This is a genomic window from Clavibacter rahimiani (genome assembly GCF_052654495.1).
In genome coordinates this window covers 554,068-664,637 of the sequence record NZ_CP199790.1, presented here as the reverse complement: position 1 = coordinate 664,637, position 110,570 = coordinate 554,068, and the positions used below count along the sequence as shown (strand labels likewise).

The 110,570-nt window shown below is 74.4% G+C and carries 111 protein-coding genes (2 of these 111 only partly in view); 52 read left to right on the top strand and 59 right to left on the bottom strand.

Going from position 1 to position 110,570, the window contains the following annotated elements; translation table 11 throughout:
• On the bottom strand, positions 1 to 1,606 hold the 5' portion of the coding sequence (locus ACT7CP_RS03365) for an acyltransferase family protein (protein ID WP_413962471.1). Its footprint begins 629 nt before the window's first position; 1,606 of the gene's 2,235 nt are visible here — the first part of the coding sequence; it begins with the start codon at positions 1,604 to 1,606; its stop codon lies off the left edge, out of view.
• 248 nt (positions 1,607 to 1,854) lie between these two features.
• On the opposite strand from ACT7CP_RS03365, the gene ACT7CP_RS03360 reads away from it, so the two are divergent.
• From ACT7CP_RS03360 to ACT7CP_RS03305, 12 genes are all read left to right on the top strand, one after another.
• Positions 1,855 to 3,267, top strand: coding sequence for a tyrosine-protein kinase domain-containing protein (locus ACT7CP_RS03360; protein WP_445443372.1), 1,413 nt, complete (start codon positions 1,855 to 1,857; stop codon positions 3,265 to 3,267).
• 9 nt (positions 3,268 to 3,276) lie between these two features.
• Positions 3,277 to 3,996 carry an arsenate reductase/protein-tyrosine-phosphatase family protein gene (locus ACT7CP_RS03355; RefSeq protein ID WP_445443371.1) on the top strand — a complete coding sequence of 240 codons (720 nt, stop codon included), beginning with the start codon at positions 3,277 to 3,279 and terminating at the stop codon, positions 3,994 to 3,996.
• A gap of 90 nt (positions 3,997 to 4,086) precedes the next feature.
• Positions 4,087 to 5,562, top strand: coding sequence for a sugar transferase (locus ACT7CP_RS03350; RefSeq protein ID WP_413962468.1), 1,476 nt, complete (start codon positions 4,087 to 4,089; stop codon positions 5,560 to 5,562).
• The gene (locus ACT7CP_RS03345) at positions 5,562 to 6,692 is read left to right on the top strand and encodes a glycosyltransferase (RefSeq protein ID WP_445443370.1); all 1,131 of its coding nucleotides are present in this window, start codon (positions 5,562 to 5,564) and stop codon (positions 6,690 to 6,692) included. The genes ACT7CP_RS03350 and ACT7CP_RS03345 overlap by 1 nt, the downstream gene beginning before the upstream one ends.
• Positions 6,692 to 7,738, top strand: coding sequence for a glycosyltransferase family 4 protein (locus ACT7CP_RS03340; RefSeq protein WP_445443369.1), 1,047 nt, complete (start codon positions 6,692 to 6,694; stop codon positions 7,736 to 7,738). Before ACT7CP_RS03345 ends, ACT7CP_RS03340 begins: the two co-directional genes overlap by 1 nt.
• Complete coding sequence (locus ACT7CP_RS03335) at positions 7,735 to 8,913, top strand: polysaccharide transporter (protein ID WP_445443368.1); 1,179 nt, start codon at positions 7,735 to 7,737, stop codon at positions 8,911 to 8,913. The genes ACT7CP_RS03340 and ACT7CP_RS03335 overlap by 4 nt, the downstream gene beginning before the upstream one ends.
• Positions 8,910 to 9,959 (top strand): polysaccharide pyruvyl transferase family protein, encoded by a 1,050-nt coding sequence (locus tag ACT7CP_RS03330; RefSeq protein ID WP_445443367.1) that lies wholly within the window; start codon positions 8,910 to 8,912, stop codon positions 9,957 to 9,959. Before ACT7CP_RS03335 ends, ACT7CP_RS03330 begins: the two co-directional genes overlap by 4 nt.
• Positions 9,938 to 11,632 (top strand): O-antigen polymerase, encoded by a 1,695-nt coding sequence (locus ACT7CP_RS03325; protein WP_445443366.1) that lies wholly within the window; start codon positions 9,938 to 9,940, stop codon positions 11,630 to 11,632. The genes ACT7CP_RS03330 and ACT7CP_RS03325 overlap by 22 nt, the downstream gene beginning before the upstream one ends.
• A complete protein-coding gene (locus tag ACT7CP_RS03320) occupies positions 11,629 to 13,482 on the top strand; it encodes a DUF4012 domain-containing protein (protein ID WP_445443365.1) in 1,854 nt (617 codons plus the stop codon). The genes ACT7CP_RS03325 and ACT7CP_RS03320 overlap by 4 nt, the downstream gene beginning before the upstream one ends.
• 211 nt (positions 13,483 to 13,693) lie before the next feature.
• A complete protein-coding gene (locus ACT7CP_RS03315) occupies positions 13,694 to 14,221 on the top strand; it encodes a YdcF family protein (RefSeq protein ID WP_413962461.1) in 528 nt (175 codons plus the stop codon).
• Between the two features lie 56 nt (positions 14,222 to 14,277).
• Positions 14,278 to 15,099, top strand: a complete 822-nt coding sequence (locus ACT7CP_RS03310) for an endonuclease/exonuclease/phosphatase family protein (protein ID WP_445443364.1) — start codon at positions 14,278 to 14,280, stop codon at positions 15,097 to 15,099.
• A 68-nt stretch (positions 15,100 to 15,167) separates the two neighbouring features.
• Positions 15,168 to 16,151 carry an ATP-grasp domain-containing protein gene (locus ACT7CP_RS03305; protein ID WP_445443363.1) on the top strand — a complete coding sequence of 328 codons (984 nt, stop codon included), beginning with the start codon at positions 15,168 to 15,170 and terminating at the stop codon, positions 16,149 to 16,151.
• A 65-nt stretch (positions 16,152 to 16,216) separates the two neighbouring features.
• Here the strand turns inward: ACT7CP_RS03305 and ACT7CP_RS03300 are convergent, their stop codons facing one another.
• The 5 genes from ACT7CP_RS03300 to ACT7CP_RS03280 all read right to left on the bottom strand — a co-directional run bounded on the left by ACT7CP_RS03300 (position 16,217) and on the right by ACT7CP_RS03280 (position 21,369).
• Positions 16,217 to 16,600 carry a chorismate mutase gene (locus ACT7CP_RS03300; protein WP_413962458.1) on the bottom strand — a complete coding sequence of 128 codons (384 nt, stop codon included), beginning with the start codon at positions 16,598 to 16,600 and terminating at the stop codon, positions 16,217 to 16,219.
• An 84-nt stretch (positions 16,601 to 16,684) separates the two neighbouring features.
• Positions 16,685 to 17,104: an organic hydroperoxide resistance protein gene (locus ACT7CP_RS03295; protein ID WP_307503537.1), complete on the bottom strand. Its 420-nt coding sequence runs from the start codon at positions 17,102 to 17,104 to the stop codon at positions 16,685 to 16,687.
• A gap of 79 nt (positions 17,105 to 17,183) precedes the next feature.
• The gene (locus ACT7CP_RS03290; RefSeq protein WP_445443362.1) at positions 17,184 to 17,855 is read right to left on the bottom strand and encodes a response regulator; all 672 of its coding nucleotides are present in this window, start codon (positions 17,853 to 17,855) and stop codon (positions 17,184 to 17,186) included.
• Positions 17,852 to 19,228, bottom strand: a complete 1,377-nt coding sequence (locus tag ACT7CP_RS03285) for a sensor histidine kinase (RefSeq protein WP_445443361.1) — start codon at positions 19,226 to 19,228, stop codon at positions 17,852 to 17,854. The genes ACT7CP_RS03290 and ACT7CP_RS03285 overlap by 4 nt, the downstream gene beginning before the upstream one ends.
• 65 nt (positions 19,229 to 19,293) lie before the next feature.
• On the bottom strand, positions 19,294 to 21,369 hold the full coding sequence (locus ACT7CP_RS03280; RefSeq protein WP_445443360.1) for a serine hydrolase domain-containing protein: 2,076 nt from the start codon (positions 21,367 to 21,369) through the stop codon (positions 19,294 to 19,296).
• Between the two features lie 433 nt (positions 21,370 to 21,802).
• Here ACT7CP_RS03280 and ACT7CP_RS03275 point away from each other — a divergent pair, with 433 nt between their 5' ends.
• Positions 21,803 to 22,216: a hypothetical protein gene (locus ACT7CP_RS03275; RefSeq protein WP_445443359.1), complete on the top strand. Its 414-nt coding sequence runs from the start codon at positions 21,803 to 21,805 to the stop codon at positions 22,214 to 22,216.
• Between the two features lie 304 nt (positions 22,217 to 22,520).
• A complete protein-coding gene (locus ACT7CP_RS03270; protein WP_413962452.1) occupies positions 22,521 to 22,847 on the top strand; it encodes a hypothetical protein in 327 nt (108 codons plus the stop codon).
• A gap of 23 nt (positions 22,848 to 22,870) precedes the next feature.
• Here ACT7CP_RS03270 and ACT7CP_RS03265 read toward each other — a convergent pair whose 3' ends face one another.
• Positions 22,871 to 23,512, bottom strand: a complete 642-nt coding sequence (locus ACT7CP_RS03265) for a GNAT family N-acetyltransferase (protein ID WP_445443358.1) — start codon at positions 23,510 to 23,512, stop codon at positions 22,871 to 22,873.
• A 62-nt stretch (positions 23,513 to 23,574) separates the two neighbouring features.
• Between ACT7CP_RS03265 and ACT7CP_RS03260 the strand changes: the two genes are divergently transcribed.
• Positions 23,575 to 24,513 (top strand): alpha/beta fold hydrolase, encoded by a 939-nt coding sequence (locus tag ACT7CP_RS03260; RefSeq protein WP_445443357.1) that lies wholly within the window; start codon positions 23,575 to 23,577, stop codon positions 24,511 to 24,513.
• A gap of 25 nt (positions 24,514 to 24,538) precedes the next feature.
• Here the strand turns inward: ACT7CP_RS03260 and ACT7CP_RS03255 are convergent, their stop codons facing one another.
• The 5 genes from ACT7CP_RS03255 to ACT7CP_RS03235 all read right to left on the bottom strand — a co-directional run bounded on the left by ACT7CP_RS03255 (position 24,539) and on the right by ACT7CP_RS03235 (position 27,231).
• On the bottom strand, positions 24,539 to 24,967 hold the full coding sequence (locus tag ACT7CP_RS03255; RefSeq protein ID WP_191148284.1) for a BLUF domain-containing protein: 429 nt from the start codon (positions 24,965 to 24,967) through the stop codon (positions 24,539 to 24,541).
• A 163-nt stretch (positions 24,968 to 25,130) separates the two neighbouring features.
• Positions 25,131 to 25,811, bottom strand: coding sequence for a DUF6766 family protein (locus tag ACT7CP_RS03250; RefSeq protein ID WP_445443356.1), 681 nt, complete (start codon positions 25,809 to 25,811; stop codon positions 25,131 to 25,133).
• An 81-nt stretch (positions 25,812 to 25,892) separates the two neighbouring features.
• The gene (locus tag ACT7CP_RS03245; protein ID WP_413962447.1) at positions 25,893 to 26,315 is read right to left on the bottom strand and encodes a hypothetical protein; all 423 of its coding nucleotides are present in this window, start codon (positions 26,313 to 26,315) and stop codon (positions 25,893 to 25,895) included.
• Between the two features lie 2 nt (positions 26,316 to 26,317).
• Positions 26,318 to 26,731 carry a CBS domain-containing protein gene (locus ACT7CP_RS03240; protein WP_445443355.1) on the bottom strand — a complete coding sequence of 138 codons (414 nt, stop codon included), beginning with the start codon at positions 26,729 to 26,731 and terminating at the stop codon, positions 26,318 to 26,320.
• A 131-nt stretch (positions 26,732 to 26,862) separates the two neighbouring features.
• Positions 26,863 to 27,231: a VOC family protein gene (locus ACT7CP_RS03235; RefSeq protein ID WP_445443354.1), complete on the bottom strand. Its 369-nt coding sequence runs from the start codon at positions 27,229 to 27,231 to the stop codon at positions 26,863 to 26,865.
• A gap of 61 nt (positions 27,232 to 27,292) precedes the next feature.
• Between ACT7CP_RS03235 and ACT7CP_RS03230 the strand changes: the two genes are divergently transcribed.
• Positions 27,293 to 27,745: a MarR family winged helix-turn-helix transcriptional regulator gene (locus ACT7CP_RS03230; RefSeq protein WP_445443353.1), complete on the top strand. Its 453-nt coding sequence runs from the start codon at positions 27,293 to 27,295 to the stop codon at positions 27,743 to 27,745.
• A 55-nt stretch (positions 27,746 to 27,800) separates the two neighbouring features.
• Here ACT7CP_RS03230 and ACT7CP_RS03225 read toward each other — a convergent pair whose 3' ends face one another.
• The 9 genes from ACT7CP_RS03225 to ACT7CP_RS03185 form a co-directional block, all read right to left on the bottom strand.
• A complete protein-coding gene (locus ACT7CP_RS03225; protein ID WP_445443352.1) occupies positions 27,801 to 29,567 on the bottom strand; it encodes an ABC transporter ATP-binding protein in 1,767 nt (588 codons plus the stop codon).
• Positions 29,564 to 32,740, bottom strand: a complete 3,177-nt coding sequence (locus tag ACT7CP_RS03220) for a lantibiotic dehydratase (RefSeq protein ID WP_445443351.1) — start codon at positions 32,738 to 32,740, stop codon at positions 29,564 to 29,566. Before ACT7CP_RS03220 ends, ACT7CP_RS03225 begins: the two co-directional genes overlap by 4 nt.
• 7 nt (positions 32,741 to 32,747) lie before the next feature.
• Positions 32,748 to 34,178, bottom strand: coding sequence for a lanthionine synthetase LanC family protein (locus ACT7CP_RS03215; RefSeq protein WP_445443350.1), 1,431 nt, complete (start codon positions 34,176 to 34,178; stop codon positions 32,748 to 32,750).
• On the bottom strand, positions 34,133 to 34,303 hold the full coding sequence (locus tag ACT7CP_RS03210) for an FDLD family class I lanthipeptide (protein WP_413962440.1): 171 nt from the start codon (positions 34,301 to 34,303) through the stop codon (positions 34,133 to 34,135). Before ACT7CP_RS03210 ends, ACT7CP_RS03215 begins: the two co-directional genes overlap by 46 nt.
• Positions 34,304 to 34,422: 119 nt before the next feature.
• A complete protein-coding gene (locus tag ACT7CP_RS03205) occupies positions 34,423 to 34,671 on the bottom strand; it encodes a hypothetical protein (RefSeq protein ID WP_413962439.1) in 249 nt (82 codons plus the stop codon).
• Between the two features lie 593 nt (positions 34,672 to 35,264).
• Positions 35,265 to 35,393, bottom strand: coding sequence for a hypothetical protein (locus ACT7CP_RS03200; RefSeq protein WP_011931910.1), 129 nt, complete (start codon positions 35,391 to 35,393; stop codon positions 35,265 to 35,267).
• A gap of 92 nt (positions 35,394 to 35,485) precedes the next feature.
• Positions 35,486 to 36,775 carry an adenylosuccinate synthase gene (locus ACT7CP_RS03195; RefSeq protein WP_413962438.1) on the bottom strand — a complete coding sequence of 430 codons (1,290 nt, stop codon included), beginning with the start codon at positions 36,773 to 36,775 and terminating at the stop codon, positions 35,486 to 35,488.
• Positions 36,776 to 36,882: 107 nt separating this feature from the next.
• Complete coding sequence (locus ACT7CP_RS03190) at positions 36,883 to 37,359, bottom strand: DUF3151 domain-containing protein (RefSeq protein WP_413962437.1); 477 nt, start codon at positions 37,357 to 37,359, stop codon at positions 36,883 to 36,885.
• A 112-nt stretch (positions 37,360 to 37,471) separates the two neighbouring features.
• Positions 37,472 to 38,350, bottom strand: a complete 879-nt coding sequence (locus ACT7CP_RS03185; protein ID WP_445443349.1) for a hypothetical protein — start codon at positions 38,348 to 38,350, stop codon at positions 37,472 to 37,474.
• A 182-nt stretch (positions 38,351 to 38,532) separates the two neighbouring features.
• On the opposite strand from ACT7CP_RS03185, the gene ACT7CP_RS03180 reads away from it, so the two are divergent.
• The gene (locus tag ACT7CP_RS03180) at positions 38,533 to 39,690 is read left to right on the top strand and encodes an exonuclease SbcCD subunit D (protein WP_445443348.1); all 1,158 of its coding nucleotides are present in this window, start codon (positions 38,533 to 38,535) and stop codon (positions 39,688 to 39,690) included.
• Positions 39,690 to 42,713, top strand: a complete 3,024-nt coding sequence (locus ACT7CP_RS03175) for an AAA family ATPase (RefSeq protein ID WP_445443347.1) — start codon at positions 39,690 to 39,692, stop codon at positions 42,711 to 42,713. Before ACT7CP_RS03180 ends, ACT7CP_RS03175 begins: the two co-directional genes overlap by 1 nt.
• A 63-nt stretch (positions 42,714 to 42,776) precedes the next feature.
• Here ACT7CP_RS03175 and ACT7CP_RS03170 read toward each other — a convergent pair whose 3' ends face one another.
• Positions 42,777 to 42,980, bottom strand: coding sequence for a hypothetical protein (locus ACT7CP_RS03170; RefSeq protein ID WP_307503578.1), 204 nt, complete (start codon positions 42,978 to 42,980; stop codon positions 42,777 to 42,779).
• Positions 42,981 to 43,275: 295 nt separating this feature from the next.
• On the opposite strand from ACT7CP_RS03170, the gene ACT7CP_RS03165 reads away from it, so the two are divergent.
• The 4 genes from ACT7CP_RS03165 (at position 43,276) to ACT7CP_RS03150 (ending at position 47,919) form a co-directional block, all read left to right on the top strand.
• Entirely contained in the window at positions 43,276 to 44,403 is a 1,128-nt protein-coding gene (locus tag ACT7CP_RS03165) for a helix-turn-helix transcriptional regulator (protein ID WP_413962433.1), read from the top strand.
• An 80-nt stretch (positions 44,404 to 44,483) separates the two neighbouring features.
• Positions 44,484 to 45,155, top strand: a complete 672-nt coding sequence (locus tag ACT7CP_RS03160; RefSeq protein ID WP_445443346.1) for a TetR/AcrR family transcriptional regulator — start codon at positions 44,484 to 44,486, stop codon at positions 45,153 to 45,155.
• Positions 45,152 to 45,817 carry a hypothetical protein gene (locus ACT7CP_RS03155; protein ID WP_445443345.1) on the top strand — a complete coding sequence of 222 codons (666 nt, stop codon included), beginning with the start codon at positions 45,152 to 45,154 and terminating at the stop codon, positions 45,815 to 45,817. The genes ACT7CP_RS03160 and ACT7CP_RS03155 overlap by 4 nt, the downstream gene beginning before the upstream one ends.
• Complete coding sequence (locus ACT7CP_RS03150; protein ID WP_445443344.1) at positions 45,814 to 47,919, top strand: YhgE/Pip family protein; 2,106 nt, start codon at positions 45,814 to 45,816, stop codon at positions 47,917 to 47,919. Before ACT7CP_RS03155 ends, ACT7CP_RS03150 begins: the two co-directional genes overlap by 4 nt.
• A gap of 50 nt (positions 47,920 to 47,969) precedes the next feature.
• Here the strand turns inward: ACT7CP_RS03150 and ACT7CP_RS03145 are convergent, their stop codons facing one another.
• The 3 genes from ACT7CP_RS03145 to ACT7CP_RS03135 are packed head-to-tail and all read right to left on the bottom strand — an operon-like array spanning position 47,970 to position 49,613.
• Complete coding sequence (locus ACT7CP_RS03145) at positions 47,970 to 48,266, bottom strand: hypothetical protein (RefSeq protein ID WP_445443343.1); 297 nt, start codon at positions 48,264 to 48,266, stop codon at positions 47,970 to 47,972.
• Entirely contained in the window at positions 48,263 to 48,883 is a 621-nt protein-coding gene (locus ACT7CP_RS03140; protein WP_445443342.1) for an HD domain-containing protein, read from the bottom strand. The genes ACT7CP_RS03145 and ACT7CP_RS03140 overlap by 4 nt, the downstream gene beginning before the upstream one ends.
• A gap of 40 nt (positions 48,884 to 48,923) precedes the next feature.
• A complete protein-coding gene (locus tag ACT7CP_RS03135) occupies positions 48,924 to 49,613 on the bottom strand; it encodes a hypothetical protein (RefSeq protein ID WP_445443341.1) in 690 nt (229 codons plus the stop codon).
• 117 nt (positions 49,614 to 49,730) lie between these two features.
• Here ACT7CP_RS03135 and ACT7CP_RS03130 point away from each other — a divergent pair, with 117 nt between their 5' ends.
• The gene (locus tag ACT7CP_RS03130; RefSeq protein ID WP_445443340.1) at positions 49,731 to 51,641 is read left to right on the top strand and encodes a LamG-like jellyroll fold domain-containing protein; all 1,911 of its coding nucleotides are present in this window, start codon (positions 49,731 to 49,733) and stop codon (positions 51,639 to 51,641) included.
• A gap of 79 nt (positions 51,642 to 51,720) precedes the next feature.
• On the opposite strand, the gene ACT7CP_RS03125 is transcribed toward ACT7CP_RS03130, so the two are convergent.
• From ACT7CP_RS03125 to fdxA, 3 genes are all read right to left on the bottom strand, one after another.
• Complete coding sequence (locus ACT7CP_RS03125) at positions 51,721 to 52,890, bottom strand: ATP-binding protein (protein WP_413962425.1); 1,170 nt, start codon at positions 52,888 to 52,890, stop codon at positions 51,721 to 51,723.
• Between the two features lie 198 nt (positions 52,891 to 53,088).
• Positions 53,089 to 53,583, bottom strand: a complete 495-nt coding sequence (locus ACT7CP_RS03120; RefSeq protein WP_413962424.1) for a flavin reductase family protein — start codon at positions 53,581 to 53,583, stop codon at positions 53,089 to 53,091.
• Complete coding sequence (gene fdxA / locus ACT7CP_RS03115) at positions 53,580 to 53,906, bottom strand: ferredoxin (RefSeq protein ID WP_307503741.1); 327 nt, start codon at positions 53,904 to 53,906, stop codon at positions 53,580 to 53,582. The genes ACT7CP_RS03120 and fdxA overlap by 4 nt, the downstream gene beginning before the upstream one ends.
• A 106-nt stretch (positions 53,907 to 54,012) precedes the next feature.
• Here fdxA and soxR point away from each other — a divergent pair, with 106 nt between their 5' ends.
• On the top strand, positions 54,013 to 54,483 hold the full coding sequence (gene soxR / locus ACT7CP_RS03110) for a redox-sensitive transcriptional activator SoxR (RefSeq protein WP_307503744.1): 471 nt from the start codon (positions 54,013 to 54,015) through the stop codon (positions 54,481 to 54,483).
• Between the two features lie 24 nt (positions 54,484 to 54,507).
• Here soxR and ACT7CP_RS03105 read toward each other — a convergent pair whose 3' ends face one another.
• The 3 genes from ACT7CP_RS03105 to ACT7CP_RS03095 all read right to left on the bottom strand — a co-directional run bounded on the left by ACT7CP_RS03105 (position 54,508) and on the right by ACT7CP_RS03095 (position 57,726).
• A complete protein-coding gene (locus ACT7CP_RS03105; protein ID WP_445443339.1) occupies positions 54,508 to 55,065 on the bottom strand; it encodes a hypothetical protein in 558 nt (185 codons plus the stop codon).
• Positions 55,066 to 55,074: 9 nt separating this feature from the next.
• Positions 55,075 to 56,223, bottom strand: a complete 1,149-nt coding sequence (locus ACT7CP_RS03100) for a zinc-dependent alcohol dehydrogenase (RefSeq protein ID WP_445443338.1) — start codon at positions 56,221 to 56,223, stop codon at positions 55,075 to 55,077.
• Between the two features lie 120 nt (positions 56,224 to 56,343).
• The gene (locus tag ACT7CP_RS03095) at positions 56,344 to 57,726 is read right to left on the bottom strand and encodes a carboxylesterase family protein (RefSeq protein ID WP_445443337.1); all 1,383 of its coding nucleotides are present in this window, start codon (positions 57,724 to 57,726) and stop codon (positions 56,344 to 56,346) included.
• Positions 57,727 to 57,878: 152 nt separating this feature from the next.
• Here ACT7CP_RS03095 and ACT7CP_RS03090 point away from each other — a divergent pair, with 152 nt between their 5' ends.
• Positions 57,879 to 58,925, top strand: coding sequence for an NAD(P)-dependent alcohol dehydrogenase (locus tag ACT7CP_RS03090; RefSeq protein ID WP_445443336.1), 1,047 nt, complete (start codon positions 57,879 to 57,881; stop codon positions 58,923 to 58,925).
• A gap of 104 nt (positions 58,926 to 59,029) precedes the next feature.
• The gene (locus ACT7CP_RS03085; RefSeq protein ID WP_413962419.1) at positions 59,030 to 59,680 is read left to right on the top strand and encodes a histidine phosphatase family protein; all 651 of its coding nucleotides are present in this window, start codon (positions 59,030 to 59,032) and stop codon (positions 59,678 to 59,680) included.
• Positions 59,681 to 59,695: 15 nt separating this feature from the next.
• Here ACT7CP_RS03085 and ACT7CP_RS03080 read toward each other — a convergent pair whose 3' ends face one another.
• The 3 genes from ACT7CP_RS03080 to ACT7CP_RS03070 are packed head-to-tail and all read right to left on the bottom strand — an operon-like array spanning position 59,696 to position 61,337.
• Positions 59,696 to 60,139 (bottom strand): bleomycin resistance protein, encoded by a 444-nt coding sequence (locus ACT7CP_RS03080; protein ID WP_445443335.1) that lies wholly within the window; start codon positions 60,137 to 60,139, stop codon positions 59,696 to 59,698.
• A 50-nt stretch (positions 60,140 to 60,189) separates the two neighbouring features.
• Entirely contained in the window at positions 60,190 to 61,035 is an 846-nt protein-coding gene (locus tag ACT7CP_RS03075) for a CPBP family intramembrane glutamic endopeptidase (protein ID WP_413962417.1), read from the bottom strand.
• A gap of 8 nt (positions 61,036 to 61,043) precedes the next feature.
• Positions 61,044 to 61,337, bottom strand: coding sequence for a hypothetical protein (locus ACT7CP_RS03070; RefSeq protein WP_445443334.1), 294 nt, complete (start codon positions 61,335 to 61,337; stop codon positions 61,044 to 61,046).
• Between the two features lie 82 nt (positions 61,338 to 61,419).
• Between ACT7CP_RS03070 and ACT7CP_RS03065 the strand changes: the two genes are divergently transcribed.
• Entirely contained in the window at positions 61,420 to 62,421 is a 1,002-nt protein-coding gene (locus ACT7CP_RS03065; protein ID WP_445443333.1) for an adenosine deaminase, read from the top strand.
• An 18-nt stretch (positions 62,422 to 62,439) separates the two neighbouring features.
• Here ACT7CP_RS03065 and ACT7CP_RS03060 read toward each other — a convergent pair whose 3' ends face one another.
• Positions 62,440 to 62,844 carry a RidA family protein gene (locus ACT7CP_RS03060; protein ID WP_413962414.1) on the bottom strand — a complete coding sequence of 135 codons (405 nt, stop codon included), beginning with the start codon at positions 62,842 to 62,844 and terminating at the stop codon, positions 62,440 to 62,442.
• 151 nt (positions 62,845 to 62,995) lie between these two features.
• On the opposite strand from ACT7CP_RS03060, the gene ACT7CP_RS03055 reads away from it, so the two are divergent.
• Entirely contained in the window at positions 62,996 to 63,421 is a 426-nt protein-coding gene (locus ACT7CP_RS03055) for a hypothetical protein (RefSeq protein ID WP_445443332.1), read from the top strand.
• A 30-nt stretch (positions 63,422 to 63,451) separates the two neighbouring features.
• On the opposite strand, the gene ACT7CP_RS03050 is transcribed toward ACT7CP_RS03055, so the two are convergent.
• Together ACT7CP_RS03050 and ACT7CP_RS03045 are read right to left on the bottom strand one after the other, a co-directional pair.
• On the bottom strand, positions 63,452 to 63,625 hold the full coding sequence (locus tag ACT7CP_RS03050; RefSeq protein ID WP_445443331.1) for a GrpB family protein: 174 nt from the start codon (positions 63,623 to 63,625) through the stop codon (positions 63,452 to 63,454).
• Positions 63,622 to 64,545 (bottom strand): EamA family transporter, encoded by a 924-nt coding sequence (locus ACT7CP_RS03045; protein ID WP_445443330.1) that lies wholly within the window; start codon positions 64,543 to 64,545, stop codon positions 63,622 to 63,624. The genes ACT7CP_RS03050 and ACT7CP_RS03045 overlap by 4 nt, the downstream gene beginning before the upstream one ends.
• Before the next feature lie 42 nt (positions 64,546 to 64,587).
• Here ACT7CP_RS03045 and ACT7CP_RS03040 point away from each other — a divergent pair, with 42 nt between their 5' ends.
• The gene (locus ACT7CP_RS03040) at positions 64,588 to 65,070 is read left to right on the top strand and encodes a MarR family winged helix-turn-helix transcriptional regulator (protein WP_445443329.1); all 483 of its coding nucleotides are present in this window, start codon (positions 64,588 to 64,590) and stop codon (positions 65,068 to 65,070) included.
• Between the two features lie 64 nt (positions 65,071 to 65,134).
• Here ACT7CP_RS03040 and ACT7CP_RS03035 read toward each other — a convergent pair whose 3' ends face one another.
• Genes ACT7CP_RS03035 through cysK form a run of 3 tightly spaced genes read right to left on the bottom strand, consistent with a single transcriptional unit; the run spans position 65,135 to position 67,346 of the window.
• Complete coding sequence (locus tag ACT7CP_RS03035; protein WP_445443328.1) at positions 65,135 to 65,821, bottom strand: TrmH family RNA methyltransferase; 687 nt, start codon at positions 65,819 to 65,821, stop codon at positions 65,135 to 65,137.
• Entirely contained in the window at positions 65,821 to 66,405 is a 585-nt protein-coding gene (gene epsC, locus ACT7CP_RS03030) for a serine O-acetyltransferase EpsC (protein WP_445443327.1), read from the bottom strand. Before epsC ends, ACT7CP_RS03035 begins: the two co-directional genes overlap by 1 nt.
• A 2-nt stretch (positions 66,406 to 66,407) precedes the next feature.
• Positions 66,408 to 67,346, bottom strand: a complete 939-nt coding sequence (gene cysK / locus ACT7CP_RS03025) for a cysteine synthase A (RefSeq protein ID WP_445443326.1) — start codon at positions 67,344 to 67,346, stop codon at positions 66,408 to 66,410.
• A gap of 120 nt (positions 67,347 to 67,466) precedes the next feature.
• Here cysK and ACT7CP_RS03020 point away from each other — a divergent pair, with 120 nt between their 5' ends.
• The 3 genes from ACT7CP_RS03020 to ACT7CP_RS03010 are packed head-to-tail and all read left to right on the top strand — an operon-like array spanning position 67,467 to position 69,233.
• Positions 67,467 to 68,432, top strand: coding sequence for a quinone oxidoreductase family protein (locus tag ACT7CP_RS03020; RefSeq protein WP_413962406.1), 966 nt, complete (start codon positions 67,467 to 67,469; stop codon positions 68,430 to 68,432).
• 50 nt (positions 68,433 to 68,482) lie between these two features.
• Entirely contained in the window at positions 68,483 to 68,941 is a 459-nt protein-coding gene (locus ACT7CP_RS03015; RefSeq protein ID WP_445443325.1) for a hypothetical protein, read from the top strand.
• Entirely contained in the window at positions 68,934 to 69,233 is a 300-nt protein-coding gene (locus ACT7CP_RS03010) for a transcriptional regulator (protein ID WP_445443324.1), read from the top strand. The genes ACT7CP_RS03015 and ACT7CP_RS03010 overlap by 8 nt, the downstream gene beginning before the upstream one ends.
• Positions 69,234 to 69,294: 61 nt before the next feature.
• Here ACT7CP_RS03010 and ACT7CP_RS03005 read toward each other — a convergent pair whose 3' ends face one another.
• Positions 69,295 to 70,116: an alpha/beta fold hydrolase gene (locus ACT7CP_RS03005; RefSeq protein ID WP_413962403.1), complete on the bottom strand. Its 822-nt coding sequence runs from the start codon at positions 70,114 to 70,116 to the stop codon at positions 69,295 to 69,297.
• Positions 70,117 to 70,317: 201 nt separating this feature from the next.
• On the opposite strand from ACT7CP_RS03005, the gene ACT7CP_RS03000 reads away from it, so the two are divergent.
• Both ACT7CP_RS03000 and ACT7CP_RS02995 read left to right on the top strand, forming a co-directional pair.
• Positions 70,318 to 72,588, top strand: coding sequence for a helix-turn-helix domain-containing protein (locus ACT7CP_RS03000; protein WP_445443323.1), 2,271 nt, complete (start codon positions 70,318 to 70,320; stop codon positions 72,586 to 72,588).
• 9 nt (positions 72,589 to 72,597) lie between these two features.
• Positions 72,598 to 73,617 (top strand): LLM class flavin-dependent oxidoreductase, encoded by a 1,020-nt coding sequence (locus ACT7CP_RS02995; protein WP_445443322.1) that lies wholly within the window; start codon positions 72,598 to 72,600, stop codon positions 73,615 to 73,617.
• A gap of 78 nt (positions 73,618 to 73,695) precedes the next feature.
• Here the strand turns inward: ACT7CP_RS02995 and ACT7CP_RS02990 are convergent, their stop codons facing one another.
• A complete protein-coding gene (locus tag ACT7CP_RS02990; protein WP_445443321.1) occupies positions 73,696 to 75,258 on the bottom strand; it encodes an MFS transporter in 1,563 nt (520 codons plus the stop codon).
• Between the two features lie 60 nt (positions 75,259 to 75,318).
• Here ACT7CP_RS02990 and ACT7CP_RS02985 point away from each other — a divergent pair, with 60 nt between their 5' ends.
• The 4 genes from ACT7CP_RS02985 to ACT7CP_RS02970 all read left to right on the top strand — a co-directional run bounded on the left by ACT7CP_RS02985 (position 75,319) and on the right by ACT7CP_RS02970 (position 78,332).
• Positions 75,319 to 75,918, top strand: a complete 600-nt coding sequence (locus ACT7CP_RS02985; protein WP_445443320.1) for a TetR/AcrR family transcriptional regulator — start codon at positions 75,319 to 75,321, stop codon at positions 75,916 to 75,918.
• Between the two features lie 85 nt (positions 75,919 to 76,003).
• Positions 76,004 to 76,360, top strand: a complete 357-nt coding sequence (locus tag ACT7CP_RS02980; protein WP_445443319.1) for a TIGR02611 family protein — start codon at positions 76,004 to 76,006, stop codon at positions 76,358 to 76,360.
• Positions 76,361 to 76,446: 86 nt separating this feature from the next.
• A complete protein-coding gene (locus ACT7CP_RS02975; protein ID WP_445443318.1) occupies positions 76,447 to 77,658 on the top strand; it encodes a sensor histidine kinase in 1,212 nt (403 codons plus the stop codon).
• Complete coding sequence (locus ACT7CP_RS02970; protein ID WP_445443317.1) at positions 77,646 to 78,332, top strand: response regulator; 687 nt, start codon at positions 77,646 to 77,648, stop codon at positions 78,330 to 78,332. Before ACT7CP_RS02975 ends, ACT7CP_RS02970 begins: the two co-directional genes overlap by 13 nt.
• 46 nt (positions 78,333 to 78,378) lie before the next feature.
• Here ACT7CP_RS02970 and ACT7CP_RS02965 read toward each other — a convergent pair whose 3' ends face one another.
• From ACT7CP_RS02965 to ACT7CP_RS02940, 6 genes are all read right to left on the bottom strand, one after another.
• Positions 78,379 to 79,452, bottom strand: a complete 1,074-nt coding sequence (locus ACT7CP_RS02965; RefSeq protein WP_445443316.1) for an alkene reductase — start codon at positions 79,450 to 79,452, stop codon at positions 78,379 to 78,381.
• 206 nt (positions 79,453 to 79,658) lie between these two features.
• Positions 79,659 to 80,378, bottom strand: coding sequence for an RDD family protein (locus tag ACT7CP_RS02960; RefSeq protein ID WP_445443315.1), 720 nt, complete (start codon positions 80,376 to 80,378; stop codon positions 79,659 to 79,661).
• Between the two features lie 136 nt (positions 80,379 to 80,514).
• Positions 80,515 to 80,751, bottom strand: coding sequence for a hypothetical protein (locus ACT7CP_RS02955; protein WP_413962393.1), 237 nt, complete (start codon positions 80,749 to 80,751; stop codon positions 80,515 to 80,517).
• Positions 80,752 to 80,753: 2 nt separating this feature from the next.
• Positions 80,754 to 81,209 carry an SRPBCC family protein gene (locus tag ACT7CP_RS02950; RefSeq protein ID WP_307503811.1) on the bottom strand — a complete coding sequence of 152 codons (456 nt, stop codon included), beginning with the start codon at positions 81,207 to 81,209 and terminating at the stop codon, positions 80,754 to 80,756.
• Positions 81,210 to 81,374: 165 nt separating this feature from the next.
• A complete protein-coding gene (locus ACT7CP_RS02945) occupies positions 81,375 to 82,109 on the bottom strand; it encodes an SGNH/GDSL hydrolase family protein (RefSeq protein WP_445443314.1) in 735 nt (244 codons plus the stop codon).
• Between the two features lie 45 nt (positions 82,110 to 82,154).
• Positions 82,155 to 83,423 (bottom strand): peptidoglycan DD-metalloendopeptidase family protein, encoded by a 1,269-nt coding sequence (locus tag ACT7CP_RS02940; RefSeq protein WP_445443313.1) that lies wholly within the window; start codon positions 83,421 to 83,423, stop codon positions 82,155 to 82,157.
• Between the two features lie 250 nt (positions 83,424 to 83,673).
• On the opposite strand from ACT7CP_RS02940, the gene ACT7CP_RS02935 reads away from it, so the two are divergent.
• Genes ACT7CP_RS02935 through ACT7CP_RS02925 form a run of 3 tightly spaced genes read left to right on the top strand, consistent with a single transcriptional unit; the run spans position 83,674 to position 86,194 of the window.
• Entirely contained in the window at positions 83,674 to 84,909 is a 1,236-nt protein-coding gene (locus ACT7CP_RS02935) for a benzoate/H(+) symporter BenE family transporter (protein WP_445443312.1), read from the top strand.
• Positions 84,906 to 85,313, top strand: coding sequence for a hypothetical protein (locus ACT7CP_RS02930; protein ID WP_445443311.1), 408 nt, complete (start codon positions 84,906 to 84,908; stop codon positions 85,311 to 85,313). The genes ACT7CP_RS02935 and ACT7CP_RS02930 overlap by 4 nt, the downstream gene beginning before the upstream one ends.
• Positions 85,310 to 86,194, top strand: coding sequence for an NAD-dependent epimerase/dehydratase family protein (locus tag ACT7CP_RS02925; protein ID WP_445443310.1), 885 nt, complete (start codon positions 85,310 to 85,312; stop codon positions 86,192 to 86,194). The genes ACT7CP_RS02930 and ACT7CP_RS02925 overlap by 4 nt, the downstream gene beginning before the upstream one ends.
• On the opposite strand, the gene ACT7CP_RS02920 is transcribed toward ACT7CP_RS02925, so the two are convergent.
• The gene (locus tag ACT7CP_RS02920; RefSeq protein ID WP_445443309.1) at positions 86,191 to 87,231 is read right to left on the bottom strand and encodes a LacI family DNA-binding transcriptional regulator; all 1,041 of its coding nucleotides are present in this window, start codon (positions 87,229 to 87,231) and stop codon (positions 86,191 to 86,193) included. The two genes, ACT7CP_RS02925 and ACT7CP_RS02920, sit on opposite strands and share 4 nt — an antisense overlap.
• Positions 87,232 to 87,389: 158 nt before the next feature.
• Between ACT7CP_RS02920 and ACT7CP_RS02915 the strand changes: the two genes are divergently transcribed.
• From ACT7CP_RS02915 to ACT7CP_RS02890, 6 genes are all read left to right on the top strand, one after another.
• On the top strand, positions 87,390 to 88,454 hold the full coding sequence (locus ACT7CP_RS02915) for an extracellular solute-binding protein (protein ID WP_445443308.1): 1,065 nt from the start codon (positions 87,390 to 87,392) through the stop codon (positions 88,452 to 88,454).
• Positions 88,455 to 88,457: 3 nt separating this feature from the next.
• Positions 88,458 to 89,408 carry an ABC transporter permease gene (locus tag ACT7CP_RS02910; RefSeq protein WP_445443307.1) on the top strand — a complete coding sequence of 317 codons (951 nt, stop codon included), beginning with the start codon at positions 88,458 to 88,460 and terminating at the stop codon, positions 89,406 to 89,408.
• Complete coding sequence (locus ACT7CP_RS02905) at positions 89,405 to 90,202, top strand: ABC transporter permease (protein WP_445443306.1); 798 nt, start codon at positions 89,405 to 89,407, stop codon at positions 90,200 to 90,202. Before ACT7CP_RS02910 ends, ACT7CP_RS02905 begins: the two co-directional genes overlap by 4 nt.
• Complete coding sequence (locus ACT7CP_RS02900; RefSeq protein WP_445443305.1) at positions 90,199 to 91,416, top strand: ABC transporter ATP-binding protein; 1,218 nt, start codon at positions 90,199 to 90,201, stop codon at positions 91,414 to 91,416. Before ACT7CP_RS02905 ends, ACT7CP_RS02900 begins: the two co-directional genes overlap by 4 nt.
• Positions 91,413 to 92,252: an MBL fold metallo-hydrolase gene (locus ACT7CP_RS02895; protein WP_445443304.1), complete on the top strand. Its 840-nt coding sequence runs from the start codon at positions 91,413 to 91,415 to the stop codon at positions 92,250 to 92,252. The genes ACT7CP_RS02900 and ACT7CP_RS02895 overlap by 4 nt, the downstream gene beginning before the upstream one ends.
• Positions 92,253 to 92,373: 121 nt before the next feature.
• Complete coding sequence (locus tag ACT7CP_RS02890; protein WP_445443303.1) at positions 92,374 to 93,381, top strand: EamA family transporter; 1,008 nt, start codon at positions 92,374 to 92,376, stop codon at positions 93,379 to 93,381.
• Between the two features lie 180 nt (positions 93,382 to 93,561).
• Here the strand turns inward: ACT7CP_RS02890 and ACT7CP_RS02885 are convergent, their stop codons facing one another.
• From ACT7CP_RS02885 to ddaH, 4 genes are read right to left on the bottom strand one after another with little or no spacing between them, the layout of a single operon-like run.
• Positions 93,562 to 94,053 (bottom strand): MarR family winged helix-turn-helix transcriptional regulator, encoded by a 492-nt coding sequence (locus tag ACT7CP_RS02885; RefSeq protein ID WP_445443302.1) that lies wholly within the window; start codon positions 94,051 to 94,053, stop codon positions 93,562 to 93,564.
• The gene (locus tag ACT7CP_RS02880; protein ID WP_445443301.1) at positions 94,046 to 94,408 is read right to left on the bottom strand and encodes a darcynin family protein; all 363 of its coding nucleotides are present in this window, start codon (positions 94,406 to 94,408) and stop codon (positions 94,046 to 94,048) included. The genes ACT7CP_RS02885 and ACT7CP_RS02880 overlap by 8 nt, the downstream gene beginning before the upstream one ends.
• Positions 94,409 to 94,459: 51 nt before the next feature.
• Positions 94,460 to 95,704 carry an ornithine--oxo-acid transaminase gene (gene rocD / locus ACT7CP_RS02875; RefSeq protein ID WP_445443300.1) on the bottom strand — a complete coding sequence of 415 codons (1,245 nt, stop codon included), beginning with the start codon at positions 95,702 to 95,704 and terminating at the stop codon, positions 94,460 to 94,462.
• 11 nt (positions 95,705 to 95,715) lie between these two features.
• Positions 95,716 to 96,558: a dimethylargininase gene (gene ddaH / locus ACT7CP_RS02870; protein WP_445443299.1), complete on the bottom strand. Its 843-nt coding sequence runs from the start codon at positions 96,556 to 96,558 to the stop codon at positions 95,716 to 95,718.
• A 183-nt stretch (positions 96,559 to 96,741) separates the two neighbouring features.
• Here ddaH and ACT7CP_RS02865 point away from each other — a divergent pair, with 183 nt between their 5' ends.
• Positions 96,742 to 97,179 carry an Lrp/AsnC family transcriptional regulator gene (locus ACT7CP_RS02865; RefSeq protein WP_307503848.1) on the top strand — a complete coding sequence of 146 codons (438 nt, stop codon included), beginning with the start codon at positions 96,742 to 96,744 and terminating at the stop codon, positions 97,177 to 97,179.
• A 3-nt stretch (positions 97,180 to 97,182) separates the two neighbouring features.
• Here ACT7CP_RS02865 and ACT7CP_RS02860 read toward each other — a convergent pair whose 3' ends face one another.
• From ACT7CP_RS02860 to ACT7CP_RS02850, 3 genes are all read right to left on the bottom strand, one after another.
• A complete protein-coding gene (locus ACT7CP_RS02860) occupies positions 97,183 to 97,896 on the bottom strand; it encodes an RES family NAD+ phosphorylase (RefSeq protein ID WP_445443298.1) in 714 nt (237 codons plus the stop codon).
• A gap of 10 nt (positions 97,897 to 97,906) precedes the next feature.
• Positions 97,907 to 98,293: a hypothetical protein gene (locus ACT7CP_RS02855; RefSeq protein ID WP_445443297.1), complete on the bottom strand. Its 387-nt coding sequence runs from the start codon at positions 98,291 to 98,293 to the stop codon at positions 97,907 to 97,909.
• 76 nt (positions 98,294 to 98,369) lie between these two features.
• Positions 98,370 to 98,741, bottom strand: a complete 372-nt coding sequence (locus ACT7CP_RS02850; protein WP_445443296.1) for a hypothetical protein — start codon at positions 98,739 to 98,741, stop codon at positions 98,370 to 98,372.
• Between the two features lie 124 nt (positions 98,742 to 98,865).
• On the opposite strand from ACT7CP_RS02850, the gene ACT7CP_RS02845 reads away from it, so the two are divergent.
• From ACT7CP_RS02845 to ACT7CP_RS02835, 3 genes are all read left to right on the top strand, one after another.
• Positions 98,866 to 99,234: a GntR family transcriptional regulator gene (locus ACT7CP_RS02845; protein WP_445443295.1), complete on the top strand. Its 369-nt coding sequence runs from the start codon at positions 98,866 to 98,868 to the stop codon at positions 99,232 to 99,234.
• Positions 99,235 to 99,340: 106 nt separating this feature from the next.
• Complete coding sequence (locus tag ACT7CP_RS02840; protein WP_445443294.1) at positions 99,341 to 103,477, top strand: Pls/PosA family non-ribosomal peptide synthetase; 4,137 nt, start codon at positions 99,341 to 99,343, stop codon at positions 103,475 to 103,477.
• A complete protein-coding gene (locus ACT7CP_RS02835; RefSeq protein WP_445443293.1) occupies positions 103,474 to 104,781 on the top strand; it encodes a M1 family metallopeptidase in 1,308 nt (435 codons plus the stop codon). Before ACT7CP_RS02840 ends, ACT7CP_RS02835 begins: the two co-directional genes overlap by 4 nt.
• Before the next feature lie 27 nt (positions 104,782 to 104,808).
• Here ACT7CP_RS02835 and ACT7CP_RS02830 read toward each other — a convergent pair whose 3' ends face one another.
• The 3 genes from ACT7CP_RS02830 to ACT7CP_RS02820 all read right to left on the bottom strand — a co-directional run bounded on the left by ACT7CP_RS02830 (position 104,809) and on the right by ACT7CP_RS02820 (position 109,640).
• Positions 104,809 to 105,402 carry a 4'-phosphopantetheinyl transferase family protein gene (locus ACT7CP_RS02830; RefSeq protein WP_445443292.1) on the bottom strand — a complete coding sequence of 198 codons (594 nt, stop codon included), beginning with the start codon at positions 105,400 to 105,402 and terminating at the stop codon, positions 104,809 to 104,811.
• 140 nt (positions 105,403 to 105,542) lie between these two features.
• Positions 105,543 to 106,004 carry a GNAT family N-acetyltransferase gene (locus ACT7CP_RS02825; RefSeq protein WP_445443291.1) on the bottom strand — a complete coding sequence of 154 codons (462 nt, stop codon included), beginning with the start codon at positions 106,002 to 106,004 and terminating at the stop codon, positions 105,543 to 105,545.
• Positions 106,005 to 109,640 (bottom strand): bifunctional proline dehydrogenase/L-glutamate gamma-semialdehyde dehydrogenase, encoded by a 3,636-nt coding sequence (locus ACT7CP_RS02820; RefSeq protein WP_445443290.1) that lies wholly within the window; start codon positions 109,638 to 109,640, stop codon positions 106,005 to 106,007.
• Between the two features lie 174 nt (positions 109,641 to 109,814).
• Between ACT7CP_RS02820 and ACT7CP_RS02815 the strand changes: the two genes are divergently transcribed.
• On the top strand, positions 109,815 to 110,570 hold the 5' portion of the coding sequence (locus ACT7CP_RS02815) for a LysR substrate-binding domain-containing protein (RefSeq protein ID WP_445443289.1). The gene runs 147 nt beyond the window's last position; 756 of the gene's 903 nt are visible here — the first part of the coding sequence; it begins with the start codon at positions 109,815 to 109,817; its stop codon lies off the right edge, out of view.

Here is a 110,570-nt window from a genome sequence, read left to right as displayed (position 1 = left end):
GCGCGTAGCTGATCGCGAGCGAGTCGCCGAAGACGACGGCCGTCTTGTCGGCGCCGGCGTCCTGCTTCCCGTAGGAGCAGTGCTCGGTGTTGCGGATCGCGTCCTTCTCCTTGGCCAGGTCGGCGCCGAGGCAGCCGTCCTTCGCCCACTCGGGCGCGATGACGTCGCGGCCGAAGTCGCCGAACGACTCGACGGCGGGATCCAGCGCCGGCCACTCGTCGGCCGCGAGGGCCGCCGTGACCTGCTCGGCGCGGACCTCGAGCGCGTTGCCCGTCGGCGGGGCCCCGCCGGGAGGACCGGCGGTCGGCGAGGTCGCGATCTGGCTGCCGCCCGTCGGCTCGTCGCGCACGACGGCGACGGCCACGACGCCCACCACGGCGACCGCGACGACGGCCAGGGCCGCGACGGTCACCTTCAGCTGGGCGCCCGCGGAGCGGCGGCCGGCCTTCTTCGGGTCGAGCCAGCTGGAGCGGCGGATCGGATCCTCGACGAGGTGGAAGGAGGCGATCGCGAGCACGAGCGTGGCGCCGATGGCGGCCGCGTAGTAGACGGTGCGGTCGCGGATCACGGAGTCGAGCAGGATGATCACCGGGAAGTGCCAGAGGTACAGCGAGAACGACAGGCGCCCGATGTAGGTGGTGACCGGGTTCGTGATCGGCACCATGGCCTTCGAGACGCCGCCGATGCCCGACGCGATGACGAGCGCGGTGGAGACGACCGGCAGCAGGGCCGACGGCACCGGGAAGGCGAGGTCGCCCGCGATGACGAAGAACGACACGACGATGCCCGCGAGGCCGACGTAGCCGAGCACGGGGCGGATCGCCGCCGGCAGGGAGGACAGCCGCGCCGCGAAGATCGCGAGGAGCGCGCCGACGCCGAGCTCCCACGCGCGGGAGAAGGTGGAGAAGTACGCGACGGTCGGGCGGGCCGAGGTCTCGTAGAAGCCCCACGCCAGCGACGCGACGATGAGGACGCCGACCGCGATGCCCATGTAGACGGGCAGCAGGCGGGCGCGCTGGGTGCGGTTCTTGGGGGTGCGGCGGCGCACGAGCGCGATCACGAGGACCATCAGCACGGGCCAGACGAGGTAGAACTGCTCCTCGACCGACAGCGACCAGTAGTGGCGGAACGGCGAGATGGGGCCGTCGGCCGCGAAGTAGTCGGTGCCGGCGCTGGCGAAGTGCCAGTTGGAGACGAAGAGGGCGGACCAGACGGCGTCCCAGAGGCTGGCCTGCGCGCGCACGACGTTGAAGACGAGGAACGAGACCGCGGTGGTGACGACGAGCACGAGGAGCGCGGCCGGCATGATGCGGCGGACGCGCCGCTTGTAGAAGTCCAGGAACGAGATCTTCTTGGTGCGCTCGTACTCCTTGAGGAGCAGGCCCGTGATGAGGAAGCCGCTGATCACGAAGAAGACGTCGACGCCCACGAAGCCGCCGGAGGGCCAGTCGAAGAGGTGGTCGACGATGACCGCGACGACCGCGAGGGCGCGCAGGCCCTCGACGTCCGGGCGGAATCCGCGGTTCACCGTGGCCGGCGAATCCCCCTCGGGCGGCGGGTTCTTGTCGTCGGGCGCGGAGCGGAGCTCCGACGGGTCCGGGAGCACGGGAGTACCCCGGCGAAATGTCTGCGAGCTCATAGCCCAGGTCCCCTACTTGCTCGTGTACCGCCGTGCAGCACTGCTGTAGGAGCGACCCTAACAGGGCGTCAGAGGGCCTACCATGCCCCGGACGGGGGCGTCCGGGGCTGCCTGCCGGGCTCGTGAGCTGTGTGATGATAGACAGCCGAGGCTGTGGATATCCCACGTATGCGGACACTCCGCGCCTGTGTGCTTTTGGGGAAGGGTTCTACGTTATGGCGCTCCGTGACTTCATTCGGATGCTGCGGAGGGGCGCGGTGCTGATCATCCTGACCCTCCTGGTCGGGGTGGGCGCAGCAGCTGCCTTCTCCCTCCTCCAGACCCCCGAGTACGAGGCCTCGACGAAGATGTTCGTCGCACCCAGCAGCTCGGGCAACGTCCAGGAGCTCCAGCAGGGCAACAACTTCACCCAGCAGGCGGTGAAGAGCTACGCGGACGTCGTCACGACCCGCGCCGTGCTCCAGCCCGTCATCGACCAGTTCGACCTCGACATCACGTCGCGCGAGCTGGCCGAGTCGGTCCGCGCCTCCGCGCCGCTCGACACCACGATCATCGACATCACGGTGAAGGACCAGTCCCGCCAGGACGCCGCGACGCTCGCGGACGCCATCGGCGCGAGCCTCACCACGGTCGTCGGCACGCTCGTCCCCGAGACGATCGAGGGCACGCCGCAGGTGCAGATCACGCAGCTCGAGCAGGCGGAGCTCCCCGAGTCGCCGTCCTCGCCCAACCTGCCCGTCAACATCATCGTCGGCGCGCTCATCGGCCTCCTCATCGGCGTGGGCGTCAGCCTCCTCCGCGAGACGCTCGACAACCGCATCCGCGGGGAGCGCGACGTCGAGCTGGTCACGACCAAGCCGATCCTCGGCGGCATCGCGTACGACCCGAAGGCGACCGAGCGTCCGCTCATCGTCCAGGACGACCCGCGCAGCCCCCGGGCGGAGTCCTTCCGCAGCCTCCGCACGAACCTCCAGTTCCTGGAGTTCGGCGGCCGCTCGCGCAGCTTCGTCATCACCTCCTCCATCCAGGGCGAGGGCAAGTCGACCACCAGCTCCAACCTCGCGCTGGCGCTGGCCGACTCCGGCATCAAGGTCGTCCTCATCGACGCCGACCTCCGCCGTCCGCGCCTCGCGTCCTACATGGGCCTCGAGGGCGCCGTGGGCCTCACCGACATCCTCATCGGCCGCGCCGAGATCGAGGACGTCATCCAGCCCTGGGGCTCGGGCATGCTCTCGATCCTCCCCGCCGGCCAGATCCCGCCGAACCCGTCCGAGCTCCTCGGCTCGCAGGGCATGGCCCGCCTGCTGCAGGACCTCGAGGCGCGCTACGACGTGGTGCTCATCGACGCCCCGCCGCTGCTCCCCGTCACCGACGCGGCGATCCTGTCCAAGAACGCCGGCGGCGCGATCATCGTCGTCGCCGCGGGCCGCACGCACCGCACCCAGCTGAAGAGCGCCATCGCCAACCTCACCAACGTGGGCGCGGACGTGCTCGGCCTCGTCATCACCATGCTCCCCACCAAGGGCCCGGACGCGTACGGCTACGGCCACTACGGCTACGGGTACGGGTACACGGAGGACGAGGACGGCCAGAAGACCAAGGCGCCCATCGAGAAGATCAAGGCGTAGCTCCCCTCCATGTCGGAACTCCCCCCCACGAGCCGCAGGGCCGCACGCGCGGCCCTCGGCGACGCATCTTCCGCGAGCGTCGACGACGGCTCGTTCCGCGTCCTGTTCGTCTGCTCGGGCAACATCTGCCGCTCCGCCCTCGCCGAGCAGGTCCTGCGCGCACGCGTCCGGGCCATCTTCGGCGGCGACGCGGGCGAGGCCGACTCGGTCGTGCGCTTCTCGAGCGCTGGCACGATCGCGGCCGAGGGGCAGCGGATGCCCGAGCAGGCCGCGGAGCTCTCCGTGCGGTACGGCGGGGACCCGAGCGGGCACGAGGCCAGGTACCTGACGCCCGGCATCATCCAGGGCGTCGACCTCGTGCTCACGATGGCGCGCGAGCACCGCAGCGCCGTCGTGCGCGCGGTGCCCCGCGCCAACCGCTTCACCTTCACCATCCGCGAGTTCGCGGCGCTCTTCGAGCACCTGGTCGAGGTGTCGGGCGACGAGAAGCACATCGCCTGCGACGGCGACGTGCCGGCGCAGCTGCGGGCGCTCATCCCGCTCGTCGCGGCGCAGCGCGGCGTGACCCGCCCGCCCGCCCACGAGGACGACTACGACGTGGTCGACCCCTACCGCCGCTCGCAGGCCACCTACGACGCCTCGGGGGAGCAGGCCGGCGGAGCCATCGAGACGATCCTCGAGTCGGTGCGGGCCGTGACCCGCACCGACGCGCCCCGCTCGCGGGGCTGACCTACCAGCCCGCCACCGCACACGCGAGCGCACCGCGCTCCATCAGCCACGACCGGCTCCCGATCGGGAGCCGCACGCCCCGGGGGACCAGTGGACACGCAACAGACACGACGCACGGACGAGGCCCAGGAGGGCTCGCGCTGGCGGGTCGTCTACGCCCGGCGCCTGGCGCTGAGCGACGCGATCGTCATCATCCTGACGACCTTCGGCGTCCAGTTCCTGTGGTTCGGGAGCACGGCCGGCACGGTCGACCTCGGCGGCAACGCGCCCGACGTGGCGGTGACCTACACGATGGTCTCCGTCGTGCTGATCCTCGCGTGGCTGTTCGTGCTGAGCGTCTACAGCACGCGCGACTACCGCATCGTCGGCACGGGCACGCAGGAGTACAAGCAGGTCGCCGACGCGACGCTCCGGCTCTTCGGCATCATCGCCATCGTCGCCTTCCTCGTGAAGATCGACCTGGCGCGCGGCTACATCATCACGGGCCTGCCGCTCGGCCTCGTGCTGCTGCTCCTGTCGCGCGCGCTCTGGCGCGTGTGGCTGTCGGCCCAGCGCCGCCGCGGCGAGTTCTCCTCGCTGATCCTCCTGGTCGGCTCCCTCGAGAGCACCACCCACACCGCCACGACCCTCGCCCGCGCCCCCAAGGCCGGCTACCGCGTCGTGGGCGCGTGCCTCACCGGTGACGCGCGGCCGTCGCGCCTCCCGGGCCTCGACGTGCCCGTGGTCGGGAACGCGGACGACGCGCTCGCCGAGCTCGAGCGGCTCGGCGCCGACACCCTCGTGCTCACGTCCAGCGACGAGCTGCCGCCGGAGCGGATCCGCGAGCTCAGCTGGTCGCTCGAGCCCGGCCGCCACCACCTCGTCATGGCCCCCGGCCTCACCGACATCGGCGGCCCCCGCATCCACACGCGCCCCGTCGCGGGCCTCCCCCTCATCCACGTCGAGACGCCGCGCTTCGAGGGCCGGAAGCTCCTCTCCAAGCGCCTGTTCGACATCGTCGTGTCGGGCATCACGCTCATCGTGCTGAGCCCCGTGTTCCTGATCCTCGCGATCCTCATCAAGGCCACGAGCACGGGCGACGTCTTCTACAAGCAGGAGCGCATCGGCCTCAACGGCCAGCCGTTCCACATGCTGAAGTTCCGGTCGATGCGCATGAACGCCGACGCCGAGCTCTTCGCGCTGCTCGAGCAGCAGGGCACGGCGGACACCCCGCTGTTCAAGGTCACGGACGACCCGCGCATCACCAAGGTCGGCGCCGTCCTCCGCCGCTACTCGCTCGACGAGCTGCCGCAGTTCCTCAACGTGCTCCTCGGCTCCATGAGCCTCATCGGCCCGCGCCCGCAGCGCGAGGGCGAGGTCGCGCTGTACGACAGCGCCGCCCGCCGCCGCCTCCTCATCAAGCCCGGCATGTCCGGCCTCTGGCAGGTCTCCGGGCGCTCGTCGCTCTCGTGGGAGGACGCCATCCGCCTCGACCTCTACTACGTCGAGAACTGGTCGCTCACGGGCGACATCATCATCCTCGCGCGCACGTTCAAGGCCGTCTTCGGCGCGGACGGGGCCGTCTGATGGGCGGGCTGCTGGTCCAGGAGTGGATCGAGAAGTCCGGCGGATCCGAGAAGGTGTTCGACGCGTTCGCGCACGCCTTCCCCGACGCCGACCTCTTCACGCTCTGGAACGACGACCCGGGCCGCTACGGCGACCGCCCGGTGCGGGAGAGCTGGATCGCCCGCACGCCGCTCCGGAAGCGGAAGCCCCTCGCGCTGCCGTTCATGCCGCTCACCTGGAGCTCGCTCGACCTCGACGCGTACGAGTGGACGCTGTCGAGCTCGCACCTGTTCGCGCACCACCTCGGCCACGGCGACCACGCGACCCGGCAGCACGTCTACGTGCACAGCCCCGCCCGCTACCTCTGGACGCCGGACCTCGACCAGCGCGGCGCCAACCCGCTCGTCAAGGCCGCCGCTCCCCCGCTCCGGGCGCTCGACCGCCGGCGCGCGCAGGCGTCGCACGCCGACTTCGCGGCGAACAGCGCGTTCGTGCAGGCCCGCATCCGCGCCGCGTGGGACGTGGACGCGCAGGTGATCCACCCGCCCGTGGACGCGACCGCGATCCGCGCGACCCCCTCGTGGGAGGACGCCCTCACCGGATCCGACGCCGCCCTCGCCGCGTCCCTGCCGGAGTCGTTCCTCCTCGGCGCCAGCCGCTTCGTGCCGTACAAGCGCCTCGACCTCGCGATCCGCGCGGGCGAGGCCGCGGGCGTGCCCGTCGTGCTCGCCGGGTCCGGCCCGCTCGCCGAGGAGCTGCGGGCGCAGGCTGCGGCCGCGACCGTGCCCGTCACCGTCATCCCGCGTCCCTCGGACGCCCTGCTCTACACGCTCTACCAGCGCTCGCTCGCGTACGTGTTCCCCGCGGTCGAGGACTTCGGGATCATGCCCGTGGAGGCGATGGCCGCGGGCGCGCGTGTGCTCGTCAGCGACGTGGGCGGCGCGACCGAGAGCGTCGTCGACGGCGTCACGGGCGTGCACGTGCACGACTGGGACGGCTCCGGCCTCGCCGACGCCGTGGCCCGCGCGGCCGCGCTCGACCCGGCCGACAGCGTCCGCCGCTCCGCCGACTTCGACGCGTCCGTGTTCGAGCGCCGCATCGCCTCCTGGGTCCGCCACGACGGCTCCCGGCTCGACGGGGTGGCCGCCTGATGCGCCGGCTCGTCGTCAATGAGGCCTACGCGGGGCAGCGGATCACCGGCCAGCAGCGCTACGCGGTGGAGATCGCCCGCGCGCTCGACGGCAAGGAGGGCGTCACGCGCGCCACCCCGTCGTCGCGCATCGCCTCGTCCGGTGCGCGCAGCTGGCTCTGGGTGCAGACGACCCTGCCGTGGCTCACGCGCCAGGACGTGCTCCTGTCGCTCACGAGCCGCGCGCCGCTCGTGCACCGCCGCCACATCGTGGTCGTGCACGACCTCTTCGTGCTCACGAACCCCGAGTGGTACAGCCGCGAGTACGTCGTGACCCACGTGCCCCTGCTCAAGGCGAACCTGCGCGACGCGCGCGTCATCGTCACCGTGAGCGAGCCCGTCGCCGAGCAGGTGCGCGAGCTCGGCCTCTCCAGCGCGCCCGTCGTCGTCGCGCCCAACGCGCCGAGCCCCGTCTTCGGCGAGCCGCGCGGCGCCGAGGAGCGCACGCGCGTGCTCGAGAAGTTCGGCGTCAGCGACGGCGGGTACCTGCTCGCGGTCGGCAGCATGGATCCGCGCAAGAACCTCAAGCGCCTCACCGAGGCGTACCTCGCGCTGCCCGAGGAGACCCGCGCCGCCGCACCGCTCGTGCTCGTCGGCGCCAAGAGCGCCGTGTTCGGCGACGTCGACATGGCGGAGTCGGACGACATAAAGCTGGCCGGCTACGTGACCGACGACGAGCTCGCCGTGCTCTACGCGGCGTCCCGCGGCGTCGTCTTCCCGAGCCTCGCGGAGGGCTTCGGCCTGCCGCTCGTGGAGGCCATGGTCGCCGGCGCCCGCCTCGCCGTCTCGGACATCCCCGTCTTCCACTGGATCTGCGGCGACGACGCGACGTACTTCTCCCCCGCCGACACGTCCGCCATCACCGAGGCGCTGGCCCGGCTCGCCGGCGCCGACCCGCTCGGCGACGAGGAGGCCGCGCGCATCCGCCGCGCCGTCACCTCGCGCTTCGACTGGCGCACGAGCGCGCGCACGGTGCACGACGCCTACCAGAGCATCGGGACCCGATGATCCGTCGTCTCGGACTGCTGCTCCCCACGGGCGCGGCAGGGCTCACGCGCGTGCTCCAGCTGGTGCTGCTCGTGGTCCTCACGCGCCTGTCCGAGGGGTCGGCCGGCAACGCGCTCGTGACCGGGTTCGCGCTCCTCAGCTCGTTCGCGATCATCACCGACTCGGGCGCCGCGAACTTCCTGCTGTCGCTGCCGCGCACGCGCCTCACCCGCGGCGTGCACGCGCGCGCGGTGGCCTTCCACCTGGGCCTCGGATCGCTGGGCGCGGCCATCGCGGTGGTGCTCACGGTCGCGGCCGCCTCGACGATCCCCGGCGAGGCCGTGCTGCTGCTCGTCGCGCTCGGCGTCAGCCAGGTGCTCGACTCGCTCACCCGCACGATCCGCGCGCCCCTGCTCGTCGGCCGTCGCGACGCGTCCTACGCCTTCCCCGACCTCGCGCTCGTGGTGCTGAAGGCCGTGCCGCTGGTGATCGCGGTGCTCGTGCCCGAGATCCTCGTGCTCCTCGCCTTCCCCGTCGTCTCGCTCGTCGTCACCGCGGGCACATGGGTCGCCGTCCGCCGCGGCCTCGCGACCACGAGCGACGAGCCCGTGCGCGTCTTCCCGCAGATCCTGGAGTTCGGGCTGTCGGGATCGCTGAGCGCCCTCTACTCGCAGGCGCCGCTCGTGCTCGGCACGGCGATCCTCGGCGTCGACGCGGTCACGCCGCTCGCGCTCGCCTACCGCGTCGTGCAGCCGCTCGAGGTCGTGCCGGCCACGCTCTCGCAGCAGCTGATCCCCCGCATCCGCACGGCCGGCCGCTCGGCCCGCGCCTACTGGTGGCGGTTCGCGCTCGGCGGCCTCGTGCTCGCCGGGATCATCGCGTTGATCCGCGAGCCCGTCGAGCAGGTCTTCGGCGGCGACGCGTTCGACCAGGTCGTGTTCCTCGTGATCCTCCTCTCGGTCGCCCCGAAGTTCGGCAACTACGCGCTCATGGCGTATGCGATGGGCTCCGGCCTCATCCGCGTGCGGCTCACCGCCACCATCGTCACGGGCGTCGTCGCCGTGGTCCTCACGCTCGTCGCCTGCCTCACCGCCGGCACCGTCCTCCTCGCCGGCGTCACGCTCGTCAGCGAGCTCGTCCTGAGCGCCGCCATCGCCGCGCTCCTCATCCGCAACCGCAGGAAGGACGTCGCATGAGGATCCTCATCGTCTCCGCCGACCGCACCCTCGCGTCCGGCCACCCGCAGAACCTCGGCGACGCCTTCCTCACCGACGCGCTCTCCGAGCGACTCCGCCGGGCCGGCCACGAGACCGTGGTCGCCGACTTCGGCCAGACCGCGCGCCGTGACTCCACCGAGGAGCGCGCCCGCGTCTCTGGCGTCCGCCCCCTCGCCGACCTGGTGCGCCAGGTCGACGCGGTCGTCGTCGGCGGCGGCACGCTGCTCGCCGACGACCAGCCGGGCCGGCCCTTCGCGGGTCTCCCCCGCCTCATGGCCGTCACCGGCCTCCTCGCCCGCACCAGCCGCACGCCGCTCGCCGTCTTCGGCGTGGGCGCGGATCCCGTCAGCCGCCGCCGCGCGCGCCTCGCCCTCCGCGCGGGCCTCGACGCCACGCGCGTCTGGACCCGCGACCCCGCCTCCGCCGGCCGCGCCGCCGGCTACTCGCGGCTCCCCGTCGAGGTGGCCGCCGACGTCAGCCTCTTCGCCGCCCCGGAGCTCGCCGAGCTGGCCGCACCGGCCGACCGCCGACGCGGCGCCGTCGTCGCGCTGAACGCGAAGCACTCCCCGCAGGCCACGCTCGCGGACGTCCGGGCGCTCGAGGAGCGCTTCGGCGAGGTCGTGTTCGTCTCGATGGACCAGGGCGACGACTCCGACGTCGGCGCGCTCCGGCCCGAGGTCCGCGCCCGGCTCGTCACCGAGCCCGGCGACCACGGCTGGCGCCGTGCGGCCGAGATCATGGCGGACCGCGAGGTGATCGTCGCCTCTCGCATGCACGCCATGTACCTGGGTACGATGCTGAGGACGCCCGTGGTCGCGGTCGGCGGGGCCACCAAGGTCGGCGCGTTCGTCACCGAGTTCGGGACGCGCACGGAGCCGTCCTTCGACCAGGCGGTCCGCACCGCCATCGCTGGGCCGGCCGACGCCGGCGCCGCGGCCACCACCGCGGCGGCTCTCGTCGCCGCCACCGCCCGCCTGGACGCGGCTTTCGAGGAGATGACTTCATGGGTCCGACGTACCGCCTAGCGACCCCGGCGGTCTTCGCGGCCGCCGTGGTCCTCACCATCCTCGCCGCGCTCGGCGGCGTGGCCCTCCTCGGCAACGAGCTCTCCTACCCGTTCATGATCGCGGTGCTCGCGGTCCTGCTCGTGGGCGTGCTCGTGAAGGAGACCGTCTCCAACGGCGACCCGCTGACCCCCGGCGGCATCGTCGCCGCCACGGGCCTCCTCCTCTTCGTGCTCCGCCCGCTCACCGTCGCGAACAGCGGCGAGACGAGCCCCGGCGCCATCGCCGACACGCGCTTCTTCTCCCCCACGCTGCAGCTCGCCGCGAGCTCCGCCCTCATCGAGGCGCTGATCTTCTTCTCGGCCTTCTTCGTCGTCTACTACTACTCGGTCTCCCGCGAGGCCCGCCGCATCGCCCGCGGCGGCGAGGACGCCGCGGCCCTCGAGCAGAACGCCCTCGCCGGCGGCCCCGCCGTCATCGACCCGGACACCCAGGTCCGGTGGCAGCGCGTGTTCAACACGTCGGTGTCGCAGGCGCTCGTGGTGATCTCCGCGGTCATCGCGCTCGGCCTGCTCGTGTACCTGGTGCTCAGCTCCGGCGGCATCCAGGCGTACATGACGGGACTGGCGAACCGGAGCGACTTCCTCTCCGGCAAGTCGTTCATCGGTCTCTCGTACATCCCCGTGCAGATCGCGATCGTCTACAACGTGCTCGCCCGCCGCCAGAAGGGCCTCGAGGCCTGGAACTGGGTCAACCTGCTCGCGGTCGTCGTGCTCGTGATCTGCGCCGGGTCCGCCGGCGGCCGCGGCCCGCTCATCATCGGCGTGTTCCTGCCGTTCCTGATCCTCAAGCAGATCGGCCCGAAGCCGTTCCGCTTCCGCAGCATCGCCCTCATCGGCGGCATCACGGCCGTGGTCGCGATGGTCTACTCGATCGTCATCCGCGAGTCCACCTTCGACAACGGCCGCTCGCTCGACCGCCTGACGCAGGACCCGATCGGCGTGCTCCTCGACCGCCTCACCAGCGGCATCGAGACGCGGCCGTTCGACGTGCTCATCCGCCTCAACGAGGTCGCGGCGCTGCCCGACTTCGTCTACCAGTGGGGTGCCACCTACGCCGCCGTGCCCGCGTGGTTCGTCCCCCGCGGCCTCTGGGAGGACAAGCCCTTCGGCGGCGGCAACACGTGGTTCACGTCGACGTACGTGCCCCGCTTCTACGGCGTCAACCGCGTCGAGACGAGCCTCTCGGCCATCGGCGAGGCGTACTCGAACTTCGGGATCGCCGGGGTCGTCGCCGTCGGCGCGCTCCTCGGCCTCGTGGCGAGCCTGTTCATCCGCTCCCGCATGCGCCGCCGGGGCCTGCTCGGCGCCGCGATCGCGGTCGTCGTCACCCCGTACCTCTTCTCCCTCATCCGCGGCGACGCGTACCAGGGCATGTCGACGAGCATCGCCTCGCTCGTGATCCTCGTGCTGTTCTTCTGGTTCGCCTCCACCCGCAAGCAGGTCACCGGGCCGCTCAGCGCGCCCGTGCCCCTGCCCGACGAGACCGCGTCCGCCGCCGTCCGCGAGCAGGCGCTCGTCGGTGCGGGCGCGCGCCCTGACGCCGGCACCGCCGACGAGGCCCGCCCCGCGATCGGCAACGGCCGGGCGTTCCCGGCCGGACGGCCGGCCGTGACCTGGACCCCCGAGCGGTGACGGGCTTCGACGACCTCATCGCCGGATCCGACGGCCCCGCGGGCCGAGGCGACCGCAGTGCCGACCGCGGCTCCTCCCGCACGCGGCGCCCGCTCTGGAAGCGCAAGCGCCTCTGGATCCCCGTCGGCGTGCTCGGCGTCGCCGTGGTCGGCACCGCGGTCTCCGCCGCGCTGATCCTCCCCCGCGTCGACACCGTGCAGGGCGAGCTCCGCGAGGCGCTCCCGCTCTCCGACCAGGTGCAGACGGCGCTCCTCGCGGGCGACGTCGACACCGCGAAGGCGGGCGCCGCCGAGCTCCGTGACCACACCGCCAAGGCCGCCGAGGCCGCGGACGACGGCGTCCTCGCCGCGTACGAGTGGATCCCCGTCGTCGGCCCGAACCTCCACGCCGCCCGCGTGCTGGCCGCCACCTCCGACCGGCTGGCGACCGACGTCGTCACCCCGGCCACCGAGGTCTCGCTCTCCGCGTTCACGCCCGTGCTCGGCCGCATCGACCTCGACGGGATCCGCTCCCTCGGGCAGACCGTCGACACCGCCTCGGAGGGCCTGGCCGGCGCGCGCGCCGAGCTCGACACGGTCGACCGCGACCGGCTGTGGGCGCAGGTCGCCGACGACGTGACGCTCATGGACGAGACCCTCACCAGCACGGAGGAGACGGCGGGCACGTTCCGCGAGGTCACGGGGATCCTCCCGGACCTCCTCGGCGCCGAGGGTCCCCGCAACTACCTGCTCATGTTCCAGAACAACGCCGAAGTCCGGTCCACGGGCGGCAACCCGGCCGCGCTCGTGCTGCTGACCGTCGAGGACGGCAGCGTGCGGATCGCGAAGCAGGCGTCGAGCAACGACTTCCCGCGGAACGTGCGCCAGGGCGAGGTCCCGGACGAGACCGTGCGCCTCGTCGAGCCGCGCGCCGACCGGTTCGAGCAGAACATCACGATGTTCCCCGACTTCCCCACCTCCGGCGCCCTCGCCAAGTCGTACTGGGAGCGGTACCTCGGCGACCGCGTGGACGGCGTCCTGTCGTTCGACCCCATCGCGCTCAGCTACCTGCTCCAGGCGACCGGCCCGATCACGCTGGCCACCGGCGACGTGCTGGACGCCGAGAACGCCGTGCCCACGCTCCTCGGCGCGGTCTACAGCCAGTACCCCGACTACCTCGCGCAGGACCGCTACTTCGCGAGCGCGGCCGGCACGATCTTCGCGAAGCTCGTCACCGACACCCCGCCCGTCGTCCCGCTCGTGCAGGCGCTCGACAAGGCGATCGACGAGCGGCGCCTCCTCATGTGGAGCACCGTCCCCGAGGAGCAGGAGCTCATCGAGGGCGGGCCGCTGAGCGGCGCGCTGCCGGACGACAACGCGGACCAGACCTCCATCGGCCTGTTCTTCAACGACATCGGCTCGGGATCCAAGATGAGCTACTACCTGCGCTCCGGCTCCCGCATCGAGGCCGAGACGTGCGGCGACACCACCACGTACCGGGTCGCCGTCGACATGACGAGCATCGCCCCGGTCGACGCCGCCACGAGCCTCCCGCGCTACGTCACGGGCCTCGACGGCAAGGCCAAGGGACGCCAGTTCGACGACCTCCTCGTCTACGGGCCCGTCGGGTCCACCGTCGAGGAGTGGTCGACCGACGCCGACCTCACCACCGAGGAGGCCCGCGGCACCGACATGGGTCGGGGCATGATCCGCATCCGCACCGAGCTCGCGCCGCAGGACACCAAGACCGTCGAGGTCACCTTCACCATGCCCGCCTCCGACGACGCCGGGCCGCTGGAGGTGCGGCACACGCCGCTCGTCCGGCCGCTCGAGTCCGAGATCAGCCAGGTGCCCTGCTCCACGGGCGGCTGATCCCCCACCCTTCGCCCCGGCTGATCCCGCCCCGGATGGGGGCTTAGCCACCGTGTCCCGACCCCCGTAGGCTCGACGAGCCGCCGGGGGACGACCCGCCCCCGCACGCCCGCACGCCGCCCCCGCGGATCCTCCAGGCCGAGAGCACACGTTGACACCCAGCACCGCCACCACACGTCCGCGACGAGCGGGCCGGATCCGCCGATGGATCGTGGGCAGCCTCCTGGCCGTCCTCGTCCTCCTGCTCGCCTGGCTCCTCGCCGGGATCCCGCTCTTCGTGTTCCCGCCGGCCAGCCAGCCGGACAAGGCCGACGTCATCTACGTGATCGGCCCGCCCAACCCGACGCGCCGCGACCTCGCGGCGAAGCTCGTCGACGAGGGCTACTCCGACACGGTGGTCTTCTCCGTGCCGACGACCGGCCCGCAGTCGGCCGGCGAGCTCGCGGCCTGCAACGGCGAGTTCCCCTACCCCGTCACCTGCGACACCCCCTCGCCCTTCACGACGCAGGGCGAGGCCCGCTACCTCAAGGAGAAGTCCGAGGAGAACGGGTGGACGAGCGCCATCGTCATCACCTGGACCCCGCACGTGACCCGCACGCAGCTGATCTTCGACCGCTGCTTCGAGGGCGACCTCATGGTGGTCGAGGACCCGGTGGACTTCGACCTCCGCCAGTGGGTCTCGCAGTACACGTACCAGACCGGCGCCTTCGTCAAGGCGCTCGTCACGCCCGGCTGCTGATCCGGATCAGGCCGCCGCGGTCCTCGCGGTCAGCCGGGCGGGGTTGAATGGTCGGCATGACCCTCGCGATCGGCCCGACGACCGGCGACGACCTCCACCTCATCTCCCTCAACGTGCGCATGCCGTGGCACGGCACCCGCCAAGGCGAGGCCGACCACTGGCCGGAGCGCCAGGAGGTGCTCACCCGGTTCCTCCAGCAGGAGCGCCCCACGGTGCTCGGCGTGCAGGAGGCGCTGTGGCCGCAGGTCCAGGCGATCGAGAAGGCGCTCCCGCCCTCGTACCGCATGGTCGGGCAGGGCCGCGAGGGCGGCAGCCACGGCGAGCACGGTGCGATCTTCTACCAGGCCTCCCGCCTCACGCTCCTCGAGCACGACGTGATGTGGCTCTCGGACACCCCCGACGTGATCGGCAGCATGACGTGGGGCAACCCCATGCCGCGGATCCTCACCTGGGCCCGCTTCCAGGACGAGGCCACCGGCCACCCGCTCGTCGTGCTCGTGACGCACCTCGACCACGACGTGGCCGAGGCCCGCGACCGGTCCGCCGAGGCCATCGCCGAGCTGGTCCGCACGCGCTTCCCCGGCCTGCCCGTCGTCCTCATGGGCGACTTCAACGCGCCCGTCGACTCGTTCCCCTACGACGTGCTCACCCGCCGGGCGGGGCTCCGCGACTCCTGGCTCGACACCGCCCGCCAGGCCACGCCGGCCTTCGGCACGTTCCCCGACTACCGGCGGCCCGTGGTCGGCGACCCGCGCATCGACTGGATCCTCGTCGGCGACCGCGTCGAGGTCCGCGCCGCCGCGATCAACGACTTCTCCTGGCGCGACCGCATGATGAGCGACCACCTGCCCGTGCAGGCGCTCGTCCGGCTGAGCTGAGCGGGGCCCGCCTCGCCGCCGCGCGTCACGCGGACGGCGCCGCCTCCCCGGCCTCGTAGCCTGGGGGGATGAGCACCCCGCCGAAGGTCTACGCCGTCCACGAGAACCCCGAGTGGTTCGGGCCGTTCGCCGCCGCGCTGGACGCGCGCGGCGTCCCCTACGAGGAGTGGCTCCTCACCGACGGCGTGCTCGAGATCGACGAGGCGCCGCCCGAGGGGATCTTCTGGTCGAGGATCAGCGCCTCGGCCCACACGCGCGACCACGCGCTCTCCAAGGACTACACGCGCGCGCTCATGTCGTGGCTCGAGGCGCACGGCCGCCGCACGGTCAACGGCCGCCGCACCATCGAGCTCGAGGTGAGCAAGGTCGACCAGCTCACCGCGCTCCGGGCCGCGGGCCTCGAGGTGCCCAGGACGCGCGCGGTGGTGGGCAGCCACCGCATCGTCGAGGCGGCGCAGGGGCTCCCGACGCCGTTCATCACCAAGCACAACCAGGGCGGCAAGGGCCTCGGCGTCCGCCGGTTCGAGAGCGTCGAGGAGCTGGCCGCCTACGTGGAGGGGCCGGACTTCGAGGAGCCGCAGGACGGGATCACGCTGCTGCAGGAGTTCCTGGAGGCGGCGACCCCGCGGGTCACGCGGGTGGAGATCGTGGGCGGGCGCTTCGTCTACGCGATCCAGGCCGACACCGCGCGCGGCGGCTACCAGCTGTGCCCCGCGGACGCGTGCGCGATCGACCCGGCGACCGGGGCGCTCGTGATGCCGCCCGGGGCCACCATCGCGCAGCAGCCGGGCGACACGATCTTCTCCCTGCGGGAGGACGTCACCGCGGAGCACCCGCTCGTGGAGCGCTACGTGGCGTTCCTCGCGGGGCTCGGGATCGAGGTGGCGGGCATCGAGTTCATCGAGACCGCCGACGGCCGGCTCGTGACCTACGACGTGAACACGAACACGAACTACAACGCGGGCGTCGAGGCGGTCGCGGAGCGCTCGGGCCCGGGTGCGGTGGCGGAGCTGCTGGAGCGCGTGCTGCGGGAGACGTACCCGGAGACCTGACGCGGCGGGCGGGCCCGCGCACGGACGATCCGCACGGACGGCCCGCGCGGGCGGACCCGACGGCGTCAGGCCGTCGGGCCGCCGTCCTCGGGCGCGACCGCGCTCGTGTCGACGTCCTGCGCGTCCGCGATGCGCGTGTGGTGGTGGATGACCTCGGCGACGATGAAGTTCAGGAACTTCTCCGCGAAGGCCGGGTCGAGGCGGGACTCCTCGGCGAGCGCGCGGAGGCGGAGGATCTGGCGGCGCTCGCGCTCGGGATCCGCCGCGGGCAGGCCGTGCGCGGCCTTGAGCCGGCCGACGGACTGCGTGAACTTGAACCGCTCGGCCAGCAGGTGGACGAGGGCGGCGTCGATGTTGTCGATGCTGCCGCGGATCTCCCCCAGCTCCTCGAGGGCGTCCCGGGCGTCGTCGTCGAGGGGAGCCCCTGCGGGGCCGGTGTTCTCAGGCATGCCTCGACCCTACCGATCGGACCCGGGACGACGGAGGCGGGCGTCCCCATCGGGGGCGCCCGCCTCGCGGATCGTGCGGGTGGATCAGTCGACGATGGAGATCTTCACGTCGATGTTGCCGCGGGTCGCGTTGGAGTACGGGCAGACCTGGTGGGCCGCGTCCGCGATCTCCTGGCGGCGCTCGGGCGCGACGTTCGGGAGGTAGACGTCGAGCTCGACCGCGAGGCCGAAGCCGCCGGATCCGTTGTCGCCGATGGAGACGCTGGCCGAGACGCCCGCGTCCTTCGTGTCGACGCCGGCGTTCTTGCCGACGAGGTGGGTGGCGCCCAGGAAGCAGGCGCTGTACCCGGCGGCGAAGAGCTGCTCGGGGTTCGTGCCCTCGCCCGAGCCGCCCATCTCCTTGGGGGGACGGGTGTCGAAGTCGATGCGGTCGTCCTCGCTGCGGACATGTCCGTCGCGTCCTCCGCCGGAGGCGTGCGCGATAGCGGTGTAGATGGGTTCCATGCCCCCATCAGACCACGATCGAGCTGGGAGCGGGCGGCGCGTCGCGTGGACGCGCGCGGGACGGAAGGTGGACAGCGGGTCAGGGCAGGAGGCCGGAGCGGTAGCCCCAGACCACCGTCTGCAGGCGGTCGCGCGTGCCGAGCTTCGTCATGATCCGGGTCAGGTGCGACTTCACCGTGCTCGTCTCGATCACGAGGCGGCCGCCGATCTCGTCGTTCGACAGGCCGTCGCCGAGGAGCCGCACGATGTCCTGCTCGCGCGGCGTGAGCACGTCGACGCCGGGGTGCACGGCGGACGCGGCGCGGCGGCGCGTGAACTCCGCCATGACCCGGCGGGTGGTCACGCCGTCGAGCGCGGCCTGACCCGCGGCGAGCGCGCGGACGGCGGCGATGAACTCGTCCGGCTCCGCGTCCTTGAGCACGAAGCCGCGGGCGCCGGCCTCGAGCGCGCCGAAGACGTACTCGTCGAGGTCGAAGGTCGTGGCGACGAGGACGGCGGGGCCGGGGCGGTCGTCCGCGGGGCGGGCCTCGCCGTCCGCGCCGGTGATCGCCCGGGTCGCCTCGATGCCGTCACCGCCCGGCATGCGCACGTCCATCACGACGACGTCGGGCGCCAGGCGGCCGACGAGCACCACCGCCTCGCGGCCGCCGGACGCCTCGCCGACCACCTCGATGCCTCCGGCCGTCTCGAGGACGACGCGGAAGCCCGCGCGCACGATGGACTGGTCGTCGACCAGCACCACGCGGATCACGCGCCGGCCCCCGCGTCCGCGGCGACGGGCTCGACCGGGAGCTCCAGGCGCACGCGCCAGGTGCTGGAGGCGGTGGGGCCCGCCTCCAGCCGCCCGCCCACGAGCGCGGCCCGCTCGCGCATCCCGACGAGGCCGTAGCCCGGGGCACCCGCGGGCGCGACGGCCGGCAGCGGGTTCTCGACCACGAGCACGAGCCGGGCGGGACCGGCCTCGGTGGTGAGGGTCACGGCGGATCCGGGGGCGTGCCTCCGGGCGTTCGCGAGCGACTCCTGCACCGTGCGGTACGCGGTGACGTCGGCGAGCGGCGCGAGGGTCGGCAGCTCGCCGGTCGCGCGCTCCTCCACGGCGGTTCCCGAGGCGCGGGCCGCGCGCACGAGGCCGTCGACGTCGGCGAGGCCCGGGACGGGGACCTCGCCGGCCGGGCCGCCGGGGCCGGATCCGGTGGGGCCGTCGTCCGTCTGCCGCAGGATCCCGACGATGGAGCGGAGCGCGTCGAGGGTCTCCCGGCCCTGCACGCGGATCCCCCGCAGCGACGCCCGCGCCCGCTCCGGGTCGATGTCCACGAGGCGCTCGGCGGCGCCCGCCTGCACGACGAGCGCCGTGAGGTGGTGCGCGGCCACGTCGTGCAGCTCGCGCGCCATGCGGGTGCGCTCGGCGGCGACCGCGGCGCGGGTGAGGGTGGCCTGGTGCTCCACGGTCTCCACGGCGCGGGCGAGCGCGTCGCGGTCGTGGCGGCGGCGGAGCGCGACCCAGGATCCGACGGCGGCGCTGGCCACCGCGATGAGGATCCCGCTGGCGAGGATCGACGCCGCGTCGACCGCGACGGGGAGGCCGAGCGGCAGGCGGACGGCGTCGGGCACGAGCGCCGCGCGGACCTGGCCAGTCGCGGCGAACAGGGCGCCGACGGCCTCGATCCCGAGGGCCGCCGCGACGATCCGCGCGGTGGGCCCGACGGGCAGCCGCACGCCGACCGTGTAGGCGGCGACCACGGGCGCCGCCGCCCAGAACGCGAAGCCGGGCGGCAGCACGGCGACGAGCCCGGCCTGGAGCACCGACACCGCGAGGAGCGTGGCCCGCGGGTGGCGGCGGCGGACGGCGAGCGGCGCGCACTGGGCGACGGCGAGGATCCCGATGAGCCACGCCTGCGCCGACGACATGCCGCGCGCCGTGCCGTCAGCCCAGGCGAGCGCGAGGAGGCCCGCGAGGAGCACGAGGGTGACGACGGCCCAGGCGACGGCGGCGGCCGCGTCGCGCCCGGCGTCGGAGCGGATCCCGACGCGGTCGAGGCCGCGCCGGACCCCGTCGCCGAGGGCCGCGCCGGGGCGGGCGCCGGATCCGCGCGGGGCGTCGGGGGCGTGCGTCGCGTCGGTCACGCTCCGAGCATGCCAGGCGGCCAGGCCGCGGCCGTCGCTGCGACCGTCGCCGTCGCCGTCGCGCATCAGTAGCTCACGCTCGGCGCGAGCAGCCGGAACCCGACCGCGAAGGCCGCGACGCCGACGAGCGCGACCAGCACGAGCACCCGGCCCGCGATAATCCACGCCCCGCGGCGGGTGCGCACGGCCTGCCATGCGGCGAGCGCGGCGGGGATCACGGCGAGGGCGCCGAGGAGCTGCAGCCCCTGGAGGGTGCGCAGCGTCGCCGCGGGGACGTCGGTGAACGAGAGCGCCTGCACGGCCGCGACCGACCAGCCGGCGAGCGCCAGGAGCGTCACCGCCTGCCCGATGCGGGACAGGAGCAGCGCGCGGCTCCGGCGAGGGCGCGGGGTCGCGACGGCGGCGTCCGCACGGGCGTCGCGGCGACGGCGTCCGATGCCCGCGATGGCGGTGGCCGGCCACACGACGACCGAGACGAGCAGTACGGCCACGGCGGCCAGCAGCCCGGGGATCACCGCGGATGCCGCCTGCCACGGCTCGGCCCGGAGGAGCGTGAAGGACGCGCCCCACGTGATCCCGTCGACCGGACCGCCGTCGGCGGAGGCGCGCGTCGCGATCACGGCGTCGCCGCCGACCTCGCGCCACAGGTCGTCGCCCGCCTTCTCGTAGACGCCCGTGGTGACGGCGAGCGGCTTCGGGGTGATGGCGATGGTGCCGTCGGCGCGGGGCACGATCTCGGTCTGGCCGCTGAGGGAGAGCAGCGCGCCCGGGTTGGAGAACGGGGCGCGGGAGGAGATCCACGTGCCGGCGAGGTCGGCCGCGGCCTCCGGGTCGCCGACGGGGGCGGCGGACGTGCCGACGGCGTCGCCGGCGGGGCGCAGGTACCGGTCGGCGAAGCCCTGGAGGACGGTGGTCCGGAGCTCCAGGGTGTCGACGGCGTCGCGCCCGTTGCCGTTGAAGGTCACGAAGATGCCGGCATCGCTGTCGGGGAACATGCGCATCGCGGTGTGGAAGACGTTCGTGTCGCCGTCGTGGCCGAAGGCCGGGACTCCCGGCGTGCTGTCGTCGAAGAAGCCGAGGGCCATGCGCTGGCCGGCGGCGAACGTGCCGAGCTGGTCGGCGTCGAGGGCCGGGCGGTGCATCTCGTCGAGGGTCGCCGGATCCAGCAGCGCCTGGTCGGCGGGCAGGTCGCCGAGGTGGCCGAGCATGAAGCGGGCCATGTCGGATGCCGTGGCCGAGAGCGCGCCGGCGGGCGCCGCGTTGACGACCTCCGTCGGGTACGCGGGCTGCGTGTCGTCCGGGTAGCCCTTCGCGAGGCGCGCGTCGAGGTCGGCGGGGAGCGGCTGCGCGAAGGACGACGAGGTCATCCCGGCGCGGTCGAGCACCTCCTCCTGCACGAGGTCGACGAACGCCTTCCCGCCCACGCGCTCGGCGACGTAGCCGGCGAGGCTGGCGCCGTAGTTCGAGTACGCGGGGGTGGTGCCCGGCGCGAAGACCTGCGCGGGCGGATCCGTGCGCATCACGTCGCCGAGGGAGCGCTCGGTGCCGGGCAGGCCGATGAGGCCCGTGATGACCTCCTCGAACCCGGCCGTGTGGGTCAGCAGGTGCCGCAGCGTGACGGGGCCCTTCGGGGTGTCCAGGTCGAAGTCGAGGTGCTGCTGCACGTCGGCGTTGAGGTCGAGCCGCCCCTCCTCCACGAGCTGCATGACCGCGGTGGCGGAGACCACCTTGGAGACGGAGCCGACGCGGAAGAGCGTGCGGTCGGGATCCACCGGCGTCGCGGGGGTGCCCTCGGTGCCGGTGTCCGCGAGGCCGTAGCCGCGGGTGGTGAGCACCTCGCCGTCGGCGACGACCGAGACGGCCGCGCCGGGGATGCCGGTGGTCTGCAGGGCGGAGCCGACGACGCCGTCGAGCCAGGTGTCGACGTCGGCGCGGGTGAGGTCGTGCCCGCCCGGCTGGTGCTGGGGCGGAGCGGGCGGCGGCGGATCCGCGGGGGTCGCCGACGTGGCGGCGCCGGCCGCGAGCGGGATCGCCAGGGCGAGCGCCACGGCGCCGACGACGGACGCGAGGCGGCGGGATCGTCGCGGTCGGCGGCCGCGCGGGAGGGCGGGGGCGGTGGAGGTGCGGGGTGTCGTGTCCATGCATCCCACGCTCCCGGCTCCGCGCCCGCGGCACAGGGGGCGGGAGTCGGCACCTCGCCTGCGACTCGAGTCGCAGGCGGGGGTGCGCCTCGCGTCCCGGGCGCCCGCGTGCGGGCGTGGTCGCCACCGGCGGGAGGAGGGGACGCCGCGGCCGGACGGGGGTGCGCGCCCGCCCCGCGGACGCCGTACAGTGAGCGCGTCGCCCTGCATCGCCAGAGCCGAACGACGCGCCGCCCCGACGTCCCGATGTCACGTGCGCGAGCTCGCGCACGATGCACGCGCCGCCGCCGATCCCGGCCCGACGCGCCGCCCGCAGGACCGGGCCCGGCTCCTCCACCGGGTCGCGGCGCCGCGCCCCGCCCGACCGACGTGCACCGCCCGGAGGCACTCCATCCCCCATGACCGCTGCTATCCCGCCGGCGACGCCGCGCGCGTGCACGCCAGCGCCGTCCCGGTCGACGATCCCGACCCCGACGCCGGCCCCGGCAGCCGCAGCTTCCTCGACTTCGCCGTCGTCGCCGACCACACCGGGCCCCACTCCGTCGCCGTCACCTACGACCACTGCGCCTCCACCCCGCTCACCCTCGGCTTCGCCCTGGACCGGGGCCAGACCCGCACCGTGCACTACCCGCCGCTCCGGCGCGGCACGACCCGCCGCACCCTGTTCGTCGACGTGCACATGCGCCGGGGACCCGGGGTGATCCGCGTCGCCGAGGGCCCGACCGGCGCCCGGCTGCACGTGCACTCGCTGCGCGTCACCGGCGCTCGAGCCGCCCCGGACGCACGCGACGGTGCCGCTGCAGCGCCCCCGCCGAGCCCGCCCCGCGCCGCGGGCGAACCGGGCTAGACCGCCCTCATCCCGGGCCCGGGTCGCTCCCGCGTGGAGGCGCCGCACCGGATCCGGGCACCGGGGAGCAGGGCCCGGCACGCGGTCGCGCGCTCGCCGGGCTCGGGTTCGGTGGCAGCCGCACCGCCCGTCCCCACGGCGCTCCCCCGGTCTCCCGTCTCGCGGACGGCTTCCCGCCGCTCCTCCCGCCCCGCCCCACGGCGGATCACCGGATCCGCTCGCGCACGTGCCCGACCGATGCCGCACCACGACCCAGGAGGAGCCGATGCCCCGAGACGCGCACAGACCGCTCGGGCGGCGGGCCATGAGCCGGGCCGACATCGAGCTCATGGTCGCCGTCGCCTGGAACGCCGAGGGGAGGCTGCGCGGCCTGCGCCCGCTGGCGTGGGTGATCGGCGACGCCGACTTCGTGCACTTCACCGGCAACGCCGACGCTTACTCCCGAGCCGCCCGCCGGGAGATCATCGAGGACTGGATCGCCGAGCTGGGCCTCGCCGACCTCATCGACGCCACCGCGCCGCCGCTGCAGCGCGTCGGCCGCGACATGGTCTGGACCGGGAGCATCGACTCCATCGGCATGCAGTTCCGCTACCCCGCCGAGGACGATGAGCGCCGGCCCTCCGCCTCCTGAGCGCCCGCCGGTCCGCCGCCGGCTCAGGCCGCGGGTGTCCGGAACAAGACCGGCCGGCCCTCCTGGGCGGCGATCCGCGCGTCGAGGCCCGCGCGCACGGCCGGCCACTCGTCGGCGAGGATCGAGTGGATCGCCGCGTCGCGCCACGTGCCGTCCGCGCGGAGCTGGTCGCGGCGGCAGACGCCCTCGAAGGTCGCGCCGAGCTTGAGGATCGCGGCGCGGGATCGGGCGTTGAGCGCGTCCGCCTGCAGCTTCACCCGGCCGAAGCCGGACTCGAAGGCCAGGCCGAGGAGGAGCCGCTTGGCCTCCGCGTTGACGACGGTGCCCCAGACCCGCGGGTCGTAGGCGGTCCAGCCGAGGTGGGCGCGCTCGCGCCGCGTGTCCAGCTCGGTGAGGCTCGTGGTGCCGACGAGCTCGCCGTCGTGGGGGCCGCCCACGAGGATCACGGCGGTCGGCAGGTCGTCCCAGCGGAAGTAGGTGCGCGCCCACGCGTCGAAGGCCGCGTCGTCGGCGGGGAGGCCGGCGGGGCCTCCGCCGAAGCCGCCCGCGAACACGGCCGGATGCGCGATCGCGGCCCGGAGCGCGGGCAGGTGCTCGGGCGTGAGCGGATCCAGCCGCACATGGGTGCCGAGGAGGGACGCGGGCGCGGGCACGGTGGCGGTCACCCGGCCAGCCTGGCAGAGGCGGCGACGGGCTCGCCGCTCGCGCCCCGGCCTACGCTGGCGGGATGAGCACCGACGCCCGCGCCCCGCGCACCCTGTCCGACCACCGGCCCGAGGACGCGGAGGACCTGACGATCGAGGTCCCGGCGGCGCGGCTGTCGGCCGTGCGCGTGCCGGCCCGCACCGGGGATCCCGCGACCGCACCCGTCGCGCTGCTGGTCCCGGGCTTCACGGGATCCAAGGAGGACTTCCTCCCCCTCATGGGCCCGCTCGCCGACCGCGGCTTCACGGTCGTGGCGTTCTCGCAGCGCGGGCAGTGGGGATCCACCGGTCCCGGCCAGGCCGAGCCGCCCGTCGACGCGAGCGGCTACGAGCTCGAGACCCTCGGCCAGGACGTGCACCACGTGGTCGACGCGCTCGCGGGCCGCGGCGGATCCGGCGGCCGTCACGTCGCGACCGACGCCGCCCCCGCCGCGCCGCTCGGACCCGTGCACCTCCTCGGCCACAGCTTCGGCGGCGTGGTGGGGCTCCAGGCGCTGATCCGCGACCCGGGCCGCTTCGCCAGCTACACGCACTGGAACTCCGGTCCCCGCAGCCGGGCCGACCGCTCCGAGCAGATCGCCGCCGTCCGCGCGTCGGGCAGCGCCGGGCTCTGGCCGCTGTGGTTCCTGCCCGAGCAGCTCGACGGCGACGACCTCGAGGTGGAGTGGTTCCGCACCCGGCTCCTCGGCACGGCGTCGGCGCAGCTCCTCGGGGCGCTCGAGATCATGCAGGAGCAGACCGACCGCGTCGACGAGCTGCGGGCGACGGGCGTCCCCGTCCTCGTCTCCCACGGCGACGCCGACGACGCCTGGCCGCAGGACTGGCAGCGCGACATGGCGGAGCGCGCCGGCGCCCGCTACGAGGTGGTCGCGGACGCCGGCCACTCCGCCCAGGTCGACCAGCCGCAGGCGAGCGCGGACCTCCTCGCGGACTTCTGGCGGAGCGCGGCGCCGACGGCCTGAGCCGCCGGCGGCAGGACCGCGCGCGTCAGGACAGCCGGCCGGTGTCCTCCTGGAACCAGCGGATCAGCTCGCGGAGCGCCGGCCGGATGGCGTCGTCGGGCCGCTCGCCCTCCAGGTCGTCGAAGGTGTCGCGGTAGCCGGGGATCCGCTCGGCCACGCGGGCGTCGTACTTGGCCATCCCCATCGTCCAGTCGGGGAACTGCCGCTCGGTGATCCGCTCCTCCATCAGCGTGGCGATCCGGCCGTGCCGGTCGTCCGCGAGGATCGCGGCCATGCGCTCCCGCACATCGGCCTCCTCCCCCTCGATGAGCTGGAGGAAGCGCCCCTGCCGATGCACGAGGAGGCCCGTGAGCCCGTGCGCCGCGTTGGTCGCGCGGCTCTGGGCGAGGAGCTGGGCGAGGTCGACGTCGTCGAAGGACCGCTCGGCGGTGCTGGAGTAGACGATGGAGAGCATGAGGTCCTTCCGCCTGCGCGGGCCGCGCGTCATCGGACGGGTCGCCCCCGCCGCCCCTCCAGCCTGGTCCTCGGTCGCGCCGAGGACCAGGCCGCGGCGGGTCCCGTCAGATGGCGGACAGCTGACGGGGCGACGGCGTCCCGCGGAGACCGGGAACCCGCGCTCACGGGTCCCCGGTCTCTGCGTGCGGCGCGCCCACCCGCTTCGACTCGGGGGATCCGCGCTGCCGCAGGTAGATCGCGAGCACCGCCATGCTGCCGACGGCGAGGAACTCCGACTGCCAGTTCTGCAGCGTCCGGGACCAGAAGTCGGCGGAGACGACGTACTCGGCCCAGGTCGGCGGATCCTCGAGGCCCAGGAGCTGCTGCTCCGCGAACGCCGACGCCCCGGCGATCGACTGCGCGAGCCACGACACCAGGAAGATCGCCGCCATCACGAGCACGAGGGAGCGGCTGTAGAGCGCCTGGCCGAGGCCGCCCATCGTGGCGCCCCTCGGGGAGTCGTCCCGCGCGTGCTCGCCCGCGAGCTGGTGGGCGTCGTCCTCGGGGCCGCGCTGGGGAGGGGTCGTCGACTCGGGCGATCCGCGCTGCATGAACCACACCGTCGCCCAGATGTAGAGCGTGAACTGCAGGTACTCCGACTGCCAGTTCTCGGCCACGTCGACCGCGAACGACGACGACGTCACGTACGCCGCCCAGCCGATCCCGGCGACGCCCTCCGCCTCCAGCTCGTCGACGTAGGACAGCCAGCCGACGAGCGACTGCCCGGCGAGCGCGGCCAGGAAGATCACGCCGAAGAAGACGCCGAGCCCGTTCTCGCGGAGCCACGTGCGCGCGCCCGTCATCGGTGCAGCGCCCCGACGACGAGGAGGAACGCGAGCCCGACGACGATGACCGCCAGGTAGGCGATGAAGATCCCGCGCACGTCAGCTCCCGTCCATCTCGCAGTCGTAGGGGCCGTCGCCCCGGGGCGTGCAGCCCGCGGCGCGCACCTGCCAGCCGTCGGCGGAGTGCGCGAGGAACACCGCCTCGCCGTCCGCGCGCACCAGGGCCCCGCGGCCGGAGACGACCACGTCGTCCGGGGCGATCGCGGTGATGCCGAGGCGCGTCACGCCGTCGGCGCACGGCTCCCCCGTCGTCTCCTCGACCGCCTCGCGCGCGGCGTCGGCGGCGAGCGCGCAGGCCGCCTCGCCGTCCCCGGTGGAGGCCGCCGCCGTGAAGGCCACCGCGACCTCCGTCGCGCCCTCCGCATCCGGGCCGGCCGCGCATCCCCCGAGCAGCAGCACGCCGGCGAGCGCGACCGGCAGCGCCGCGCGGCGGACCGGGCGGGCGCGGCTCGTGCCGCCCACGGCTACTCGGAGACGCCCTGGGCGACGTCGGCGACGGTGCCGTCGTCGAGGGCGCGGGCGACGTCCGCCAGGCTCACCATGCCGACGAGGTCGTGCCCGTCGATCACCGGGAGGCGGCGCACCTGGTGCTCGGACATCGTGCGGCGGATCTCCTCGGCGTCGTCGTCCGCGCCGATCGTGACGACCTCGGCCAGCCCCAGCGACGCGACGGTCGCGGTCGAGGGGTCGCCGCCCTCGGCGATGCAGCCGACGACGATGTCGCGGTCGGTGATCATGCCGGCGAGGCGCCCGTCCTCCCCGCAGATGGGGAGCGCGCCCACGTCGAGGTCGCGCATGCGCCGGGCGGCGTCGGTGAGCGTGTCGTCCGGTCCGACGCACTCGGCGCCCTCGGTCATGATGTCGCGTGCCGTGACCATGTGATCCTCCTCGTGGGTCGCGGGCCCGCCGTGCCGCGGGCCCTCATCGACGCTAGGACGGTCGTCCGCGGCCGCCTCGGGGGTTGACGCGGGAGCAGGCGGGCGGCCACGATCCGCGGCTCACCGCCCCGTCACGCCCGGTCGTGCAGCGTCACGTGGTAGCCGTCGAGGTCCGCGAACGCGAAGGTGCGGCCGAAGGGCCCGTCGAGGGGCGGCGTCACGATGCGGTGTCCGTCGGCGACGAGCGCGTCGTGGATCTCCTGCACCCCCGTCGCGTGCAGCCAGATGGCCGCGCCGATCCCGGGCTGCGCCACGGCGTCGAGGTCGGTGCCGGGGATCGCGTCGCGGAGCGCGAACGCGATGGGCGTCGTCGAGAACACGACGGCGTGCGGGGGTCCGGCGGGCGAGCGGACGAGGCCCAGGTAGCGCTCGTAGAACGCCTGCGCGGCGTCGAGGTCGCGGACCTGGAGCGAGATGAAGTCGGGGCCGGTGGCGGGCATGGTGTCTCCTCGAGTCGATGTCAGATGCCTGACATCAAGGAGCGTATGTCAGAATGCTGACATGAGTCAAGGCGACGACGGCATCGACCTCCCGACCTCGCTCGGCTACCTCCTCAAGGAGGCGTCGAGCGCCCTGCGCCAGGCGATGGAGGAGGCGCTGCGGCCCCTCGGCATGACCATCACGCACTACTCGTGCCTGGAGCTCCTCGCCCAGCGGCCCGGATCCTCGAACTCCGACCTCGCGCGCGGCGCCTTCGTCACGCGCCAGTCGATGAACGTGCTGCTGCAGACCCTCGAGCGCGACGGATCCGTGACCCGGCCCACCGAGGAGGCCGTCGGCCGCGTGCAGCCCACGCGCCTCACGGCGAAGGGCCGCCGTGAGCTGGCGAAGGCGACGGCTGCGGTCCGCGCGGTGGAGCTGCGGATGACCGCGGACCTGACGGACGACGATCGCGCGGCCGCCACGCGCATCCTGCGCAGCATGGTGAGGTCGCTGCACGGAGGCCGGGCCTGAGGGGCGACCACCCGGGCGTCACCGCTCGACGCGCGCCGGCACCATGTCGTCCCTCTCACTCGACGTACCCGCGCGCTTGCAGACGGAACATCTGCGCATAGAGGCCGTCATGCGCCATGAGGGAGTCATGATCCCCCTCCTCGACGAGATGTCCGTCCTGGAGGACGAGGACGTCATCCGCCATCCGGACGGTGGAGAACCGGTGCGAGATGAGGATCTTCGTGGCGGCGTGGCCCTCCTCCGTCAGCTGAGCGAAGACCGCCTCCTCCGCACGCGCGTCCAACGAGGCGGTGGGCTCGTCGAGGACGATGATCGGCGAACGGCGGAAGAGAGCCCTCGCGAGGGCGATCCGCTGCCACTGCCCTCCGGACAGCTGCTTCCCGTCGGCGAACCACTTGCCGAGCTGCGTCTCGATGCCCTCCGGGAGCGCCCGGACGGTCGAGGTCATCTCCGCCTGGTGCAGCGCCTCTCGAACGCCGACCTCATCCTCGAGCTGCTCGATGCGCCCGTACGCGACGTTCTGGCGCACGGAGGCCTCGTACTGGATGAAGTCCTGGAACAGCACCGTGAGATGGTCGCGGTACGCCGAGAGTTCGAACTCGGCGATGTCGATGCCATCGACCAGGATGCGCCCCCCTGTCGGCTCGTACAGACGCGACAGCAGCTTGACGATCGTCGACTTGCCCGCCCCGTTCTCTCCGACGAGGGCCACGGTCCGTCCGGCACCGAAGGTCGCGGAGAATCCCTCGAGCGCAGGCAGGGTCTGTCCGGGGTACGTGAACGACACATCCTCGAAGACGATCTCGTGCGCAGGCGCCGTCGGCACGGCGCGACCGGGGACCGCGCTCGTGCTGCGCGGTTCGAGGTCGAGGAAGCCGAAGAGGTTGCCCAGGAAGAGCGTGTGCTCGACGAGCTGCCCCAGCCCCCCGATCAGCATCTGCGCTGCGACGGTCACTGCTCCGATCGCGCCGATGTAGGCGGCCAGCCGACCGAGGTCGTCCATCGCGAAGGCATCCGCGATCGCGAAGTACACGGCCGCTCCCGTCACGGCCACGCCGACGAGACCCGAGATCGCACCGGCCCTGCTCCGGCGGCGCTCGATCCCCATGTCGATGTCGTAGAAGCGACCGAGCATCGCCCGGTACGTCTCGATGAAGTGGCCCACGAGACCGAACAGGCGGGTCTCCTTGTACGTCTTGTCGTTGGTGACGAGCGCCAGCAGGTACTGGCCGCGCCGCCGCTCCTCGGAGCGGTCGCGCTCCACCTCCCAGAGCCGGCGCACGAAGATCTGGTTGGCCACGACCGGGAGGATGGGCGAGAGCAGGACGAACAGGGCGACGAGGGGGCTCCAGGTCACCAGCACTCCCATGAGCAGCACCAGCGAGACGGCACCCGAGACGGCCGAGATCAGCTGCGTGAAGAACTGGTAGGGACGCCCCGTCGCCTCCCGCGTCGCCAGCTGCAGGCGGTTGTACACCTCAGGGTCCTCGAAGTCCTGCAGCGCGAGGGTCCCCGACTTCTCCATGAGCTGCAGGTTGAACGCGTTCGACACGCGCTGCTCCAGAGACGTCTGCCAGTACCCCTGCAGCGTGGTGAGCAGCAGGCTGAACAGCGCCAGCCCGCCGAAGAGCAGCGGGAAGACCAGCAGCGACGAGAGGTCCGTGGCGGACTGCACCGCGTTCACCGTCATGCCGAGCAGCACCACCTGCGCGACGGGGATCACCGCCTCCAGCGCCGTGGAGATGAGGATGCCGAGCACACCTCCGGGACTCGTCCCCCAGATCAGCCGGAGGACCCGCGGCCAGCTGTCCAACATGGTCATGCCCTCTCTTCCGCAGACGAGCCGACGAGCTCGAGATCGATGAACGCGCGCTCCCGGCGCGCGAACGCCTCCGCCGAGAGCGCCCACAGCCCGAGCGCGCGCGGTTCGACGACGTTCCCCACGGGGAAGCTGCGATTGAACGTCATGTGGAGCACGGATGCCGCCGTCGAGAGGAAGTCCTCCTCGTGATGCACCCGGCGATACGCGGCCGCGTAGTCGTCGAAGGCACGGCGGCTGGCGGACAGCGCCGATGTGAGGTGGTCGCGATCCTCGATCCCCATCCCCCGGAACGGATCGGCGGGCTCCTGCAGCGTCGCCATCAGCGCCTGCCTGTTCTCCCGGTAGAACTGCCGGAACTCCGGTTCGGTGCTGGGACCGATCCCCAGCGCCGAGTGCGAGATCCCCACCGCGGCATACAGATGCGCGAGGATGCTGACGCCGAGGAGCTCGTCCGCGACCTGCTCGCGCGCTCCCGCGACTCGGACCCGCGAGATCTCCAGGGCGAGCTTCGATGTCGCCTCGAACACCGGCAGCGCCGCCCGGTAGAGGTCCTCGCCGCCATAGCGGTTGAACTCCGGGATGTAGCCCACCAGTGCGGAGTCCGCGATCAGCCGGCGTCGGGTGAGATCGTCCGCCCATCCGGCGACGGCATCGCGCAGGCGATGCGCGACGCGCGGCGAACGCGCGTGCAGGCGGATCCTGAGGGCATGCGCCGGCATCGGGTAGCGGATGAAGAACCACCGGTCCCGCAGCGAGCGCGTGGCGCCGAGCAGGTCGTCCAGGCGCGAGCCGACGAGCGCGTCGAGGTCGTCGCGGCTGCCCTGCACGTCGAGGCAGATCCACTGCGGGTCCCATTCCTGACTCGTGCGGATCCCCGTCGGCGCGAGTCCGCGTGCCGCCCCTCCGCGCTGGTCGTCTGCGGACGCCTCCGGAGCCGGGAGCATCACGGAGACCACGAGCTCGTGGGCGTAGCGGGCACCGTCCTCGTCGGAGAGCAGTCCGCTCGCGGACCCTCCTTCCGCCTCGCGCGCACCGTCCAGCGTCTCCTCGAAGGAGAGGATCGTGTCGTTCGTCCTGGCACGTCCGCTCTCCTCGGCGAGGATGGCGATGTCGATCTCCTGTTCGAGATCGAGTGCGAGCCGGTTGTCGTCGCGGACGAGGGTGACCCTGGCGGGCATCCGCAGCGCCTGGCGCACGGCGTGGAGCGACGCCGCGAACTCGGCCGGACTCTCCGACGACGGCAGCCGTGACGGCAGGACGTTCCACTTCGCCGGGCTGTAGATCACCCTGCCGCGCGTGACCCGCGGCAGGGCGGGGGCTCCCTGCAGACGCCCCCAGTCGAAGATGTTGAACCCGCGCAGCGCATCCGTCGACAGCTCGACGAGCAGCCGGATGACGTTCGGCGCGGCGAGCGGCGACAGCATGTGGTTCTCGACGATGCGGATGAGCGCGCCGTCGCGGCGGTCACGGAGGAAGAACGAGACGCCGTCGTTGCCGACCAGGATGTCGGACAGCGCCATCCCACCCGGCCCCTGCGGTGAGACACCCACATCGAGCGTCTCGATGCCGGCATGAGCCGTGCGCGCGACGTTCGCCATGCGCGCCTTGTCGGGCAGGTAGCGCAACTGCACGAGGCGCGTGCGCGGGCCGCTCCACTCGGCTTCGCGCTCGAGCATCGTCTCGACGAGCTCGGCGGCGTCGTCGAGGATGCCGGTGAACCGCCCGGTCGCTCGGCCTCCGAGCGCCAGGCCGTCGGGGAGGACCGCCACGTCGAAGTCGTCCGCGTCCACGGCCTCCGCCGAGCGCGCCAGGACGCGCACGAACAGGTCGAACGTGGCGCTGGGCGGGCGCGGGTCATCCGTCGTGAAGAGCGACAGGAGATCGTCGGTCAGCTCGAGGTGCTCGCCGGTGAGGAGCGCCGTCGTGTACGCGTCGAGGAGCGCCGCCGCACCGCGCGCGTTCTCGTCCGGAGACTGACCGGGAAGCTGGTACGAGCGCTGCGGGAGCTGGTATCCCGACGGCGCTTCCAGCCCGCGACCTGCGCTCAGGAGCTCGAGGATCGGGACCTCGCCGCCGACGCCGTAGCGCTCGAGGAAGTGCTGCTCGTACTCCACGATGGAGGGCGGTCGCGCGGCGAAGAAGCTGGTGCGCGTGAGGACCTCAGCGACGTCCTCCACGCGTCGGGCCACGTTCCTGTGGAGCTCGTCCGCCGAGAGGGCCACCGCGGCGTTCACCGTCACCGTCGGGCCGCTGTGATCGGCGAGGAGCGACACCTGCCGCTTGCGGATCGCGGCGAGCGCAGGCACCACGTCGGCGACATCCCTCACGGCGCCGAGGCCGTCGACTATCCGCGCGAGCTCGTCGCTCTCGGTGCGGAACGCGGCCCCGCCCTTCCGCAGGGCCGCGATCATCGCCGTCGCCTCCTGGCCCGGCGTCAGCGCCGGCACCACGTCGGGATACAGCACGCCCTGCGCCAGCAGCGTGTCGACGAAGGCGTCGATCGTCTCGCGGGTGACGTCCGGATGGGCGCGGTGGAGCTCGGCGACGATCTCGTCGGCGTTCGCACCACGGGACGCGGCGGACAGCGCGGCCTCGACGGGAGGCGTGCGCAGCAGGTCGACGTGATTGCTCTCATCGGTGCCGAAGACGTTCGACTGGGCGATGTCGAGGCGCTCGCCGATCGACTGACGGTACGGATTCGCCGCGAGAGGCAGGGAACGCGCATCGGCACCGGAGGCGATGCTGGCCGCGAAGCCCATCAGCCAGGCGTAGTCGGGGAAGGCCTCGACCCGCGCGACCGGATCCACGGCGACGCGCAGCCGGGTGGCCTCAGCGAAGCGTCCGACCGCGACGCCGGCGAGCAGGCCGAACGGAGTGGGGCGATGCGTCATGCGCAGGAGGTACTTCCGCAGGCTCCGCAACGCTCCCAGGGTCTTGCGCTCGTCCTCGGGCGCTCCACCTGGTGCCTCCAGGCGTCGCAGCTGCTCGACGAGGCTCGGGCTCGCCGTGGCCAGCGCCGCGGCGATCCTCTCGTCGCCGAGCAGCGTCGGGATGGACGCCCGCAGGGCTCGGTAGGTCGTGAGGTCCGAGAACCTCTGCTGATCCCACAGCGGAACCCGCACGACGAACCTCTCGTGTGCGGTGTATCCGTGCTTCGGGCCGAGTGCGGTCATGGTGCTCCTAACAGAATCCGAACAGGGATCGCCAGGGTGCGCGAGCGGCGCCCGCGCCTCGGCCGGCGAGGACGAGCGCGACACCGGCCGCTCCCTGGATGACGGTGGGGTTGTCGAGGAGCTGGGCCGGCTCCTCGAAGTCGCGGTAGAGCAGCGGCGCGTCCGGAGATGCCCGAGCGACGAGGTCCGCGATCAGCGGCGCGTGGGGGAGCTCTCCGGAGGTCGAGCCGTCACCCAGGACGGCGTCGGCGCATGCCACGATGCCGGCCAGGCCGTGGCAGATCGTCGGGCTGCCGAGCGCAGGGCGACGGCGATGGCGCGCGACCGCGCCGAGCATCGTCTCCTCGGCGGAGTCCCGCAGCTCCTGGTCGGAGAGAGCGGATGCGGCGTGCGACAGGGCCAGCGCGACCCCCGGTGCTCCGTAGCACCAGGCGTTGGGTGCGAGCTCGGCATGGGCCGCGCGCGCGACGGACCCGGACGGCATCGCGATGCCCGTGGACCACGTGCTCCCGAACTCGTCCCATGACGCCGCCTCCTGGACCCGGGTGGCCAGATCGCGGATCGCCCGGTTCCGCAGCTCGAGACGCGCTCCGTCGAGAGCGCACCCGGAGAGGGCGATCAGGATCCCGGGCATCCCGTGCGCTGCGCCGAGGTTGAGATAGCCGTCCGGGAACTCGGCGGCGTACTCCGGAAGCGGATAGTGCTGGGGCGCGATGCAGGCGCCGTCGCCGATCCGCGCTCCTCGGCGGAGCATCTCGTGCAGATCGTCGAAGAGCCGGTTCTCCGCTGCGCGCAGCGACGGGCTGCCGGGCAGTGCGCGTCGCGCGGCGGCCAGCGCCATCAGTCCGCCTGCGCGTCCGCTGATCAGGTCGTAGTCGGAGTCCGCGACGTCGCCGTCCGCCGGGATCGGCTCGATGCTGAGCATCTGATCGGCGATCTCCTCGGCCAGCATCCCCGCGCGGTCGAGCCAACGGCGCTCATCCCTCGCGGCGGCGGTGAGATAGGCGAGCAGCGCCCCCTGCGCGCCGCCGAACAGCGAATCGTGCTCGTCGATCCCGTCGACGACGCCGTCGTAGCACGCGTCGAGGATCGCGTCGGATCGTCTCGTCCACTCGTCCCCGCCGTCCGCCGGCGTGGCGAGGGCCTCGAAGACCAGCGCCGAGCCGAGCGGTCCCATCGCGATCGATCGGGAGTCCCATCCCGTCGGGTACGCGGCGACCGTCCTGACCTGTTCGAGGCACTCGTCCACGAGCTCGGCGTCCGCGAGTGCTCGACCGATCTCCTCGGCGATGACCGCAGGCGGCGCTTCGACGGCTGCTGCATCCATGCGCGATGTCCTCCGGCTCAGGGGACTGCCCGCCCGCACCTCGCCCGGACGGACAGCCCGAGCGCTCACCAGCAGGCGAGCGGACTCTGCGTGATGCAGAACGGAGTGCACCCGCACGTGGCCTTGCACGTGACGCGGCTGCACAGAGCACGACTGACCACCGTCAGCGATGACGGCTGGACACCCCCGGAAGCGACATTCGGCGCAACGCGCACATCGATCGCAAATGCATTCATATCTGTCTCCTCTCGACCCCCGAACTCCCGATGAGAAAGGCCGGTCGCGAGGAAAGCTATGGTGACGTCACCGCGACGTCAAGAGCTCCGGCGAGAAGCTATACGAAAGTCAGCCGCTGCTATCGATCGACTTCTTCGCCGTCCTCGGCGCCGCGGACAAGAAAGCCGCGAGCGAGCAGACCCACCCCCGCGAGGAGGGCGAGGACCGCGGCGATGTGAGCCGCCCAGCCCAGGGCGCTGTCCATGCCGACGACGGACTCCATCGCTTCTTGACTGCGAATGACCATCCACGCCAGGAAGACACCGACGAGCACGATGCCCGAACCGATGAACAGGGCTTTGCGCAGACCGTTTCGATTGTGATCCATGGGAGACATCCTCACATTCTTCCTTGCTCTGACCAGCACACCCTAGCAGGAGGGCGTCAAAAGGCGAGCCCGAATGGAAATGGGGACGGCCGCCCTGATCGGCGCGATTCGGAGCATCTCGGATCCGCGATTCGGACGGCATTTCGCGCGTCGACGATCGTCCATGATCCGGCGCATGCCGGATTCCCCGATGGCGCAATGTGGCACCTGCATGCAGAGACGAGGAGAACGGACGACGACGAAAATCCAGGCGTCCGCAGAACCGTCCGGCATCACCGTACTGGCCGGATCACCTGGCGTCTGTAGTCGTTTCAGGGGACAAGCTCGCGCACTCTCCCGGTCCGCGCGGCGATCCGCGGTCCCACCTCGAACGCACGCGTGCAGCGCTGCGCACGCGATCGGGCGCGGAGAGGATGTCGGCGTCCGCGACGAGCTGGCGGCAGTCGTCGGGGTCGGCGGCCTTCAGGCTCGGCCGGGATGCGGTCCACCGTCTCGGTGAGCGGCAGCAGCGGATCCCGGTCACGTCGACCTCCTCGACCGTCCGACTGCGCAGTCGAACGAGGTGGAGCGATACGGGACGGTCGGCGGTCGTCCTACCGCTCGACGACCAGCCGCCGCAGCTCCGCCGACGACACGTACCCGAAGCGGTGCAGCTCGCGCCACGCCGCCACGTACTGCTCCTGGCCCATGTCGAGATCCGCCTGCAGGCGCTCGCGGTTCATGGTGCGGGCGTCCGCCCGGCTGAGGAACCGCGCGAGGTCCGACGCGTCCGTGCCGAGGCGGGCGTCGTCGGCCCAGCCGTCGTGGATCAGGGTCAGTCCTCGAGGAGGTCGTGCAGCACGACGACCTGCTCGCGCTCCGGTCCCACGCCGATGGCGGAGATGCGGGCGCCGCTCATGCGCTCGATGGCCATCACGTAGTCCTGCGCGTTCTTCGGCAGGTCCGCGAACTCGCGGCAGCCCGTGATGTCCTCCTGCCAGCCCGGGAAGTCCTCGTAGATCGGGGTCGCGTGGTGGAAGTCGGACTGCGAGACGGGCACCTCGTCGTGGCGCACGCCGTCGACGTCGTACGCGACGCAGACGGGGATCGTCGCGAGGCCCGAGAGCACGTCGAGCTTGGTGAGCACGAAGTCGGTGACGCCGTTGATGCGGGCCGTGTAGCGCGCGATGGGCGCGTCGTACCAGCCGCAGCGGCGGGGGCGGCCGGTGGTGGTGCCGAACTCGAAGCCCTTGGCGCGCAGGTACTCACCCGACTCGTCGTGCAGCTCCGTGGGGAACGGGCCCGCGCCGACGCGCGTCGTGTACGCCTTGACGACCGCGATGATCCGCTCGAGCCGGTTGGGCGCGACGCCCGAGCCCGTGGCGGCGCCGCCGGACGTGGCGCTCGACGACGTGACGAACGGGTACGTGCCGTGGTCGATGTCGAGCATGGTGGCCTGGCCGGCCTCGAAGAGGACGGTCTTGCCCTCGTCGAGCGCGGTGTTCAGCTCGAGCGACGCGTCGCACACCATGGGGCGGAGGCGCTCGACGTAGGAGAGGAGGCTCTCGATTATCTCCTCGGCCGAGATCGCGCGGCGGTTGTAGATCTTCACGAGCATGTGGTTCTTGGCGTCGAGGGCCGCCTCCACCTTCTGGCGGAGGATGTTCTCGTCGAAGAGGTCCTGGATCCGGATGCCGACGCGGTTGATCTTGTCCGCATAAGTGGGCCCGATGCCGCGGCCGGTGGTGCCGATCTGGCGCTTGCCGAGGAAGCGCTCCGTCACCTTGTCGATGGTGCGGTGGTAGTGCGTGATGACGTGGGCGTTGGCGCTCACGCGGAGCTTCGAGACGTCGACCCCGCGGGCGGCGAGCGCGTCGAGCTCGTGGAAGAGCACCTCGATGTCGACCACGACGCCGTTGCCGATGACGGGCACGACGCCCGGCGTGAGGATGCCCGACGGGAGCAGGTGGAGCGCGTACTTCTCCGTGCCGACGACGACCGTGTGGCCGGCGTTGTTGCCGCCGTTGAACTTCACGACGTAGTCGACGCGGCTGCCGAGGAGGTCGGTCGCGCGTCCCTTGCCCTCGTCACCCCACTGGGCTCCGATGATCACTACTGCGGGCATGGCTCACTCCTCGTCGGGGGCGGGTCGGTCGGGTCGGGCTCGGGTGGCGTGCGGTGGTGCGGGTGCGTGCGGTCGTGCAGGTGCGTGCGGGTCCGGCGTGCGCCGGGTCAGTCCTGGCCGCGGATGACGATGGCCTCGGTGGGCGGCAGCGCCCCGGCCGTCAGCGCCTCGATGTGGCCGGCCGCGGTCGGATCCGCGTCGCGCAGGAAGGCGGTGAGGCGCGAGACCTCCTCCTCCTCGCCGATGGCGGCGGCCGCGCGGCGGAGCGCGTAGAGGGAGCGGAGGACGCCCCGGTTCGGCTCGTGGCTCCACGGCACGGGGCCCTGGCCCTTCCAGCCGGACTTCCGCAGGGAGTCGAGACCGCGGTGGTAGCCGACGCGCGCGAACGCGTAGGAGGCGATGCGGTCGCCCTGGATGAAGGCCGTGTCCGCGAGCAGCGCCCAGACGAGCGACGACTGCGGGTGGTCGGCCGCGATGGCGCCGAGGGTGTCGTGATCGCCGTCGGCGTTCGCGATGCGGGCGGCGACCTCGGGGTCGTCGGCCAGGCGCGTCTCGGGGACGCCGAGCAGGTTCTCTCCAGTCACACTCGATCCTACCGCGAGGGTCCGGCCGCTCCCGAGGGGGTCCGGGATCCGCGCACGTCGAACCCGCCGGCTTCGACATCGTCCGCCCGTGCGGGGGGAAGCACCGGCCCGATCAGCCCTCGAGCGCGCGGAGGGCCGGGTGCGCGCGCAGCGCATCGGGCCCGTGAGTCATGAGGACCGCCAAGGTCGCCAGGGCTGGAGCCATGGGTCCGCTGAGCGACAGGGGCGATGCCGCGCCCTCGAACTCGAAGACGATGTGGAAGTGCTCCGGGTCCGGGTAGATGGCGCTCACGGCGGCAAGGTCGAAGGACAACCAGCCTCGACCGGCGACGTTGCAGGCGATCCGCTGGTTGCTCGCGACGACCTGCACCCGCTGATGCTCGCGCCACTGCGTCGTCGCCTCGGCCTGCGCACGCGAGCGGCTGATCGAGTTGCCGATCGCGCTGCCGATCAGCGCGCCGGCGACCCACGCCGGTCGTCCGAACGCGACCGTCCTCGAGGTCGTGTACGCGACATCGGTGCCGTAGTACCGGGAGTACGTGAGCGGGCCGTCGAGGAAGAACCTCTCGCCATCGCGCGGCACGACCGCCCAGACGGCGATCTCCGGGGGCAGCTCTCGTCGCGCCAACGCGGCCCGGAACCACCGGGCGTGGTCCCAGGCCCGTCGGTACATCTCCTCGTGCTGCTGCGCCGCCCGCTCCCGGGACGTCAGGTGCCCGTGCGAGCGGCGCCACGCACGGTAGACGCGGTGACCGCGCCGGAGCGCGAGGATGAGCGCGACGACCGGGACGACGAAGGCGGAAACCAGGAGCAGCAGCGCCAGCAGCGTCCACCAGCTGAGGCCCTGCCCCTGCTGGCCGAGCTGCACGAACCATCCGCCGAGGAGGCCGAGCCCGAAGTAGCCGAGCGGTGCGCAGGCGAGCGGGATGATCCAGCTCCGGTGCCTCCTCCACCCTGATCGCTCCGCCGTCCGGGCACCTCCGTGGTCCATGCCTTCTCCCCCTCGTGACGACCAGCACCTGCCGGCCGAGGTGATCCTCGCAGGACCCGGCGACCCGGCGTGGAGGATCCCCACGGCCCTCCCGCCGAGCGACCGCCCCGGGACGGCCCGGCCGTGTCGGCGCCCTCGGGTAGCGTGACGGGCACCGCCGCCAGCCCCGAGGAAGGACCCGCGTGCGCATCCTCCACACGAGCGACTGGCACCTCGGGCGCACCCTCCACGGCGAGGACCTGCACGCGCACCACGCCGCCTTCCTCGACCACCTCGTGGACCTCGTGCGCGAGCGCGACGTGGACGTGGTGCTCGTCGCGGGCGACGTCTACGACCGGGCCGTGCCCGGGGTCCCGACGGTGCGGCTGCTGTCCGAGGCGCTCGGGCGGCTGAGCGCGCTCGCGACCGTGATCGTCACGCCCGGCAACCACGACTCGGCGGCCCGGCTCGGCTTCGCGTCGGCGCTGCTGCGGGACGGGCTGCGGATCCTCGCGTCGACCGAGGCGCTGGATGTGCCGGTCGTGATCGACGACGCCGACGGTCCCGTCGCGTTCTACGGCGTGCCGTACCTCGACCCCGACGCCGTGCGCGCCGCCCTCGCCGCCGACGGCGCCCCTCCCCTGCCGCGCTCGCACGAGGCCGTGCTCGGCGCCGCGATGGACCGGGTGCGGGCCGACGCCGCGGGACGGCCGGACGCGCGCGTCGTGGTCGTCGCGCACGCGTTCGTCACGGGCGCGGAGCCCAGCGAGAGCGAGCGGGACATCCGGGTCGGCGGGTTCGACCAGGTGCCCGCGTCGGCGTTCCAGGGGGCCGACTACGTGGCGCTCGGGCACCTGCACGGGGCGCAGGAGGTGCGGGCGGAGCGTCCGCGGATCCGGTACTCCGGCTCGCCGCTCGCGTTCTCGTTCGGGGAGCGGCGGCAGCGGAAGTCGAGCGCGCTCGTGGAGCTGGCGGGCGACGGATCCACGACGGTCGAGCTCATCGACGCGCCCGTGCCGCGACGCCTCGCCGAGGTCACGGGGCCGCTCGCCGAGATCGTCGACGGGCGGCACGCCGATCTCGCCGACGCCTGGGTGCGCGTGCACGTCACCGATCCCGTGCACCCGCCGCACCTCGTGGCGCGCGTGCGGGAGGCGCTGCCGCACGCGCTCGTGGTGCTGCACGAGCCCGAGGGCCGCGTCGAGGGCGTGCGGTCGCGCGTGGTCGACGCCACGACGGATCCGCTCGAGGTCGCCGCCGACTTCGTCGCCTACGCGACCGGGGCGCCGCCGAGCGGGCCCGAGTCGCTCGTGCTCCGCCAGGCGTACGAGCAGGCGCTGGCCGCGGACCGGAGCGCCTGATGGACCTGCACCGCCTCACCCTCCAGGCCATCGGTCCGTTCGCCGGCGCGCACGTCATCGACTTCGCGGAGCTCGGGCGCTCCGGGCTGTTCCTCCTGGAGGGTCCCACCGGATCCGGCAAGTCGACGCTCATCGACGCCGTCGTCTTCGCGCTGTACGGGTCGCTCGCGAGCGACGGGTCGAGCCGCGACCGCCTGCACAGCCACCACGCGGCGCCCGGGGTGGAGCCGTACGTGGAGCTCGTGTTCGAGACGGCCGCGGGGATCCACCGCGTGCGTCGGAGCCCGCAGCACCAGCGGCCCAAGGCGCGCGGCACGGGCACCACGAACCAGAACGCGACCGCGACGCTCGTGCGGCTGTCGTCGCCGGACGCCGACGCCGGCGAGGTCGTCGGCACCAGCACGCAGGAGGTGGGGACGGAGATCGCCCGCATCGTCGGGCTGACCCGCGCCCAGTTCGTGCAGACGGTCGTGCTGCCGCAGGGCGAGTTCGCGGAGTTCCTGCGCTCGACGGGCGAGCAGCGGCGGCTCGTGCTGCAGTCGCTGTTCGGCACGGCCGTGTACGAGCGGACCGCGAAGCAGCTCGCCGAGATGCGGACGGCCGCCAAGCAGCGCACCGACGCCGCCGACGCGAAGGTCGCCGAGGCGCTCACCGGGCTCCGCGAGGCGACGCGGGTGGACGGGCTGGAGATCGCGGACGCCCCCGACACCGTGCGGCTGCTGGCCGAGCTGGCGGACGCCGCGGAGGAGGCGCGCGAGGAGGACGAGCGGATCCGGCGCGACGCGGACGCCGCCCTCGCCGACGCCGAGCGCGTGACCCGGGCGGTCGCGCGGCGACGCGCCCTGATGGAGCGCGAGGAGGCCCTGCGGGACACGGCGGCGGAGATCGCGGACCTGGCCGAGCACGTGGAGGAGGCGCGGCGCGCGGCGTCGGTCGCCGGCCCGCTGGCGGCGCGCGACCGGGCGGAGGCGGCGCGATCCGCGGCGGCCGACGCCGACGATGACGCCCGGGCGGCCTGCCGCGCGGAGCGGCCCGCCCTCGCCGAGGCGACCGCGGTCGCGCTGGCCGATCGGCGCGACGCCCTGGTGGCGGAGCTGACCACGCTGGCCGACGCCGCGGAGCGGGAGCGCGGGCTGCCCCGCCGACGGGCCGAGGTGCGCGCCGCCGAGGACGCGGTCGCGGCCCGCGAGGCGACCGCCGACGAGGCAGAGGCGGCGCTCGCGGAGCGGCCGGCCGGGCGGATCCCGCTGGTCGAGGCGCGCGACGCCGCCGCGTCCGCCGCGGGCGGGGTGGACGCCGCGCGCACGGCCCTCGCGGAGGCGGAGGCGACCCGACGGCGCGTGACGGAGCTGCGGGAGCTGGACGCGCGGATCCGCGCCGCCCGCACCGCCCTCGACGCGCGCTCGACCGAGGCGACGGCCGCCGTGCGGCACGAGGCGCAGCTGCGGGAGCGGAAGATCCGGGGGCTCGCGGGCGAACTGGCGCGGGAGCTGCGGGACGGCGAGCCGTGCCCGGTGTGCGGCGCGGTCGACCACCCGCTGCCCGCGCCGAGCGCGCCCGGGCACCCGGACGACGACGAGATCGAGGCGGCGGCGGAGGCCCGCGCGCGGGCCGAGCGGGCGCAGGGGGACGCGGTGGCGGCGCTGTCCGCCGAGACCGCGCGACACGAAGTGCAGGCCGCGGCGCTCGACGGGATCACCGCGGAGTCCGCCGACGCCGAGGTCGCCGACCGCCGCACGCGGCTGGCCGACGCCGAGGCGGCCGGGGGCGCTCTCCGCGCGGCCGAGGCGTCGCTCGTCGCGCACGACGCGGAGACGGAGCGGATCCGCGCGCGCCGCGACGACGCCCGCGCCGCCCTCTCCGGGCTCCGCGAGCGCGTGATCCGTGCCCGCGAGCTCCACGCGGAGGACGAGGCGGCCGTGCGCGCGGTCCTCGCGGCCGAGGACGCGGAGGAGGACGACGCCGACGCCGACACCGCCGACGCCGCCCCCTCCCGCGTCGCGGCGCTCGTCGCCGACCGCGCCGACGAGCGCGCCCTCGTCGAGCGCCTCCTCGCCCTCGCCGCGACCCGCGAGCGCACGGCCGCCGACGCCGCGGCGCGCGCGGCGGAGCTCGCGCAGGCGCTCGCCGACCGGTCCTTCGCCACCGAGGAGCGGGCGCGCGCCGCCGCGCTGCCGGCCGCCGAGCTCGACGCCCGTGCGCGCCGCGTCGCCGCCCACGAGCGCGAGCAGGCCGTCGTCGCGGAGGGGCTGGTGGATCCCGAGGTGGCCTCGCTCACGGGCGCCGAGGACGCGGATCCCGACGCCGCTCGCGCCGCGCTGGACGCCGCCCAGGCCGCCGCGCGCGCGAGCGCCGAGCGCGCCGCCCGGGCCCGCGACCGCGCCGACCGCAGCGCGTCGGCCCTCGCCCGGCACGACGCCGCCCGCCGCGAGAGCGCGCAGGCGGGCGACCGGGCGCGCGCCGCGATCCGCATGTCCGACGTCGCGAACGCCACCACCCCCGAGAACAGCCGCGGCGTCACACTCGGCACCTACGTGCTGCTGCGCCGCTTCGAGGACGTGGTGCGGGCGGCGAACGCGCGCCTCCGGACCATGTCGAGCGGCCGCTACGAGCTGGAGGTGAGCGAGGAGCGGGAGGCCACGAGCCGGTCGCGGAAGACGGGCCTCGCCCTGCAGATCCGCGACCACGTCGTCGACCGCGTGCGCGAGCCCGCCAGCTTCTCCGGCGGCGAGACGTTCTACGCGTCGCTCAGCCTCGCGCTCGGGCTCGCCGACGTGGTGCAGGCGGAGGCGGGCGGCCTGCAGCTCGGCACGCTCTTCGTCGACGAGGGCTTCGGCACGCTGGATCCGGAGACGCTCGACGCGGTCATGTCGGAGCTCGGGCGGCTCTCGTCCGACGGGCGCACGGTCGGCATCGTGAGCCACGTCGAGGAGCTCAAGCAGCGCGTCGCGGACCGCATCGAGGTCCGGCGGCGCGCGGACGGGTCGTCGACCCTCACCTCCACGGTCACCGACCCGGCCTGACGCCGCGGGGGCGGGCCGCGGTGCCGGGCCGCGCGGATCCGCCGACCCGGCCGCCGCGCGGGATCAGCTGAAGGGGTCGCGCCGCTTGGCTGCGAGGTGCCGCCGCCAGTAGAAGGTCGCGCCGCCGCCGAGGCCCGCCGCCAGGACGAACGCGACGACGCCCACCGCGCCGAGGCCGCCGCCGGTCTGCACGGTGACGACGCCGAGGGCGACCATCACGAGGCACGAGCGCAGCAGGATGAAGGCCAGGGACCGGTCGCTCGTCATGCGGCGCCTCTCGGGATGTGTGCGGGGATGGGCGACCCCGAGCCTAGGCGGCCCGGCCGAGCGGATCCGGTGGACGGGAGCGCTCTCACGGATCGGCTCCACCGGTGGAGCGCAAGCGTCCGGGGGACGCGTCTTCGCAAAGCGGATATCCGCTGAGCGTCGTCCCGCCCAGCCGCGCGCCCGCGCCGAAGCACCTGCCACCTCCGGGGAACCGCCGGAGTCACCCTCCCGCGGGAGCACCATGCATGATGAGCGGGAGGGCGGACACGACCGATGCCCGGAGAACACAGGACCCATGACGACCACGACGACCCCCATCAGGACGAGGGACTCCTCGCGCCCGACGCGCACGCCGACCGCCGAGCTGATCGACGACGACGGGATCGTCGTCGAGGCCGACGCGACGCCGCCCGCCGCCCCCGCGCTCCCTGCCGGCGACGTCGCCGAGGCCGCCGACGCGCCCACCGCCGCCGCCCTCGATGCCCCCTTCCTCCGCAGCGTCTTCTCCGGCGACGACACGGACGAGGCCGCGGCGCGGTTCGCCCCCGTGCTCGAGGGGATGCGCTTCGCCCGCGACCGCCGGTCGGACTCCTTCTCCTACCGGTACGCGACCCTCGGCAGCGAGCGCGTGTCCCTCCGCACCTTCCGAGCCGCGGGTCCGCACTGGGCCGACGGCGCCCGGATGTCGGAGCACGTCGTCACGTGGTTCCTCGAGGGCCGGATCACGGTGGACCGCGGATCGCGTGCGTTCTCCAACTCGGGCCAGCTCCCGTTCCTCCTCCCCACCGGCCGGCCCTTCCCGTACACGGCGACCGCGACGCGCCAGAACTGCGTGCACCTCGACGCCGGGTTCCTCGAGCAGACCGCCACCGAGTTCCACCACGGACCCGCGCGGCCGATCCTGTTCGAGAACCGCCGGGTGCCGAGCGCCGAGACGGCCGCCGTGTGGCGTCGCGCGCTCGCCGCGTCCGCGCCCGTCATCACGGATCCCGACGCCTCCCCGCTGCTGCGCCTCGAGGCCGACCTCGCGCTCGCGCGGGCGACCCTCCGCCTCTTCCCGTGGGACGACGTGGACCTGCCGGACGAGCTGCGCGCGCCGCGCATGGCCCACATCCGCGTGGCCGTGGAGTACCTGCACCACAACGCGCACCTGCCCATCACGCCCGCCGAGGCCGCGGGCGCCGCCGGCATCTCCACGCGGGTCCTCCAGCTCGCCCTCCGCCGCCACCACGGGCAGACGCCCACCGAGTACCTGCGGGGGATCCGCCTCCGCCGCGTGCGCGCGCAGCTCCGGGACGCGGAACCCACCATGACGACCGTCCGGAGCGTCGCCGAGCGGTGGGGCTTCGCGCACCTCGGCCGGTTCGCCGCGACGTACGCGCAGGCCTTCGGCGAGCTGCCGAGCGAGACCCTCCGGAGCTGACCCGAGCGCCCCCGGCGCGGAGGCTGGGAGCTGGCTCCACTAAGTTGCACACACGTGTGCAGGATCACTACCCTGGTCGCATGACCTCCCTCGCCTCCGCACGCGCGCCCCGCAAGGACGCCGCGAGCAACCGCCAGGCCCTCCTCGAGGCGGCCGTCGTCGCGCTCGACCGCGACCCGGACGCCTCCCTCGAGACCATCGCCACCGCCGCCGGCCTCAGCCGCCGCGCCGTCTACGGGCACTTCGCCACGCGCGACGACCTCGTCCGCGAGGTGCTGCAGCGCGGCGCCCGGCGCATCGTCGAGTCGCTCGCCGGCATCACGCACGCCGACAGCCGGATCCACGTCGCCCTCATCGGCGCGCGGCTCTGGGCCGAGGTCGAGCAGGTGCGCGTGATGGCGCGGGTCGCCGTGCGCGGCCCGCTCGCGCGCGAGGTCGCGGCCGAGCTCGCGCCGCTGCGCGCCGAGCTGCTGCGGGTCGTCGAGCGCGGCATCGCCGCGGGCGAGCTGCGCGGCGACATCCCCGCGCCGACGCTCGCGCGGCTCGTCGAGGGCGGCGCGCTCGCGGTGCTCGACGAGGCCACGCGCAGCGACATCGGCCGCGCGGAGGGGCACACGCTCGTGATCCTCACCTCCCTCGCCCTCTGCGGCCTCGACTGGCGCGCGTCCGGCGACCTCATCGCCGCCACCCCGGAGCTGCGCGAGGCCGCGCCCCGGGTCACGCCGGCGCCCGGACGGGAGGCGGGCCGATGATCGTCACGCTGACCGACGCGCGCGTCGGCGACGGCCCCGCGCCCGCGCTGCCCGCCGTCTCCCTCTCCTACGGCGGGCCCGCCCCCGTGGTCGCGGTCGCGGAGACCGAGCTGCGGCCCACCGTCCTGTCGCTCGTCGCGTCCGGCCGGATGCGCATCGACGGCGGATCCCTCGCCCTCGACGGCGACGACTCCCCCGGCGTCGCCGCGCGCATCGCCGAGCGGGTCGCGCTCGTCGACACCCCGCGGATCAACGAGCCCGTCGACGACGTGTCGCTCCGCGCGGTGGTCGCCGAGGAGCTCGCGCTCGCCGGGCACCGCTCCGGCCGGCACGAGGTCGGCGTGATCCTCGACGACCAGGGCCTCGCCGACCTCGCCCGCGCCCCGTTCTCCGCCGTCCCCGCGGTCGCCCGCATCCGCCTCCTCACCACGCTCGCCGCCAGCCGCGCGGGCGTCGAGGCCGTCGTCGTCACCTCGCCCGAGCGGCACGGCGGCGCGGTGGCCGAGTGGATGCGCGTCCTCCGGGACCTCGCCCGATCCGGCACCGGCGTCCTCGTCGTCACGAGCGAGGCCGCCGCCGAGGCGATCGCCGCGCTGCCCGCCGACGACGCGATCGCCACCCCCGACCCCACCCCCTCGATCGACGGAACGCAGACCCGATGAGACTCCTCCCCCTGGTGCGCGCCGAGCTGACGCGCCTCACCGCCACCACCATGTCCAAGATCGCGCTCGTCGCGCTCGTGCTGGTGCCCGTGCTCTACGGCGGCCTGTACCTGTGGGCGAACCAGGATCCGTACAGCAGCCTCGACAAGGTCCCCGCCGCGCTCGTCGTCGCCGACCAGGGCACGACGGTGGACGGGAAGCCGGTCGACTACGGCACGGACGTCGCCGCGGACGTGCTCGACGACGCCTCCTTCGACTGGCACGAGGTCTCCTCCGCCGAGGCGCGGACGGGCCTCGAGGACGGCACCTACGACTTCACGCTGACGATCCCGGCCGGCTTCTCGGACGCGCTCGCGTCGTCCTCCGGCGCGGATCCGCAGCAGGCCCGGGTGGTCATGGCCACCGACGACGCGAACAGCTACCTCGCGACGACCATCGCGCAGCAGGCGGGCGCCCGGATCACGAAGTCGGTCGCCTCGCGCGTCGGCACCGAGGCCGCGGGCAAGCTCCTCCTCGGGCTCGCGGACGTGCGCTCGAGCCTCGGCGACGCCGCGTCGGGCGCGCAGCAGCTCGTCGACGGCACGGCCACCGCGCGCTCCGGCGCCGACGAGCTCGCGGCCGGCAACGGGCAGCTCGCCACCGGCGCGGACACCCTCTCCTCCGGCCTCGGCCAGCTCCGCTCCGGCACGGCCCAGCTCCCCGCGCAGACGCGGCAGCTCGCGTCCGGCGCCGACCAGGTCGCGGACGGCGCGGCCGCGCTCTCCACCGGGGCGGCCGACCTCTCCACGGGCGCCGCCGCGCTCACCCCGGGCGCGCAGCAGGTCGCGTCCGGCGCGCGGCAGGTGGCCGACGGGAACCGGCAGATCGCCGCGCTCGGATCCACCGCCTCCGCCGGCGCCGACGACCTCGCCGCCGAGGTGCCCGCCATCCGCGCCGCGATCGTCACGCGCATGACGGCCGCCGGGATCCCGCAGGCCGAGATCGACGAGGCCCTCGCGCGCCTCGACGGGCTCGGGACGGGCATCACCGACGCCGCCGCGAAGACCGACGGGCTGAGCGCCCAGCTCACGCAGCTCGCGACCGGCAGCGAGCAGGTCGCCCAGGGCAGCGCCCAGGTTGCGGACGGCGCCGGGAAGCTGCAGACGGGATCCGCCGCGCTCGCCCAGGGCGCCGGCACCCTCGCGACCGGCAGCCGCCAGGTCGCGGACGGCGCGGACGCGCTGGCCGCCGCCTCCCCCGCGCTCGCCTCGGGGATCGCCCAGGCCGCCGACGGCAGCGCGACGCTCGCGACCGGCGCGCACTCCGCGTCCGACGGCGCGACCTCGCTCGCGTCCGGCCTCGGCACGCTGCAGGACGGCGCGACGAAGCTGCGCGACGGCCTCGACTCGGGCCTCGACCAGATCCCCGCGTCCACCGACTCCCAGCGCGACGCGCAGGCCGACACGATCGGCGACCCGGTCGCCCTCCGCCAGGACGCGGTGACCGAGGCCGGCGAGTACGGCGCCGGGCTCGCGCCGTTCTTCATCAGCCTCGCCGCGTGGATCGGGATCTACGCCCTGTTCCTCATCGTGAAGCCGCTGTCGCGTCGCGCGATCACGGCCCGGAAGGCGCCGCTCCGGATCACGCTCGCCGGCTGGCTGACGCCCGCGCTCCTCGGCGTCGTGCAGATGGCCGGGCTGTACGCGATCGTGGCGGGGGCGCTCGGCTTCCGGATCGCCCACCCGCTCGCCATGTACGGGACGATGGTGCTCGCCTCGATCACGTTCGCGGCGATCATCCTCGCGCTCAACGTGCTGCTCGGGAGCGTCGGCCAGTTCCTCGGCCTCGTGCTCATGGTCGTGCAGCTCGTCACCGCGGGCGGCACGTTCCCCTGGCAGACCCTCCCCGGCCCGCTCGCCGCGCTGCACCACGTGCTGCCCATGAGCTTCGCGGTCGACGCGCTCCGCCAGCTCATGTACGGCGGCGACCTCGGGAAGGCGGCGATGGACGCGGGCGTGCTCGCGCTGTGGCTCGTCGGCGGGCTCGCGGTGGCGCTGGCCGGGGCGATCCGCATCACGTCGCACCGGACGCTGCGGGACCTGCGGCCGTCGCTGATCGGGTGACCCGCGGGCCGTCGGGCGGCACGGGCCAGCGAGGTCAGCGGCCGTTGAGGTCAGCGGCCGTCGAGGTCGCCGCCCGCGGCCCGGGCACCCGCCCGCACGCCCGCGGCGAACGCGAGCAGGACCAGCCCGACGACGACCACGGCGGCCGCCACGAGCGTCGTGGTCGACACGACGTGCACGCCCTGCGCCAGGAGGGCCTCGCCGGTCAGGGGGGCGTACGCGAACGTCCCGACCGTCACGGGCTGGCTCGCGGACCGCACGATCACGAGCACCCCGCCCACGACGGCGAGCGCCGCCACGACCTGCAGCAGCCGTCGTGCGAGCCGCGCACCGGACCGGCCGCTCACGCGAGCCGCTCCAGGGGGTTCTCCGCGAGCTTCCGCACGACGCCGCCGTCGACGAGGCGACGCGCGGCCGTGTCGGGCTTCCGCTCCGCCTGGTCGCGCACGCACGCGCCGAACTCCGCGGCGAGCGCGCCCCGCGGATGCGCCCCCAGCACCTCGCGCAGGAACTCCTCGGGGAGCGCGTCCGCCCGGGCGCCGGAGATGTCGAGCCCGGTCGCGACCTCCAGGAGGTGCCCCTCGACGTCGAGCTCCGGATCCACCGACGGCCAGTTGTGCCGGACGATCGCGTCGAGCACGCGCTGCCGGCGCGCGGCGGGCCAGCCGGCGCCCGCGGTGAGCGCGACGCCCACGTGCCCGCCCGCGTGCTCGTACGAGACGGTGTGGGCGTCGAACTCGACGACCGTGCCGATGTCGTGCAGCACGGCGGAGACGTAGAGGATCTCGTGGTCGACCTCGGCCAGCCCGTCGACCACCGCGAACGCCTCGGCCCACAGCCACGAGCGGATGCCGTGGGCGGTGATCGCGGCGGACTGGTACGAGGTGGCGAGCTCGAGGGCGCCGCGGGCGGCGACCGTGTCGGGCACGGGGAAGTCGGCGATGCGCATGGCCCATGCTGGCATGGCGCACGGGCCCGACGGGAGCCGGCGCCGGGCTTCCGCCCTACGCCGGCCGCGGCCGCGTGACGAAGGCGAGCCGCACGTGGGCGAGCTCGGCCCGCGGGACGACGGCGGTGAGGATCCGGTCGCCGACCTGCGCGCCCACCGCCACCACGTCCGCGTCGCGGTCCAGCCGCAGGCCGTCGACGAGCACGCCGTCGACCTCGATCCGGGCGCGGTCCAGGTCGTCGGCCGTGGGCGCGTCCGAGATGACCGGCGGGAAGGCATCACCCGTGCGCGCGTCGCGGAAGGAGTTCACGATGATGTGCTCCGCGTGCTGGAGGAGCGCCCCCGCGAGGTCGGGCACGTAGACGCCCGCTCCCGGAGGGTGCACGACCGTGGTCCTCACCGCCTCCCACAGGGACGGCCAGCGCATGCGCTGACGCACCGCCTCGAGGTCGGCGGGCAGCGGGCGCGGCGTCGGCTCGTCGAGGGCGGCCAGCTCCGCGTCGGTGAGCGGGCCGCGGTTGACGGGATCCGCGCGATCGTCCGGGTTCCGCCACAGCGTGTACATGAGGCTCGCCTCGACGAGCACCTCCGGACCACCGTCGTGGGTCTGCGTCCCCCGGTTCACGCCCCACTCCTCCAGCGACGGCTGCGGCGCGAAGGTGAAGAGGTCGACGCCGAACCGCGCGGTGGTGCCGTCGGCGGTCGGGAGGTCGGAGAAGTCGAACGGCTCGTCGCTGATCTGCATCGGCCCAGCCTGTCGCCCGCGGCCCGCCCCGGCAACGCCCCGCCCCGGGCCGTCGGCCGTCGCCCGTCCACCCGGCCGCCGCATCGCATTCACCTCCCCCGCATACCGTCGCGACACGTGACCCAGGACCCCGAGAACGCATCCCCCTCCCCCCTCTCCCGCCGCGGCTTCCTCATCACGAGCGGTGCCGCCGGCGCGCTCGGCGTGGCCGGCCTCGGCGGCGCGCTGCCCGCCGCCGGCGCCCCCCTCGCCGCCGCGACCGCCGCCACCGCCGCGAAGGCACCGCCCGCGCAGCAGGGCCCCGGCGGACGGTGGAAGACCGACACCGCGTCGCCCCGCTTCACGATCGCCGTGCTGCCCGACACGCAGTACCTCTTCGACGGCGCCGCGATCCACCCGGAGCCCCTCGAGGCGTCCCTCCGCTACGTGCTCGCCGAGCGCGACCGGCACAACATCGTGTTCCTCGCGCACCTCGGCGATGTGACGCAGAACGGCGCCGCCGCGGAGGTCCAGGCCGCGAGCGCCCAGTTCACGCTCCTCGACCGGGCGGGCGCCGCCTGGAGCGTGCTCGCCGGCAACCACGACGTCCCCGGCGACAGCGACGACCAGCGCGGCCGCACCCCCTACCTCGACGCGTTCGGCCCGAAGCGGTTCGCGAAGTCGCCGAGCTTCCGCGGATCCAGCCCCGACGGCTACAACTCGTTCCACACCTTCACGGCGGGCGGTCGCGACTGGCTCGTCCTCGCGCTCGACTGGCGCACGAGCGCCCGCGGCGTCGAGTGGGCGCGCGGCGTGCTCGCGGCGCACCCGACCCTGCCGGTGATCCTCACGGCGCACGCCATCGTGGACTCCCGGCCGGACGGATCCGCCCTCCTCGACGGCTACGGCCAGGGCCTCTGGGACTCGTTCATCTCCCAGCACGACCAGATCTTCCTCACCCTCAACGGGCACTACTGGAAGCCCGGCCGCACGACCATGCGGAACCGCGCGGGCCACGACGTGGACATGCACCTCGTCAACTACCAGGACCGCTACTACGGCGGCGCCGCGATGATCCGGCTGTACCACGTGGACCTCGAGCGGAACGCGATCGACGTCGAGACCCTCTCGCCCTTCATCCTCGGCGGCGGCCTCGGCACCGGCAACGAGCTCGCGGACGAGGAGGCGCGCCTCTCCGGCGACGTCGACCGCTTCACGGTGTCGGTCGACTTCGAGCAGCGGTTCGCCGGCTTCGCGCCCGTGCCCGTGCGCGCCGCCCGGCCCGCCGCGCAGATGCTCGTGCCCGGCACCGTCGCGTACTGGCGCTTCGAGGGGCAGCCGGACGGATCCGCGCTCGGCCCCGCCACCCGGATCCGCGACGCCTCGGGCCACGGCAACGACCTGGTGGTCGCGAACCGCGCGGGCGCCGCCCCCGGATCGCTCCGATTCTCGGCCGAGCGCCACGACGACTCGCCGAGCGCCGGCAGCCTCACGCTCACGGGTGGCAAGGCCACGGGCGACCACCTCCGCACCGTCGACGGCGCCCCGCTCGACACGGCGACCTTCCGCCAGGGCTACACGTTCGAGGCCTACCTGCGGATCCCCGAGGGCTACGGCGGCGGCGACGCGTGGAGCTCGATCATCTCCCAGTCGGCCTCCGCGAAGGACGCCGGCAAGGCGACCTCCTCGGGCGACCCGGACGAGCCCGCCGTGGTCCTCACCGTCTCCGGCAGCCGCGAGATGCAGTGGTGCGTCTACCCGACCAGCCAGGACGGATCCCTCACCAACTGGTCGCACGAGCTGCCCGCGGCGACGTGGTGGCACGTCGCGGTGGTCAACGACAGCCAGCACACGACGATGTACGTCGACGGCAACCCCGTCGTGCGGAACCCCACGACGCCGAACCGGGGCCTCGCCTCGGCCGGCAAGTCGTGGCTCGTCGGCGCCAACCACTACGGCGGCCAGCTCGACCACGTGTTCCCGGGCTCCATCGGCGATGTCCGCATCGTGGAGCGCGCGCTGAAGCCCTCGGAGTTCATGAACGCCTGAGCGGACGGACCGGCCTGATGCGGAGGGCGACCCCCGGGGCTACAGTCTCGGGTGGTCGTCCTCGAGATCAGCGACGGGGTCAGGCGGGCTGTCGATCGATGAACGCAGCCATCCACGGCACCGTGAAGGCGATCCGTCCATGCTCGGGTGCGTAGATGATGCCCTTGTCGGTCAGGTTCTGGCGGATCTTGCTGAGGCGTTGCGTGGTGCGGTCGAGTCGGCGTGCGACGTCGGCGGTCTTGGATCCGGTGTCGCCGTCGGCGGCCATGGCACGGAGGTATTCCTTCTCAAGGGGTGTGGCCCGGTCCCAGCGGGTGCGATAGAAGCCGTCGTCGAGGTGGCGGAGGGCGACTCCGGCGCCGTTCTGTGCGTCGTCCCGGGAGATCGGCGATGACGCGGCCTCGAGCCAGGCTTCCGAGCCGTATTCCTGGAGGAAGTAGGGATACCCGCCGGTGAGCGTGACCACGAGGTCGATGGCGTCGTCGGTCCACGTGACACCTTCGTCGGCAGCGGGCACCGTGAGGGCGGCGGCGGCAGCTTCGGGTTCGAGTTCGCGGATGTGCCGGTACTGGAAGAGGCGCTCGGAGTAGGACTTGGCTTCGGCGAGCCGGGTGGGGAGGCTGGGCAGTCCGGCGAGGACGAACAGGACCGGCCGCTGTCGCTGGGACGCACGGTGGGCGACGGTGCAGATGGCGACGAGCTCGTCCGCGGTGAGGTCTTGGGCCTCGTCGATCAGGATCGCGAGTCCGAGCCCCTCGTCGTGGACGGCGTCGAGGATCCCGTCGACGACGGTGGTGAGGTCGAGTTCGAGATTGCCGGAGTCCGCGAGCTCGGCTTCGATGTCGTCGAGGGTGAGGCCGAAGGTGGTGGTGCCGTCCGTGTCCACGCGGGCGGAGAAGGAGAGGGCGGTCTTCAACGCGCGGAGGAAGGGGCGCTTGCGGTTGCGTCGGGCGATGCGGGCGACGTGGCTCTGCAAAGCGGAGGAGAGCGCACCGCGCATGGACGTTCCTGCGGCCGCCTCGATCTGCGCGACGATCCATCCGGCCGTCTCGGTCTCGGCAGACATCCGGCTCAGCAGGACGGTCTTGCCGACGCCGCGGAGTCCATAGAGGACGAGCGAGCGCGGTGCACGTCCGGCGGCGGCTCGTGCGACCGAGACCCGCCACGCCTCGAGCTCGGCATCGCGACCGACGAGTGCTGGGGGTCGGGCGCCGGCGCCCGGTGCGTAGGGGTTCGTCGTGCCGTCCATCGTCGATCTCCCTTTGTCTCTCTGCGTCTGTCAGATCTTGACAGACATGGGGATACATCGAGAGACCCCCGCTCGCCTGTTGTCGCTCGGACACGACCGGCGGGGCTCCGCTCCGCGATATCTGCCCGAGAGCCAGAGGCCGGGAGGGCGGCGCGGCCCGATTCGAGGATGAGTCGGCGGAGGGCGGCCGCCCGGCGCCTACAGCTCCGGGTGGTCGTCCTCGAGCAGGTGGAAGCGGCGGTCGCGGTAGACGAGCGGCGGGGCCGGCTCGCCGAGGATCACGTCGAGGACCTCGGCGACGACCAGCACGGATCCGCCGACCGGCACGGTCTGGATCGTGCGGCAGCGGAGGGCGGCGCGCGCGTCGGCGAGCAGCGGCTCGCCGGTCGGCAGCTCCTGGAAGCCCTGCTCCGCGGTGAAGCGCGGCGACCCGGAGACGGCGAACGCGCGCGCGAGAGCGGCGTGACGGCCGGCGAGCAGGTGGACGAGGTAGGTGTCGGCCTCGAGGATCGCGCCGGCGGATCCCGTGGCGCGCGTCACCGAGAACGAGAGCGCGGGCGGGTCCACCGAGAGCGACGCGACGCTCGACGCGGTGAGCCCCGACGGCCCCTCCGCGGTGCGCGCCGTGATGAGTGCGACGCCCGCAGGGTGCCCGCGGAACGCGGCCTTGAAGAGGTCCGGGTCGGCGCTCACGCGGCCGGGCCCTGGGGCGGGAGGACGGCGATCACCGGGTGGTCCTTGGCGATGACGCCCACCTTCGTCGCGCCGCCGGGCGAGCCCAGGTCGGCGAAGAACTCGACGTTCGCGGTGTAGTAGTCCGACCACTTCTCGGGCAGGTCGTCCTCGTAGTAGATGGCCTCGACGGGGCACACGGGCTCGCAGGCGCCGCAGTCGACGCACTCGTCGGGGTGGATGTAGAGGGAGCGTTCGCCCTCGTAGATGCAGTCCACCGGGCACTCGTCGATGCACGCGCGGTCCTTGACGTCGACGCACGGGAGGGCGATCACGTAGGTCACAGGGCGTCCTCACGGGTGGGAGCCGACGGGGCGGCGGGGGTGGTGATGGGCATGGTCTCCAGGTTAGAACCTCACGTACCCTTGAGGTCAATCGAGGGGAGACGTCGTGGCGGATGCGCAGGCTGGGCCGCGGCACGCGCCCGGCGAGCTGCTCACGGTCGGCGAGATGACCACGCGCACGGGCGTCGCCGCGTCCGCGCTCCGCTTCTACGAGGAGCTCGGCCTCATCGCCGCCGAGCGCACCGCCGGCAACCAGCGCCGGTACGCGCGGCACATGCTGCGGCGGGTGTCGCTGATCACGGTGGCCAAGCGCCTCGGGATCCCGCTCGCCGACGTGCAGGCCACGTTCGACGACGTGCCGCTCGACCGCCCGCCGAGCCACGCCGACTGGCAGCGCGCGTCCCGTCGCTGGAAGCGCCTGCTCGAGGAGCGGCGCCAGGGCATCGAGCGGCTGGAGCGGGAGCTCACGGGCTGCATCGGCTGCGGCTGCCTGTCGATGAAGGCGTGCGGCCTGCTCAACCCGGACGACGCGCTGGGCGACCGCGGCGCCGGGCCGCGGCGCGTGCAGCTCGACTGACGCGCCCGGGCGCCGTGCCGCGGCTCAGCGGCGCTTCCGCCGCAGCACGAACAGCAGCGTGACGGCGGCGATGGGCCAGGCGCCGACGATGAGCGGATCCATCCACATGTGCTTCATGTCGGCCCGCCCGCGCCCGAACCGCGACGAGATCGGGTGGTGGCGCGGCTCGCTGAGCACGCCCGTCTCGGTGAACGGGTCGTCCGGGTGCCCGCTCACGAGGGATCCGAGGTGCGCGCCCGCCGCGTCGACCCGGTCCCCGAGCATCAGCAGCAGCCAGTGCACGGAGCGGCCCTCGCTGTACTTCGCGTACGCGAAGCGCTTGATCGCTCCCGAGACGCCGTGCAGCGGCGCGACCGTGCCGAAGACGGGCGGCAGCTCCGTGTGCTCGATGGAGCGCTCGCGGGGCGCGAGCTCCTCCTGGCGCTCCGGCATGTCCCAGTGCGCGCCGGACACGAGGTCGGTGCGCTCGCGCGGGAACGCGGGGCGGTCGGCGTGGTCGAGGTCGGCGCCCCAGCCCGGGATGCGGGCCCGGAGGGCGTCGGCGTCGATGGGGCGGTGGTGGTCGCTCGCGCGGTACGGCATGGTCGGCTCCTAGTCCTCGTCGAACGTGATGACGGTCTTGACGCAGTCGTCGAGCTTCGCGGAGAACGTGTGGTACCCCTCCGCGATGTGCTCGAGCGGGATCCGGTGCGTGATGATGTCGCGCGGCGCGAAGTGCCCCGCCCGGATGTGCTCCATGAGCCGCGGCCACTGCCGCTTCACGGGCGCCTGGTTCATGCGCATGGTGATGCCCTTGTTCACGGCGTCGCCGAACTTGATCGCCGCGGGCACGGGCCCGTAGGCGCCCATGACGCTCACGGTGCCGCCCTTGCGCACGCTGTCGATGGCCCAGTTCAGCGCGACGGGCGACCCGCCCTGGACCTTGATCTTCGTGCCCGTGATCTGGTGCAGCGCGTGCCCGTCGGCCTCCGCGCCCACGGCGTCGATGACCACGTCCGCACCGAGCCCGCCGGTGCGGTGCTTGAGCTCCAGCACGGTGTCCTTCACGGCGGAGAAGTCGAGCGTCTCCGCGTGCGCGAACGACTCGGCCATGCGGAGGCGGTAGTCGAGCTGGTCGACGACGATCACGCGGCCGGCGCCCATGAACCACGCCGAGCGCGCGGCGTAGAGGCCGACGGGTCCGGCGCCGAGCACGGCCACGGTGTCGCCCTCGACGATGTCGCCGAGCTGCGCGCCGAAGTAGCCCGTGGAGAGCGCGTCGGTCATGAGGAGCGCGTCCTCGTCGTGGATGTCCTCGGGGATCACCATGGGCCCGACGTCCGCGAACGGCACGCGCACGAACTCGGCCTGACCGCCGTCGTAGCCGCCCGTCGTGTGCGAGTAGCCGTAGATGCCGCCGACCGCCGTGGCGTTCGGGTTCACGTTGTGGCAGTTCGAGTAGAGGCCGCGGGCGCAGAAGAAGCACGAGCCGCAGTAGATGTTGAAGGGCACCATCACGCGGTCGCCGACCTGGAGGTTCTCGACCGACGAGCCGACCTCGTGCACGACGCCGATGAACTCGTGGCCGAACGTGGTGCCGACCCGCGTGTCCGGCAGGAGGCCGTGGTACAGGTGCAGGTCGGATCCGCAGATCGCCGCTCGGGTGACGCGAATGATCGCGTCGTTCGGGTGCTCGATGCGGGGGATGTCCTTCTCCTCCACGCGGATCCTGTAGGGCCCTCGATAGACCATCGCTCGCATGTCGCTCCCCTCGTCCGGTGGATCCAGCACACTCCTCGGGAGGCGGAGCGCCTACCCCTTGACAGGCAGGAACGGAGGCGACGGGAACGCGGCGGCGCGGAACGACGGCGGTGGCGCGGATCAGCCCCGGTCGAACGACATGCCGCAGGCGCGCGCGTCGGCGTCCGCCGCCACGGTGCCCGTGCGGGCGAAGTCGGCCCACACCCGTCGGACGGCGCGTCCGCGCGCGGCCACCTCCGGCCACGCGGCCGGGCCGACGAGGTCCACGGCCGTCCACGCGGCGCGCGTGCCGAGGATCAGCGGCACGTCCGCGGTGTGCCCCGCGCCGATGGGGCTCGACGCCGGAGCCGCCCGGAGGACGTAGCGCACGGCACGGCCGCCCGCGGCGCGGTGCCGGGCGGCGAACGCCCGGACGGGCCGCGCGTAGACGCGGCGCGTGGTGGGCCGGACGACGCCGCGCATCAGCACGCGGCGCAGCGCCCCGCCCACGACCGGCACGCGGAGCAGCGGCGCGACCACCGGCAGCGCGGGCAGGTACATCGCGGTCTCGTCGCGCGTCGTGCCGATGAGGAGGTCCACCTCGGGGGCGACGGCCCGCCACGCGGCGTCCCGGTCGGCCTCGGCGGGCAGCGGCGCGTGGCCGTAGCGCGGCCCCCACGGCAGGCCCGCGCGGATCCCCGACGGCCACGACGCACGCTCGGCCCGCGCCTGCCGCCGCATCACCTCGGCGAGCGGCGCGTCGAGCGCCAGCGACCGGGTCACGCGCGCCATCGCCCGGAACATGCGCTCGCGCCCGCCCGTGATCCCGATGGGCGGGCTCTGCACGATCGCCCGGTGGAAGAGGCCCCGGGCGCCGTCGCTGATCATGAGGTGCAGGATCGCGTCGCCGCCCGCCGACTGGCCCATCGCGGTGACCTCGTCGGGGCGGCCGCCGAACGCGGCGACGGAGTCGCGGACCCAGCGCAGCGCCTCCACCTGGTCGAGGAGCCCGAGGTTCGCGGGCGGCCCGTCGTGCGGTCGTCGCCCGCCGCCGCCGCCGAAGCCGAGGAGCCCGAGCCGCGCGGTGACCGCGACGACGATGACCCGCTGCTCGACGACGAGGTCGTGCGGGTCGTGGATGGCGAGGTCCCCCGCGCCCGTCGTGTACCCGCCGCCGTGGAACCACACGATGACGGGCAGCGTCTCGCCGGGCGCCATGTCGGCCGGCCGCGTGATCGAGAGCCGCTGGCAGTCCTCCGACCGCTCGACGCCGTCGAGGGCGCCGCGCATCAGCGTGTCGAGGATCCGCGACGACGGCTGCGGGCAGGCCGGCGCGGGGCGCACGGCCGCCAGCACGACGGGCTCCCCGTCGGATCCGCGCACGGGCTCGGCCGCGACCGGCGGCTCGCCCCGGGCGGCCGTCGCGTAGCGGATCCCCAGGTACCGCTCCACGTCGCCGTCGCGGATCCCCGTCACCGGGCCGGATCGCGTCGGGACCGGGCCGGGGAGGGTCGAGGCGGGCATCCCCCCACGCTATCCGCCGGGCACCGCCCCGCCCGCGCCGGTCGGGGAGGGCTCCCCGGCGGGCGTAGCGTCGAGGGGTACCGCATCCGAAGAGGGCGCGGCCGGATCGACCCGATCCCTCCCCTCCCCCACCGGACAGCTCAAGGAGAACCATGCGCACCGTCAACGCCTACGCGGCCACGTCCGCCACCGATCCCATCACCAAGACCACCATCGAGCGCCGCGACGTCGGCCCGAAGGACGTCTCCATCGACATCGCCTACTCGGGCGTCTGCCACTCCGACATCCACACCGTCCGCGGCGAGTGGGGCCCCATCGCCTACCCGCAGGTCGTCGGCCACGAGATCGTCGGCCGCGTCACCGAGGTCGGCTCCGAGGTCACCAAGCACCAGGTCGGCGACCTCGTCGGCGTCGGCTGCATGGTCAACTCCTGCGGCGAGTGCGCGCAGTGCACGGCCGGCCAGGAGCAGTACTGCCTGAAGGGCAACATCCAGACCTACGGCGGCACCGACCCGGCCGACGGCACCATCACGCAGGGTGGCTACTCCGAGGCCGTCGTGGTCGACGAGGACTTCGTCCTCCGCGTCCCCGAGTCCCTCGACATCGAGAAGGTCGCGCCGCTGCTGTGCGCCGGCATCACGACCTACTCGCCGCTGCGCCACTGGAACGCGGGCCCCGGCACGCGCGTCGCGGTGGTCGGCATGGGCGGCCTCGGCCACATGGCCGTGAAGATCGCGCACGCCATGGGCGCGGAGGTAACCGTGCTCTCGCAGACGCTCTCCAAGAAGGAGGACGGCCTCCGCCTCGGCGCCGACCGCTACTTCGCGACCAGCGACGAGTCGACCTTCGAGGAGCTCGCCAGCTCGTTCGACCTGATCATCAACACCGTCTCCGCGAAGCTCGACATGTCGAAGTACATCGGCCTGCTCGCGATCGACGGCACGCTGGTCAACGTCGGGGCCCCCTCGGAGCCGCTCGAGATCCCCGCGTTCGCGCTCATCCCCGCGCGCCGCAGCTGGGCCGGATCCATGATCGGCGGCATCGCCGAGACCCAGGAGATGCTCGACTTCTGCGCCGAGCACGACATCCTCCCGGAGACCGAGCTCATCTCGGCCGACCAGATCAACGAGGCCTACGAGCGCGTCCTCAAGTCCGACGTGCGCTACCGCTTCGTCATCGACGCGAAGACGTTCGCGTAAGCAGCGACCCCTCGTCGAAGGGCCCCGCGGATCATCGGATCCGTGGGGCCCTCCTGCGTCCGGGCCGCGGACCGCGCCCTGCCGCACCGGGGTAGCGTCGGGGCATGCGCCTGATCCTGATCCGCCACGGACAGACCATCTCGAACGTCCACGGGGTCCTCGACACCCGCATCCCCGGCCCCGTCCTCACCGACCTCGGCCGCACGCAGGCGTCGCTCCTGCCGTCGGCGCTGCGGGGCGAGCGGATCGGCGCGATCTACGTCTCAACCATGGTCCGCACGCACGAGACGGCCGCGCCGCTCGCGCACGCGCTCGGCCTGGAGCCGATCGAGCGCGACGGCATCCGGGAGATCGCCGCCGCCGACCTCGAGATGCGCGGCGACGCCGAGGCGGTCGCGGAGTACCTGGGCACGATGGTCCGCTGGGTGGGCGGCGAGGAGGCAATGCCGCTGGCGGGCGGCGAGACCGGCCGGGAGTTCGCGGCGCGGTTCGACGCCGTCGTCGCGGAGGCCGAGGCCTCGGAGCACGGCACGGTGGCGATCGTCAGCCACGGTGCCGCCATCCGCTCGTGGACGGGCATGCGGGCCCGCGGCCTCGACGCGGCCTTCGTGGCCGACCACGCCCTCCAGAACACGGGCGTCGTGGTGCTGGAGGGATCCGGCACCGACTGGACCCTCGAGTCCTGGGAGGGCGAGCCCGCCAGCGGCGTCGGCGAGGACGCCCCGTCCGGCCCCACGGGCGAGCCGACGCCCTAGGCGCCGGACCGGCCGTCAGCCCGCCGTGGGCTCGCCGACGGGCCGCTGCCCGATCGACGACTGGAAGCGCACGAGGTAGCCGTCGGGATCCTGCACGAGGAGCTGACGGACGCCCGCCTCCACGTCGCCGATCCGGTACCAGGTCGTCTCCGGCTCGAGGAAGAGCGCGACGCCGCCCGCGGCGAGCGCCTCCGCGACGACGTCGGCGTCCTCGACGGCGATCTGGAAGTTGATCCCCCGCCCGTACGGCCGCTCCAGCGGCCCCGTCACCCAGTTCCGGATGATGCCCGCCTGCTCGAGCATGAGGTGCGCGCCGCCGCGCGCGATGTACGCGAAGCCCTCCGCCGGGCGGTCATAGCGCACCGCGAAGCCGCAGAGGTCGCGCCAGAACACGAGGCTCGCGGCGAGGTCCGTGATCAGCAGCTCGGGGACCAGGTCGGGCTCGTCGTCGGGATCCATGCGGCCATGCTCGCAGACGGGTCGCGGTGCCGCAGCGGCGCCGGCCCGCGTCACGTGACCAGATGCTCGGCGACCGGCCATCCGTTCATGACGACGTGCGCGGCGACGATCGCGGGCAGGTTCCGATGCCGCCACCACAGGATCCCGAGCAGGAGCCCGAACGACCCCTGCGCGACGACGACGCGGGCCACGTCCAGCACCGGGGCGCCCGTGCCGTGGGAGGCCAGGTGCATGAGCGCGAAGGCCAGCGACGCGAGGGCGATGCCGGGCGCGGGGCCGAGCGACGCCTCGAGCCGCGTCTGCAACCACCGCCGGTAGAACAGCTCCTCGCCGATCCCGGCGGTCAGCGCCGTCGCCACCGCGGTGACGAGCAGCGTCGAGGTGTCGACGCCGCCCAGGTCCGGCCGCGGGTTCCATGGCGCGACCTGCGACAGGAGCACCCACACCACCACGACCACGGTCGGCGCCCACCAGCGCCGCGCATCGCGGACGCGGTCGATGCGGACGCCGCGCAGCACGCCGACCACGACGGCGGGCAGGGCGATCAGCATGACGACCTTCAGGAGGACGTAGCCCTCGCTCCGCGCCAGCCCGAGCGCTCCCACCGCGAGCGGGAAGGCCGCGGCGAGCACCAGCAGGATCCACGTCGCCGCCCAGTGCCGCGCCGGCGCGGACACGATCACGGGCTGCTCCGGCATCCGACGCGGCAGCGTCAGCGTGAGGGCGATGCCCACGGCTGCGGGCAGGAGCACAGCCCACCACGGGACCGAGGGCGCACCCGGATCCGCCGACGTCGGCGCCCCGTCGGGCTCGGCGACGAGGACGATCCCGAGCGCCAGCACCCCGAGGGCCGCGCAGAGGACGAGGACCGTGCGGCCGAGGATCCGGTGATGCACGCGCGCGCTCATCCGCGCCCCGGCGCCGGCTGCCCGCCATGCCCCTCGCCGCGGAAGCGTGCGGGGGTGAAGCCCGTGGGGTCCTCGCCGAGGCCGCCGGGCTCGGAGGAGCCCTCCACGAACGCGGTCGCCTCCGCGATCAGCTGCTCGGGGGTCAGGTGCCCGCCCCCGATGGTGAACCCGTACGTGCCGCCCGCCGGCCCGGTGAGCCAGGCGAGGTCGTACGACGGGGTCGCGCCCCTCGGCTCCCGCTCGGCGATCCGCCACAGCTCCCCGAGCACCGTGACCTCGAACGCCTCCATGCCCCGAGCCTACGGACGCCCGCGCCCAGCGCCCAGCGGTCGACCTGGCGGTCACCCTGACGCGGCCCGATACCGTGGGCGGATGATCTCCACGCTCCCGCCCACCGCCGAGCTGCACCTGCACGTCGAGGGCACCCTCGAGCCCGAGCTCGTGTTCGAGCTGGCCGAGCGCAACGGCGTCGAGCTGCCCTACGCCGGCATCGAGGACCTCCGCTCGCGCTACGCCTTCACCGACCTGCAGTCGTTCCTCGACCTCTACTACGCCTGCACCGCGGTCCTCCGCACCCGCCGCGACTTCCACGACCTCGCCGCCGCGTACCTCGAGCGCGCCGCGGCCGACGGGATCCGGCACGTCGAGATGTCCTTCGACCCGCAGGCGCACACGACCCGCGGCGTGCCCGTCGACGACGTGCTCGACGGCCTCCTCGACGCCCTCCGCGACGCACGCGTCCGCCACGGCATCTCCGGCGGCCTGATCCTCAGCTTCCTGCGCGACCGCCCGGTGGAGGAGGCGATGGCCACCCTGGAGTCGGTCGCCGGCCGCGCGCACGAGATCCTCGCCGTGGGCCTCGACTCGGCGGAGGTCGGCTACCCGCCGTCCCTCTTCGTCGACGTCTTCGCCCGCGCGCGCGAGCTCGGCCTGCACGCGGTCGCGCACGCGGGCGAGGAGGGGCCGCCGTCCTACATCCACGAGGCGCTCGACCTCCTGCACGTGGAGCGGGTGGATCACGGGGTGCGCTGCCTCGAGGATCCCGCGCTCGTCGACCGGCTCGTCGCCGAGCGGATCCCGCTCACGGTCTGCCCGCTCTCGAACGTGCGCCTCGGCGTGAACGAGTCCCTCGACGAGCACGCGCTCCCGGAGCTGCTCGCGCGCGGCGTCCTCGTGACCGTCAACAGCGACGACCCGGCCTACTTCGGCGGCTACCTCGGCGAGAACCTGCGGCAGCTCCGCCGCGCGCACGCCTTCGACGACGACGCGCTGGCGCTGCTGGCCCGCAACTCGATCGAGGCGTCGTTCCTCCCCGACGACCGCCGCGCCGAGCTGCTCGCCGCGGTCGACGCGTGGCGCGCCACGGCGCTCTGATCCCGCCGCGTCCGCCGATCAGTCGACGACGGCCGCGACCGCCTCGACCTCCACGAGCTGGTTGTCGTAGCCGAGCACGGTGACCCCGAGCAGCGTGCTCGGCGGATCGTGCGGCGCGAGCGCGTCGCGGACGACCTCCCACGTGGTCACGAGATCCGCCTGCCGGCTCGACGCGACGAGGACGCGCGTGCTGACGAGGTCGGCGAGCGTGGCGCCCGCCGCCTCCAGCGCGACCCGCAGGTTCTCGACGCACCGCGCGGCCTGGGCGGCGTGGTCGCCGACCCCGACCGTCCGGCCGTCGGCGTCGAGCGGGCACGATCCCGCGAGGAAGATGAGCCGCGCGTCGGCCGGCGCGGTGGCCGCGTAGGCGTACTCGGCGACCCCGGAGAGGGCGGCGGAGCGGATCAGGGTCACGGCGGTCATGGGTCTCCCGTCTCGCGCGCGGGCGGATCCGCGCGCGCGACCAGCGTGCCAGCCCACGTCGGTCGGCCGCCCAGGCGGAGTGCCCCGCCATCGCCCGCACGCCTGGGGGCGCTGCCGAGCCGGATCACGGAGGCCCGGCTACTCTCGCCGGATGCCCGACCTCGTGCGCTTCCAGAGCGCCGCCCCCAACCGCCACGGGTCCTTCCCCGGCGTCTTCGCGCTGGCGAACGGCCTCCGGGACGAAGGCCGCCTGTCGGAAGAGGAGATGGCCTGGATCACGGCCTCCAACGCGCACATGAACGCCGCCTACGCGGACCCCTCCCCGGTGGTCGCCGACTGCTACGACCGCACGATCAACCCGCGGGCGCGCGCCTGGTTCCGCACCGACGCCGTCGACCTCCTCCGCGTCACGCGCGACTACCTCGACCTCCTCGACCGGCACGCGGTGCCGTGGCACGAGATCCGCACGCGTACGCCGGGGCGCGTCGTCTACGCCGACGACGTGCAGGTCGTCGCGGTGCCGCACACGCACGACGACTGGCCGTTCCGCCAGCCGTCGCAAGACGCCGGCGCCTGACCGAGGCCGAAGCGGCCGCGCGGGCCGGCGTCAGGAGGCGCGCGTCGCCCGAGCCCGCGCGAGGATCTCCTGGATCACCTCGGACTTCGCGTCCGCGTAGGCGTTCATGTCGTCCCAGGGCCGCTCCATGAGCTCCCGCTTCGTGCGCGCGTAGAGGTCGCGGTCGTCCGCGTCGGTGCGGAGGCGGTCGCGGGGGTCCGTCACCGGGACGTCCTGGCAGGCGGGGACTGCTCCGCACCGGGTCCGTCGGACCTCGCCGTCCGCGGCGCGGGCATCCGGATCGCGACGGCCGCGCCGACGGACCCCAGCACCAGCACCATGCCCGCCGCCTGCGCCGCCGACAGCGTCTCGCCCGACCAGCCGACGCCGATCGCGACCGCGACGACCGGGCTGAGCAGCCCGAGGAACGCGGGCACGCGGGCCGACAGCGCGCTCACGCCCCGGAACCAGAGGAGGTACGCGAGCGCCGTCCCCACGAGCGCCAGGTACGCGTACCCGACGACGTTGCGCGGTGTGAGGGGCTCGACGGGCAGCGGCTCGGCCACCACCGTGAGCACGGCGAGCAGGATCCCACCCGCGAGCAGCTGCCAGGACGTGGTCACGAGCGGCGGGTGATCCGACCCCCACCGCTTCGCCAGCACCACGCCCACCGCCATGCACACCGCTCCTGCGAGGGCCGCCGCGACACCCGTCGCGTCGAGCCGGGCGTCCGCGCGCAGGACGATCAGGGCGACGCCCGCGAGCCCCGCGACCGCGGCGACCAGGGCGCCGACCGGCAGGCGCTCCCGGAGGACGCGCGCGGCGAGCGCGGACACGAGCAGCGGCTGGATCCCGCCGATGACGGCCGCGACGCCGCCCGGCAGACGGTCCGCGGCGATGAACAGGAACGCGAAGAACGCCCCGATGTTGAGCGCGCCGAGGACCGCGGAGCGCCACCACCACGCACCGTGCGGGAGCCGACGGCCGAGCGCGAGGAGCACCAGTCCCGCGGGCAGCGCGCGGAGGGTCGCGGTGAGCAGCGGATGCCCGGGGACGAGGAAGGCGGTGGACGTGACGTAGGTGGTGCCCCAGAGGGCGGGCGCGACGGCGGTCAGGAGGACGAGACGGAGACGAGGGCTGAGCACGGAGCCAATGTAGCTCAGTGCTTAGCGATTAAGATGGATCCCATGGACCACGTCGACCGCATCCTCGAGCAGTGGCGCACGGAGCGCCCCGACCTCGACCCGTCGCCCATGGCCGTGATCGGACGCCTCGCCAGGGCCGCCGCGGCGCTCGCGGCCGGGACCGACGCGACGTTCGCGCGCCACGGGATCGACGCCTCGACCTTCGACGTCCTCGCCACCCTGCGACGCCAGGGCCCGCCCTTCCGGCTGGCGCCCGCCGCGCTCGCGCGCGAGTCGATGATCACCACGAGCGCCGTGGCCCAGCGCCTCAATCGCCTGGAGGGGCTCGGCCTCGTGACCCGGCTGCCCCGCCCCGAGGACGGGCGCGGCAAGCTGGTCGAACTCACCGCGACCGGGCGCGAGCTCGTCGACCGCGTGGTCCCCGACCACCTCGCCACGGAGGAGGCCCTGCTCGCCCCGCTCGACGCGCGGGAGCGGCGCACGCTGGCGGAGCTCCTCGCCCGTCTCGACCCGTCGGGCGCCTGAGCCGCGCTGAGCCGCCCCGGGACGAGATCCGCCGCCGCGGCTCAGTCGACGGGAGCGTCGCCCGTCAGTCGAATACCACGTGCTGCGTGATCCACGCGTGCATCACGACCGCGGCCGCCGCCGACGCGTTGATGGAGCGCGTGGAGCCGAACTGCGAGATCGCGACGGTCATGTCGGCCGCCGCCACCGCCTCGTCGCTGAGGCCGGGGCCCTCCTGGCCGAAGACGAGCACGCAGCGCTCGGGGAGGCGCGTGGTCTCCAGGAGCACGGATCCGTCGACGTTGTCGATCGCGATGATCGGCAGGCCCTCGCCCGCCGCCCACTCGACGAGGTGGGCGATGGTCGCGTGGTGCACGACGTGCTGGTACCGGTCGGTGACCATGGCACCGCGCTTGTTCCACCGGCGGCGGCCCACGATGTGCACCGTGTCGGCCGCGAACGCGTTGGCGCTCCGGACGATCGACCCGATGTTCATGTCGTGCTGCCAGTTCTCGATGGCGACGTGGAACGGGTGCCGGTGCTGGTCGAGGTCGGCGACGATCGCGTCCATGGACCAGTACCGGTAGCGGTCGATGACGTTGCGGGTGTCGCCGCGCTCCAGCAGCTCGGGATCCAGGTGCGGCTCGTCGGGCCACGCGTCCGGACCGCCCGGCCAGGGACCGACCCCGTGGGTCGAGAGCTCGACGGTCGGCGTCGGCTCGGCGGCGTCGGGCCGCTCGGGGAGCGGGGGGACCTCGGGATCGCCCGGCATCAGATGTAGATCGCCGGGTCGACGAAGAAGGCCGGATCCACGTGGGCGTCCGGCCCGCGGCCCGCCCGCTTGCCGGTCTCCACCGCGGGGATGCCCGTGAGCACGGATCCCGCGGGCGCGTCCTTCACGACCACCGCGTTGGCGCCGATGACGCTGCCCGCGCCGATCGCGATGGGCCCGAGCAGCTTCGCCCCCGCGCCGATGGTGACGCCGTCGCCGACGGTCGGGTGCCGCTTGCCGTGCACGAGGCTCTTCCCGCCGAGCGTGACGCCGTGGTACATCAGCACGTCGTCGCCGATCTCCGCGGTCGCGCCGATGACGACGCCCATGCCGTGGTCGATGAACAGCCGCCGGCCGATGCGCGCACCCGGGTGGATCTCCACGCCGGTGAGCGTGCGCCCGACCTGCGCGAGCAGCCGGGCGGCCAGCCGGATCCGCCGCCGCCAGAGCGCGTGCGAGATCCGGTGCAGCCACACGGCGTGCAGCCCCGGGTAGCCGAGCACCATCTCCAGGTACCCGCGCGCGGCGGGGTCGTGGGCGCGGGCGGAGCGGAGGTCCTCGACGACGCGGGCGACGATCCCCACGCCTAGTCGCGCAGGTCGTCGAACAGCACGGTCGAGAGGTACCGCTCGCCGTAGTCGCACACGATGGCGACGATGGTCTTGCCCGCGCTCTCCGGCCGCTTCGCGATCTCGAGCGCGGCCCACACGATGGATCCCGACGAGATGCCGCAGAGGATGCCCTCGTCGGTCGCGAGCGCGCGCGCGACGCGGATGGAGTCCTCGAGCGAGACGTCGACGACCTCGTCGTAGACCTCGGTGTCGAGGATCTCGGGCACGAAGTTCGCGCCGATGCCCTGGATCTTGTGCGGGCCGGGCTTCCCGCCGTTGAGGATGGGCGAGTCGAGCGGCTCGACCGCGACGATCCGCACGTCCGGCTTCCGCTCCTTGAGCACCTGGCCGACGCCCGTGATGGTGCCGCCCGTGCCGACGCCCGCGATGAACACGTCGACCGCGCCGTCGGTGTCCGCCCAGACCTCCTCGGCCGTGGTCTCGCGGTGCTTCTGCGGGTTCGCCGCGTTCGCGAACTGCTGGGCCCAGATGGCGTTCGGCGTCTCGTCGACGATCTGCTTCGCCCGCTCGACCGCGCCGCGCATGCCCTCGGGGCCGGGGGTCAGGACGATCCGCGCCCCGTACGCGCGCAGCACCAGCCGGCGCTCCATGCTCATGGTCTCGGGCATGGTGAGGATGACCGTGTAGCCGCGGGCCGCGCCCACCATGGCGAGCGCGATGCCCGTGTTGCCGCTCGTGCCCTCGACGATGGTGCCGCCGGGCTGCAGCTGGCCGGACGCCTCGGCCGCGTCGATGATCGCGACGCCGATGCGGTCCTTCACGCTGGACGCGGGGTTGTGCGACTCGAGCTTCACGAGCACGGTCGCGTCGAGCCCCTCCGTGAGCCGGTTCAGGCGGACGAGCGGCGTGCCGCCGACCAGCTGGGTGATGTCGTCGTAGACGCGACCTGCCATGGGTTCCACCTTCGTCGTGATCCGGGTCGGTGCGGGGCGCTGCCGCGCGCACCTGCTCGTCGTCGAGCCTATGCGAGGCCAACCTCGCGCACGGCGGCGGCATTCCGGCAGGCTGGACCCATGAGCGCGCGCATCGAGGTGGAGGGGCCCGGCGGCCCCGAGGTCATGACCCTGACGGACGGGCCGGTGCCGGATCCCGGGCCCGGCGAGGTGCGGATCCGCGTGCACGCCGCGGGCGTCAACTTCATCGACACCTACCGCCGCAGCGGCGTCTACCCGATGGCGCACCCGTACGTGCCCGGGTCGGAGGCCGCGGGTGTGATCGAGGCGCTCGGCGACGGCGTGACGGGCGTCCACGTCGGCGACCGCGTGGCGACCGCCGAGGCGTCCGGCACCTACGCGCAGCATGCGCTCGTCCGCGCGGAGACCCTGCTGCCCGTGCCCGACGGCGTCGACATGGAGACCGCCGCCGCGCTGCCGCTCCAGGGGCTCACCGCCCACTACCTCGCGACGAGCTCGTACCCGGCCGGCCCCGGGGATCGCGCGCTCGTGCACGCGGGCGCCGGCGGCGTGGGGCTCCTCCTCACGCAGCTGCTCCGCGACCGCGGCGTCGAGGTGATCACCACCGTCTCCAGCGAGGAGAAGGCCGCCCTCTCGCGCGCGGCCGGCGCGACGCACGTGCTCGGGTACGGTGACGTGCCCGTGCGGGTGCGGGAGCTCACCGAGGGCCGCGGGGTCGACGTGGTCTACGACGGCGTGGGGCGCGACACGTTCGACGGCTCGCTCGACTCCCTGCGCATCCGCGGCACTCTCGTGCTCTTCGGCGGCGCGAGCGGCCAGGTCCCGCCGTTCGACCTGCAGCGCCTCAACTCCGGCGGATCCCTGTCCGTCACGCGCCCGACCCTCGCCCACTTCCTGCTCGATGCGGAGGAGCGGCGGTGGCGCGCGGGCGAGCTGTTCGCCGGGGTGCTCGACGGATCCCTCGACGTGCGCGTCGGCGCGACCTACCCGCTCGCCGACGCGGCCCGCGCGCACGAGGACCTCGAGGGCCGGCGCACGACGGGCTCGATCGTCCTGATCCCCTGAGGCGACGCCGATCCCTTGCCATGAGGGAAACCGACATGTAGGTTTCCCTCATGGAAAACGATCGAGCAGCAGACGCGGCCGCCGCCCTCGACGGCCTGCACGCCGACCGCGCGGCCCTCGCCGCGCGCATCCCCGAGCCCCGCGGGCACCTCGCCGGGTTCGGCGCCGTCGCGCTGGCATGGGTCGCCCAGGCCGCGACCCTCTCCCCCGGCGCCGACTACGAGCCGCCCACCACGTCCTGGGTCGCCGTCGCCGCCGTGATCCTGCTGCTGGTGCTCCTCCGGCGCCGCACGGGCATCCGGTTCCGCCGGGTCGGCGCGCGGGCGATGCTGCTCGTGGCGGCCGCCCTGGCGGGCTGCCTCGCCCTGTTCTCGATCTCGCTCGGGCTCGTCGCGCAGGGACTCGGCGGGGCGGTGGCCCTCACCGCGCTCGCGGCCTTCGCGCTGGTCACCTGGCTGTCGACGCTCGCGTTCCGCGCGGCGGTCCGGGAGATCGCCCGCCGTGGCTGAGGCCGCCTTCGACGAGCTGATCCACGCGCCCGTCCGCCTGCGCATCTGCGGGATCCTGCGACGCGTCGACCACATCGACTTCACGGTGCTGCGCGACGCGCTCGGCATCGCGGACGCCAGCCTCTCCAAGCACCTGAGGCTGCTGGCCGACAGCGGCTACGTCGCGTCCCGGAAGGCCCCGTCGGCGGGCCGGGCCGACCGCCGCCAGCTCACCTGGCTCTCGCTCACCGCCGCGGGCAAGCGCGCGTTCGACGGGCACGTGGCCGCCCTGACGGAGATCGCGGGCCGGTAGACGCCGCGGGCGCCGCCGTCGGGGGACGGCGACGCCCGCGGGTGATGCGCGGCGCGGTGGATCAGTCCGCGATGAACGCGAGGATGTCCTGGTCGAGCTGCACCTGGTACTCGCCCGAGATGCCGTGCGGCGCGCCCGCGTAGACCTTCACGGTGCCGTGCTTGACGAGCTCGGCGGACTTGAGCGACGCGTTGGCGATCGGCACGATCTGGTCGTCGTCGCCGTGCGCCAGGAGGATCGGCACGTCGAGCGCCTTGAGGTCCTCCGAGAAGTCGGTCTCCGAGAAGGCGGCCACGCAGTCGTAGGCCGCGATCAGGTTGACGAGCATGCCCTGGCGCCAGAAGTCGCGCTTCGCGCCCTCGGAGACGGCGCTGCCCTCGCGGTTCGCGCCGAAGAACGCGTCCGAGAGGTCGATGTAGAACTGCGAGGCGTCGGCGAGCACGCCCGCGCGGATCCCGTCGAAGACCTCGCGGGGGACGCCGTCGGGGTTCGCCTCCGACGCGACCATCACGGGCGGGACGGCGCCCGCGGTGACGACCTTGCGCACGCGGCCGACGCCGTGCTGCGCGGCGTAGCGGACGACCTCGCCGCCGCCCGTCGAGTGCCCGATGACGACGAGGTCCTGCAGGTCGAGGTGCTCCACGAGCTCCGCGAGGTCGCGGGCGTACGTGTCCATGTCGTTGCCGGTCGAGGTCTTGGCGGAGCGGCCGTGGCCGCGGCGGTCGTGCGCGATGGCGCGGTAGCCGGCGTCGACGAGGACCTTGATCTCGACCTGCCAGGCGTCGGAGCTGAGCGGCCAGCCGTGGCTGAGCAGCACGGGCTTCCCGGCGCCCTGGTCGGTGTAGTAGAGCTCGGTCCCGTCGGAGGTGGTGAAGTGCGGCATGGTTCCCTCTCTGCTGTGGTCGGGGTCGCCCGCCGCGTCGCGCGGCCGATCGGCGGCCCGTTCCGCGTTTGCGGGAGGACCCGCGTTCTGCGAATCTCTCCCTGGTGATCACGCCCATCGAACCGTCACCAGGGGGTCGGACACCATGCAGGTAGCAGGCAGTTCGCATGCTGTTCCCCCGGTGATCCACGGACGGCGCGCGTGACGGCGGTCGGCGGCCTCCTCCGCGGCCTGCGGGTGTCGGCGGATCTCACGCTGGAGGCCCTCGCCGAGCGCTCGGGCGTGAGCGTGCGCACCATCAGCGACATCGAGCGCGGCGTCAGCGCGCGACCCCGCCGGTCGACCACGCAGGCGCTCGCGGACGCGCTCGGCCTGGAGGGGAGCCGCCGCGACCGGCTGCTCGCCGCCGCCCGACCTCCGGCGGACGCCGCCGCGGGATCGACGACCCGGCCCGCGGGATCCGGCGGGACGGCGCCCTACCGGCTGGCCGACTTCCGCGGCCGCGACGAGGAGATCGACCGCCTGGTCGCGGCCGCGACGGGTCCCGCCGCCGGGCCGCACCCCGCTCCGACGCTGGTCGTGCTGAGCGGGGCGCCGGGCGTCGGCAAGTCGAGCATCGCGGTCGAGGCGGCCCACCGGATCGCGGCGGGCTCGCGGCCGCGGCTGTTCGTCGACCTCGGCGGGCTCGACGACGCGCCCGCCGAGCCGCTGGACGTGGTCCAGTCGCTGCTGCGGCAGCTGACCGGCACGGAGGGCGCGCGGGGCGATCTCGCGGACGCGACCGCGGCCTGGGCCGCGGCCACCGCCGCGCAGCCCGTCGTGGTGGTGCTCGACGACGCGGCGACGGAGGCGCAGGTGCGTCCCGTCATGGCGGCGGATCCGGGCGCGATGGTGCTCGTCACCTCGCGCCGGACGCTCGCCGGGCTCGCCGGCGCGCGGCACCTCCGCGTGCCCGTCCTGCCGCGGCGGGACGGCGTCGCGCTGCTGGAGGCGATCATCCCCGAGGCGCAGCGCGTCGGCGCCGACCTCGACGAGCTGGCCCACCTGTGCGGCGACCTGCCCCTCGCGCTCCGGGTCGCGGGGCACCGCATCGCCTCCCAGCCCGCCTCGACCGTCGAGGACCACGTGCGGCGCCTCCGCGCGGAAGGCCGGCGCCTCGGGGCCCTGGTCGCGGGCGACACGGGCGTGCACGCGGCCTTCGCGACCTCGTGCGCCCACCTCACCTCCGGCGCGCGCGACCTGTTCCGCAGCCTCGCGCTCCTCCGCGGATCCTCGTTCGCGGCGCCCATGGCCGGCGCGGTCCTCGGCCTCGGCGAGGACGCTGCCCTCGGGCTGCTCGACGAGCTCGCGGACCTCGGCATGGTCGAGACGCTGAGCGGATCCCGCTACCGCCTCCATGACCTGCTCCGCCTCTACGCCGCCGAGCGCCTGCGTGCCGACGTGGACCCCGTCGAGGTCCGGCGCCGGACGGAGCGGCTCGGCCGGTGGACCCTCGCGACCGCCGCCGCCGCCGGCCGCGTGTTCGCCCCGGACGACGCGCCGCACCCCCGGCTCGGTCCGGCGCTCGCGTTCGGCTCGCGGGCCGACGCCCGCGCGTGGCTCGTCACCGAGGTCGACGCGTGGTTCCCGGAGTACGCCGCCGCCGCGACCGACGGCCGGGACGCGCTCGCGCTCGCCGCGGCCCCGCACATCCGGTGGTTCGGCGACCGGTGGTTCGAGTGGGGGCGCTGGCACGAGCTGTTCGGCGTCACCGCCGAGCTCGCGCACCGCGCCGGCGACGCCGCCCTCGAGGCGGAGGCCCTCACGGACGTCGCGTTCATCCAGCACTACGCGCAGTGGGATCCGGCGGCCGCCGTCGTCACGGTCCGGCGCGCGCTCGCCCTCGCGACCGCGAGCGGCGACGGCCGCGGGCAGGCCCGGGCCCTCTCCGACATCGGCGCGTGCCTCGAGGCGCTCGGCGACGTCGACGGCGCGGTCGCTTCCACGCGCCTCGCGATCGCCGCGTTCGAGGATCTCGGCCTCCCGGGTCCCGTCCTCGACTCCCGCGGCGTCCTGGCCAGGTCGCTGCTGGCGACGGACCCGGCTGCGGGCCTCGCGGCGTACGAGGAGATCCTCGAGCGCACGCGCGAGCCCCAGCCCGGCATGGCCGAGCACGACCGCTGGGCGGCGCACCTCGACGCGCTCGCGCAGTGCGGCAAGGCGCTCATCCGCCTCGGTCGGCACACGGAGTCGATCGAGCTCGCGGAGACGATGCTGACCACCGCGGACGGTCCCGCCGTCGACTACGCGGGCGAGCGCGACCGGGCCCGCGCGCTCCGCAACCGCGGCCTCGCCCGGCTCGCCCTCGGCGAGGTGGACGCCGGCCGCGCCGACCTCGAGCGCGCCCTCGTCCTCGCGGGCGACCTGCCGCCGGTCGCGTGGTCGGCGGAGATCCGCGACGCCCTCGACGGTCTCCCGGCCGCGACCGCCTAGCCTCGTGCCATGCCCGCATCCGGTACCCCGCTGAGGCGCCTCGGCTTCCTCACCATCGGCCTGTTCGACCCCGCGGATCCCGCGGCCGGCCACGAGACGACCCTCCGCATCATCGAGCGCGGCGAGGAGCTGGGCCTCGACAGCGCCTGGCTCCGGCACCGCCACCTCCAGCACGGGATCTCCTCCCCCGTCGCCGTGCTCGCCGCCGCCTCCCAGCGCACGAGCCGCATCGACCTCGGCACGGCCGTGACGCCCATCGGCGCCGAGAACCCGTTCCGCCTCGCCGAGGACCTCGCCACGGTGGACCTCCTCACGGGCGGCCGCCTGCAGCCCGGCTTCTCGGTGGGCCGGCCGATGCGCTTCGAGACCTACCGCCACGCGATCTACCCGACCACCGCCGACCAGGAGGAGCTCGGCTACGACCGCCTCCTCCGCTTCCGCGACCTCGTGCGCGGCGACGAGGTGAGCGGCGTCACCGGCCGCGAGGGCCAGGAGGAGTACGCGTCCACCGTGCAGCCGCAGTCCGCGGGGCTCGTCGACCGGCTCTGGTACGGCGCGGGCAGCACCCGATCCGCGGTGTGGGCCGCCGAGAACGGCTTCCACCTCCTCACGTCCAGCGTGATCCAGGGCGAGCTCGGGCCGGACTTCGCCGCGAACCAGCGGGCGCAGATCGACGCCTACCGGGCCGCCCACCCGGCCGGGGACGCGGCGCGCGTCTCGCAGGGGCTCGTCGTGATCCCCACCGACCGCGCCACCCCGGAGCAGCGCCGCCGCTACGAGGCGTACGCCGCCGAGCGCTCGGCCCGCGTCGGCGTCCCGCAGGGCCCGAAGTCCATGCTCTTCGCGGCCGACCTCGTGGGCACCTCGGAGCAGATCGCCGAGCGCCTGCACGCGGATCCCGCGTTCCAGGCGGTCGACGAGGTCGCCTTCGCCCTGCCCTTCACCTTCGGCGAGGCCGACCTGGAGCAGATCCTCACCGACATCGCGGAGCGCCTCGGCCCGGCGCTCGGCTGGTCGCCCGCCGCCTGACCCGGCCGCGCGCCGCGCGCACGACGACGCCCCTCCCGCGCGAGCGGAGAGGGGCGTCGTCGTGATCCCGTGACGGGATCAGTGCATGCTGACGGCCTCGCTCGAGGCGCCCTCGCGGAAGCGCTCGATCGGGACGCGCACCATCGACCACGAGATGATCGAGGCGGAGGCCACGCCGATCGCCGCGGCCAGGAAGACCACGTGGTAGCCGTCGACCTGCTGCTGCAGCGGGTTGGCCACGCCGTCCGTGGCCGCCGCCGTGACGGCCGAGGCGAAGAGCGCCGTGAAGACCGCGGTGCCGATGGATCCGCCGATCTGCTGCGTGCCCGTGAGCGCCGCGCCCGCGACGCCGGCGTCACGCGGCTCGATGCCGGAGAGCGCGACGTTCTGCATGGGCACGAACACGAACGCGAGGCCGACGCCGAGGAGGATCTGGCCGGGCAGCACCTGGACGACGTACGCGCCGTCCACCGTCACGCGGCTGAACCAGAGGAGGCCGGCGGCCGCGACGAGCGGGCCGACGGTCATGAGGATCCGCGGGCCGACGCGCGGCAGCAGCCGGGCGACCTGCGGGGCCGTGAGCATGATCGACGCGGCCATGGGCAGCGACGCGAGGCCCGAGATCAGCGGCGACATGCCGAGCACGATCTGGAAGTGCAGCGTGAGGTAGAGCAGGCCGCCGAGCAGCGCCGCGCCCACCATCACCGAGGTGAGGTACGCGCCGCCGCGGGTGCGGTCGGCGACGACGCGGAGCGGCAGCAGCGGGTTGCGCGCCCGCGACTCCCACCAGACGAAGGCCACCATGAGGCCGACGCCGAGCGCGAGGAAGCCGATGGTGTCCGCGTTGCCCCAGCCGTCCTCCGCGCGGGAGAAGCCGTAGACGATCGAGCCGAGCCCGAGGGTCACGAGCAGGGCACCCGGGACGTCGTAGCTGCGGTCGCCGTCGGCACGGCTCTCCTTCACCAGCGGGATGGCCGCGATGATCGCGACGACCGCGATCGGCACGTTGACGAGCAGGCACCAGTGCCAGCTGAGGTACTCGGTGAGCACGCCGCCGAGCAGCAGGCCCACGGCGGCGCCGGATCCGGCCACCGTGCCGTACACCGCGAACGCCTTGACCCGGTCGGGCCCGGACGGGAACGTCACCGAGAGGAGCGCGAGCGCGGCGGGCGCGAGGAGCGCCGCGAAGACGCCCTGGAGGCCGCGCGCGATGAGCAGCATCTCGGCCGAGACGGCGACGCCGCCGAGCGCGCTGGCCGCGGCGAAGCCGACCATGCCGAGGATGAAGGAGCGCTTGCGGCCCCAGTAGTCGGCGATGCGGCCGCCGAGGAGGAGCAGCGAGCCGAAGGCGAGCGCGTAGACGGTGACGACCCAGGTGCGGTCGGCGTCGCTCATGCCGAGGTCGCGCTGGGCGGCGGGGAGGGCGATGTTCACGATGGTGCCGTCGAGCACGACCATCAGCTGGGCGAGGGCGACGACGGCGAGGAGGATCCACTTGCTGCGGGCGGGCGCGACGGGGGCGGCCGGGCCGGCGGGAGCGGCGGGTGACGTGGAGGGCGGTGCGTCTTCGGGGGTGCGTGCGTGGGAGATCTGGTGCTCCTGGAGGGTCGTGCGGCGCCCGGGCGGGCGAGGACGGTCCAATCTAGGTCCGGTCGACCCGCAGAGTCAAACGAACCAGTTCGTTTGACATACGCTGTTCACATGGCAGAGACGACGGGGTCCGCCCGATCCACCCGAGACAAGCCGGACGACGTCCGGCACCGCATCCTCCTGGCCGCCCGCGAGGAGTTCGCCGCCCACGGGATGGCGGGCGCGCGCGTCGACCGCATCGCCCGCTCGGGACGCGCGAGCAAGGAGCGGCTGTACGCGCACTTCACCGACAAGGAGTCGCTGTTCCGCGCGGTGCTGAAGCTCAACGGCGTGGAGTTCTTCTCCGCCGTGACGCTCGACCCCGCCGACCTCCCCGGCTTCGTCGGCCAGATCTTCGACCACGCCTACGACCACCCGGAGCACCGGCGCATGCTCGCCTGGGCGCGGCTCGACGGCGTGGTGCTCGACGTCCCGCACAGCGAGACGTCCCCGTCGGCCAAGGTCGAGGCGATCCGGCGCGGGCAGGAGGCGGGAACCATCGACCCGTCGTGGGATCCGCAGCGCCTCCTCACGATGCTGTTCGCGCTCGCGCAGGCCTGGGTGCAGTCGCCGTACCCCGCCATGCACGAGGACGGTCCGGCCGGCCGCGCGGCGGACCGGGCGGCCGTGGTCGAGGCGGCCCGGCGGATCACGGCGCCGCCCGCGCGCTGAGCCCGCCTGGCCGTCGCATGCCGGCATCCTGCGGATTCCCCGGGTGAGGAGGACGGACCCCCGTCGCCGCACGTAGCGTGAACCCATGTCCGACACCCTGACCCGCGAGATCGAGGCCGGGACCAGCCACGCCCACCCGCTCCGCCGGTTCCTGCGCCGCTGCCGGGCCTGGATCGAGCTGCACCCGAAGGCCCGCTGGCTCTACCGGATCCTCGTCGGCATCCTCGGCCTCGCCATCGTCCTCGTCGGCGTCGTGCTCGTCCCGCTGCCCGGCCCGGGCTGGCTCATCGTCTTCCTCGGGATCGCCGTGCTCGGCACCGAGTTCCCCGCCGCGCACCGTGTCAACGTCTTCCTCAAGCGCCAGCTCCACCGCTTCTGGGAGGCGTGGCGCCGCTGGCGCGCGTCGCGTGCCGAGCGCAGGGCACAGCGCACCGCCCGCTGATCCACCGCCCCCTCCGCTCCCCGGCCATCGGCATCTCCCCCCTCCGGTCGATTCGGCGGGCGACCCGCCGTCCGTAGGGTCGGGGCATGTCCTCCCCCACCGCACCGGCGCCGCGGTCACGTGCCCGGACCTTCGGCCGCGAGAGCGCGCTGGTCGCCCTCTCCTTCGTCGTCGGCGTCATCGCCTTCGGCGGCACGCTCGCCTTCCTCGACGAGTCCGGCGCGTCCGGCACGCGCACCGAGGTGCTCCTGCTGCTCGACGTCGCCGGCGGGATCCTCGCCCTCGCGCTCCTGCCCCTCCGCCGCCACGCGCCGGTCGTCATCGCCGTCACGCTCGCGGTGCTCGCCGCGATGTCGACCCTCGCGATCCTCGCCTCCGTGATCGCCCTCGTCTCGGTCGCGGCGCGGCGCCGTCCGCGCGAGATCGCCCTGGTCGCGTCCGCGTGGGTCGTCGCGCTCGTGGCCTGGGAGCTCGCGGGCCTCGCGCAGACGCCGCTCGAGCAGGGCGACGGGCCCCTGTACACGATCATGCTCGCGCTCGTCGTCGGCGTGCCCGTCGTCGTCGGCCTCTACGTCGGCGGCCGGCGCGAGCTGCTGGCCTCGCTGCGGGAGCGGGCCCGGCTCGCCGAGGAGGAGCAGGCGCTGCGCCTGGAGCAGGCGGCGGACCACGAGCGCACGCGCATAGCCCGCGAGATGCACGACGTCCTCGCGCACCGGCTCTCCCTCGTGGCGCTGCACGCGGGCGCCCTCGAGTACCGGGACGACCTGGACGCGTCCGAGGTGCGGCAGACGGCGACGGTCGTGCGGGAGAACGCGCGCACGGCCCTCGACGAGCTGCGCGAGGTGCTGGGGGTGCTGCGCGACCCGTCGGGATCCCCGGCGACCGCTCCCCCGCAGCCGACGCTCGCCGACCTCCCCGAGCTGCTCGACGACGCCCGCGTCCTCGGCGGGGAGGTGCGGCTCGACCTCGACGCCGGGACGCGCGACGCCCTCCCGCAGCTGGGCGCGTCGGCCTCCCGCCACGCGTACCGGATCGTCCAGGAGTGCCTGACGAACGCCCGGCGGCACGCGCCCGGCGCACCCGTCGACGTGTCGATCGACGGCCGGCCCGGCGGCACGCTCCGGGTCGTCGTGCGGAACCCCCTGACCGCCGCGGAGGCGGACGAGCCCGGGCCCGCGTCGCCCGGGCACGGCCTCCTCGGGCTGGCCGAGCGGGCGCGATCGGCGGGCGGGACGCTCGAGGTCGCAGCGCGCGACGGCGAGCACGTGGTCACGGCCGAGCTGGCGTGGATCCCGTGACCCGCTCGGGCGACGGCCCCGTCCGCATCGTGATCGTCGACGACGACGCGCTCGTGCGCGCCGGCCTCCGCATGCTCCTCGGCGGGGACGCGGGCCTCGTGGTGGTCGGGGAGGCCGCCGACGGTCTGGAGGCCGCCGCGGTCATCGACCGCTCCGATCCCAACATCGTGCTCATGGACATCCGGATGCCGCGCTGCGACGGGATCACCGCGACGGCCCGTGAGGTCGCCCGCCGGCCCGACCTCGCGGTGATCGTGCTCACGACGTTCGACGCCGACGAGCTGGTGCTCGGCGCGCTCCGGGCGGGCGCCCGCGGGTTCCTCCTCAAGGACACGCCGCCGGTCGAGCTCGTCGAGGCGGTGCGCCTCGCGGCCGCGGGCCGGTCGATCCTCTCCCCGACGGTGCTCGACACCGTGATCGGCGTCGCGGCCGAGCGGGACCGCGGCGACCGCACGGCCGAGCGCGCGCGCTTCGCGACGCTGACGGAGCGCGAGCAGGAGGTCGCGCTCGCCATCGCGCGCGGCCGGTCGAACGCGCGCATCGCGTCCGACATGTTCGTGAGCGTGGCGACCGTGAAGACGCACGTGGGCCACGTGCTGGAGAAGCTCGGCGTCGAGGGCCGGGTCCAGGTCGCCGTGCTCGTGCACGAGGCCGGGCTCGCCCCGTCGGGGTGAGCCCGGCCTCGGGCGGTGCCGGCCGGAGCCGGTCAGGCGTCGCGGATCAGCTCGCGAGCGCCGGGTAGTCCGTGTAGCCCTCGGCCCCGGGGCCGTAGAACGTGGCCGGGTTCGGGTCGTTCGTCGGGGCGCCCTGCTCCCAGCGCTCGACGAGGTCGGGGTTGGCGATGATCATGCGGCCGACGGCCACGACGTCCGCCGTGCCCTCCTCGACCAGCTGGATCGCCTCGTCGCGCTCGGTCTGCACGCTGAAGCCGCTGTTGATCATGAGCGGCCCACCGAACGTCGCCCGGAGGCCCTGCACGAGCTCGCCCGCGGGCTCCGCATGCAGGATGCTCACGTAGGCGAGGCCGAGCGGCGCGATGCCGGAGAGCAGCGCCTCGTACGTGGCGCGGGTCTCCTCGGGGTCCTCCTCGAGGACGTCCTGGATGTTGTGCGACGGCGAGATGCGGATGCCGACGCGGTCGGCGCCGATCTCCCGCGACACGGCGTGCGTGACGTCGATGCCGAGCTTCGCGCGGTTCGCGGGCGATCCGCCGTACGCGTCGGTGCGCACGTTGGAGACGGGCGAGAGGAACTCGTGCAGCAGGTACCCGTTGGCCGAGTGGATCTCGACGCCGTCGAAGCCGGCGTCGATCGCGTTGCGCGCGGCGACCGTGAGCTCGTCGACGATGAGCGGGACCTCGTCGGTCTCCGGCTCGCTCGGCACGGGGTACGGCGCCTTGCCGCTCGGCACGTGCACCTCGCCCTGGATCGCGATGGCGCTCGGCGCGAGCAGGGGCAGGCCGCCCGTGATCTCCTCGTGCGAGACGCGGCCGCCGTGCATGAGCTGCATCACGATGCGGCCGCCGTCGGCGTGCACCGCGTCGGTCACGCGGCGCCAGCCGGCGATCTGCTCGTCCGTCACGATGCCGGGCTGTCCCGGGTACGCCTTGCTGCGCTCGCTCGTGAACACGCCCTCGGAGACGATGAGGCCGGTGGACGCGCGCTGGCGGTAGTACTCGACGACGAGGTCGCCGGGCACGCCGTGCTCATCGGAGCGCATGCGGGTCAGCGGCGCCATGGCGACGCGGTTCGGGAGCTCGAGGGCGCCGAGGGTGACGGGGGAGAAGAGCTGCACGTGGGAGTTCCTTCGTCTCGCGGGTGGCCCGGCACGTGCCGCGACGGATCGCGTCGGGCGGGGCAGCGGGGACCAGCGGTCCGAGCGGACCGCCCTGGGCCGAACCGGCCCTGCCGCGGGGCCATTCCGCGGTACGCGCTTCTCCCAGGTGCTCGTCAGGCCGCGGGCGGCCCGGGCGCGCCGGGCGACGCGAGCGGCACGACCGCTCAGGAGGAGCCGGGCGCCTCGGTCCGGCGGGCGAGCACGACGTCGTCGGCGGCCAGGTCGTGCCAGCCGCGGAGCAGGTGCCGGGAGTCCCAGCCGACGGACGCGTACGGCAGCCAGATCGTGAACAGCCAGCCGAGGGCGAAGGCGTTCTGCACGACGCCGCGGAGGAGCGCGCGGCCGAACCCGAGCATCCCCGGCTCGGAGAAGCGCTGCACGCGGATCCCGACCATCGCCTTCCCCGGCGTCGAGCCCTTCCACCCGAGCCACCACGTGGCGATGAGGAGGTAGGAGACGAGGCTGATCAGCACGGCCAGGCCGGCGGCGCCGAAGGAGGCGCCCATCACGTCCTCCGCGGCCTCGCCGAAGAGCTGGAGGTCGTCGATCCGCTGTTGCGCCATGCCCTGCAGGGGGATGATGAACGCGGCTGTCGAGATCCCGCCGACGAGGCCGAACACGACCTGGTCGAGGATCCGCCCGGCGGCGCGGCGTCCCACCCCGGCGAGGCGCCAGGCGGGGTCGATGTGCGGCGGGAGCGGGCGCTGCGCGTGCGGCAGGAGCACCATGCCGTAGCCGGGCGGCGGGACGGCGCCGGGGTACGAGGCGGAGGAGTACGGGCCGGCGGGGTACGGACCGGTGGGGTACGCACCGCCTGCGTACGCGGGCGGTGCGCCGTCCGCCTGCCCCGCGTCCTGCCGTCCGTCGTCGTGCGTGCCGCTCATCGCGTCTCCCCCGTCGCTGCGCCCCCGCGACGCGGACCCAGGGTATCCAGCACGCGGGGGAACCCGCGGCCGGACGCGGGGAGGACCCGGCACCCTCGCGGATGCCGGGCCCTCCCGGTGGTGCGGTGACGCGGTGTCAGCCCTCGATCTCCCCGCGGGAGACGGCCTCGGCGTACTTGCGGAGGTCCGGCCCGGGCTCGAAGTCGATGAACCGGCCCTTGAGCTGCTCGAAGAGGCTCTGGTACACGGTCTCCCAGTCCTCGCCCTTCAGCTCCTTCGCCGCGTTGTGCACGGCCTCCTGGAGCACGCGGTCGCTGTCCGTGAGGATCTTGTCGCGCGCCTCCTGGTTCCAGCGGATCTCGTCGGTCTGCATGATCAGGCCTGGACGTCCCCGCGCCAGGCGCCCTCTTCGGTGCCGCGCTTCTCGATGAACTCCTTGAAGTTCTTGAGGTCGCCCTTGATGACGTGGTCGTCGACGCCGATCACGGCGCCGACCTTCTCGACGAGGCCCTTCGCGGCCCAGTCGAGCTGGACGGTGACGCGGGTCTCGGTGTCGCTCAGCTTGTGGAACGTGACGACGCCGGCGTGGTCCTCGTCGCCGCCCGTGGAGTTCCAGGCGACGCGCTCGTCGGGGTGCTGCTCGGTGATGTTGGCCTCGAACGTGCGCTCGATGCCGCCGATCTTGACCTTCCACTCGGTGAGCGTGTCGGTGACCTGCGTGATCGACTCGACGTAGCTGAGGAAGTTCGGGAACGACTCGAACTGGGTCCACTGGTTGTACGCGGTGCTGACGGGGACGTTGACGTCGACGGTCTCGATTACCTGGGGCATTGCTTCTCCTCGTTCGGACTCGATGCGTGGGGTCTCAGGTCGTCGTGCGACCCGGGAGCCCGGGCCCCGATGTGGACATCGGAGCGGGCACGCGTCCGACGCTACGCCCGGGCCCGTCCTGGTTTCCCGCACCCGAGGAATGCACAGGGAACGTTCAAGCAGCTGTCACCCCTCGGGGACGGGCGAGGGCCCGAGCAGCCGCTGGACGAAGGCGCGCGCCCACGTGGCGTAGACCCGGGAGGCCTGCGCGGCGTCGGGATCGCCGATGTCGATGACGCTCTCGCTCGGGAACGGGACGCAGTCGGCGTCCACGCGGGAGGCGACGATCTCCTCGGTGACGCGGTTGAGCAGGCGCGCGTGCCGGGCGGCGACGGGGCGCCAGGGCGCGGGGATCCCGACGCTCTCCTTGAGCGGCGGCACCTCGGGGATGAGCACGCGCGCGCCCTCGGGCAGGCCCGCGACGAGGTCGTCGATGGCCGCGCACAGGAGCCTCCGCCAGGTGCGCTGCGGCGTGAGCCGGATGCTGTCGCCCACGCCCACCATGAGGAGCACCACGTCGACGCCCGCGAGGAGCGTCCGGTCGCGGACCGTGCCCGCGGCCGTGTGGATCGTGAGGTCGGCGAAGGGGCGCGTGGCCCACTCGACGCCCCGGCCCGTGCGCCGGGCGAGCTGGCGGGAGAAGTGCCCGGCCATGCCGAGCTCGTGCGAGAGGACCCCGAAGCCGACGGCCGTGGCCTCGCCGATGACGAGCACGCGCTGGGGCGACTCGCCCGGCACCACGCCCGATCCGGCGTCCCGCGGGAAGACCGTGCTCTCGAGTCCGACGCGGAGGGCGACGTACTGCACGAAGATGGCGGGCCGCGCCACGGCCTGCGCCACGCGCCTCAGTCGTCCGGTCATGCGTCGCACCCTCCGGTCATCGACGCGCTCAGCGTACTCGGCCGGTCAGACGCCGCGGGCGCGGAGGAACGGGATGGGCGAGGTGGCGACGCCGCCCTGCCGGATCTCGAAGTGCAGGTGGCAGCCGGTGCTGTACCCCGCGTTGCCGACGGCGCCGATCTGCTGGCCCGCCTGCACGGTCTGGCCCGTGCGGACCATGACGCCGTACGAGTACATGTGGCCGTAGACGCTCGTCACGCCGCCCCCGTGGTTGAGGGTGATGGCGTTGCCGAAGCCGCTGGATCCGCCCGCGAACTGCACGGTGCCGGCGGCCGTCGCGTAGATGGGCGTGCCGCAGCCCGCGCCGAAGTCGTCGCCCGCGTGGAGGCGCCAGACCTTCGCGATGGGGTGGAGGCGCATGCCGTAGGACTGGTACGAGCCGTAGCTGCGGATCGGCATGGTCCAGCCGGACGACGACGGCTGGCCGCCGGAGGCCGGGGGCCGGGGCGCGTTGGCCGGCGGGCGGGCGGCGGCGTTGGCCGCGGCGGCCGCAGCGGCGGCGGCCGCGCGGGCGTCGGCCTGGCGTCGGGCCTCGGCGGCGGCGGCCTCCTGGCGCTTCCGCTCGCCGATGGCGAAGCCCTCCTCGACGGAGATGCGCGAGTCGCGGAGCGTCGTGAGCTGCGCCTGGAGCTCGGAGCTGCGGGCCTCCTGCTCGGCGAGCGCCTGATCCGCGCGGGCCTGGGCCGCGGAGGCCTCCTGGAGCTTGGCCTCGGCGTCGGCGGCGAGCACGGCGAGCGCGTCCTTCGCGACCGACGCCTGCTTGCCGAGCGACTCGGCCGTGCGGGCGGAGGTGACGGCGCTGGTGAATGCGGTGTCCTGGCGGTCGGCGAGCTTCGTCGCCGTGCCCATGCGGGCGAGGAGCGCGTCGGCGTCCTCACCGCCGCTCGTGAAGAGGCGGAGGGAGACGTCGCCGCCGCCCCCGCTGCGGGCGAGCTGGGCCACGAGCTGGCCGACCTGGCGCTTCGCCTCGTCGGCCTCGGCCTGGGCCTTCTCGGCCTTGGACTGGAGGGCCTCGAGCTCACCCGTCGCCTGGTCGAGCGCGTCGACGGCGGCGGCGTGCTCGTCGGCGCGCTGGAGGGCGAGCGCCGTGGCGGCCTCGACCTCGGCGGACAGGCCGTCGATGAGGGAGGTGATGCGCGTCACCTGGTCGGCGGTGGCCCGCTCGCTCGAGCGCGCGGCCTGCACCTCGGACCAGGTCGGGTACTCCTCCGCGGCCTGCGCGGAGGGGACGCCGAGGCCGAGCAGGAGGCCGGATGCGGCGAGCGCGGCGGCCACTCGGAGGCGCGGCGCGGAGCCGGTCCGCGGGCGCCCGGGGGCACGGCGGAGGGAGCGGGCGATGCGGGAGATGGCGGGCCTCGTCGACGTCGGTGGAGCGCGGTCCTTCCGACGGTAGCCGAAATGTGCAGGAACACCACCATCCCCATTCGTTTCCACACATGAGGAAATACGGGCGACGGCGCGAGGGGGCGCGGCCCGGACCCTAGGATCGGGCGGCAGGACGACCGGCGTCCGGTCGGGAGCGCGCATGACGGGGATCGAGGCGCGCGGGGGCCGGGCGCAGGCGCGCGGGGCCGGGATCGTGACCGCGGTGGTGGGGTTCGCGGGCACCTCGGCGGTCGTGCTGACCGGGCTCACCGCGGTCGGGGCGTCCCCGTCGCAGGCCGCGTCGGGCCTGCTCGCGCTCTGCATCACCCAGGGGCTCGGCACGGTCCTCCTCGCGCACCGCTTCCGCCGTCCCATCACGCTCTCCTGGTCGACGCCGGGGGCGGCGCTCCTCATCGGGTCCGGCGCCGTCGAGGGCGGCTGGGCCGCGGCGGTGGGCGCCTTCGTCGTCTGCGGGATCCTCGTGCTCGCGACCGCGCTCTGGCCGCTGCTCGGCCGGCTCGTGCGGCTGATCCCCGCGAGCGTGGCCGCCGCGATGCTCGCGGGCGTGCTCCTCCCCCTGTGCGTCGCGACCGTGACCGCGGCGGTCCGGACGCCGCTCGTCGTGCTGCCGGTGATCCTCGCCTGGCTCGCCGCCGCCCGCTGGGCCCCGCGCTGGGCCGCCCCGACCGCGCTCGCCGCCGCGCTCGTGGTCGTCGGCGTCTCGCTCGCCGTCTCGGGGCCCGCGCCCGGGTCGTCGCTCGACCTCGCGCAGCTGCTCCCGCGCATCGAGCCGACGGCGCCGGTCTTCACGCTCGCGGCGGCCGTGGCGCTCGGGATCCCCCTCTTCGTCGTGACCATGGCGTCCCAGAACCTGCCGGGCGTCGCGGTGCTCGGGTCCTTCGGGTACGAGACGCCGTGGCGGGCCGCGATGGCGACGACCGCGGCGGCGACGCTCGTGAGCGCGCCGTTCGGCGGCCACGCCGTGAACCTGGCGGCCCTGTCGGCCGCGCTCTCGGCGTCGCCCTCCGCGCACCCGGATCCCGCCGAGCGGTGGCGCGCGGCGAGCACGGCCGGGTGGACGAACCTCGTGCTCGGCCTCGCCTCGGCCGCCCTCGCGGCCGTGATCGTGGCCGGCCCCGCGGGCGTCGTCGCCGCGGCGGCCGGGCTCGCGCTCGCGCCGTCGCTCGCGGGGAGCCTGGCCTCGGCCGTCCGGGATCCGGGCGCGCACCTGCCGGCGGTCGCGACGTTCGTGGTGGCGGCGTCGGGGATCACGGTCGGCGGCCTCGGCGCGGCCTTCTGCGCGCTCGTGGCGGGCGTGCTCGTGCACCTCGCGCTCCGGACGCGCGCGACCCCCCGTGACAGACTCGATCGACACGAGGAGCCCGACGCCGCATGAGCCACGACACCACCCCCGCATCGCCCGGAGCGGACGACGCCGCGCCCCGCGACACCGAGCTGCAGAGCACGACCTGGACCCTGGTCCTCGCGCTGAGCGCCGAGCAGGTCTCGGGCGACGGCACCAGGTCAGCCCGCCTGGCCGAGGCGCAGGCCGCGTTCGAGCGCCTGCTGCCCGCCGAGCACGTCGTCGTCCGCTGGACCCGCGAGGTCGGCCGGATGATGACCGAGGAGGCGCGGCTCTGGACCCGGTGGGAGCTGTTCACGCCCACGGTCGCGACGCCGCTCAAGCTGTGGTCGGAGGGCTACGTCGACGAGGCGTGGTTCGCGGAGCGGCTGGAGGACGCCCCGTTCGTCCCCGTCGTCATGAAGGCCCCCGAGGGCCAGGCAGGAGCGGGCGCATGAAGGTCCTCGTCACCGGATCCCGCGGCAAGGTCGGCCGCGCCGCCGTGGAGGCGCTCGTCGCCGCCGGGCACGACGTCACGGGCGTCGACCTCGTCCGCCCCGTCTTCGATGCCGGCGTCGTGGTCCCGGGCCGCTACGTCATGGCCGACCTCACCGACCAGGGCGCCGCGTTCGCGGTCGTCGCCGGCATGGACGCGGTCGTCCACGTCGCCGCGATCCCCCAGCCGACGGGCAACCCCGCGCACGTCGTGCTGCAGACCAACCTCATGTCGACGTTCCACCTCATCGAGGCCGCCGTGCGCTTCGGCGTCCCGCGCTTCGTCAACATCTCGAGCGAGAGCATCGTCGGCAACTTCTTCCCCGAGCGGCCGTTCCTGCCGGACTACGCGCCCGTGGACGAGGAGCACCCGCTGCACCCCCAGGATCCGTACGCGCTCTCCAAGGCGTTCGGCGAGCAGCTGATGGACGCGGCCGTGCGGCGATCCGACATCCGCGTGATCTCGCTCCGCCCGAGCACCGTGCACAACGAGGACAACTACGCGTCGAACCTCGGCAAGCAGGTGCGCGACGCCTCCGTGCTCACGGCGAACCTCTGGAGCTACATCGACGCGGACGACCTGGCCGACGCCATCGTGCTGTCGGTGGACTCCGACCTGCCCGGCCACGAGGTCTTCTACATCGCCGCCGCCGACAACGCGGGCGGGCACGACTTCGCCGCCGAGCTGCACCGGCACTACGGCGACGCCATCGAGCTGCGCGCCCTCGAGCGCGTGGACTCCTCGGGCATCTCCACGGCGAAGGCCCGGCGGCTTCTCGGCTGGGTGCCGAAGCGCAGCTGGCGCGACCACCTCGACGCCGACGGGAACGCGCTGCCCCGCTAGGCGGATCCGGCCGCGGGCGCCGGCCCGGTCGACGCGCGGGCCACGAGCGACGTCGGCACGACGGTGGTGCCGGCGTCGCCGCCGTCGAGCCGCTCGATGAGCCGGCGCGCGGCCGCGGCGCCGAGCGCGGTGCGGTCGACGGCGATCGTCGTGAGCGCCGGCGCGAGGAACCGGCTCGTGCCGAGGTCGTCGTGGCCGACGACGCTCACGTCGACGCCCATCCGGAGCCCCGTCGCGGCGGCGGCCGAGTAGACGGCGGTCGCGAGGTAGTCGCTGCTCGTCACGACGGCCGTGGGGCGCGTGGCCCGGGGCTCGGCGAGCGCGCGCGTGAGCGCCTTGACGGCGGCGTCGTGCTGCATGGCGGTCTCGATGACGCGCGGGGCGATGCCGCGCTCGGCGCAGATCCGGTGGAAGGCCGCCACGCGCTCGTCGTCCGCGCTGCGGTCGCGGGGCGCGGCGACGATGGCGATGCGCCGGTGGCCGAGGTCCGCGAGGTGGGCCATCGCCTGCGCGACCGCGGCCTCGCCGTCGACGTGCACGCGGCTCGCGTCGATGCCGGGGGCGTGGCGGGCGCCGTTGATGAGCACGACCGGCTTCCCGGTGGATCCGTCCCAGTCGGCTGCCGCGCTCCCCCCGCCGATGGGCGCGAGCGCGAGCCCGTCCACGCCGCGCGCCGCCAGGGTCGCGACGAGCTCGGCCTCGCGCGCCGGCGAGTAGTCGGCGGATCCGATGACGACGCCGAGCCCGGCCGCCGCGCACGTGGCGTCGAACCCGTCGATGACGTCGAGGAAGAAGGGGTTCCGCATGTTGCGGATGAGGAGGCCGACGGTGCCCGAGCGCCCGGTGCGCAGCGCGACCGCGGACGTCGACGGCACGTAGCCGAGGCGCGCGGCGGCCTCCTTGACGCGCGCCCGCACGACCTCGCCGACGCCCGAGCGGCCGTTGAGCGCGAAGCTCGCGGCGGTGGCGGAGACCCCGGCCTCGCGGGCCACGTCCGTGAGGGAGACCCGGCGGCGCGGGGCGGGGTCGCGGGTCATCCGTCATTCCTAGCGGCTCGGGGCGGCCGGGCCGGCCGGGGCCCGGCGTCGGACCGCTTCGACCGCGGCTGTTCAGGCGGCGTTCACGGAGCGGACCGGAGCGGTCCGCCTCCTGACTTTAACGTTTTAGTCATCCCCGACGAAAGGCCCCTCCCGTCATGTCCCCGTTCCGCATCCGCGTGGCCGCCACGGCCGTCGCCGCCGTCGCCGCGCTCGCCCTCGCCGGCTGCACCTCCGCCAGCACCGGCACGTCGTCCCCCGCCGCGTCCGGTGCCGCCGACACCTCGGCCGGCACGCTCATCACCTACAACTCCCCCTCCTCCTTCGCGAACTTCGGCGCGCTGCTGACGCAGTTCGGCTCCGAGCAGTCCGTCGCCGCCCCGAGCGACACCAAGAACTCCGGACAGGCGCTCGCCGCGCTCGTGGCCGAGCAGGCCGCGCCCCAGGCCGACGCCGTCTACCTCGGCATCGCGTTCGGCCCGAAGGCCGTCGAGGCCGGCGTCACCGAGCCCTACGAGCCCGCCGGCTTCGACGCCATCCCCGACGGCCTCAAGGACCCCGAGGGCCGCTGGTTCGCGGTGCACACGGGCGCCATCGCCTTCATCTGCAACACCGAGGCGCTCGGCGACCTGGCCTGCCCGACCAGCTGGGCGGATCTGCTGAAGCCCGAGTACCAGGGGATGACCGGGTACCTCGACCCGTCGCAGGCCGCCGTCGGCTACTCCGTCGCGGCCGCCGTGAACCTGGCGATGGGCGGGTCGATCGACGACTTCGGCCCCGGCATCGACTACCTCACGAAGCTCAAGGCCAACGGCGCGGTCACGCCCGCGCAGACGGCCACGGCCAAGGTCGTGCAGGGCGAGATCCCGATCCTCATCGACGCCGACTTCAACGGCTACGCGGCCAAGTACAACGACGGCGCCCCGCTCGAGGTCGTGATCCCCGCCGAGGGCTCCATCCAGGTGCCGTACATCGCCGCGCTCGTGAAGGGCGCGCCGCACCCGGAGCTCGCGAAGGAGTGGCTCGACTACCTGCTGTCCGAGCAGGGCCAGTCGACGCTCGCGGGCGGCTACGTGCGACCGATCTCGGGCGAGGTGCCCGCGGACATCGCCGACAAGGTGGAGAGCGCGGACGACTTCGCCCGTGCCGAGGTCGTGGACTACGCGGCGCTCGCCGACGCGCAGGCCGCCTTCGTCACGCGCTACCAGGCCGAGGTCCGCTAGACCGTGCCCTCCCGACCCCTCCGGGTCGGGTGGGGCGGCCTCCTCGCCGCCCTCCCCGCCCTCGCGCTCCTCGTCTGGTTCCTGCTGCGGCCCCTCGCGGGTCTCGTGATCGACTCGCTGCACCGCACGGTCCTCGGGGTGCGCGAGGGCGGCCTCACGCTCGACAACTACGCGGCCATCGCGCTCGACGACCGGCTCCGCGCCTCGCTCGTCACCACGGTGCTGCTGTCCGCGGGCGTCACGCTCGTGACCCTCGTGATCTGCACGCCCGCCGCCATCACGCTCGCCCGCTCCGGCCCGCGCACCTCCGCGCTGGTGGACGCGGTGCTCGTGTTCCCGCTCGCGTTCCCCGGCATCGTCATCGGCTTCTTCGTCATCGTGCTGCTCGGCCGCAACGGCCTCGTGTCGCAGGCGGTCGAGGCGGCGACGGGCGAGCCCGGCGGGCGCTGGGCGTACACGGCCGGGGGCCTCGCCGCGGCCTATGTCTACTTCTGCATCCCGCGCGTGATCGGCGCCCTGCGCGGTGCCGCGTCCGGCCTCGACCCGGAGCTGACCGCGGTCGCCGCGTCGCTCGGCGCGCGGCCGTCGCGCGTCGCGTGGACGGTCACCCTGCCGCTGCTGCGCGGGCCGCTCCTCGCCGCCGCGGGCGTCTGCATGGCGACCTCGCTGGGCGCGTACGGCACCGCCGCGACGCTGTCCGAGGGGATCCGCGTGCTGCCGCTCGACGTCGCCGACGCCCTCTACAACCAGGGCGACCAGGGCCTCGCCGCCGCGCTCTCGGTGGTGCTCGCCCTGCTGGCCGTGCTGTCGCTCGTGCTGTGCGCGGCCGGCGCGCGGATCGTCGACGGGCGCGGCGGGCGCGGATCCGGTGCCACGGGATCCGCGCTCGTCGCCTCGGTCGCGCCGGTCGCCGCCGCGCCCGCGCCCGTGGCCGCCGGTCGGGGCATCCGGTGAGCCGCCGCCCCGGGCATCGCGACGTGGTCGGCCCCGCCGCCCTGGCGCTGTGCGTCGCGTTCGTGCTCATCCCGATCCTCGGCACCGTCGTCGTCTCGGTCTCGCCCGACGCCTCCCGCGGCCCGCTCGCGGGCGGGATCACGGCGGACTGGTACGCGATGGCGTGGGAGCTGCTCCGGCCGCGCGTCGGCCCGACCCTCGCCGTGACCGCCGTCGTGCTCGTGCTCTCGCTCGTCGTGGTGCTGCCGCTCTGCCACGCGCTCGCCCGCCGGCTGGTGCCGGGCGGCGCGGCCGTGCGGCAGATCACGATGCTCCCGCTCGCGGTGCCGGGCGTCGCGCTCGGCCTCGCGCTCGCGGCGTCGGATCCCGCGCTCCGCTCGAGCGGCGCCCTCCTCGTCGTGGGCCAGCTGCTCATCGCCCTGCCGTTCCTCGTCGCGGGGCTCGTGCCGTCGCTCGCGTCGGCCGACCTCGTGGAGGCCGAGCGCGTCGCCGCGACCCTGGGCGCGGGACCCGTGCGGCGCTTCGCCACCGTCACGCTGCCCGCGATCCGCCTGCCGCTCGCGGCCGCGCTCCTCATGGCGGCGGCCCTCTCCATCGGCGAGTTCAACCTCAGCTTCTTCGTGGTGCCGCCCGCGAACCAGACCGCGCCGTTCGCGCTCTACTCCGCCTTCACGACCCAGCGGCTCGAGCTCGGCGCCGCCGGATCCCTGCTCTTCGGCGTGGCCCTCGTGCCCGCCGCCGTCGTCGCCGCCCTGCTGGCGCGCAACGCCCTCTCCCGGAAGGAGAACGCATGACCGTCATCGACGCCCCGGCCGTCCCCGCGACCGCCACGGCCGCGCCCGTCCCCGCCCTGCGGCTGGAGGGGATCGGCCACCGCTACGGATCCACGCAGGCCGTCGCCGACGTGAGCCTCGAGGTCGCGCCCGGCCGCGTGCTCGCGCTCGTCGGCCCGAGCGGCTGCGGCAAGTCCACGCTGCTGCGCCTCATCGCGGGCCTCCTCACGCCGTCGAGCGGATCCCTGCACCTCGACGGCGAGGACGCCACCCGCCTCCGCGCCGAGCGCCGCCGCATCGGCTACGTGCCGCAGTCGTACGCGCTCTTCCCGCACCTCAGCGTCCGCGACAACGTGGCGTACGGCCTCCGCGCGCAGCGGGTGCCGCGCGCCGAGCGGGACGAGCGGGTGGACCAGGCGCTCGAGCTCACGCGCATGACCGCCTACGCCGACCGCTCCCCCGCCCAGCTCTCCGGCGGCCAGCGCCAGCGCGTCGCCCTCGCCCGGGCCCTCGCGATCCGGCCCCGCGTGCTGCTCCTCGACGAGCCGCTCTCCGCGCTCGACCCGCAGCTGCGCGACGGCATGCGGCGCGACCTCCGGCGCCTGCTCGCCGAGGCCGACTGCTGCACGATCATCGTCACGCACGACCAGGCCGAGGCGCTCGCGCTGGCCGACGAGGTCGCGGTGATGCGGGCCGGTCGGCTCGTGCAGCGCGACACGGTCGAGGGCGTGTGGAGCCGGCCCGCGGATCCGTTCGTCGCCGAGTTCGTCGCGGGCGCGGCCGCGCTCCCCGCGCGCGTGGCCGACGGCGAGCTCGTGGTCGGGGACGGGTGGCGGATGCCCGTCGCGGCGTTCCTGCCCGCCGCCTCCGCGCTCGGCGGCGGCCCGTGCTTCGCCGTCGTGCGCCCGGTCGGCGGCGCGAGCCTGCACGCGGGCCCGGTCGCCGGATCCCGACCCGCCGTGGTCGTGGACGTCGAGCCGCGCGGATCCAGCTGGTCGCTCCGGCTGCGGCTCGTCGGCGACGGGACGGACCGGATCGACGGCACCGAGCTCACCGTCTCGAGCGCCGTCGCCCACCTGCCCGGGCACGCCGTGCACCTGCGGCTCGACGCCCCGGGGACGACCGTGCACGCGCTGGCCGCGGACGCGGATCCGGCCGACGCCGCCCCGGTCCCCATCCCCGCATCGGACGCCGCGCCCGGCGCCCGCACCCGCACGAGAGGACGACGCGCATGACCTGGACCCTGGACATCCTCGGCGTCGCGGCCACCGCGCCCGTCGCCGGATCCGCCGCGAGCGGCTACCTGCTGCGCGGCCCGCGCGGATCGGTGCTGGTCGACTGCGGCCCCGGCATCGTCCGCGAGCTGGCGGAGCGCGGCGCCCTCGACGACCTGGTGGCGGTGGTCGTCACGCACCGGCACGCCGACCACGCGCTCGACCTCGGCGCGCTCGCCTTCCGCCTCCAGTTCCCGCGGCCGCGGGACGCCCGGCTGCCGCTGTACCTGCCCGCCGAGAGCCTCGACTACGTGGACGCCTTCGACGCGCTGATCGGGATCCCGACCGTGCCCACGCTGCAGGCGCCGCTCGCGCAGGCCTTCGACGTCCGCGGGCTCGACCTCGCGACGCAGACGCCGTTCGAGGTCGCGCCGGGCCTCCTCCTCACGGCCTTCGCGGCGCACCACGCGGTGCCGAGCGCGTCGCTGCGCTTCGAGGACGCGGAGACCGGCGCGACGATCGCCTTCTCGAGCGACACCTCCGACTGCCCCGGCCTCCGCGCCGCCGCGCACGAGGCGGACCTCCTCGTGTGCGAGGCGACGTACCTCGCCGCCACGCCGCAGGAGCTCGAGGGGCACGGGCACCTCACCGGGTCCGGCGCGGGCGTCGTCGCGGCGGGGGCGCGGGTGGGCACGCTGCTCGTCAGCCACATCGCGGATCCGGCCGAGGCCCCGGCGATCCTGGCCGACTCGGCGCGCGCCGCCGGGCCGGACGTCGCGACCCTGCTCGCGCGGCCGGGCGCACGGTTCCCGCTCGACCGGCGGACCCGGGCCGCGGAGCGCGCCGCCGCGCGCTGAGGGTGCGGGCTCGGGCGGGCGGCGGCGACGCGCTCCGTCGCGCCGGGTCCACGCCGCCGTCCGGGGGACGGCGGCGCGGGCCCGGCCGGTCGCCGCCCCCGCGCGTCGGTACGCTCGCGAGGTGACGCGCCCCGGGGATCCCATCGACGCGGCGGCCGCGCACCCGGGATCCGCCCCCGGCACCACCCCGGCCGGCGTGGAGTCGGCGGTCGCCGACGTGGCGCGCACGGGCGCGGACGGCGTCGCCGGCGCCGGCGCCGACGGTCCCGGCCCGGGCGCGCGCACCACCGCCGCGGGCGCCGCGATCCAGGTCGGCACCATCGTCAGCGTGAGCCTCGGGTCCTCGCTCGCCGGGCTCGTGATCCCCGTCGTCGGCGCCGTGCTCGTGGTCGCCGCCCGCCAGGTGATGATGGCCGCGCTCGTCCTGCCGGTGGCGCGGCCCCGGATCCGCCGCATGACCCGCGCCCAGCTCGTGCCCGCCGTGCTGCTCGGGCTCTCGCTCTCCCTGATGAACCTCTCCTACTACGCGGCCGTCGACCGGCTCGGCCTCGGCATCGCGGCGACCATCGAGTTCCTGGGCCCGCTGTCCATCGCGCTGATCGCGTCGCGCCGCCTGCTCGACGCGGCGTGCGCGCTCGTCGCGGCCGCGGGCGTCGTCGTGCTCACCGGGCTCGAGGGCCGGATCGACCCGTTCGGCCTCGTGTGCGGCGCGACCGCGGCGGTCACGTGGGCCGCGTACATCGTCTTCACGCGCCGGGTCGCGGAGCGGCTGCCGGGGCTCGAGGGGATCTCGGTGGCCAGCCTCGTGAGCGTCGTCGTGCTCGCGCCCTGGGCGCTCCTCACGCTCGACGTCGCCGCGCTGGACTGGCGCGTGGTCGGGCTGCTGGCCGCCATCGGCGTGCTGTCCTCGGCTGTGCCGTACTCGCTCGACACCGTGATCCTCCGCCGGATCACGCCGCGCCTCTTCGCTGTCCTCACGAGCCTCAGCCCGGTGGTCGCGGCGGTCCTCGGCGTGATCGTGCTGCGCGAGACCCTCTCGCCCGTGCAGCTCGGCGCGATCGTCGTGGTCTGCGTCGCGGCGGGCGTCGCCATCGCGACGCGCGCGCCGTCGCGCCCCGCCGCCGCCTAGCGACCGGCCCCCGGGTCGCGCTCGACGCCCGGGAGCGCCGGTGCCCGATCGCGCCGGCGGGCATCCGCGGCGCACGGCCCAGCGCGGGCATCGGCGGCGGCACCGTACGGACGGCGACGACGACCGCGCACCCGGTCTCCCCACCGCGAGGAGCGGCGGACCGCGGCCCGCGGGAGGGGATCAGCTCGCGTGCTCGCCCCGGCCGGTCGGCTCGACCGGCCCCGCCGCGCGGACGAGCGCGGGCAGGATCCGTCCGGCCGCCGCCCGATCCTCGGGCTCGAGCGACGCCAGGAAGTCGACCACGAACCGCCGTGCGTCCGCCCGCAGGCGCCCCGCCGCCCGCTCCCCCTCGGCGGTCAGCGTGAGCACGCCGGCGCGACGGTCCCCGGGGTCCGCCTCGACGCGCACGAGCCCGCCGTCGACGAGGACGGCCGCCTGCCGGCTGGTCGTCGTGCGATCCACCCCGCTCGCCTCCGCCAGCGCCGTCACGCTGAGGCCACCGGACGCGAGCCCGACGAGCATCGGGTAGGTCCCGTCGCGCACCGGCACGTCCACGCCGGGCTGGAGGCGCGCGTACACGGACGACCGGAAGCGCCGGAGCATCAGGGCCGTCATGGCGTCGAGGACCGCGTCGACCACCGGCTCCGGGGCCGACCGTGCGCCGTCAGGCACGGGACCCGGCCGCGTGCGCGAGCTCCCGCTCGTAGTCGACGTAGCCGTCCTCCACGCCGAGCACGATGCCCTCCAGCGAGAAGTACGGGAGCGCGAAGAGGCTGCTGTCGCGGAGGCGCTCCCAGAGGTGGGTCCAGGCGCGGAGGTCGTCGGTCTCGACGAGGAGCACGTCGCTGCACGTCGCGGTGAACGCCTCCGCGTCGATCCAGCGGAGGGCGCACGCCGGATGCGCGGCGACCGCCGGCTCGACCTCCTCCCTGACCACGCGCCCGCGCTCCTCCCGCGTGAGGGCGAGCCAGGCGGGCAGGGCCGTGAGGGAGACGAGGACGACGTGATGCGGGAGCGGCGGGGTCATGCGTGCAACATACACGCATCATCCCGCCGCTCCCTCCGAGCCGGATCCGGGTCAGCGCGCCCCGAGCTCCGTCAGCACCTCGGCGAGCTGGCCCACGGCCCAGACGAGGTCCTCCTCCTCCACGACGATGGGCGGCGCGAGCCGGATCGTCGAGCCGTGCGTGTCCTTCGCGAGGACGCCGCGCTCGGCGAGCCGCTCGCACACCGCGCGGCCCGTGGCGAGCGCGGGGTCGATGTCGATGCCGGCCCAGAGGCCGCGTCCGCGCACCTCGAGCACGCCGTGCCCGACGAGCTCGCCGAGCCGCGCGTGCAGCACCGCGCCGAGGCGGCGGGCCCGCTCCTGCGGCTCGCCCGTCGCGAGCATGTCGACGACCGCGTGGCCCACGGCCGCGGCCAGCGGGTTGCCGCCGAACGTGGATCCGTGCTGCCCCGGCTGGATGACGCCCAGCACGTCCGCGTCGCCGACGACCGCGGAGACGGGCACGATGCCGCCGCCGAGCGCCTTGCCGAGGAGGTACAGGTCGGGCACGACGCCCGCGTTGTCGCACTCGAAGGTCGCACCGGTGCGGCCGAGGCCCGACTGGATCTCGTCGGCGATCATCAGCACCCGCTCGCGCGTGCAGATCCGGCGCACGTCCGGCAGGAACGACGCGGGCGGCACGACGATGCCGGCCTCGCCCTGGATCGGCTCGACGAGCACGGCGACCGTGTCCGCGTCGATGGCGGCCTCGAGCGCCGCCGCGTCGCCGTAGGGCACGGTGACGAAGCCGGGCGTGAACGGCCCGAAGTCGGCGCGCGCCTCCTCGTCGTCGCTGAAGCTGACGATGGTGGTGGTGCGGCCGTGGAAGTTCCCGGCCATCACGATGATCTTCGCGCGGCCCGCGGCCACGCCCTTCACGCGGTAGCCCCAGGCGCGCGCGACCTTGATGCCCGACTCCACGGCCTCGGCGCCCGTGTTCATCGGCAGGACCATGTCCTTGCCGGCGAGCGCGGCGAGCGCCGTGACGAACGGCCCGAGCTTGTCGTTGTGGAACGCGCGGCTGGTGAGCGTGATCAGCCCGAGCTGCTCCGTCGCGACCCGCACGAGCTCCGGGTGCGAATGGCCGAAGTTCACGGCCGAGTAGGCGGCGAGGCAGTCGAGCAGGCGCCGGCCGTCGAGGTCGGTGACCCACGCGCCCTGGCCGGACGCGACCACGACGGGCAGCGGGTGGTAGTTGTGCGCGGCGTGCGCCTCCTCGGCGTGGATCGCGAGGGCGCCCGCCTCGGACGCGGCGGGACGGTCGAGGATGTCGGTCATGGCGTCGCCCTCTACTTCCGCAGCTCGAGCGTGCAGCACTTCACGCCACCGCCGCCGAGCAGCAGCTCGGACAGGTCGACGCCGATGGGCTCGTAGCCGCGCTCCCGCAGCGACGCCTCGAAGCCGACCGCCTTCTCGGCGATGACGACGTGGTGCCCGTCGCTGTAGGAGTTGAGGCCGAGGATCGACGCGTCCTGCGCGCTCACCTCGATCGCGTCCGGGTAGCGGCGCTCGATCTCCTCGAGGCTCGCCGCGTCGAAGGCGCTCGGCAGGTAGGCGATGTTGGTGTCGTCGAGCACCGCGATGGCGGTGTCCAGGTGGTAGAACGACGGGTCCACGAGGCGCAGGGTCACGACCTCGCGGTCGAAGATCCGGGCCACCTCGGCGTGGCTCGTGCTGTCGCTGCGGAAGCCGGTGCCCGCGAGGATCGTGTCGCCGACGAGGAGGATGTCGCCCTCGCCCTCGTTGACCTGCTCGGGCACGCGGACGTCGAAGCCGGCCTCGCGGAACCAGTCCATGTACGCGGGTCCCTCGGGCTGGCGCTCGGGGTGCTGGAACGAGGCGCCGTACGCGATGCCGTCGAGCGTGAAGCCGCCGTTGGCCGCGTAGACCATGTCGGGCAGGCCCGCGATCCCGTCGATCAGGTCGACCTGGAAGCCGAGGCCCACGTAGGTGTCGTAGAGGGTCTGCCACTGGCGGACGGCGAGCGAGGTGTCGGTCGGGACGGCGGGATCCATCCAGGGGTTGATCCGGTAGACCACGTCGAAGTGGTCGGGCCGGCACATGAGCACGCGCTTCGCGACGGCGGTGCGGCCGGATCCGGTCTCGGACGGTCGGGGGAGGGTGGAGGGCATGGTGCTCCTGCTTCGTGCGGCGCGCCTCGCGGCGCGGTCGTGGAGGCGGACGATGTCCCAGAGCCCCGAGGGGACGCCTTCCGGACAGCCTGGCATGCGGATCGCGCCGATCCGCGGTACCGACACGCGGATTCCGCGCGTGAGGGCCCGGTCGCGCGCACGATCCCGCCGTAGGCTCGGGGCATGGACAACCTGGACCACCGGATCATCGACCTCCTCCGCCAGAACGGCCGCGCCGGGTACGGCGACATCGGCGGCACGGTCGGGCTCTCGGCCAGCGCGGTGAAGCGGCGGGTCGACCGGCTGGTGGCCGACGGCGTGATCCGCGGCTTCACGATCCAGGTCGACCCCGCGGTCGACGGCCTCAGCACCGAGGCCTACGTGGAGCTGTTCTGCCGGGGCACGGTCGCGCCCGACGAGCTGCGCCGGATCCTCCAGGGCGTGCCCGAGGTCGTCGACGCGGGCACCGTCACGGGCGACGCCGACGCCATCGTCCGCATCCGCTCCCGCGACATCCCGAGCCTCGAGGACGCCCTCGAGAAGGTCCGCCAGGCCCCGAACGTCGACCACACGCGCAGCGCCATCGTGCTCAGCCGGCTGGTGAACCGGACGCTGGAGTAGGCGCTAGCCGACCCTCACCCCGTGGGGCGCTGCCGCCGAGCGCACCGCCGGGTGGTCGGCAGCGAGCGGACGCGCCGTCGCCTCGCTGAGACGAGCGCTGCGGCTGCCGTCGGAGGCGCGCTCGAACACCGCCCACAGCTCCAGCTCACGGCCGTGCCGGGAGGGGAAGCGGATCCCGTCGAGGACCGCACGCCCGCCCTCCGTCTCCTCGTAGAGCGCCCGCCCGATGGCCTGGGTCAGCTCGCGAGGACGCGCGTCCTGGAGCGCGGCGGCGTCGAGGTCCGCGAGTCCGCATCGGAGGGCCGCCTCGAGGAACCGCGGACGGAGCGCGGCGACCGTCGACGAGTGCGTCACGTCGCAGTACGTCCCCGTGAGGACCGCGCGGCCGAGGCGTCGGGCCGCGAACCACGCGTCGTCGAGGCGTCCGGGCGCGACGCTCGGATGCAGGGAGGCATCCGCCTCGTCCTCGTGGATGGCTGCGAGCTCGTCGACCACCGCGGGATCCGGCCGGAACGGAGCCAGGAGCTCGACCAGGCACGCGTGCGGGGTCGAGCCGGCGTAGACGGTCCGGTAGGAGCCGTCCGGCGAGTCCCACCGACCGGGGAAGCGACCCCGTTCCGCGTAGCGCCAATCCGTCCAGGTCCACGGGTCAGGGGCGCGGCCGACGCGCCAGACCTCACCGGGAGCCGTGCGCAGCGCGTAGCGGGGCCGCTCCACCGGACGCGCCTCAGGCGTCCGCGACGAAGGAACGTGCCGCGGCCAGGATCCGCGCGCCCGCGTCGTCGAGGTCCGGCGCCTCCCGGATGAGCCGGGCGGGCGACGCGTCGTCGAGCTGCGGGTTGAGCCCCGTGAACCAGGCCTGGACCACCCGGGGATGCTCCCGCTCCGCGAGGATCCCGGCCGCGTGGAAGGCCAGGCGGAGCCGCGTCATCGTCGCGGTCGACGGGACCCTCTCCCCGTCCGCCCACTGCCGGACGGCGCGTGTCTCCCGGACGGAGCCCAGGTAGGCGACGAGCTGGGCGCCGAGCACCTCGCGGAGGCCGCCGACCAGGTCGGCGTCCGACGCGCGCATGGCCGTCTCGTAGGCGCCCAGCCCGGGCGTGGTGATCGACATGCCCCCATGGTACTCGCTCAGCGGATGGATCACATGCTCGGTCACGGTTCGATCACACCCGGGATCACAGAACCGATCAGGCGAACAGCACCACCAGGATCACCACGAAGATGGCCACGAACACGGCGGGAACGGCGTAGCGGACGAGGTTCGTGAGGCCCTCGGCGGCGATGATGGTGCGCGCCGCGTGGGACGAGGCGCCCATCTCGCGGAGGTCGCGTCCGATGGCGAGGGCCTGCGAGTTGACGGAGAACTGCACGGCGGCCCCCAGGACCCCGGTCGCCAGCAGGATCAGGGCGGCGGCGAGGCGCGTGCCGAGGTCGGCGTCGGCGAGGCCGGTGCGCAGCAGCACCACGGTGACGGTGAGCAGGAAGATCGGGCCGAGCTGGCTCGTGATGATCTGCTTCCGGGCGCGCGACCACATCGTGATCAGCTCGAGCTCTGACATGCGGGATCCTCCTGTCGGCGGGCCGTGCGCGCCGCTCGCCCCATCCTCTCGTGCGCCGCGGTCCCGCGCGTGCCGCCGCGCATGTCGCGGCGTCCGGCGGCCGAGGGGTCGCTAGCCTCGGCGCATGGATCCCGCGCCCGGCTACCGCATCGACCCGGGCTCCGCGACCCCGCCCTTCGAGCAGCTCCGCGCCGAGGTCGCGCGCCGGGCCGCGGACGGCGAGCTGCCGGTCGGGGCGCGGCTGCCGACGGTGCGGGCGCTCGCGGAGCAGACGGGCGTCGCCGTCAACACGGTGGCGCGGGCGTACCGGGAGCTCGAGGCGGACGGGGTCATCGAGACGCGCGGTCGCGCCGGCTCGTTCGTCGCGGCGCAGGACGAGGTGCCCGCGGCCCTGCGCGACGCGGCCGTCGCGTACGCACGGCTCGCCCGGCGCCTCGGCGCGGCCGACGATGACGCGCGGCGCGTCGTCGACCAGGCGCTCGCCGCCGGCTGATCCCGCTCCACGCGCGCACGCGGCGACGCCGGGTCGCCGGGATTCCACCTCCCGTTCACCCGGAGGCCGGACAGTACGGACGCCGCCCCACCCGAACGGAGACCACATGCCCGAGTCCTCCCCGGAGGCGGCGACGCCGCACGACGACGCCGTGACCGCGCCGACCGTCGAGGACGCGCCCGGCGCACCCGACACCCAGGCCAGTGACGCCGGCGACGCCGATGCCGCCCAGCGCGTGCTCGACCGCGCCGACGCCGTCACCCCGCCGCGCACCCTCGTCGACGTGCTCCGGGCGACGGTCGCCGCGCACCCTGACGCCTCCGCCATCGAGGACGGCGACGGCGCGCTCAGCTACCGCGAGCTCATGGCGCGCGTCGTGCAGGTCGCCGCGTCGCTGCGGGAGGCGGGCGTCGGGAAGGGCGACCGGGTCGGGATCCGCATGCCGTCCGGATCCCGCGACCTCTACGTCACCGTGCTCGGCGTGCTCGCGGCCGGCGCCGCCTACGTGCCCGTGGACGCCGACGACCCCGACGAGCGCGCCCGCCTGGTGTTCGGCGAGGCGCGCGTCGCGGGCGTCGTGACGGGCACGGGCGAGTTCACGCCGCGCGCGTCCGACGCGACCGACGCCGAGGCCGCCGCGCTCCGCGTGCTCCCCGCCGCCGCCGCGCACGCCTCCACCTCCGCCCTCCCGCTCGTCGCGCCGCCCGCGCCGGAGGACGACGCGTGGATAATCTTCACCTCGGGATCCACGGGCACCCCCAAGGGCGTCGCCGTCTCGCACCGCTCGGCCGCGGCCTTCGTCGACGCCGAGGCGCGCCTCTTCCTGCAGGACGAGCCGATCGGCCCCGGCGACCGCGTGCTCGCGGGCCTCTCGGTCGCGTTCGACGCCAGCTGCGAGGAGATGTGGCTCGCGTGGCGCCACGGCGCGTGCCTGGTCCCCGCGCCCCGCAGCCTCGTGCGCAGCGGGATGGACCTCGGGCCCTGGCTCACGACGCACGGCGTGACGATCGTCTCCACCGTCCCGACGCTCGCGGCGCTGTGGCCCGCGGAGTCGCTCGAGAACGTCCGGCTCCTCATCTTCGGCGGCGAGGCCTGCCCGCCCGAGCTCGGCCAGCGGCTCGCGACCGACGGCCGCGAGGTCTGGAACACGTACGGCCCCACCGAGGCGACCGTCGTCGCGTGCGCGGCCCCGCTCGGCGGACCCGGCCCGGTGCGGATCGGGCTGCCCCTGGACGGCTGGACCCTCGCGGTCGTCGACGCCGAGGGCGCGCGCGTGCCCGAGGGCGGCGTCGGCGAGCTGATCATCGGCGGCGTCGGGCTCGCGCGGTACCTCGATCCCGCCAAGGACGCCGAGAAGTACGCCCCCTTCCCCGCGCTCGGCTGGGACCGCGCGTACCGCAGCGGCGACCTCGTGCGCTTCGAGGCGGCGGGCCTCGTCTTCCAGGGCCGCGCGGACGACCAGGTGAAGGTCGGCGGCCGGCGCATCGAGCTGGGCGAGATCGAGGCGGCGCTGCAGGGCCTCGACGACGTGCAGGGCGCGGCCGTCGCCGTGCAGACCACGGGCGCCGGCAACCAGGTGCTCGTCGGCTACCTCGTGCCGCGAGATCCCGCCGCGTTCTCCCGCGAGGACGCCGTGCAGCGCCTCCGCGTCGCGCTGCCCGCCGCGCTCGTGCCGCTGATCGGCGTGGTCGACTCGCTGCCGACCCGCACCTCCGGCAAGGTCGACCGGGCCGCGCTCCCCTGGCCGCTCCCGGGCGCCGCGGGCGACGACGGCGCCGACCTCGACGCCGAGCTCCGCCCGCTCGCCGAGATGTGGTCCGCCGCGCTCGGCACGCCCATCGCGAGCGCCGACGCCAACTTCTTCGACCTGGGCGGCGGATCCCTCTCGGCCGCGCAGCTCGTGGCCCGGATCCGCACCATCGACCCCGAGTTCACGGTCGCCGACGTCTACGCGCACCCGCGCCTCGGCGCCATGCACGCGGCCATCGCGGGGCGCGCGCCGCGCGCGGAGCGCACCGGGCCGCGGGTCGACGTGACGCCCACGCCCCGCCGCACGCAGTGGATCCAGACCCTCCTCGGCGCGCCCCTCCTCGCCCTGCAGAGCCTCCGCTGGCTGGCGCTCCTGCTGACGGCGAGCGCGCTGCTCCGCCCGCTCGGCGGCTTCGACGCCCTGCCCGACGTCTCGTGGTGGCTGCTGGCGCCCGGCCTCCTCCTCTTCGCGACGCCGTTCGGCCGGATGGCGATCTCCGCGGTCGCGGCCCGGCTCCTCCTCCGCGGCCTCACGCCCGGCGACCACCCGCGCGGCGGCCGCTGGCACCTGCGGATCTGGCTGGCCGAGCAGATCGCGCAGCAGATCGGCGCGGTCGGGCTCGCAGGTGCCCCGTGGATCACGTACTACGCGCGGGCGCTCGGCGCGCGCATCGCCGACGACGTCGACCTGCACACGCTGCCGCCCGTCACGGGCATGCTCCGCATCGGCCGGGGCGCGTCCGTCGAGCCCGAGGTCGACCTCTCCGGCTACTGGATCGACGGCGACACCGTGCGGGTCGGCGCGGTGCGCATCGGGGCGGGATCCACGGTCGGCACGCGCTCGACGCTCCTGCCGGGCACGCGCATCGGCAAGGGCGCGGAGATCGCGCCGGGATCGGCCGTCTTCGGGCGCGTGCCGTCGGGCCAGCGCTGGGCGGGATCCCCCGCCGCACGCGAGGGCAAGGCGCGCGTCTGGTGGCCCGAGCACAGGCCGCCGCGCGGCACGCGCTGGGTCGCGGCGTACGGCGCGGCCTCGGTCGCCACCGCGCTCGTGCCCGTGGTCGCGTTCGTCGCGGGCGGCGGGATCCTCGCCGCCGCGATCCGCGGATCCGCCGACCTCGGCGACGTGTGGTGGCGCGGCCTCGGCGCGCTCGTGCCCGCCGTGCTCGTCACCGGGATCGTGCTCGCGCTGCTGGTCGCGGGATCCGTGCGGCTCCTCGGCCTCGGCGTCACGGAGGGCGTCCACGGCGTCCGGAGCCGCGTCGGCTGGCAGCTGTGGTCGACCGAGCGGCTGCTCGACCTCGCCCGCACCGTGCTCTTCCCGCTCTACGCGAGCCTCTTCACGCCCGTGTGGCTGCGCCTCCTCGGCGCCCGCGTGGGCAAGGACGTCGAGGCCTCGACCGTGCTCCTCATCCCCGCGATGACCACGATCCGCGACGGCGCCTTCCTCGCCGACGACACCCTCGTGGCCGGCTACGAGCTCGGCGGCGGCTGGATGCGCGTCGCCCGCGCCGAGATCGGCCAGCGCGCGTTCCTCGGCAACTCGGGCATGGCGGGTCCCGGGCACAAGGTGCCGAAGGACGGCCTCGTCGCCGTGCTCTCGGCCGCGCCCACCAAGTCGAAGGCCGGATCCTCGTGGCTCGGCTCCCCGCCGGTCCGGCTCCGGCGCACGGTCGCCGCGGCCGACGACTCGCGCACGTTCCGGCCGCCGACGCGCCTCCGCGTCGCCCGGATCCTCTGGGAGCTGCTGCGCGTCGTGCCCGTGATCGTGACCTGCGCCATCGGCCTCGCCGTGCTCGTGACCCTCGCGGCGCTCACCGAGGCGTGGGGCCCGCTCGTCGCGTTCCTGCTCGGCGGCGTGGTGCTGCTGGTGGCGGGCGCGGTCGCGGCGGGCGTCTCGACGGCGGCCAAGTGGATCCTCATCGGCCGCATCCGCCCCGAGGAGCACCCGCTGTGGTCGTCGTTCGTGTGGCGCAGCGAGGTGTCGGACGTGTTCACCGAGATGGTGGCCGCGCCCTGGTTCGCGTCGTCGGCCGCCGGCACGCCCGCGCTCGTCTGGTGGCTGCGCAGCCTCGGCGCGCGCATCGGGGCGGGCGTCTGGGTCGACTCGCACTGGCTGCCCGAGGCGGACCTCGTGACGCTGGGGGACGCGTCGACGGTCAACCGCGGGTGCGTCGTGCAGACGCATCTGTTCCATGATCGGATCATGAGCATGGACACCGTCACCCTCGACGCCGGTGCGACCCTCGGGCCGCACAGCGTCATCCTCCCCGCGGCGCGCATCGGACCGCAGGCCACCGTCGGCCCCGCGAGCCTCGTGATGCGCGGCGAGCTGGTGCCCGAGGCGAGCCGCTGGAGCGGCAACCCCATCGGCCCGTGGCGCGAGGTGAAGACGGGACGGTACCTGCCCGCCGACGCGACGGCCGTCGCCGTCGCCGCCGCCGTTCCCGCTCCTGCCGACGCCGCCGCGCGCGCGACCGCCGGGCACCGGTGAGGGCCCCGGTCTCGTCCGGCGACGACTACACCCCCGAGGTCGGATCGTCCGCGTACGCGGTCGAGCGCTACGACCTCGAGCTCGACTACCGCGTGGCCCGCAACCGCCTCAAGGCGCGGGCGATCCTCACGGCCGTCGCGCGCGAGCCGCTCGCCCGGTTCGAGCTCGACCTCACGGGCCTCCGCGCGACCGATGTGCGCGTCGACGGCCGCCGCGAGACCCGGCACGTGCAGCGCGGCGGACGCCTCGTCGTCACGCCGGCCGCGCCGATCCCCGCGGGCGCGACCTTCACGGTCGACGTCGCCTACTCCGGCGAGCCCGGCCCGCGCCGCACCACGTGGGGCGAGCTCGGCTGGGAGGAGCTCGGCGACGGCGTGCTCGTCGCGTCGCAGCCGAGCGGCGCATCGACGTGGTTCCCCTGCAACGACCGCCCCGACGACCGGGCCGCGTTCCTCGTGCGCGTGACGTGCGAGGTCGACTACGCCGTCGTCGCGAGCGGCCGGCTGCTCTCCCGCGTGGAGCGCTCGGGCCGCGCGACCTGGACCTACGCGCAGGACGCGCCGACCGCGCCGTACCTCGCGACCGTGCAGATCGGCCGGTACGCGGAGAAGCGCGTACCCGCCGGATCCACCGAGGCCGTCTACGCCTACCCGCGGCCGCGGGAGGCGCGCGTGCTCGCCGACCTCGCGCCCGTGCCGCGCATGATGGCGTTCTTCGAGACGCTGTTCGGGCCGTACCCGTTCGGCGAGTACCGCGTGGTCGTCACCGACGACGAGCTGGAGATCCCGCTCGAGGCGCAGGCGATGGCGGTGCTCGGCGCGAACCACGCCGACGGCACGGGCGGATCCGAGCGCCTCGTCGCCCACGAGCTCGCGCACCAGTGGTTCGGCAACGCGGTGGGGCTCGCCTCGTGGCGGCACATCTGGCTCAACGAGGGCTTCGCCTGCTACGCCGAGTGGCTGTGGTCGGAGGAGTCGGGCGGGCCGTCGGCGGATCAGCTGGCCCGCGAGCACCACGCCCGCCTCGCCCGCGAGGGGTCGCGTCTCGCGATCGGCGATCCCGGGCCCGACGCGATGTTCGACGACGTCGTCTACAAGCGCGGCGCCCTCGCGCTGCACGCGCTCCGGCTGACGCTCGGCGAGGAGGAGTGGCGCGCGCTGCTCCGGCGCTGGACGGAGCCGACGTGGACGGCGCCGCGCACCACCGCGGACCTCGTCGGCGCGGCCGGCGACGCGGGCGCGCTGCTGCGCGCGTGGCTCGCGGGCGGTCCGCTGCCGGCGCTGCCGCGGGTGGGGCGGCGCTGAGGACCGACCTCCGCTGGCGAATCGTTCTTATACTTCGGGCCGATGTATAAGGTCGATGGCGCTGCTCCAGCGTCCCGTCGGCTGGGTCCCGCGCCGTGCCAGGGCGGCGACCAGATCGCTTCCGAGCTCCACGTCGACCACCCGGTAGCGCGCGTCCTCACCGTCGATCCACGCGATCATCCGGGTCGCGTCGCCCTCGAAGCGGACCAGCGACGGATCCACGCGCAGCCCGCGCCCGTCGGCCTTGAGCACGGCCTCGATCCGCACCCACTCCGCCAGGGTGGTCCCGGGCGGCGCCTCCCGGTCGCGCGGCTCGGCGTCGATCCCGATCGGCCCGTGCTCGCTCACCGCGACGACGACCGCGTCGCCCGCGTGCGCGACGCTCGCGTGCAGGCCGTCGAGCGCGCGGGATCCGCCGAGCACCGGCCGGCCGTGCGGCCCGCCGCAGGTCGCGCAGCGGGCCCGGACGGTGACGTCGGCGGGATCCACGCCCACCAGCTCCGCGCCGAGCGCCCGCAGCGCGTCGCGCCCGGCCGCGGTGCGCGCGGGGCGGTCCGCGTTCCCGACGACGCCGACGACCCTCACCACCGCCACGTGCACGGCGGCGGGAACGGGGATCACGTCACGACCCTAGGCCGCGGTCGGACGACCTCGGCCCGTCGCTCCCCGGCCGGCAGCGCGAGGGGCGGCCGAGGTGCTCGTCGCGCGCGCCGGAGGTGCCGACAACCCGCACCAGCAGAAGGCTTCCCCCGGCACGCGCCTCAGGCGAGGTCGCGCACCAGCGTCTCGTCCGTCTCCGTCGCCTGCCGGGTGACGCCCGCGTCGTCCACGTACGCGTACGAGGTCGTGGTCGTCTCCCCCGTGCCGCGGTAGCCGAGCCGCTCGTACAGCGCGCGGGCCCGCGGGTTGTCGAGGCCGACGCCCATGGTCAGGCGGCCTCCCGGTCCGATCCGCCGCTCCGCCTCGCGGATGATCGCCGTGCCCACGCCCCGCCCCCGCGCGGCCTCCTCCACCTGCAGGTTGCGCAGCTCCGGGACGGCGCCGCGCAGGTCGAGCTGGCCGGACCCGAGCGGCCGGCCGCCGTCCCACGCGACGAGCAGGACGGATCCGCCCGCCTCCTGCGCCGCCCACATCGCGCGCACGAAGCCGCGCCCGGGCGGCTCCTCCCGCTCGAGCCGCTCGACCTCCGAGGCCGCGAGCGCGCGGACCTCGACGCCGGGCACCTAGATGACCGCCTCGCTCCAGTCGTCCGGGTTGCCGAAGCGGTGGGCCGTGATGCTGATGGCCTGCTCGCGCAGGAACGTGAGCATCTCGACGCGGCCGGCCGCGGTGATCTCGTCGGCGAAGACGGCGACGTCGGGCGTGCCGCGCAGCGCCTCGGAGAGGGCGCGCGCCTCCACGATCCGCGTCCCGCGGTCGGCGATCAGGCGCACGCGCTCGGTCGGGATCCCGTCGGCCGCGACCCGCGCGAGCCACGCGTCGTCGGTCTCGATGGTCACGTGCACGCGCGGCAGGTCGTCGAGGACCTGGCCGAGCCCGGCGGGCAGGATCCCCGGCACCGACACGTGCATCTCCGCGCGGGCGAGGCGCCCGGCCGCGAGCACGCGCAGCAGGTCGGCGAGCGCGCCCGACTCCTGGAGCCGCACCGTGACGGGCAGCGGGCGGTAGCGGAAGAGGTTCCGCTCGACGCCGAGGCCGCTCGGGTCCTTCACCTGGCCGAACTCCTCGTGCCAGGCGACCGCGTCGCTGAGGGCGGAGCGGCGCACCAGGTCGAAGTCCTCGTAGCGGATGGCGGGCTGGGCCGACTCGATGAGCTCCGTCACGCGCGGCGCGAGCCCGCGGAGGTGCAGCGAGCTGGAGTGCCGGCCCTCGTCGGTGACCCAGGAGCCGAGGCCCATGAGGTAGTTCGGGCCGCCGGCCTTGGTGCCGGATCCCACCGAGCTGCGCTTCCAGCCGCCGAACGGCTGGCGCTGCACGATCGCGCCCGTGATCCCGCGGTTCACGTAGAGGTTGCCCGCCTCCACGGTCTCGAGCCACTGCTCGAGCTCGCGCGCGTCGAGGCTGTGCAGGCCCGCGGTGAGGCCGTAGGGGATCGCGTTCTGGAAGCGGATCGCCTCCTCCAGGTTCCGCGCGCGCATCACGCCGAGCACGGGCCCGAAGAACTCGGTGAGGTGGAAGTACGAGCCCGGCTGCACGCGGTCGCGGACGCCCGGCGACCAGAGCCGGCCGGTCTCGTCCATCTGCTCGGGCTCGACGAGCCACTTCTCGCCGACGCCGAGCTGCGTGAGCGCGTGCTTGAGCTTGCCGTCGGCCGGCTCGATGATCGGGCCCATCTGCGTGGTCGGGTCCGACGGGTAGCCCACGCGCAGCGACGACACGGCGTCGGTGAGCTGCGTGAGGAACCGGCGGGACTTCCCGACGGAGCCCACGAGGATCACGAGGCTCGCCGCCGAGCACTTCTGGCCGGCGTGGCCGAAGGCGCTCTTCACGACGTCGGCCGCGGCCAGGTCGAGGTCGGCGCTGGGCGTGACGATGATGGCGTTCTTGCCGCTCGTCTCCGCGAGGAGCGGGAGGTCCGGGCGCCAGGAGCGGAAGACCTCGGCGGTCTCGTAGCCCCCCGTGAGGATCACCCGGTCGACGGCCTTGTGCGAGATGAGGTGCTCGCCGAACTCGGCCTCGCCGGCGTCGACGAGGGCGAGCAGCTCGCGCGGCACGCCGGCCTCGCGGAGCGCCTCGACGAGCACGGCGCCGGAGCGGCGGGCCTGGCCGGCGGGCTTCAGCACCACGCCGCTGCCGGACGCGAGGGCCGCGAGCACGCTGCCCGCGGGGATCGCGACGGGGAAGTTCCACGGCGGCGCCACGACGGTGACGCGCGACGGCACGAACCGGGCGCCCTGCACGCGGTCGAGGTCGCGGGCGCGCTCGGCGTAGTAGTGCGCGAAGTCCACCGCCTCGCTGACCTCGGGGTCGGCCTCGGCGATGGTCTTGCCGGTCTCCGACGCCATGACCTCGATGAGGCGCGCGCGGTTCCGCTCGAGGGCGACGCCCACGCGGTGCAGGAGGGCGGCGCGCTGCTCGCCGGGACGCGCACCCCAGGCCGCGGCCGCGGTGCGCACGCCGTCGAGGATGTCGTCGAGCTGGTCGGTGGAGTCGATGCGCGCGGCGTCGATGGTCGCGACGCCCAGCTGCGACGCGGCCACGCGCGACAGGATCTCGCGGCCCCAGGCGCGGTTCGTCGGCAGGGCGGGATCGGTGTCGGGCGCGTTGTGGAACGGCGTCGGCGACGCGTCCGGGTCGGCGAGCGTGCCGGGGGTCAGCAGCGAGCCGCGCGTGAAGCCCATGACCACGCTCGTGAGCTGCGGGTCGACCTCGTCCTCGGGCTCCTCCGGCGTCTCGGGCTCGGCGAGCGGATCCACGTCGTCGAGCTCCGGCGGGAAGCGGCGGTCCTGCGTGCGGTTCGGCGCGGGGATCGCGTCGTCCACGCCCGCGAGCGACGACCGGAACCGCTGCTCCTCGCGCGCGAACAGCTCCTCCGACGTGCTCAGCTCGAACACGGCCGACATGAAGTTCTCCTGGCTCGCGTTCTCCTCCAGGCGGCGGATGAGGTAGGAGATGGCGACGTCGAACTCGGTGGGGTGCACGACGGGCGTGTAGAGCAGCAGCCCGCCGACCGTGCGCTTCACGGCCTCGGCCTGGCCGGTCGCCATGCCGAGCAGCATCTCGAACTCGATCCGGTCGGTGACGCCGCGCTCCTCCGCGAGCAGCCACGCGTACGCGACGTCGAAGAGGTTGTGGCCGGCGACGCCGACCTTCACCGCGTCGGCCGCGGCCGGCCGGAGCGCGTGCTCGAGCATGCGCTTGTAGTGCGTGTCGGTCTCCTCCTTGGTGGACCAGGTGGCGACGGGCCAGTCGTGCATCCGGCCGTCGACCTGCTCCATCGCGAGGTTCGCGCCCTTGACGATGCGGACCTTGATGGGCGCCCCGCCCGCCGCGCGCCGCTCCTGGGCCCACGCGGTGAGCCGCTGCAGCGCCGCGAGCGCGTCGGGCAGGTACGCCTGCAGCACGATGCCGGCCTCGAGGTCCTTCAGCTGCGGCTGGTCGAGAACGCGCGTGAAGACCGCGATGGTGAGGTCGAGGTCCTTGTACTCCTCCATGTCGAGGTTGATGAACTTGGGGCGCGGCGACGCGAGCGCCAGCTCGTACAGCGGGGTCAGCCGCTCGACGACCTTCTCGACGGCCTCGTCGAACGCCCACATCGACAGCTGCGAGACGACGCTCGAGACCTTGATGGAGACGTAGTCCACGTCGTCGCGGGCGAGCAGCTCGCGGGTGCCCGCGAGGCGGCGCGCGGCCTCCTTCTCCCCGAGCACGGCCTCGCCGAGGAGGTTGAGGTTGAGGCGGGATCCACCGGCACGCAGCTTCTCGATCGCCGGGCCGAGCTTCTCGCTCGTGGCGTCGACGATGAGGTGCCCGACCATCTCGCGGAGCACCCGGCGCGCGACGGGGACGACCACCTGCGGGAGGACCGGGCCGAGGATGCCGCCCGCGCGGATCGCGCCCTGCATGTACCAGGGCAGGAAGCCGGGGGTCTTCGAGGTGAGCGCGGCGAGGCTGTTGCCGGCGACCGGCAGGTCCTCGGGGCGGACGACGCGGTCGACGAAGCCGATGGTGAAGTCGAGCCCGTGCTCGTCCTTGAGGACGCCCGCGAGCCGCTCGGCCGAGGGATCCGCGGGGTGGGTCGCCGCCTGCGCCAGCCAGGTGCGGACGAGGGCGACCGAGCGGTCGGCGAGGTCCTCGCGGTCGAGCCCGGCGGTCGGGACCGCGGCGGTGTCGGATGCGGGTGCGGTCTCGGCGGTCATTGCTGTGCCTCTTCGTCGTGGGTGGGCGCGGCCGATCTCCGTCGGCGGTCGCGCTCGGAGCGCGTGCTCCCAGTGTGCGACCATGCTCTCATCGGATGCGCTGAACGTTTCCGATGATCATCGTGCGGTCCTGCCGATGATTCCACGCAGCGGCCGGATCCGCGGGAGGCGCACGTGCTCGAGATGCGACGGCTGCGGCTCCTGCGCGAGCTCAAGCTCCGTGGCACGATCGGCGCGGTCGCCGACGCCCTGTCGTTCAGCCCGTCGTCGGTGTCGCAGCAGCTGTCGCAGCTGGAGCGCGAGGCCGGCGTCACGCTCCTCCGCCGGGTCGGGCGGCGCGTGGTGCTCACGCCGCAGGCCGAGATCCTCGTGGAGCACACGACGGCCCTGCTGGAGCGGCTGGAGCGCGCCGAGACCGAGGTGAACGCGTCGCTCGCGAACGTCTCCGGCACCATCCGCATGGCCGCGTTCCAGTCGGCGCTGCTCGCGCTCGTGCCGCCGGCGCTCACGATCCTCCGCGACGACTACCCGGACCTGCGGGTCGAGATCACGATGCGCGAGCCGGAGTCCGGCCTCCACGACGTGTGGGCGCGCGACCACGACCTCGTCATCGCCGAGCAGTACCCGGCGCACGCGGCGCCGCGGCCGGCCGACCTCGACCGCGAGGAGCTGTGCGTGGATCCGCTCCGCCTCGGCCTCCCGCCCGGCCGCGACGACGTCCGCACCCTCTCCGACGCGCGGCGCCTGCCGTGGGTGATGGAGCCCGCGGGCACGGCGTCGCGCCACTTCGCCGAGCAGGTGTGCCGGGTCGCGGGCTTCGAGCCGGACGTCCGCTACGTGACCGCCGACCTGCAGGCCCACATCGACCTCGTGCGCGCCGGCCACGCCGCCTCCGTGCTGCCCGACCTGGTGTGGGCGGGCCGCGAGCCC

Coding starts and splice junctions, on each gene's coding strand:
- ACT7CP_RS03360 (WP_445443372.1), top strand. CDS start 1,855: ATGGCGCTCCGTGACTTCATTCGGATGCTGCGGAGGGGCGCGGTGCTG.
- ACT7CP_RS03355 (WP_445443371.1), top strand. CDS start 3,277: ATGTCGGAACTCCCCCCCACGAGCCGCAGGGCCGCACGCGCGGCCCTC.
- ACT7CP_RS03345 (WP_445443370.1), top strand. CDS start 5,562: ATGGGCGGGCTGCTGGTCCAGGAGTGGATCGAGAAGTCCGGCGGATCC.
- ACT7CP_RS03340 (WP_445443369.1), top strand. CDS start 6,692: ATGCGCCGGCTCGTCGTCAATGAGGCCTACGCGGGGCAGCGGATCACC.
- ACT7CP_RS03335 (WP_445443368.1), top strand. CDS start 7,735: ATGATCCGTCGTCTCGGACTGCTGCTCCCCACGGGCGCGGCAGGGCTC.
- ACT7CP_RS03330 (WP_445443367.1), top strand. CDS start 8,910: ATGAGGATCCTCATCGTCTCCGCCGACCGCACCCTCGCGTCCGGCCAC.
- ACT7CP_RS03325 (WP_445443366.1), top strand. CDS start 9,938: ATGGGTCCGACGTACCGCCTAGCGACCCCGGCGGTCTTCGCGGCCGCC.
- ACT7CP_RS03310 (WP_445443364.1), top strand. CDS start 14,278: ATGACCCTCGCGATCGGCCCGACGACCGGCGACGACCTCCACCTCATC.
- ACT7CP_RS03305 (WP_445443363.1), top strand. CDS start 15,168: ATGAGCACCCCGCCGAAGGTCTACGCCGTCCACGAGAACCCCGAGTGG.
- ACT7CP_RS03300 (WP_413962458.1), bottom strand. CDS start 16,600: ATGCCTGAGAACACCGGCCCCGCAGGGGCTCCCCTCGACGACGACGCC.
- ACT7CP_RS03295 (WP_307503537.1), bottom strand. CDS start 17,104: ATGGAACCCATCTACACCGCTATCGCGCACGCCTCCGGCGGAGGACGC.
- ACT7CP_RS03280 (WP_445443360.1), bottom strand. CDS start 21,369: ATGGACACGACACCCCGCACCTCCACCGCCCCCGCCCTCCCGCGCGGC.
- ACT7CP_RS03270 (WP_413962452.1), top strand. CDS start 22,521: ATGAGCCGGGCCGACATCGAGCTCATGGTCGCCGTCGCCTGGAACGCC.
- ACT7CP_RS03260 (WP_445443357.1), top strand. CDS start 23,575: ATGAGCACCGACGCCCGCGCCCCGCGCACCCTGTCCGACCACCGGCCC.
- ACT7CP_RS03255 (WP_191148284.1), bottom strand. CDS start 24,967: ATGCTCTCCATCGTCTACTCCAGCACCGCCGAGCGGTCCTTCGACGAC.
- ACT7CP_RS03250 (WP_445443356.1), bottom strand. CDS start 25,811: ATGACGGGCGCGCGCACGTGGCTCCGCGAGAACGGGCTCGGCGTCTTC.
- ACT7CP_RS03240 (WP_445443355.1), bottom strand. CDS start 26,731: ATGGTCACGGCACGCGACATCATGACCGAGGGCGCCGAGTGCGTCGGA.
- ACT7CP_RS03235 (WP_445443354.1), bottom strand. CDS start 27,231: ATGCCCGCCACCGGCCCCGACTTCATCTCGCTCCAGGTCCGCGACCTC.
- ACT7CP_RS03230 (WP_445443353.1), top strand. CDS start 27,293: ATGAGTCAAGGCGACGACGGCATCGACCTCCCGACCTCGCTCGGCTAC.
- ACT7CP_RS03225 (WP_445443352.1), bottom strand. CDS start 29,567: ATGACCATGTTGGACAGCTGGCCGCGGGTCCTCCGGCTGATCTGGGGG.
- ACT7CP_RS03220 (WP_445443351.1), bottom strand. CDS start 32,740: ATGACCGCACTCGGCCCGAAGCACGGATACACCGCACACGAGAGGTTC.
- ACT7CP_RS03210 (WP_413962440.1), bottom strand. CDS start 34,303: ATGAATGCATTTGCGATCGATGTGCGCGTTGCGCCGAATGTCGCTTCC.
- ACT7CP_RS03205 (WP_413962439.1), bottom strand. CDS start 34,671: ATGGATCACAATCGAAACGGTCTGCGCAAAGCCCTGTTCATCGGTTCG.
- ACT7CP_RS03200 (WP_011931910.1), bottom strand. CDS start 35,393: ATGAACCGCGAGCGCCTGCAGGCGGATCTCGACATGGGCCAGGAGCAG.
- ACT7CP_RS03195 (WP_413962438.1), bottom strand. CDS start 36,775: ATGCCCGCAGTAGTGATCATCGGAGCCCAGTGGGGTGACGAGGGCAAG.
- ACT7CP_RS03185 (WP_445443349.1), bottom strand. CDS start 38,350: ATGGACCACGGAGGTGCCCGGACGGCGGAGCGATCAGGGTGGAGGAGG.
- ACT7CP_RS03175 (WP_445443347.1), top strand. CDS start 39,690: ATGGACCTGCACCGCCTCACCCTCCAGGCCATCGGTCCGTTCGCCGGC.
- ACT7CP_RS03170 (WP_307503578.1), bottom strand. CDS start 42,980: ATGACGAGCGACCGGTCCCTGGCCTTCATCCTGCTGCGCTCGTGCCTC.
- ACT7CP_RS03165 (WP_413962433.1), top strand. CDS start 43,276: ATGACGACCACGACGACCCCCATCAGGACGAGGGACTCCTCGCGCCCG.
- ACT7CP_RS03160 (WP_445443346.1), top strand. CDS start 44,484: ATGACCTCCCTCGCCTCCGCACGCGCGCCCCGCAAGGACGCCGCGAGC.
- ACT7CP_RS03155 (WP_445443345.1), top strand. CDS start 45,152: ATGATCGTCACGCTGACCGACGCGCGCGTCGGCGACGGCCCCGCGCCC.
- ACT7CP_RS03150 (WP_445443344.1), top strand. CDS start 45,814: ATGAGACTCCTCCCCCTGGTGCGCGCCGAGCTGACGCGCCTCACCGCC.
- ACT7CP_RS03140 (WP_445443342.1), bottom strand. CDS start 48,883: ATGCCAGCATGGGCCATGCGCATCGCCGACTTCCCCGTGCCCGACACG.
- ACT7CP_RS03135 (WP_445443341.1), bottom strand. CDS start 49,613: ATGCAGATCAGCGACGAGCCGTTCGACTTCTCCGACCTCCCGACCGCC.
- ACT7CP_RS03125 (WP_413962425.1), bottom strand. CDS start 52,890: ATGGACGGCACGACGAACCCCTACGCACCGGGCGCCGGCGCCCGACCC.
- ACT7CP_RS03105 (WP_445443339.1), bottom strand. CDS start 55,065: ATGCCGTACCGCGCGAGCGACCACCACCGCCCCATCGACGCCGACGCC.
- ACT7CP_RS03100 (WP_445443338.1), bottom strand. CDS start 56,223: ATGCGAGCGATGGTCTATCGAGGGCCCTACAGGATCCGCGTGGAGGAG.
- ACT7CP_RS03095 (WP_445443337.1), bottom strand. CDS start 57,726: ATGCCCGCCTCGACCCTCCCCGGCCCGGTCCCGACGCGATCCGGCCCG.
- ACT7CP_RS03090 (WP_445443336.1), top strand. CDS start 57,879: ATGCGCACCGTCAACGCCTACGCGGCCACGTCCGCCACCGATCCCATC.
- ACT7CP_RS03085 (WP_413962419.1), top strand. CDS start 59,030: ATGCGCCTGATCCTGATCCGCCACGGACAGACCATCTCGAACGTCCAC.
- ACT7CP_RS03080 (WP_445443335.1), bottom strand. CDS start 60,139: ATGGATCCCGACGACGAGCCCGACCTGGTCCCCGAGCTGCTGATCACG.
- ACT7CP_RS03070 (WP_445443334.1), bottom strand. CDS start 61,337: ATGGAGGCGTTCGAGGTCACGGTGCTCGGGGAGCTGTGGCGGATCGCC.
- ACT7CP_RS03065 (WP_445443333.1), top strand. CDS start 61,420: ATGATCTCCACGCTCCCGCCCACCGCCGAGCTGCACCTGCACGTCGAG.
- ACT7CP_RS03060 (WP_413962414.1), bottom strand. CDS start 62,844: ATGACCGCCGTGACCCTGATCCGCTCCGCCGCCCTCTCCGGGGTCGCC.
- ACT7CP_RS03055 (WP_445443332.1), top strand. CDS start 62,996: ATGCCCGACCTCGTGCGCTTCCAGAGCGCCGCCCCCAACCGCCACGGG.
- ACT7CP_RS03040 (WP_445443329.1), top strand. CDS start 64,588: ATGGACCACGTCGACCGCATCCTCGAGCAGTGGCGCACGGAGCGCCCC.
- ACT7CP_RS03035 (WP_445443328.1), bottom strand. CDS start 65,821: ATGCCGGGCGATCCCGAGGTCCCCCCGCTCCCCGAGCGGCCCGACGCC.
- cysK (WP_445443326.1), bottom strand. CDS start 67,346: ATGGCAGGTCGCGTCTACGACGACATCACCCAGCTGGTCGGCGGCACG.
- ACT7CP_RS03020 (WP_413962406.1), top strand. CDS start 67,467: ATGAGCGCGCGCATCGAGGTGGAGGGGCCCGGCGGCCCCGAGGTCATG.
- ACT7CP_RS03015 (WP_445443325.1), top strand. CDS start 68,483: ATGGAAAACGATCGAGCAGCAGACGCGGCCGCCGCCCTCGACGGCCTG.
- ACT7CP_RS03005 (WP_413962403.1), bottom strand. CDS start 70,116: ATGCCGCACTTCACCACCTCCGACGGGACCGAGCTCTACTACACCGAC.
- ACT7CP_RS02995 (WP_445443322.1), top strand. CDS start 72,598: ATGCCCGCATCCGGTACCCCGCTGAGGCGCCTCGGCTTCCTCACCATC.
- ACT7CP_RS02985 (WP_445443320.1), top strand. CDS start 75,319: ATGGCAGAGACGACGGGGTCCGCCCGATCCACCCGAGACAAGCCGGAC.
- ACT7CP_RS02980 (WP_445443319.1), top strand. CDS start 76,004: ATGTCCGACACCCTGACCCGCGAGATCGAGGCCGGGACCAGCCACGCC.
- ACT7CP_RS02975 (WP_445443318.1), top strand. CDS start 76,447: ATGTCCTCCCCCACCGCACCGGCGCCGCGGTCACGTGCCCGGACCTTC.
- ACT7CP_RS02960 (WP_445443315.1), bottom strand. CDS start 80,378: ATGAGCGGCACGCACGACGACGGACGGCAGGACGCGGGGCAGGCGGAC.
- ACT7CP_RS02955 (WP_413962393.1), bottom strand. CDS start 80,751: ATGCAGACCGACGAGATCCGCTGGAACCAGGAGGCGCGCGACAAGATC.
- ACT7CP_RS02950 (WP_307503811.1), bottom strand. CDS start 81,209: ATGCCCCAGGTAATCGAGACCGTCGACGTCAACGTCCCCGTCAGCACC.
- ACT7CP_RS02945 (WP_445443314.1), bottom strand. CDS start 82,109: ATGACCGGACGACTGAGGCGCGTGGCGCAGGCCGTGGCGCGGCCCGCC.
- ACT7CP_RS02935 (WP_445443312.1), top strand. CDS start 83,674: ATGACGGGGATCGAGGCGCGCGGGGGCCGGGCGCAGGCGCGCGGGGCC.
- ACT7CP_RS02930 (WP_445443311.1), top strand. CDS start 84,906: ATGAGCCACGACACCACCCCCGCATCGCCCGGAGCGGACGACGCCGCG.
- ACT7CP_RS02925 (WP_445443310.1), top strand. CDS start 85,310: ATGAAGGTCCTCGTCACCGGATCCCGCGGCAAGGTCGGCCGCGCCGCC.
- ACT7CP_RS02920 (WP_445443309.1), bottom strand. CDS start 87,231: ATGACCCGCGACCCCGCCCCGCGCCGCCGGGTCTCCCTCACGGACGTG.
- ACT7CP_RS02915 (WP_445443308.1), top strand. CDS start 87,390: ATGTCCCCGTTCCGCATCCGCGTGGCCGCCACGGCCGTCGCCGCCGTC.
- ACT7CP_RS02900 (WP_445443305.1), top strand. CDS start 90,199: ATGACCGTCATCGACGCCCCGGCCGTCCCCGCGACCGCCACGGCCGCG.
- ACT7CP_RS02895 (WP_445443304.1), top strand. CDS start 91,413: ATGACCTGGACCCTGGACATCCTCGGCGTCGCGGCCACCGCGCCCGTC.
- ACT7CP_RS02880 (WP_445443301.1), bottom strand. CDS start 94,408: ATGACCCCGCCGCTCCCGCATCACGTCGTCCTCGTCTCCCTCACGGCC.
- rocD (WP_445443300.1), bottom strand. CDS start 95,704: ATGACCGACATCCTCGACCGTCCCGCCGCGTCCGAGGCGGGCGCCCTC.
- ddaH (WP_445443299.1), bottom strand. CDS start 96,558: ATGCCCTCCACCCTCCCCCGACCGTCCGAGACCGGATCCGGCCGCACC.
- ACT7CP_RS02865 (WP_307503848.1), top strand. CDS start 96,742: ATGGACAACCTGGACCACCGGATCATCGACCTCCTCCGCCAGAACGGC.
- ACT7CP_RS02855 (WP_445443297.1), bottom strand. CDS start 98,293: ATGTCGATCACCACGCCCGGGCTGGGCGCCTACGAGACGGCCATGCGC.
- ACT7CP_RS02850 (WP_445443296.1), bottom strand. CDS start 98,741: ATGTCAGAGCTCGAGCTGATCACGATGTGGTCGCGCGCCCGGAAGCAG.
- ACT7CP_RS02845 (WP_445443295.1), top strand. CDS start 98,866: ATGGATCCCGCGCCCGGCTACCGCATCGACCCGGGCTCCGCGACCCCG.
- ACT7CP_RS02840 (WP_445443294.1), top strand. CDS start 99,341: ATGCCCGAGTCCTCCCCGGAGGCGGCGACGCCGCACGACGACGCCGTG.
- ACT7CP_RS02820 (WP_445443290.1), bottom strand. CDS start 109,640: ATGACCGCCGAGACCGCACCCGCATCCGACACCGCCGCGGTCCCGACC.